Origin of the sequence: Kitasatospora sp. NPDC018058 (assembly GCF_044327205.1) — a bacterium.
GTDB lineage: Bacteria > Actinomycetota > Actinomycetes > Streptomycetales > Streptomycetaceae > Kitasatospora.
The window spans coordinates 108,861-222,452 of record NZ_JBIRFA010000007.1 but is presented as its reverse complement, the minus strand read 5'-3'; the positions used below and the strand labels follow the sequence as shown (position 1 = coordinate 222,452).

Here is a 113,592-nt window from a genome sequence, read left to right as displayed (position 1 = left end):
CACGCGGCGACCGGGCAGGCGGGGAGAGCGGTTCCTGCTCGGTCGCTCATCGGCTCCCACCAGGGCGGTCAACGTCGCAGGCACCACTCCACGAACCGGCTGATGCTTGGATCCACCTGCGCGCTCTCATCGGCGACGGCCGCGGTGCAGAAGTAGCGGACCTCCTGGAAGTCGTGCTCCATGGCCTGGATCAGGCTGTACAGGCCGAGCTTGTCGAGGATCCAGGCCCGGGCGGCGTCGCTGTCGCCCGACGGGTCCGGGCAGAGCCCGTGTGCGGCGAGCAGGTCGGTCTTGCTGATCGCGACGGCGAGCCGCGACTGCCTCACCGGTGCGCCCATCGCGGCCACCGCCTGGACGGACCGCCCGAAGACTTCCTCCGGGTGGACGGTGGAGGCGAGGGTGCGGTCCAGCAGGCCGTCCGGCGCGGGTTCCAGCCGGGTCCAGAAGTCCTCCACCGCCATCGGATCGAGGACGAAGACGAAGGTGCGCGCGGCCCGGGCGTAGCGCAGCGCGTCGGTCTCGTCCCGGTCGACGAAGCGTTCGCCCGCGGTGTCGAAGAGGTGGACGAGGCGTTCGGTGCGGCCGGCGCCGAGGGTGAAGGAGTGGGCGCGGGGCAGCGCCTTCTGGGTGCCGAGGGTGTGTCCGCGCATCCGCAGCACCTCGCGGAGCACCTGGTAGCCGCGGGCGGAGTCGTCGTCGGCCAGGCGCAGCGCCGGGCCGCCGTTGGCGGCGGCGTTCTCCAGCGCGAGCAGCATCGCCGCCATCAGCTGGGTCTTGCCGGCGGCCCGGCCGCCGATCAGCGGGACGACCACCTCCGGCATGTGCCCGGCGTCGGTGTTCATCGGCTTCCCGCAGTGAGCGTGGGTGCAGTACGCCTGGAGGCGGGACTGACGGCCCATCAGCATCAGCAGGGTGGGCATCCGCCGCCCGCAGGCGCAGCGGCGGCGCAGGATGCCGTACCGGCCGGGGCGGATGTCGGCGTGCCGGCGCCGGCAGGTCGGGCTCGGGCAGTCGTAGGCCGGATAGCGGACCCGTTCGTAGCAGTGCGGGCAGATCATGCCGGTGCGCAGCCGCTTCAGCCAGAGCAGCACGCGGTCGGCCGCCCGCAGGGTGGTGGCGATGAGCCTGGCCCCGGCGCAGAGCAGGCCGAGGACGAGGGCGTGCAGGGCAGGCAGGACCAGCAGCAGGGGCACCGCGACGGCGGCGCCGAGGGCGAGACCGGGGTAGAGGGTGAGCCCGTAGGGCACGGTGAGGGCGCGGCTGCGGGGCGGGGCGGTGAACTGCCCGGTGGTGACGGCGCGGAACGAGTCGCCGACCGTGCGGGTGTACGAGCGCCGTGCCAGCGTGACGAGTTGGCGCAGGTCGCGGCTGCCCGGGCCGTAGCAGTAGTTACGGTGGGCCGGGACGTCCTCGTCCTGCGGGCGGTACGGCGGCACGGTGCGGAACTCGGCGGTGCGCCGGAACAGCACGCCGATCATCAACTGCAGGTAGCCCCACAGGAGTTCCATCACCAGCGCGAGGGCGCGCAGGGTCAGGACGACGGGGGCGACGACCAGGTAGGCGGCGAGCCCGGCGAGGTAGAACAGCGGGACGAGGACGAAGATCAGGATGGCGGCCACGGGTGATCACTCCTCCCCGGTCCCGGGGGGTTCCTGCCGTTCCCCGCGCCGACGCCGGACCGGCCACCGGGCCAGCAGCAGGCGCCCTGCCCGCCGCGGACCGCGCCGCTGCTCGGCGATCCCCCGGTAGTGGTCGGCGAGTTCGGCGTGGCAGGGCCGCACCGCCCGCTCCAGGCGCTCCAGCTCCGCGAGTGGCCAGCGGTAGGCGGTGTGCTGCCGGACGGCGTTGACCACCTCCTGGTGCGCCTGCGCCAACCCGGCCCCGGAGCGTACGGCGGCGACGGCTGCGATGTGGCTGAGCCGGACCTCGTCGATCCGCCCGCCGGCCTCCACCAGCTCCCGTACCTGCGCCAGGTACCGCTCCAGCAAGGCGTGTCCGAAGTCCGGGAGGGCCTCCCGCAGTCGGCCGACGTCGGCGGGCAGCCGCAGCAGGACGGGGATCAGGCGGTAGCACTTGAGCGCCTGCGGCCCGGCCCACAGGCTGGCCTCCTGGACGATGAAGACCCGGGCCAGGTCGGTGGCCTCGCGGGCCTCGCGCAGGCCGCGCTCCAGCGCCAGGGTGGTGGTCACCCGCCGCCGGGTGTCGGGGCGCAGGCCGGCGAGCCGCTCCGGGCTGGAGAGCAGCCCGTACAGCCGCAGGCACAGGTCGAGTTGCTCCTCGCCGCCGATCGGCTGGTTCGCGGCGCGGTCGAGCCACTGGCCGACCTCCTCGCCCCGGAGCACCTCGGCGGGCAGCGCGCGGGCGATCTCGATCGCTTCGAGGTGGGTCCAGGTGCGGGAGGGGTGGCGCCACAGCTCGCGCAGCAGGTCGGCGTCGGGTACGGCCTGGCCGCGGAGGTGCAGGATGCGCAGCAGCATCTCGACGGTGCGCTCGGGCCGGCGCTCGGCGCAGGCCCGCCAGTAGTGCTCCAGGAGCAGCGGGTGGCTGGTCAGGTCGCGCTCGGTGAGCAGGGCGGCGGGGAACTGGGTGAAGAGCTGTTCCTGGCCGGCCCGGCTCTCCAGGGCCTCCTCCACGGCGGTCGCCAACGCGGCACGCACCGGCGGGAGTTCACCGGCCAGCCATTCCACCTCGCGGCGCAGCTCGGCGCCGGGGGCGGGGGTGGCGAGCAGAGCGCGGGCCAGGGCGAGGGTCTCGCGGTCCATCACCTCGGGTGCCGGGGCCAGGTCGGCGCCGAGCGCCCAGAGCAGCAGCCGGGCCCGCTGTCGGGTGCCGGTGGTACCGGTGGCCAGCAGGCGTTCCCAGAGCGCGGTCGCCTGCCGGCGGGCGTCCCGGTCGACGAGCGGGGTGGGGGCCACGGCGTCCTCGGCGGCGTTCATGTGGGCACGCATCCGGGATTCGTACAGTCGGCCCTCGATCTCCTGGTGCAGCACGGCGTCCCTGGCGGCGCGGGCGACGTCGCTGAGCACCGCCAGGTGGGCGTCATCCAACTCCCGGTGGCCCCGGTAGAGTTCGGCGGCCACCTGGACGCGGCGTGCGCCGAGGTGGTCCGCGCCGGCCAGCCAGCGGGTGAGCACCCGCGCCTCGGCGCCGGTGAGCGCGATGCCTCCCGAGGCGGCCGCCGCGGCGACCGGGGCGTACCAGTCCTCGGGGCGTTCCTCCGCACCGTGGGTGAACTCGGCCGCCCAGGTCCACACCGGGCGCACCGAGCCGACCCCGATCCGGGTCAGCAGGTCCACCAGTGCGCGGACCGCGTCCGGGGCGGCGGCCGGCCTCGGGAACCGGCCCCGGGCGAAGTCGAAGACGGTGTAGGCGTCCTCCTCGTCCGCCCCGAAGTCGAGCTGCGACTCGGGCACCGTGCCGATCAGGTGCAGCCGGCTGCGGGCCGGGCGCAGCACGTAGGTGGCGAAGGAGAGCCGGCGCGCGAGCGGGGGCGGCAGCAGGTACGAGACGGCGGCGAACCAGTGGGCGATCCGCTCGGTGGTGTGGTCGGTGACCACGACCGAGCCGTGTTCGGTGAGCGCGGCGAGCACGGCGGCCAGCAGGTGCGGCAGCTGCGCGGCGTGCGGGTGGGCGGTCAGGAACTCCTGGACGCCGCGGGCGGTCAGCGGGCCGCGCGGGGGCGCCGCCAGGACCGGGATCTCGGTGCTCGGCGAGACCTGCCCGCGCCACACCGGGGAGTTCCACAGCTCGATGCCGAGCAGTCCGCGGGCGGCCGCCGGGAAGTCCTCGCTGTGCAGGGCGTGGGCGAAGTAGTTGCCGAACCGGCGGGCCGAGTCCCGGCCGACGTAGCGCACGCAGAGCGCGGTCGCGGTGCGGCCGCGCTGGTCGTACGGGCGGTAACAGAGGTTGACCGGGCAGCGGTCGAGTTGCTCGGGGGTGTCCGACTCGACCAGGGAACGGGGCGGTTCGTACCCGGCGAGGGCCTCCACGGCCTGCCGGGTGCCGGCGGTGACGCCCTCGCTGACGGCGTTGAACTGGAAGCCCGAGAAGCCGCTCAGGCCGTGCTCGCAGGAGGTGTAGTACAGCTGTTGGAAGTGCGCGCCGGCAGCGCCTTCGGCAGCACCGGCGGACGTGCGGTCGTTCATCCGCGTCCCGCCTTCGGGACCGAGCCGAACTCGCTGAGCAGCCACAGCAGCGGGTCGGCGACCCGGTAGGGCTGGATGCCGGTGGCGGCGATCCGGGCGTCGGGGGTGGGGTTGCGGCCGAGCGAGGAGACGCCGAAGTAGCGGAAGCGGGTGTAGTGGTTCTCCAGCAGCTGGTCGATCGGCACCCCGTCCCAGTCCTTGAGCAGCCGGCGTACCTCCTCGTGCACGCTGAGGCTGTCGCCCACGTCGAAGCGGTCGCGGGCCGGGGCGTGGTCGCGCAGTGGGCTGGCGCCGTCCAGCAGGTGCCAGAAGGCGTCCAGCTTGGAGAACACCACCGCGACCGGGACGTCGATCTTTTGCGTGGAGCCGCCCGCGAGCAGCAGGTTCGTCACCCGGGACAGGACGTTCACGGGCGCGTCGAGCCCGGTGGTGCCCGGCAGCGGTGTGCCGGGCAGCGCGCCGTCCCGGGCGCCGGGCATCTGCAGCGGGTCGAGCAGCAGGATGATGCCGTCGGCGTTGGTCAGGTAGCGGGTGTTGAGCTCCACGCTCTCCTTGGAGCTGAAGTCCTCGCCGGCGGTGTCGAAGAAGGACAGCACGGTGTGCTGCGGGCGCTCGCCGAGCAGGGTGCGGCGGCGCAGGCTGAAGCGGAAGACCAGCGGGTCCACCCGGTTGAGGTTGGTGGAGGCGGTCTGGGTGCCGGGGAAGAGCTGGTTGTCGCGGTAGAGGCGGTCTTCGTAGTCGGTGCTGTAGCGGCGCATGGTGGCGTCGTCCAGGCCCAGCAGGGCGGCCCCGAAGGCTTCGCCGATGCGGTTGCGGACCTCGTGCAGCAGGACCGTCATGTACACCGTCTTGCCGGAGGCCTTGGCGCCGACCATCGCGATCAGCCGGTTGTCCACCCTCCCGAACTGGACGGGGAGTTCGGAATGGCACACCGGGCAGATCCGGTAGGTGGTCTCGCCGTCGCAGTCCGGGCAGACCGCCGTGGGCTTGCGCCCGTCGGCGGCGAAGTCAGGGCCGAGGTCGTGGCTGCGGCGCGGGCCCATGCGCTCGTCCAGCACCTGGTCGCGGCGGCGCGCGCACTGTTTGCCGGTGCGGCTGAGCCGGCTGTTGCAGCGGAAGCGGATCTCGCGCGGGGCGAAGCTCTCGTAGCAGTAGGGGCAGGCGTGCCGTCGGGCCATCAGGTCACTCGCAGTCTGTGCAGCGCGGTCGGGCGGATGTCGATGCCGGCATCGGTGGCGGCGTCACCGTGCGCCGGGAAGCAGACCAGCCAGGAGGGGCCCCGGGTGGCGGGCAGTGGGAACTCGACGGTCAGCGGGGTGTGGGCGGGCAGCCGCTGCGCCCGTACCTCGTGCACCACGGTGCCCTCGGCGGTGCTGGTCGGCCGGAACCGGCCGAGGCCGTGGACGATCCGCAGGTCGGGCAGGTCGCAGCCGCTCTCGGTGGTGAAGGTGACCGTCGCCATCCGGCCCTTGAGCCGGCGGCGCACGGCCGGCTCGTACTCCACCACGGGCGGCTGGGCGGGCACGATCAGCGAGGAGGAGCCCTCGCAGTCCACGCCGGAGCCGGTGACCAGCGCCTCCACGGTGAGGGTCACGCCCTCCCGGCCGACGGCCAGGTCGAGCCCGCCGTCGTGCTCGTACGTCCGGCGCCGGCAGATCAGGTCACCGTCGGGACGGCGGTCCGCGGCGGCGCTGCCCGCGCGCTGCCAGCGCACCCGCGCGCTCAGCGCGCCGTCGGGCCAGGCCCACAGGACGAGCAGGTGGCCGCCGCGCCGGAGGGCCTGCAGCTCGGCGACGGGGACGGCGAAGGTGCCGGCGGGCGGGGCTTCGGTGGGCGGGGTGGGGGCCGGGGTGGGAGGTGCCGCGGTCTCCGGGGCCGCTTCGCTCCGGCGGGGCCGCTCGCCACGGCGGGGCTCGGGGATGACGGCTTCGTACGGCATCTCGATCGGGGCGACGGGCCCCTCCTCCGGCCCGGGGGCGGCGGTCTCGGGCGCGATCTCGGGGCCCGGGCTGCTCACCGTCGCCGTCGGGGCCGCCGGCTCCCGGGGAACCTCCGACTTCCGGGGTTCCGCCGCCCCGATCGGGCGTTCCGGCCCGGCCGCGGTGGCGCCCGGGCGCGTGCGCGGCTCCGGATCCTCCGCCACGGGGTGCGGGCTGCGGACGGCCGGCTCGGGGTCCAGGAGCAGGTACCCGTCCCGGGGCCCGGAGCTCCTCGGCGCGGGACCGCTGACCACCCGCATGACGCCGAACTCCTGCCGCAGCAACAGGCCCTGGACGACGGCGAGTTCGGGCCGGTGGCAGCGCACGGTCAGGCCGCGGGCGACCGGGAGGGTCTCGATCCCGGCCCGGTGCCCCGGGGCGGTGGACAGGCCGCCGGCCAGCAGCACGGTGTCGACGGCCGGCTCGGCGGTGAGTTCCTCGGTGACGGCCGCGAGCATCCGCTGGTACAGCGGCGCGACGGCCCGATCGAGCTCGGTCCGGGTGACCACCACCGGCGGGCCGTCCCCGGCCGGTTCCACCGCCCGCTCCGCCGCGCTGAGCCCGTGTCGCAGCTGCCGCGCCACCCGGCGCGGGTCGGCGCCCCCGGGCAGCCGCCCGGCGAGGTGGGCGGCGAGGGCGGCGTCCCAGTCGTCACCGCCGAGGCGGTCACTGCGGGTGCGCACGACGCGGACGGTGAGGTCGGGGGTGATGGCGAGCACCGTCAGGTCGAGGCTCGTCGCCCCGTGGTCACAGACCAGGACGGTACGGTCCACGCCCTCGGCGACCGCGCCGTAGTGCAGCGCCACGGCCACCGGATCCGGCACCACCCGCTCCACCCGCAGCCCGGCGCCCTCGGCGGCCCGGCGCAGCTCGTCCTCGCCCTCGCCGACGGCGGGCAGGCCGAGCACCACCGACCCGTCCGCGCCGACGTTCGTGCCGTCACCTGCCGCCGCCGCGAGCAGGGCTGGAAGGGCGCGGGCCGGGTCGAGGACACCGTCCACGCCGTCGAACTCCACCTCCACGACGGCCGGTTGGCCGTCGGTGCCGGTTCGGGCGAGGCGCCCGTACCGGTGCCCCAGGTCGATCGCGATCACGTCCACCCCTCCTCCTCCTGCTGCGCGCTGACCCACACGGTGCCTTCCGGCCCGACCCCGACCCGCAGCCGACTGCCGGGGTCCGGGCAGTGCTCCAGCAGATGGCCGACGACCGCCGCCCGCACCCGCTCCAGTTCGTTGCGGATCTGCCGGCCCCCGTACGCCTGGTGCTCCGGGTCCGACATCCGCTCGACGATCCACGGGTGCAGCGTCGCGGTGTCGGGCAGCAGCTCGACCCGGTGGCGTTCCCGTACGGACTCGCGGAGTTGGGCGAGCAGCCGGTCGGCGATGCGCACCACGTGCTCCCGGCGCAGCATGTCGAAGACCACCACGCCGGGCTTGAGCCGGCCGTAGATCTCCGGCCGGCCGATCTGCCGGAACTTGTCCTCCACGGCCCGGGTGAAGTGTGCCTCCAGTTCGGCGTACGAGGGTTCGCCACCGGCGTCCAGCAGGCCGCGCAGTTCCTCGGCACCGGTGTTGGAGGTGAAGATGATCAGGCACTCGGAGAAGTGGGCCGTCTGCCCGCGGCCGTCGGTGAGCCGGCCGTCCTCCAGGACCTGCAGGAACTTGTCCAGCACCTTGGGGTGGGCCTTCTCGATCTCGTCGAACAGCAGCACGCTGAACGGCCGTTCCTGCACCCGGCGGGTCAGTTCGCCGCCCTGGTCGTAGCCGACGAATCCGGGCGGGGCACCGGCGAGCCGTTCGGCGGAGTGCTCCTGCTGGTACTCGCTCATGTCGAAGCGGGCGTACGCGCTCTGGTCGCCGAACATCAACTCCGCGACGGCCTTGGCGAGTTCGGTCTTGCCGACGCCGGTCGGGCCGACGAAGAAGAACGCGCCCCGGGGCCGGGCGGTACCGGAGTGGCCGAAGTCGATGCCGACGAAGGCCGATTGGAGGGCGGAGGTGACGGCGTCGACGGCCGGGGTCTGGCCGACGACCCTGCGGGCGAGCAGCTCGGCCGCCCGGGCGATGGTGTCGCGGTCGAGCTGGGTCCACGGGTCGACGCTGACGTTGAGCCGGTGCAACTCCAGGAGTTTGTCCGGCTTCTGCAGCGGCGCGTCGCGCAGCCAGGACGTCCGGGCGAGGGAGTCGATGTCCCAGCCGGTCATGCCGTCGGTGGCGCCGACCAGGGCTTCCAGGTCGGCGGGCGTGGCGTCCGCCGCGCCGTTGAACCGCGGGCGCAGCCAGTCGAGCCACAGCCGGCGCTCGCTCGGGTCGGGCCGGCCCAGGTGCAGGGTCGCGATCCGGGGGTCCTCCCGGTGGAACCAGCCGGGCAGCCGGCCGACGTCACCGACCGCGCAGAGGACGGCGTTGCGGGCGTGCGGGCCGGGGCCGGCCGCCGTGTGCGGGGCGACCGCCTCCGTCATCGCGGCGCGCAGCCACAGATAGCCTCGGTGCGATTCGGGCTGGCCGGGGTGGAGTTGGTGCTCCACGTCCTCGAAGACGAAGGCGACGGCCGCGTCGGGCGAGGCGACCAGGCGTCGTACGGTGGCGAGGATGTCCTCGAAGTTGCGCGGGCGGGCGGCCGGCCGGGCCGCGAACAGCCGCTCCCGGCCGCGCTGCCGCTCGGCGCCGCGGGTGGTGTGGGCGGCCGCCGTGCCGGGGTCGGCGGGGCCGTCCTCGGGGCTCGGCGGGGCGCCGCCGGCTGCGCGTTCCGCGGGCAGGGCGGCCACCAGCTGGTCGTGGCGCTCGGCGTGGCCCGGGACGGGGAAGGTCAGCCCGGCAACCGGGTCCCACCAGCCGACCACCTCGGCGCCGCGCAGTTCAAGCAGCCCGGCGACCACTTCCCGGAAGGCGGCGGGCCGGTCCTCGAACCACCAGCGGTCCCGGATCTGCCCGTCCAGGATGACCTGTCGCCCGCGCCGCAGCTCCCAGTCCAGCGAGATCGCCCAGAGCGGCATCATGCCGTCCGCGACGGCCCGCCGACCGGCCTGGTCCCGGCGCGGCGCCTCTGGCGCGCCGCCGCCCGTACCGGAAGCCGGTTTCGTCCAGTCGACCGTGCTCACCGCTGCCACCGCCACTCCACCGTGTTCGGCAGGCGTTTGGCCTGCCGCTCGGGCGGCTTGCCGTCCCAGGTCAGCTCGCCGGGGACGAACTCCTCCTGCTCGCCGATCACGTCGTGCACCCGCTCCAGCAGGGCCTCGGTGGCGTCGCAGACCGCGCCCTCCGGGTCGGGGCGCAGCGCCACGTCGGGTTCGCCCTCCACCTGGTAGACGAGGACGGGGCTGCCGTCGGCGTCGGTGGCGACGGTGGTCTCGTACAACGCTCCGGTGGGGCGTTCGAAGCGCAGCACCAGGGCGTCGCCGTGGTCTCCGCCGCCGAGGAAGGCGAAGCCCTCGCCGAGCATGGCGTCCTGGAGCGCCTGCGCGAGGTCGGTGCGCCGGGTGTGGGCGAGGTGCAGTTCGTCCAGGCGGGGCTCGGCCTCGGCGAGCACGGCTTCCAGGGCCGCGATGGCGTCGAGGGCCGCTTCCGGGGCCCGGGCCGCGAGCGCGGCCTCGGCCGCGTGCAGTGTCCGGTCGAGCCGGTCGGCGAGGTTCGGGTCGGCGAGGTCCCGGGCCTCGGCGGCCGCGTCGGTGACGGCGGGCCGGACGACGACGAGCCGGTCGTCCGCCTCGCCGAGCACCGCCGCGAGGCGCTCGCGTTCCGCCTCCTCGGCCGCGGCGCGGGCGGCGGCCTGCTCCTCGGCGTGACGCTTCGCCTCCTCCGTCTGCTCCGCTGCCCGCCGCCGGGCCTCCTGCGCCTCCGACTCCGCCCGCCGCCGCTCGGCCACGGTCGCGGTATGCCGGGTGAGCGCGTGCTCGACCGTGCCCAGCAGCGCCGCGAACCGGCTCTCCGCGCCCGGGCCGGACTCGGCGCGCAGCCGGTCGAGCAGTTCCGTGCAGCGCTGCCGGCCCTCCGGGTCGTGGGCCGCCGCGTCCGGCCCGACCGCGGCCAGGCGCTCCTCGAACCCGGCCAGGACGGCCGCGCGGTCCGTCCCTCCCGAGGATGTCCCCGGCAGGCTCACGACCCGGCCGCGCAGCTCCTCGATCGCCGCGCCGATCCGCCCGCCACCGACCTGCTGCTGCAGGCGCGCCAACTCGGCGTCCAGGGCTCCGAGTTCAGCGCTCGTTCGGCCCTGCCGCGCCCGCTCCAGCAGCCGCCGCACCTCCTCCAGTCCGCGCGCGTCCGCCCCCGCCTGCTCCTGGTTCAGCCGTCGGGCGTGCGCCTCCTGCTCGGCGGCCCGCCGCCGCGCCGCCTCCTGCCGGGCGCGTTCCGCCTCCGCCCGGGCCCGCTCGCGGCGGGCGGCCGCCTCCCGGGCCCGCCGGGCGGCGAGCTCCGCCCGTTCCCGGGCCCGCTGTTCCTGCTGCCGGCGGCGTTCGGCCTCGCGTCGGCGGCGGAGCTCCTGCTCCCGCCGCGCGTAGACGGAGGCCACCTGGACCGTGCTGTACTTCGGTGATCCGCTCATGCTTCCCTCCGGGCCTCAGCGCGCAGGACGAATCCCCGCGCGGCGAGCTGTTCCTCAAGTCCCTCCCGGAAGCCCGGAGTCGGCGGCACGCCGGCCCAGGAGAGCGATCCGTCGGGCTCCACCGACACCTCGACGCCCGCGCTGGTGTCGGGCTCGGCCGGCACGTGCGCGTAGCGGTCGCCGAGCGCGATCAGCCGTTGGTTGGCCGAGCCGCGCCAGCGCAGGGCGGCGTGCCGCGCGGCCACGTACGGGCCGTCGACCAGCAGGTCGAGGCGCTCCAACAGGGCACGCCGCTCCGGGCTGCCGTCGCGCAGCGCCTCGTGGCGGTAGCCCGAGTACGCCATCGCGCTGAACTCCGGTCGCCGCGCCCGTACCGCGTCCAGCAGTTCGGCCAGCGCGCCCGCCTGGGCGAAGGGCTCGCCGCCGGAGAGGGTGACGCCCTCGATGTCGGGCAACCGGCAGAGCCAGTCGGTGAGTTCAGGTACGGCCAGGGGCGTTCCGCCCTCGAAGGGCAGCGTCTCGGCGGCGACGCAGCCCCGGCAGCTCAGCGGGCAGCCCTGCACCCAGATCACGGCGCGCACGCCGGGGCCGAGCACGGTGCAGCGCTCCAGCCGCCGGGCCACGTGGAGCCGGGTCACCTCGGCCATGCGTTGCCGTCCCTCTCCGTTGCCCCGGGCGCGCACCCACGCTGCTGCGCAACCGTCTCGGCCAGGTCGCACCAGGGGCACCACGGCCGCTCCACCGTGTACACGTGCCGGGCGTCCGCCGCACAGCCGCGCAGCCGGTTCGGGGCGGCTTCGGCGGCCAGTGCCTCGGCCCACCCGGAGGCCGACGGCCGTACCGCGCCGGCGGCGAAGGCGGTCCGGAACAGGTCCCGCAGCCGGCGGGGCAACAGGTCGACGGGCGGGGCGGAACGGGGCAGCACCACCGAGGCGCGGTCCAGCAGCCGGCAGCGGCCGTGCAGCACGTTGTCGTCGTACGAGAGGTAGGCGCCGCCGTCCCCGGGGTGTCCGGCGAAGGGGTGCAGACCGTCGGTGAGCAGCTGGTGGACGAGGACGGCGAGGACGAAGTCGTCGGCCGCGCGGTCCGGCGGGGTGCCGGGCTGCGCGCCGATCCGCTCGGGGGCGGTGTAGCCGGGGGTGCCCATCCGGCCGGGGAACAGCTCGCCGGCGTCGGTGAACTGCCAGGAGTCGACGTCGGCGATGGCGACCCGCCCCTGCCCGTCGGCCCACAGGTTGTCGGGTTTGAGGTCGCCCACCACGTAGCCCTCGGCGTGCAGGTCGGCGACCAGCCGGGCCAGCGCGTGGGCGGCGGTGAGGGCGGTCGCCCAGGTCGCCCGCGGCAGCGCGGTGCGCCGGGCCGCCGGGGCGAGCAGGTGGGCGAACGGGTGGTGGTCCCGGCGAAGGTCGGCCATCAGGTAGCCGTCGACGGCGCCGTCCGGCGGGCCGTCGGTGCGGACGGCCGCGAGCGGCCAGGCGATCCGTACGGGGGTGCCGGCGAGTAGCCGGACGGTGCGCGGCTCGCGGCGCTGCCGGACCAGCCGGGCGACGCGGCGGCGGTAGCCGGCCGGGGCCGGCGGGTCGGGGACGAGCTTGGCGACCAGCGGGCGCGGGTCGTCGACGGCGTACACCACGCCTTCCGAGCCGTTGCCGATCCGCTCGGTGAGCCGCCAGGCGCGCCCGGTGTCGGACACCACGGTGAGGGCCATGCTCACCGCCCGTCCAGCACGGCGCACAGCACCGTCAGATCGTCGCCGGTACGGGCCGCCGCCGGGCCGGAGAGCAACGCACGCAGCGGCTCGGCGTCGCCGCCGTTGGCGCGCAGGGTGGCGGCGAGCCCGCAGAAGAACCGCGTCGAGGGCACCGGGCCGGCCTCCGGGGGCAGCCCGTGAACGCCGGGGTGGTCCAGGCTCAGGGCGGCGCAGCCGTCGGTGGCGAGGACGACGCCGCTGAGCTGCGGCTCCCACACCACGAAGGTGCGCACCCGCAGCGCGGCGCCGGGCGAGGAGAGGAACACCGGCCCCGGGCCGCCGGGGGCGAGCGGCGGAAGCACCAGGTGGCAGCGCTCGGCGGCCCCGGCCTCCTGGGTGAGGACCGTGCCGAAGCAGTCGCCGACCGAGACGAAGGCCACCCAGGGCGGGCGCATCACGGCGGCGACGACGGTGGCGGCCAGCGCGCCGGTGTCGGCCGGCTCCCCGGTGGTCGCGCCGAGCACGGCCTGTGTGGCGCCCAGGAACTCCGCGACCAGCCGGGCCCCGCGGGCCGCCGCCCAGCCGGTCCAGGCCTCCGGGGCGTCCTCGGCGCCGGGTACGCCCTCCGCGAGCACCCGGCAGGCCGCGTCGACGGCGAGGTGGGCGCCGAGCGCGCTGCGCTCCCGGCTGCCCGCGCCGTCGGCCACGGCCAGCACCACCGCCTCGCCCGCGTCGGCGGCCTTGAAGGCGTCCTGGCATCCGCGCCCGGCCGCCAGGTGCCCGGTGCCCTGGACGACGGCGCCCGCGACGATCACCGGTGCTGCTCCTCTAGCCGCCGCATCCGTTCGAGCTTGTCGTTGTACTGCCGCACCTCACGGTGGATGTCGTCGGCGGTCCGGTCGGGCGTGATCCGGTCCGAGCTCTGGAACACCACGTCCAGGATCTGCCCGAAGCTCAGCTCCTCCAGCATCAGCGCCGCCTTGGGGGCGAGCACCTGCAGCAGTTCCAGGTCGGCGCCGCGCACCCCGATCGCCTGCAGCACGAACTCTCCGCGCTCCTCGCCGAGGCGCACCCGGCGGGCGGTCTCGGCGAGTGCGGCCGGCTCCATCCGGTTGCCCTGGGCGTCGCTCGGGGCGCCGTCGGTCAGCACCCACAGGAAGGGCCGGCGCACCGGGACGTGCTGCTGCTGCAGGGTCCGATAGCGGCCGCGGGCCAGCTCCAGCGCCGTCTCGACGGCGTCGGTCAGCCGGGTGAGCCCGGAGGCCTCCAGCCGGGGCGGGCGCATCCGGTCCACCGGCACGAACAGCCGTTCCGGCGCGGCCTGCTCGACGGGGACCAGGGCGCCCCGGCCGGCGTCGAAGACCCGTACCCGCGAGTCGAAGGCGACCAGGCAGACCTCCACCCGGGCGCGCAGCCGCGGGGCCGTGTGCTCCCCGGCGAACCAGCGGGCCAGGGCGTCGTTGAGCGCGTCGATCCGGGGCTGCTCGGCCGGGCGGCCCATCGAGGCCGAGGTGTCCAGGAGCAACACGACGGGCTGCCGCTCGTGGTAGCCCTCGGCGGGGCCGAAGTCGTACGTGCTCATCCGCGCGGCGCCCCGTCCCGGCCGACCGGGCGGGCGACCAGCCGTCCGCTCGTCGGGTCGAGGTCCACCAGGACCTCCGTTCCGCGCGGGGTCGCGGCGGGCTCCGGGAGCATCCGCAGCAGAACGCCCTCGATGAGGACGTAGGTGTCCGGCGCGGGCCAGGTCACGGTCCGCCCCGACGCCCCGTGGGCCCACTCGTCCATCCCGTCCACCATGCACCGCCCCCGTGTGACCGTCCGTCAACTCGACGTCCCGGACGACGCGTCCGGGAGGCGATCACCTTTCCATCGGACCGCCCGCGCACGCAACCGCGATCACCCCCGTGGATCGCGGTGCGGCGCGCTTCGTGCTTGCCTTGCGCTCCTGCCTGCGCTCTTCCGTCGCGCTCTTCCATTGCACCGGATCAGCCGGTCGCCCGCCGGTCGTGAGCGGGGCGGATCCCGGCCGGAATGCGCTCCACGAGCGCCGCGGCCTCGGGCGTGCGCACCACGAAGTGCACCTCCCACGGCGCCCCGCCCGCCAACTCGGCCTCCACCGCGGCCCACACGGCGGCCAGGCCGGCCTGGTACGACAGGCCGCCGCGCCCCGAACCGAGCAGCGGGAAGCACACTGAGCGCAGCGGCGGGTCGAACCGCTGCCGCTCCTCCGCGAGGACCGCGAACGCCCGGGAGACGGCCCGGGTCACGTCGGAGGGCAACACGTCGTAGTCGTTCGTTCCGGCCCGGGGAACGGCCACCGCCGCGTGGTAGATCCGGCGAACTCCCCGCTCCGCCAGGGCCCCTGAGCCGGTGGCCGCCACCGTGCCGGGCAGCACGGCGCGCCCGGCCACCCCGTACCCGCCCGCCCAGGCGCGCAGTTCCTCGTGCAGCGGGTCCGCCTGCACGTCACCGGTCACCCCGCGCCGGGCGGCCGCGCGGCGCAGCGAGGCGGCCACCGAGGCCTTGTACGGCTCGGGCAGCGCGAAGTACACGTTCGAGGGAGAGACCACCACGTCCACCTCGCGCAGCAGGTCCACCGGGTGGACGTGCAGGGTGAGCGCCACCGGCCGCCCACCGGCCGTGACGTGGACCGTCCGGTGCGTGCCCGCGCCGGCTCTCGAAGGTGCCGGCCCCGGCTCCGCAGCGAGGCGCAGGATGTGTTCGGCGACCTGTTCCAGGACCATCACCTCGTGATCCTTGCGGAACCGCTCCACGCTCACCCCGTACACCCCGGCCGCCCGCGCCCGGCGGTCGGAGGCCGGCCAGTCCCGGGTGCCCTGCGCCAGGCCCAGGGTGTACTCGGCGGCGGTGCGCAGCGTCCCGGCGTCCAGCCCGGAGACGGCCAGCCGCAGCAGCGCCTCGACGGCCGCGCCAGGCGTCCGGGCAGCGCCGGCGGCGGTGGACCCGGAGGTGGCCTCGGCTGCGGACTCCAACGCGGGCAGCGCACGTCCGCGCAGGCGGACCAGCCCTGCCCGCCGGACCTCCTTGAGTTCGGGCACAAGTGACGAAGGGTCAGGGAGGGGTGATGCCATGCGCCCACGATGGCATCACCCCTCGGCGGCGCACAAGTTGCGGGCGATCATTCCGGGCCGCCGGATTCACCACCCCACGGGCACCGAGACCTCCGCCCGCAACGGCTTGAGCAATTCGTTGACCTGCTCAAGCCCCTCAGCTGAGCCGAGGTCGAGGATGCTCCGCTGCGCCAGCACCTCCAACGGGCCGCCCGCGCACTGCTCGACCCGGTCGCGGTAGAGCATCAGCACGTCCTCGCCCCGGTTGCGCCGGGAGTCCCAGAGCAGGCCCTGCGCGTCCGGCGCCTGCGCCCTGATCTCGCTCGACCAGCGCCGTGACACGGCGTAGTTGCGCTCGTCGTCGAGGAGGGACTCCTGGCAGACGGCGGCCAGGTCGGGGCCGGTCTTCAGGGAGGCCAGGGTGAGGTCGTGCCGGGCGCGCAGGCAGCTCAGCGAGCGGCCGTGGGCCACCGCGTAGCCGACCTCCCGCCTGCCGTCCCGGCCGTACGGCACCGAGCGCAGCATGCTCTCGGCGAGGGCTGTGAGCGGCGTCCGCGCCAGGTAGAGGTAGTGGTACGGGTCGAGCGCGGTGCCCTCGAAGCGGCCGCCGTCGAAGTGGATGTCCGAGAGCCGGTCGTTGAACTGGTCCGGCGCGTAATGGGACTTGTGCACCCGCCACAGCTCGGTGCCGGCCGGGATGGCGGAGAAGTTGGGGTGCAGCGCTGTCTTGATCCTGGGGAAGAAGCCGGTCGCGTCGAAAGGGCGGTCGCTCATCATTCTCCCTCCACCAGTTGGGTCGCCGCCCCGACCAGCCGGTCGTCGGACAGGCGGCCGAGCAACGAGGCGGGCGCGCCGCCCAGCCAGCTGTTGTCGCTGAGCCACCAACTCCCGGCGCCCCAGGGGTCGATGTCCGCGAGCAGCAGCCGGTTGACCTCCAGGACGACCCCGTACGGGGCGCCGCTGCCCGCGGTGAACTGGAAGCGCGGGTAGCGCGCGCCTTCCGGGGAACCGGGTACCCGGATCAGCTCGGGCGGCGGCGGGCCGCCGCAGCGGTCCCGGGCCTCCTGCGCTGAGAGCGTCAGCGCGTCGAGCAGCAGGTGGCCCGGCCTGGTCCCGGCCGGGGGCTCCGGTTCGTCCGCCGGAGCCGACAGCCAGGCCAGCAGCTCGCGGGCCACGTCCACGTCCGCCGGTACGGGCGGCGCGGCGACCAGCCGCGAGGAGTCCAGCGCGGCGCGTACCGGGTGGTCGAAGGACAGTGGCCGCAGGGCCCGGCGGACGCCCTGGAGCGCGCTGCGCCGGCCCCGCTCGTCGTCCGCGGCCACGGCGGCGAGCGCCTCCAGCCGGCTCAGCAGTACCGCGTACCCCTCCTCGCCGAGCTGTGCGCGGATGCTGTCGTGGTGCTCGCGGATCAGACCGAGCAGCCGCTCCGTCGCCCGCCCGCCGCCCTCGCCCGTGCCGTCCTCGTTCACGAGCTCTTCCCTTTCTTCGGATCGTTCCCGTCCCCGTGCCCGGCCGGACCGGGGTGGCCCTGATGGATGAAGGCGGCCCAGTGCGCGATCCGGTCCAGGTCCGGGCGCCGCAGTTCCCCGACGAGTTCCTCGTGCAGCGAGCTCGGGGCCTGCCGGTCCGGGTCGAGCATCCACAGCTGGGCGGCCCGCAGCGCATCGACGGGGCTGAGCCGGTCGACGTTCAGGTGGTGGTGGAAGACCGCCATGAGCAGCGCCGACGCGCCGTCCGAGGCGGCCCAGCGGGAGCCGACGACGTCCCGGGCACCGGCCGTGCAGAAGCCCGTGGTGAGGGTGAGCGCCTCGTCGTGGTCGCGCGTGGAGAGGTCGGTCTGACAGGCGCTGAGCACGACCAACGGGCCGTCCTCGTTGTGCTGTCGGGCATCCGGGCGGTCGAGCAACCGGGTGACGGTGAGCAGGCCCGTGCGGGAATCCGGGTCGCCGTCGGGGTCGGCCAGGCGAAGCGCCGAGGCCGTGGGGTTCGTACCCGCCGAGCCGTGCGCGGCCAGGTGGAGCACCGAGGCCCCGTCGGCGAGGTACCCGAGGACGGCCTCGGGCGTGCCCGGGGCCAGCTCCTCCTCGGCCAGGTCCGAGACCTCCCCGCACACCCGGGCCTGCGGGTAGAAGGAGTCCCGCAACGCCAGCACCTCGATCTCGGCGTACATCAGGTCCTGCGTCGGATCGGCGAGCAACACGGGTGCGGCCGCCGGCGGCCGGGGTGCGCGTCGTACGGAGCGCAGGAACTGGCTGCCCGAGGCGGCGTAGCTGATCACCGCGGCCTGGCAGAGGTGCTCGTGGGGCGGCTCGCCGGGGAAGCGGCCGGCGTGCCAGGGCACGATGCCGAGGCGCCCGCACGGCACGAGGACGATCCGCAGCGGCCGGCCGTCGGCCGCCAGCCGTTCCTCCAGGCCGGCCAGCACCGGGCCGAGGACCGCGCCGGCCCATTCACAGAGCGCGGCGAGCGCTTCCTCCCAGGCCTGGCGCAGGGCGGGGTCCTCCGTACGGCCTTCCTTCACGGCGGCATCGAGCGCGGCGGCGGCGTCCAGGTAGCTCTCCAGCGGGCCGCTCTCGGCCTGGGAGAGCTGCTCCAGGACGCCCATCCCGGCCCCGAGGTGCGGGCCCACCGCGATGACGATCCCGGGACCGACCTCGCCGCCGGGCACCAGGTACAGCAGGGCGTCCGCACCGCTGGCCGCGAGCCCGTCGTCGAGTTCGCTCAGCGTGGGGGCGGCGAGCAGGCCGCCCTCGTCGCGGTAGCCCAGCGCCTGCAGCGCCTGGCGGCGCAGGGCGCTGGGCAGTTCGCCGGGCACTCCTCCGACGTGGCTGCCGCCGTCCGTCGTCGCGGTGGCGGCTCGCCAGGCTTCGGCGAGCTCGTGGTGGCCGTGCTGTTCCAGGAGTTCGGGGACGGCCACCGACGTGGACGCCGCGTGCAGCACCAGCGCCCGGCCCAACTCCAGTGCGGCCACGGCCTCGTGCAGCCGCCCCTGCGATCCCGCCCACAGCGCGGCCTGGGCGCCCCGGCTGGCTCCGGCCCGGGCGGCCACCAGCCCGTGCTCGGCACCGGTCTGCAGGAGGACGTCCGCGGCGAGCGCGGTCAGCGCCTCCTTGGCGGCCTCCAGGGCCCTGGTGTCCGACACGTCCTCGTTCTCGACCGCGCGCACCCGGTACGCCCCGGCCAGGTACCAGAGCGCCTCGGCGGCGATCCGCGGCGCCCTGCCCTCCCGGACGCCGTCGCGGACTCGCTCCAGTTCCTCGATCAGCCGGTCGAGGAGGGCCCGGTCGCGGGTCATGCCGAAGCGGAGGGCCAGTGAGAGCGCGGCGTTGTAGACCTCGTCCGTCGAGGCCTTCGGCGGCGGGGCCTGGTACTCGTGCATCGGCGCCGGCGGGGTGTCGGACAGGAAGGCGCGCAGGAGGTCGTAGTCCGGGCCGGCCGGGACGGGGATCTCGTCACCGAAGGGCGTCCCGGTCTCCTTCACCGTGGCCATCCCGCCCTCCATGACGGACAGGCTGTCCAGGAGCAGCTCCCGGTCCTGGGCGACGATGCCGAGCTTGGCGCGGGCCGCGCCGAGCGTCAGCAGGACGATCCCCCGGAAGAAGCCGTCCGGGACCTCCTCCGCCAGTCGCTCGGCCTCGGCCACCAGGCCGCGCACCACCCGTACGTCGTGCTCGGCGTTCCCGGTCTCCCCGACGTCCATGATCCGGTGGTACAGGTCCAGCGACCGGCCCAGGACGGTGGGGTCGCCGATGCCAGGTGGCAGGGAGCCCCCCATCTTCCCGAGGCTGTCCTGGATCGCCGCCATGTTCCGGCGGCCCGCCTCCCGGTCCTGGAGCGTGCCACCTATACCGGCACCGACGTTGAGCAGGAGCGCCCGGAGCCCTTCCAGGTGGTGGGACTGGTCGGGGCCGGGGGGCTGTCGGTCCTGGACGTCACGCAGCCGGCCGAGCAGGTGGTTGAGCGCCCGGTGGGGGTCGGTGCTGTTCAGCGCTTCGTCGAGGCCGTGGGTGGTGGCGTTGACGGCGTCCATACCGGCGACGACGCGGCGAAGGGACTCGGGATCGAGGACGGTCGCCGGGTCCGGGGCGGGTTCCGGATCCGGATCCGGGGCCGGGTCCCTGCCCGGGTCGGCGGCGGCAGCCGGTCCGAACATGCCGTCCAGCATCTGCCGTAACCGGTCCGAGAACGGATCTCCGTCCGGAATCATGCTCGCCAGGAGGTCGTGGATCCCGGCCGCCGTCGGATGCGCGATCCCCTCCTGCATGCGGCCCAGCAGCTCGCGGTGCTCCGGCGGCAGCGGGAGGTCCCCCATCTCGGCGAACAGCGTCTGCATCTCCCGGGCCAAGCCCATCAGTTCGGCCGGGGTGGACCGCGTCAACCAGTCGAGGTAGGCCGACATGTCGGGCACCGAGTCGAACCCGCTCTGCGCCGGAATGGGCGTGAGCAGCGCGAGCAGGTAGAACGCCGCCCACTGGCGGTGCTCCTCGCTCGCCGTCGCACCCAGCACCGTGGCGGGGTCCCGCACCTCCCGCAGCAGGGACTCCGCGCGGTCCCGGTCGGCCGGTGCATTGGCGGCGGCCCACCGCATGGTCAGCGCGGCCCCCAGCCACATGCTCGCCGCGCTGCGCAGCGCCGGGTCGTGGTCCAGCAGCCGTACCAGCTGTTCGAGTTCGCGGACGGACGCCTCGCACTCGCGCAGCAGCGGCAGGCGGCTCCCCGGGTCGGGCAGCAACCGCTTGACCCGCTCCTCCGCGTCCGCGATCCAGGCCCGCAGCCCCTGTACGCCGCCGTCCTCCACGTCGCCCACCGGCTCCCCGCCTCTCCGGATCTCCGAGTTCCTCCGTGACTACCCGCCACTATGCCGAGCTCTCGCCCCTGTGGCAGCCGAATTCCGCGACCGGCCTGCTCAACGCCCGGAATCCGCCCGGGACACGCCCAGTTGGGCCCGCATCTCGCCCCGCATCCGGCGCAGCCCGGCCCACCGGGCGTCGATGCCCTCCTGGACGGCAGCCGGCGAGTCACCGGCCCGGGGCACACCGGCGTCGAGGCGGCGGATCATGCCGTAGAGCTCGCCCAGGTCGTGGCTGAACGGGCCCGCGAGGTCGAGGACTCGCTCGGGCACCCGCAGCTGCGCCTCGGCGTACACCGCGCGGTACTGGTCGCGTGCCTCGGCCAGCCGCTGCCGGGCCGCCGGGAGGTCCGCGTCCCGGCCCAGCGCGTGCACCTGGTCGGTGAGGGCGGCCAGGTACTGCCGGGCCGCCGCGTTCAACCCGACGTAGCACGCACACAGTTCACGCTCACGTCGGCGCCGCTCCGCCACCTCCTCGGCGCGTTCCTGCTCACGCCGCCGGCCGCCGTCCGCCGCGCGTTGCGTCAGCAGCGCGGACATCAGTGTCCCCACGACGCCCACGACCGCGACGCCGAGCGTGCTCGCTCCCCCGATGTCCAACCCGGCCTCCGTCCGCCGATTCCGCGTACGGCCAGCAAAGCAGCGGCCTCCGGGCCGGCGGAACGACCGGCCCTGAGGTCGCCCGGAGGTCACCCGGGGTTCGACCTGGCGCCGACCGTCCGCATCGCCGACGCGCTCGCGCGGCGGGAGGCGGAGGCCGTGTCGGAGCGGTTCGCGATCGCCCGTGAGAGACGGTGGCCGGGCTACTCGGACGACGGACTCCCGCACCTGGCACGCGGCGACCGGGCGCTGCCCTGCAGCGCTTGTTGACGAAAAGTCAGCAAGTTGCCCGCAGCGCCTTGACGGCACACCGACACGGCCCTAGAACGTAGACAGCTCCCCGTTTCCCCGCCTCCCGGGAGCAGCGGACGTTCGTCTTCTCGACCCCTCACCGAAGAAGAGGCCTTCCCATGCGCATCCGCCCCCACCTTGCCGTGTCCGCCGCCGTCGCCGCCCTCGCCCTGGTCGCCGCCGTCCCCGCTTCCGCCGCGCCGGGCGACGCCGCCCCGGCGGTGCTGACCGCCGACGGCGCGGACGGCGCCGCCCTCGCGGCGGGCGACGCGCTCGCCGCGCCCCTCGCCGCGAACACCTCCGCCACCTTCTACTCCACCGCGACCAGCACGACCGGCGTCACCTGCGCCACCTCCCAGCTCGCCGCCACCGTGCTGACCAACCCGGCGGCCCCCGGGACCGCGACCGAGTCCCTGACCGGCCTCACCTTCGACTCCTGCACCAGCAACGTCACCGGCGTCACCTCGGTGCAGAGCCTGACCGTCGACACCCTCCCCTACGGCGTCACCGTCGACGACGGCACCGGCCTACCGGTCACCCTCACCGGCGGCAGCGCCGGCCCGATCCAGGCCACCGCCGTCCTCAACACCTGGTTCGGCACCATCACCTGCAGCTATCAGCTCAGCGGCGCCTTCACCGGCACCGCCGACAACACCGCCCACAGCCTGACCTTCACCAACGAGCACTTCGCCAAGAGCGGCGGCTCCGGCCTCTGCCCCGCCGACGGGTACTTCTCCGCGAGCTACGGCCCGGCCACCGACACCACCCAGCCCGGCGGCCCGGCGGTCTACGTCAACTGACCCGTCCGGACCCGGCCCGCGCGCCACCGCTGTGCCCCGTAGCCGCGAACAGACCGGGGCACAGTCGGACCGATTCGGGCGGGATGGGACGATACCTGCCATGTCTAGCAAGTCTCCATCGGTCCGGGGCGTCGAGGCCCCACCGGACCCGCTCCGCCGCCTGCTGCTCGAACTGGGCGAAGCCCTCCTGGGTGGCGGCCTTCCCGTCCACGACGTCGAGGAGGAACTCCACGGTCTGGGGCGGGCGATGGGGGCTCCGGACGTACGGGTCGCCGCCCTGACCAACGGCCTGTTCGTCGCCCTGGACACGGACGAGGGCACCCGGTTCCAGCCGGTCGGCGCCGCCCTGCGGTTCGAGCAGACCGCGGACGTCCTCCACCTGGTCCACCGGCTGCGCGCCGGCGAGGTCGACGGGAGCCAGGCACTGGCCGAGCTGGACCGGATCCGCCGGGCTCCGGCCCGCTGGCCCACCTGGGTCGCGGACCTCGGGGCGCTGCCGGTCGGGGTCGGGGTCTGCATCTTCCTCCAGCCGGTGACGGCGAACGTGCTGGCCGCCGGCGCCGGCTCGCTGATCGTGGTCGGGCTGACCGTGCTGGCCCGCCGACTGCCCCGGCTGCGACCACTGTTGCCCGTCACGGCCGGGTTCCTGGTCGCGCTGCTCGTCCTCTCGCTCGCCCGGGCCTCACTGCTGGACGGCCCACTGCGCACCATCGTGGCCACCCTGGCGATCCTGCTGCCGGGCGGCCTGCTGGTCACCGGGCTCTCCGAGATCGCGGCCGGCGCCTCCAGCGCCGGCACGGCCCGGCTGGTGTCCGGCGCGGTGCAACTGGCGCTCTTCCTCGCCGGGGTGGCCGCCGCCGCGACCGCGATCGGCATGCCAGCCTCCGCCCTGGCCAACATCCAGGTGGCCAAGCCCAGTTGGTGGGTGATCGCCCTCGGGCTGGCGCTCGCGGTGGCCGGCGTCGTCGTCAACGTCAACACCCCGCCGTCGGCCGTCCCGTGGATCGTCGCGGTGATCGCGGTCAGCGTCACCGTCCAGGTGGTGGTGGGCTCGGTCCACGGCGCGGCGATCGGCGGCCTGGCCGGGGCGGTCAGCGCCGCGGTCGCGGCCACCGTGGTGCACTGGCTGCCCGGCGGACCGCTCTGGCAGGTGCTCTACCTCCCGGCGTTCTGGATCGTGGTGCCGGGCTCCTTCGGCCTGCTCAACACCGCGCAGATCGAGGTCGGCAACGGCGCACAGTCGGTGCTGGCCGCCGTGTCGGCGGTCTTCGGGGTCGCGATCGGCACCCTGATCGGCTCGGTGATCAGCCGGATCCCCCGCCCCTCGCTCGCCGTGGCGCAGCTGCGGGCCTGACGCGGCCGAACGCGGCGCCGGGAGGCGGGTGGCCCCGGCGCCGCCGATACTGGGCGGGATCCCGAGAGGGTGCTCCGAGGAGGAATCGTGGACTACGGGCTCGGCGTCCGGCTCGACCGGCCGTTCCGTCAGACGGTGGAGGCCGTCACCGCCGCGCTGAAGGAGCAGGGCTTCGGTGTCCTGACCACCATCGACGTCCAGGCGACCATGCGCGAGAAACTCGGCGAGGAGCTGGAGGAGTACCTGATCCTCGGCACCTGCAACCCCGCCTTGGCCCACCGGGCGCTCCAGGCCGACCGCCGGATCGGGCTGCTGCTGCCCTGCAACGTGGTGGTCCGCACGGACGGCGACGCCACCGTGGTGGAGGCCGTCGACCCGCAGACGCTGGTCACCCTCGCCGGTTCGGGCGGCGGGCTCGGCGAGGTCGCGGACGAGGCGGCCCGGCGGCTGGGCGCGGCCCTCGCCTCGTTGCACGGCTGAGGAGTGCACGGCTGAGGCTCACGGCTCACGGCTCACGGCTCACGGCCCAGGGCTCACGGCTCGGGGCCCACCTGGTGGAGCCGGCCTCGGCGGCCCGGGCGGAAGCCGCGCCGAGGTACCCCGAACGAAGACCGGCGCGGCACCGCCTCGGCGCTCAGTCCAACAGCGCTTCGAGGGGGCGGCGGACGGCGAGCAGCGCGGTGTCGTCCGTCCGGCGACCGCCGGTGTGCCGGACGACGGCGGCGGCGAGCTCGTCCACCAGGCGCTCGGGGTCGGCGGCCCCGGGCAGGCCGGCCAGGCGGTCCAGGTGCGCGCGCAGGTCGAAGAAGGCACCCTGCCGGTCACGGGCCTCGGTCACCCCGTCGGAGACGATCAGCACCGTCTCGTCCTCCGCCAACCGCAGCCGCCGGACCTCCGGGAGCCCGCCGGCCAGCTGGGCGAGGCCGATCGGCGCACCGCGGCCCGTCGGCAACTGCCGTACCCCGGCCGGGCCCAGGACATGGGGGCCGTCGTGGCCGAAGTTGACCATCTCGATCTGCTCCGGCGCGTCGCCGGGGAACCAGATGACCACCGCGGTGGCGAACCGCTCCTCGCGCCCGCCCAGTTGGGCCACGAGCCGGTTCTGCCGGAGCAGCCGTTCCTCCAGCCGGGCGGCGACGGTGGCCAGGTCCTCCTCGTGGAAGGCGACCTCCCGGAAGCAGCCGACCACGGCCGCCGCCATGGAGACGGCCGGCAGTCCCTTGCCCTGGACGTCGCCGAGGATGACCCTGGCGCCGAAGGGGGTGGCCACGACGTCGTAGAAGTCACCGCCCACCCGGGCCTCGATGTCCGCCGCCAGATAGCGCGCTGCCGAGTCCACGCCGCCCCAGCCCGGCGGCACCGGCCTCAGCACCACCTGCCGGGTGGTCTCGGCGGCGCCCCGCAGGTGATGGACATAGGCGGCGGCCTGGGCGCGGAAGACGCTGATCGGCACCGCCAGGACGGCCCCGGCGATCACCAGTAGGAAGTCCTCGGTCCCCTGGGACTTGGCCCAGATGCTGTCCAGCGCCGGGTAGCCGGCGATCGACAGGCAGGAGAACACCACGGTGAGCTGCGGGCCGCAGAGCCCGGCGGCGACCACGGGGACCAGGACCAGCCAGCTGACGGAGGCGAAGGAGTGGGGCGTGAGCCCGTCCACCACCACGACCGCCACCAGCAGCGCGGCGGGCACCAGCCAGGAGCGGTGGCCGTACTGGACCAGCACCGGTAGCGACTGCTGCTGCGCCTTCGCGGACCGCTCCCGCAAGCGCCCCTCCACTCATCCGCTGATCCGACGTTGCGACGGTCCGCGCGGCCCCCGACGGGCCGCCCCGGTCCCCGCCGGGCGCACGGCTCCGGGGCGGAGAGGTCACGCCCCAGGTTAGGAAGCGCGGCCCATCGAGGGGCGCGCAACGGCCTCGCGCCCTCGGCTGCCGCCCGTTCGGCCCAGTCGGCGGGCCCGGATCACCGGGCGGACGCCGGCGGTCGACCAGCGGACGTCAGCGGTCGACCAGCGAGGTGGCAAGCTCCCGCAGCCCGTCGGCGAGCCGCTGCCCCTCGCCCCGCTCCATCAGCCGCAGGATCGGGTCGCTCTGCAGGGAGCCGAGCAGGAGGTGGCCGAGAAGTTCGGCGTCCAGGTCAGGCCGTTGTTCGGCGATCAGCGCGCTCAGGTGGCCGTGCCAGGACCGGTAGACCGGGTGGTCGCGGGGCGGGCCCTGGTCGGGCGGCCTCGGGGCGGTGGCGGCGGCGTGGCCGAGCGCGGCCAGCAGGCTCTTGTTCCGGGCGACGACGGCGACCATCGCGTCCAGGAAGGCGAGCATCCGCTCCCGGGGCGGGGCGCCGGGGCCGAGCGGCGGCGGCCCGCTGCGCAGGGCCTCGTCCAGGTCGAGCGCCCGCTCCTGCATCAGAGCGAGCATCAGGCCCATCCGGCTGCCGAAGCGGTGGAAGACCGTCCCCTTGCCCACCCCGGCGGCGGCCGCGACCTGTTCCATCGAGATCTGCTCGGGCCGGTGGCCGGCGAGCAGTTCCTCGGTGGCCCGCAGGATCGCGCGCCGGTTGCGGATCGCATCGGCGCGTTCGCGTCGGCCCTCGGTCATGGGCTGCCCGTCCCTCGTCGTCTCGTACCCGTGGATCGTACCCGTGGACAACTGGACCGACGGTCCAGTACGGTCCCCGATGGAAGCTGACCGCCGGTCCAGTTAACTCCGGGCCGGCCCCAACCAGGGAGGCACCATGCGACGAATCCGGTACCACCGGTACGGCGGCCCCGAGGTCCTGACGGAGGAGGAGGCCGACACCCCGACCCCGGGGCACGGCCAGGTCCTGCTGCGCACGGAGGCGATCGGGGCGAACTTCGTGGACACCAGGTTCCGGCGCGGCGCGCCCGCCGGATCGGTCTTCCGCCGGCCGCTGCCGGGTGTCCTGACCGGCGATGTCGTCGGCACCGTCGAGGCGGTCGGCCCCGGCACGGCCGAGGAGCTGCTCGGGCGGCGGGTCGCGGCGCTGGCCGAGGACGCCTTCGCCGAGTTCGTCCTCGCCGACGCCGCCTGGCTGGCCCCGGTCCCCGACGGACTCGACCTCGGCGCGGCCAGCATGCTGCCGATGGGCGCCCCGGTGGCACTCGGCGCACTACGCACCGGCCGCGTCGCCCCCGGCGAGACCGTGCTGGTCCACGCCGCCGCCGGCGGGATCGGCCACCTGGCCGTCCAGCTCGCCAAGGTGCTCGGCGCGGGCACCGTGATCGCCGCCGCCGGCTCGGCGGCCAAACTCGACTTCGTCCGGGAACTCGGCGCGGACGTCGCCGTCGACTACACCGCCCCCGACTGGACCGAGCAGGTCCGCGCGGCCGTGCCGCAGGGCGTGGACGTCGTCCTGGACTCGGTCGGCGGTCAGATCCTGCAACGCGGCTTCGAGGTGCTGGCCCCGCTCGGCCGGGTGGTGGTGTACGGCGCCGCCGACGGCGAGCCGGGCAGCGTGCCCGTGATGCGACTGTTCGGCCTCCACGCGGTGACCGGCTTCTCACTGCTCGCCTGGCGCGCGGCCCGACCGGAGCTCGCCCGCCGGGACATCGAGGAGTCCGCCGAACACTTCGCTTCCGGTCGGCTGCGCACCGCGGTGCACACCCGCCTCCCGCTCGCCGAGGCGGCCACCGCCCACCGGCTGCTGGAGGAGCGCTCCCAGCTCGGCCGCATCCTCCTGCTGCCCTGACCCGAACGGCGCCGGGGGCGGCCCGGCCCCGGCGCCGGCCGTCCGTACCGGCCCCGCGGGCGAAACGCCGTCACCGGCCGGCGGGTTCGGCGGTGAGCGTGCCGAGGAGGCTCAGCGCCTCCTCGGCACGGCTCCCGGGCGCGGCCGTGTAGACCACCAGCAGCTGGTGCGCGGCGCCCGGGGCGCGGAAGGTCTCGTAGTCCAGGGCGACCTCCCCGACGGCCGGGTGGTGGAAGCGCTTGGAGCCGTGGCTCTTCTCGTGCACCTGGCGGCCCGCCCACAGGGCGCGGAACTCCGCGCTGCCGAGGGAGAGTTCACCGATCAGCCGGACCAGCCCGGGATCGTGCGGCCGCCGCCCCGCGGCCATCCGCAGGATGCCGACGGTGGTACGGGCGGCCTCCGGCCAGTCGAGGTGGACCTCGCGGGCCTCGGGGTCGAGGAAGATCCGGCGCGCCATGTTCCGCTCGTGCGGCGGGAGTCGGGGGAAGTCCGCGATCAGCGCGGCGGCCAGGCGGTTCCACGCCAGCACGTCGTTGCGGTCGTTCATGACCAGGGCGGGGGTGGTCGCCATCGCCTCGACCACCCGCCGCAGCGCCGGGCGCAGCGCCTCCGCCCTTCCCGCGGCTTGCCGTCCCGCCGCCGACCGGCGCGGCGGGCGGGCCAGGTCGTACAGGTGGGCGCGCTCTGCGGGGCCGAGCCGCAGCGCCCGGCCGATCGCGTCCAGCACCTCGTCCGAGGGCCGGTCGGCGCGGCCCTGCTCCAGGCGCACGTAGTAGTCGGTGCTGAGCCCGACCAGTTCCGCGACCTCCTCGCGCCGCAGCCCCGGCACCCGGCGGCGAGCGGTCGGCGGCAGCCCGGCCTCCTCGGGGGTGAGCAGGGCACGGCGGGCGCGCAGGTACTCGCCGAGGCTGCCGGCGAGCGGGTTCGGGTCGGCCATGCGCTCCAGTATGGGGGCGCGCCACGGGGGCGCGGGGGCCGGAGGGTGGCCCTGTCGGACCCAGGGAACGGGACTCCCTTCCATCCGTCGGCACCACCCGCCGAACATCGCCGCATGACCACGTCTCCACACCTCCTGACGGCGACGGACGCCGGCCGGGGCCACTACTGGGCCACCGTCACCGCGGTCGGCTGCGCCAGCATGATGCTGCCGTTCTCGGTGACCGGCGCCGCCGTCGCACTGCCCAGCATGGCCGCCCGGCTGGGCGCCTCGACCGACGCCGCCCAGTGGATGCTGAACGCCTTCAACATCACCTTCGCCGCCCTGCCGCTGGCCGCGGGCGGTCTCGCCGACCGGATCGGCCGGCGCCGGGTGCTGCTGGCCGGGATCGCGCTGGTCGGGGCGCTGTCCCTGCTGGTCGCGCTCGCGCCGTCGATGGCGGTGGTCGACGCGGCCCGCGCGGTGCAGGGGTGCGGGGCGGCGGCCGTCCTGGCGGCGGGCGCGGCGGTGCTGGCCGACTCGACGTCGGGGCGGCGCCGGCAGCTGGCCTTCGGGGTGCTGGGCACCTCCTTCGGCACCGGCCTCGCGGTGGGGCCCCCGGCGGCCGGTGCGCTGGTGCAGGCGGGCAGCTGGCGCGCGGTGTTCCTGCTGGTCGCGGCACTGGCCGTGCCCGCCTATCTGTGCGCCACCCGGGCGCCGGAGTCGCGCGCCCCGGACCGCCCGCCGATCGACCTGGCCGGGCTGGGCTGCTTCACCGCCGGGCTCGCCGCGCTGTCGTTCGCGCTGGTCCGGGCCACCGGAGCCGGCTGGGCGGCCCCGAGCACCCTGCTGCCGCTGGTCGGCGCGGCCGCGCTGGTGGTCGCCTTCGTCGTGGTGGAGCTGCGCCGGCCGGAGCGGGCGATGTTCGACGTCCGGTTGTTCCGGCGGCCCGAGTTCCTCGCGGTGGTGTGCCAGCCGTTCACCGTGACCCTCGGCTTCGTCGTGCTGCTGGTCTACCTGCCCGCCTACCTCCAGGGCGTGGGCGGGCTCGACGTGCTGACCAGCGGTCTGCTCCTGCTGCCACTGACGGCACCCGTCCTGCTGCTGCCGCTGCCGGCCGGTCGCCTCGCGGCGGCGCTCTCCGTCCGTACGGTGCTCACCGCCGCCTCGGCGCTGATCGCGCTGGGCGCCCTGCTGCTGCTCACCGTGCGCGGCGACGCCTCCTGGACGGCGCTGACGGTGCCGCTGCTGCCCTTCGGGGCCGGGGTGGGGCTGGCGTTCGGGGTGATGGACGACGCGGCGGTGAGCACCGTGCCGGTGGAACGGGTCGGCGCCGCGGCCGGCATCTTCAACACCCTGCGGATCACCGGCGAGTCGGTCGCGGTCTCGGGCGCGGCCGCGCTGCTCACCACCCTGACCGCCGCCCACCTGCCCGGTCTCCCTCCCGGCGAGGCGGCCCGGCTCGCCGCCCACGCCGTCCAGGGACAGGTGGACCCGGCCCGACGCGAGGCGCTCGCAGCCGGGTTCACGGGGGCCCTGCACGTCCTGGGGGTCGTCCTCGCCGTGCTGTCCGCGGCGGGGGCGGTGCTCACCCACCGGGCGCTGCGGGAGCCGGCCCACCGGTGAGCGGACGGTCCGCCCGGCCCTGGGGCGTGTCGTGCGGATCTTCGCCGGGGGCTCGGACCGGCCGACCCTGGTCGTGGGGTCGTTCGGCCCTGGCCCAGGGCCCGGACCGGCCGGGATCCTGGTCGCCGGTCGCGCCGAAGGGACGCGTCGGACGGCAGCGAAAGGGCCTGGACGATGGGCGAGTTGGTCACGGTGGGGGCGTTCGAGGGCGGGCTGGCGGGTGAGGCGCTGGCCGAGGCCCGGGCGCGGGTCGCGGCGGCCGCGGCGCTCGCCTCCGGCGCCGGGACGCTGGTGGAGTCGCTGCGGGTCAGGCTGGCCGGTGTGACCGGTGGGGTGCTGGCGCAGGCGAACGCCGAGGTGGACGGGCGGCGGATCCGGGTGCAGCGGGCGGCGGCCGGGCTGGGCGACTCGCTCGACCGGGTGGCCGACTCCCTGCGCGGCAGGATCCGGGCCGTCACCGGTGCCTGGGCGCCGCGCCCGTGGTCGGCGCAGGCGGCCCCCACTCCCCGGGTGCCGCCCACGGGCGGTCGCCGGATCGTCCGGCGCAAGCAGCCCTCGCTGGTGTGGTGCTCGCCCGAGGCGGCGGCCCGGACGATGGACGCGATGGACTACGACATCCACCTGTTCACCGACCCGGCGACCGAGACCGACGCCGTGGTCTACCGGGTCGGGCCGACCGGCTACCGGCTGGCCCGGACGCTCCCGGCCGGTCCGTCCGGCCGCCGCACCGCGCCGATCACCCTCAGCCCGCACGGCGCGCCGCTGCTGACCGAGCAGCAGGCGGTCGACCGGTTGGAGGCCGCCGAGCTGCCGTTCCTGTTCTTCGCCCACCCCACCGACGGCCGGGGCCGGGTGCTCTACCGGCGCTTCGACGGCCAGCTGGGCCTGATCGCGGGCCGGGTCTGAACCACGCGTGCCCCGCCGGGCGGGATCCCGGCGGGGCACGGCGTCGGATCTGTTGTCCGTCACATGTTGATCATGTGACCGGCCAGGCCGTGGATGGCCTCCTTGACCGCCTCGCCCAGGGTCGGGTGGGCGTGCACGTTGCGGGCGACCTCGTGGACGGTGAGGTCCCACTGCTGGGCCAGGGTCAGCTCGGGCAGCAGCTCGGTGACCTCGGGGCCGATCAGGTGGGCGCCGAGCAGCTCGCCGTGCTTGTCGTCGCTGATGACCTTGACGAAGCCGATCGGGTGGCCGAGGCCGTGCGCCTTGCCGTTCGCGGTGAACGGGAACTTGGCGACCTTGACGTCGTAGCCCAGCTCGCGGGCCTGCGCCTCGGTGTAGCCGAAGGAGGCGATCTGCGGCTGGCAGTAGGTGGCGCGCGGGATCATGACGAAGTCGACCTCCATGGTCTCCGCCCCGCCGATGGTCTCGGCGGCGATCACGGCCATGGTCTCGGCGGCGTGCGCCAGCATCAGCTTGGCGGTGACGTCGCCGATCGCGAAGATGTGGTCGACGCTGGTGCGGCCGCGGCCGTCCACCGCGATGGCGTTGCGGTCGGTCAGCTTGACCCCGGCGTTCTCCAGGCCGTAGCCGTTGACCCGCGGCGCGAAGCCGATCGCCTGGAGCACCTTGTCGGCCTCCAGCACCTGCTGCTGCCCGTCCTTGGTGACGGTGACGCGGACCTTGGCGTTCGGGTCGCTGTCGTCGATCGACTCGACCCGGGTGGAGGTGAGCACCTCGATGCCCAGCTTGCGGTACTGCTTGGCGAGTTCGGTGGAGACCTCGACGTCCTCCAGCGGGACCACGCGGTCCAGGAACTCGACGATGGTGACCTTCACGCCGTAGTTGTGCAGCACGTAGGCGAACTCGACGCCGATCGCGCCGGCGCCCGCGATGATGATGCTCTCCGGCAGCTGCTCGGTGAGGATCTGCTCCTCGTAGGTGACCACGCGGTCGCTCAGGCTGGTGCCGGGCAGCAGGCGGGTGGTGGCGCCGGCCGCGATGATGCAGTGGTCGAAGGTGACGACGTCGAAGCCGCCGCCGCTGAGCGCGACCTGCAGGGTGTGGTCGTCGACGAAGGTGCCCCAGCCGTCGTACTCGGTGATGCCGTTCTTCTTCATCAGGTAGTGGACGCCCTTGACCCGGCCGTCGGCCACCGAGCGGCTGCGGCGGAAGGCCTCGCCGAAGTCGAAGCTCACCTGGCCCTCGACCTTAATGCCGAAGGTCTTGGCCTCCTTGGTGAAGATGTGGGCCAGCTCGGCGTTGCGCAGTAGGGCCTTGGAGGGGATGCAACCGACGTTGAGGCAGACGCCGCCCCAGTACTTGGCCTCGATGACCGCGACCTTGAGGCCCAGCTGGGCCGAGCGGACGGCGGCGGTGTAGCCGCCGGGCCCCGCGCCGAGGACGACGACGTCGTAGTGCGTGCTCATGTTGCTGACTCCTCCGAGGGTGTCACGGTGTCGTGATCTCGGTCCCATGGTGTCAGGACCGGGCTCGGCGCACCCACCGGGTCTCGGCGGATGCGCTCCGCGCGGCACCGTACAGGGCACGGGCCCGGATTGTCAGTGGCGTCCGCTACGGTGGCTCGCGCCCGGCCCCACCAGGAGCGATGTCGGAAGGGAGGCTCCGGATGGACGGTATGCGCACGGCAGGCGGGTGGGCCCGCCGCCCGAGGACGGCAGCGGGCCCACCCGGGCGTCAGGCGGTCACCTCGTGGGCGTCGGCCCCTCCACCGGAGCCACTGCCCGTACCACTCATACCCGCGCCGGCCGCGGTCTGAGCGGCCGGGCTCCGGGCCGGTACGGGCCGCTGCAGCGAGGAGAGGTCCCAGGCGTAGGTGCCGACGGCGTGGGCGATCACGCCGATGTTGACGTCGAAGGCGTCCATGTCGATGTTGTCCAGGTCGTCGCAGGCCTGGTGGTAGCAGGCGTCGAAGGCGGTGCCCGCCGTGCCGCCGTAACGGGCCGCCTGCTCCGGGGACTTGATCACCTCGGCGCCGGTGTCGGTGCCGCCGGCCGGGATACCCGCGTCGATGAACGGCCCGTAGTCGGAGCGGCCGTTGAAGGCGGAGGGGTCGTGCGGCAGCTCGCGGCCGTCCAGGTACTCGGTCAGGTCCCGCTCGATCTGCGCCGAGCCATCGGGTCCGGCGCCGCCGCCGGCACTGCCGGAGCCGTTGTAGACGAACTGCGCGTAGTTGGGGGAAGCGATCATGTCGAAGTTGAGGTAGAGCCGGATCCTCTTCCGATCCGCCTCGGCGAGTGACTTCACGTACGCCTCGGAGCCCCGGAGGCCGAACTCCTCGGCGGACCACCAGGCGAACCTGACCTTGTTCCTCACCGGGCGGACGCCGAGGTTCCTGGCGACCTCCAAGATGCCGGCCGAGCCGGAGCCGTTGTCGTTGATGCCCGGCCCGGCCGGGACGGAGTCCAGGTGGGCACCGATCATCACGGTGTTCTCCGGGTCGCCGCCGCGGGTCTCGGCGATGACGTTCCAGGTCTTGCGCGGCTCCATGACGGTACGGAGGTCGAGCTTGATCCGCACCGGCCCGGCGGCGGCCTTCGCGGCCAGCGCCTCCCCGGCGGCCTTGGTGATCCCGCCGGTCGGGACCTTCCCGGCGGTCGGCTCGCCCAGCGTCCCGTTGAGGTCGCCGTCGGCGTTGTTGTAGACGATCGCGCCGACGGCCCCGGCCGCCGCCGCGGCGGCCTGCTTCTCGGCGAAGCCGCACCCGCCGCGCCGGATCAGCGCGATCCGGCCGGTAACGGCGCCGGCCGGGTAGTCGGCGGGCGCACAGCCGGTGGTGGCGCTGACCGGTGCCACGGCCAGGTCGGCGGTCAGGCCCGCCTCCGGGCCGCTCACCGAGTACGTCATGGCGATCACGGGCACCGACTCGGCCTGCGGGGACACCACGTCCAGGCGCTGCGACCGCGCCTCGAAGAAGGTGTACGCGAACTCCTGCCTGGACACCTTGAGCCCGGCCCGCCGCGCCTGCTCGTAGATGTACCGCGCGGACTCGTCGTGCCCCTTCGAACCGGCGGCTCTGGTACCGCCGTTGCGGTCGGCGAAGCGTTGCAGCGCGGCCAGCGTCTCGTGCGCGTCCTCGGCGCTGCTGGCCTCGACCAGGCGCTCGGCGAGCTTCGCACCCCGGCGCGCCGGGTCCGGGTCGGCGTTCGCGCTGCCGGTGCCGACAAGCAGCAGCGGGGTGACGAGGGAGGCGACGGTCAGCGCGGCGCCCGCGCGGCTCCGGTGACGGACGGTGCGCGGGCGCGGTATCGGGGTGGCCTGGCCGAACGGGGTGGAACGGTCGAACGGGGAGGTCTGACGACGGCTGCGCAGCTTCAAGGCGACTCCTTCCGACGGTCCGTGAACTCACGATTTGACATGACCGGGACCGCCTTGCCAAGCCCGCCGCGCGGCCGCGACATGCGGAGGACGGCATCCGCGGTGATCCTGGAGAGGTGGGGGCCTCTCATCCAGGAGGGTGACCGCATGTCCATGTTGGATAAGCTCAAGAGCCTGCTGAAGGGGCACGAGGAGCAGGCCGAGAAGGCCGTCGACAAGGCGGGGGACACCGTCGACGAGCGCACTCAGAGCAAGTACAGCGACCAGGTCGACGCAGCCCAGGAGCACGTCAAGGACCAGTTCCGCGACCAGCCGCCGCAGTAGCGCGCGGCGTCAGTACCGGTCGGCCGGGCCGGGCGTCGGCGTCATCGAACCGCCACCCCGGTCCGGCCGCCGTTCCGGTTCCCCGTCGGCCTCCCCGCCCGCGCCGCAGTTCTCGCCCGGCCCCGGGCCGGGCCGCTCGCGCAGCCGCCCGCACTCCGGGCACACCCGGTCCAGCCAACAGGCCGACTCGCCGCCTTCGTCCATGCCCCCGATTCTGCCCGGGGCGGTGCCGGAAGTGTGAGTAGACATTGTCTACAACCGCTGGTAGACAGTGTCTATGACTGATCAGGACAGGGACCTGCGCGCCCGGCTGGTGGCCGCGGGCGTCGAGTTGGTGGCCCGGGACGGCGTCAACGCGCTCGGCCTGCGCGAGATCGCCCGCCACGCCGGGGTCTCGCACGGAGCGCCGCGCCGCTACTTCCCCACCCACCGCGAGCTGCTCGCCGCCATCGCCCGGCACGGCTTCGGCAAGCTCACCGACGTCCTGGCGGGTGCCGACGCCCTCACCGCCACCACCGGCGCCGACGCGCGCACCCGCCTCGACGCCCTGGCCCGCGCCTACCTCGGCTTCGCGGCGGCCAACCCCGGCATGTTCGAGCTGATGTTCCGTCACGACCTGCTGGAGGGCAGCGGCGCCGAGCTGCGCCGCACCACTCTGCCGCTGTTCCTGACCTTCGCCGGCCTGGTCGCCGAGGTCCACCCCCGGTGCGACGATCCGACCGCCGCCACCGCCGCTCTCTGGGCCAACCTGCACGGCCTCGCCCAGCTGCGCGCCTGGGGCAGCCTGCGGCTGGTCACCGGCGGCGAGGACGTCGACCCGCTGCTGCGCGCCGCCCTGGACGCCCACCTCGGCCCGGCCACCCGGTGACACCCCGACGCCGCCAACGGCTCACCCTCGCCGCGAGCATCACCGGCGCCGTCCTGGTCGCCGTCGACGGCACCGTGCTCACCGTCCGCACCGCCCGTCCGCTGCTGCCCGCCGCCCTGCTCCGCTCACCGGCCGTGGGCCCGGCGCTCGGCGTCCTGCTCGCAGCCTCGGCGGCGGTGTTCGGGACGCTCTTCCCGGCCACCTACTTCCTGTAGGACGTCCTCGGCCTCGACCCGCTGCGGAGCGCCCTGCGGGCGGCACCGCTCGCGGCGGCGATGATCCTGGCCGCGCCCGCCTCGGCCCGGCTGGCGAAGCGTCACGGCACCCGCGACACCGTGCTGTTCGGGATGGCAGTGATCACCGCGGGCGCGCTGCTCGTCGCACGGCTCGGCCCGTCCTCGGGCGCCGTCGCGATCGGTGGCTGCTTCCTGCTGCTCGGCAGCGGCTTCGGCACGGTGATGGCCACCGCCACCTCGGCCGTCGTCCGGGGCGTGGCCGCCGCCGAAGCGGGTGTGGCGGGCGGCCTGCAGCAGACCGCGATGAACATCGGCCCGGCCCTGGGCGTCGCCCTGGCCACCACCCTCGCCGGCCGAACCGCACCGGGCGCGGCGCTCACGCCCGCCGCGCTGGCGACCGCCGCCGTGGCCGCAGCGGGGCTGCTGCTCGCCACCCGGCTGCCGGGCCGGGCCGCCGCCCAGCCGCAGGAAGCCTCCGGGCGGCGGTAAGGCGCCCGTGACGCACCCGCCAGGCCGAGCACCGACCTGGTCCGGACGCCCCGGTGGAGCGTCCGGACCGGGTCGGTGGGTGGGTCACCTCACGTCGGCCGTGGAGACGACCACCACCTTCGCCACCGAGCCGTCCTCGTCGACCGAGTCGCGCAGGTGCCGGAAGCCCAGCCGCTCGCACAGCGCCAGGCTCGGGGTGTTCTCCGCGCCCACCAGGCTGTAGACCTCCTTGAGACCCAGCTCGTCGGCGGCGTAGCGGATCAGGCCCCGGACCAGTTCGGAGCCCAGGCCCCGGCCCCAGAACTCCGGGACGAGGGCGGCGATCAGCTCATGGCCGTCGACGTTGCCGGTCCGCTTCACCTCCGCGTGGCCGGCGTAGGCGCCGTCCAGCCACAGGCCCCACACGTCGAAGATCTCCTTGGGGTAACCGTGCGGTGACCACCCGGTTTCCCGCGCTCACGCCCGCCGGCCCGCCGATGTCACGTTCCCCCGCACCGCCCTGTCCACCTGACGGGTGCGGCCGTTCCGCACCACCGCGAGCGCGGAGCGAAGGGAGCATCGCCATGAAGGCCGTCATCGTGTGCGTCTCGGTGTCCCACGGCAACACCAGGAGGATCGCCGAGGTCATGGGCCGGACCCTGGCCGCCCCGGTGGTCGAACCCGAACAACTGGATCCGGCCGGACTCGCCGCCTACGACCTGGTGGGCTTCGGCTCCGGGATCTTCACCGGGACGTCCCACCCGAGGCTGCGCGACTTCGTCCGCTCGATCCCGCCGACGGCACCCCGCCGGGCGTTCGTCTTCGCCACCAGCGGACTGCCCGACCCCCGGTTCCGGCCCTTCACCCGCCCCCTGGTGCGGCTCCTCGAACCGAAGGGCTTCCAGGTGGTCGACACCTTCACGGCGCGCGGGTACGACACCTGGCTCCCGTTCAGGCTCGTCGGCGGGATCAACCGACACCGGCCGGACGCCGGCGATCTGGCGGCGGCCCGGGTGTTCGCCGAAGGACTGCGGCCCCGGCCCGGCACGGCGTCCTGACCTGGCCGGGCCGGTCACTCGACGGGTTGGAGGGCCCGCGCCCGACGCGCCGTCGTCGGCGCGGGCCGACGGCGGGTGAGGAGCAGCATCAGGCCGAGCTGCGTCACCGCCCCGACCGCCTGGCCCAGCCACACGCCGTTCACCCCCAGCGGCCCCGACAGCCCCGCCGACGAGGCGAGTTGGGCGCCGAGGCCGAACAGCACCGAGAGCACCAGCGGCCGCCCGGCGCCGGTCGCCTGATGGACGCCGCCGAGGGCGACCACCAGGGCGTACGGCAGCAGGTAGAGCGCCGCCATGCGCAGGAAGCCGACGGACTGGGCGGCCACCGCCGGGTCGTCGGTGAAGAGCGACGTCAGTGGAGCGGCCAGGGCGGCGGACAGCGCCGCCGCCCCCGCGCCGAGCAGCGCGGCGAAGCGGACGGTGGCACGCCGGAGCGCGCCCAGGGCGGCGCGGGCACCGGCGCCCGCGAGGTGCGCGGCGCGGAGCGCGGCGGCCTGGCGCACGGCGTAGAAGGCCATGGTGACGACCAGCAGCAGCCGGTAGCCGATCCCGTACCCGGCCACCGCCGCCACGCCGAAGCCCGCCACCAGCCCGAGTTGGGCCGTACCGACCGCCATCCGGGCGGAGAAGTCCAGGCCGAAGGGCGCACCCGCACGGACGATCCGGAGCGCCGCCGAGCCGACGCCCCGAGCCGCCCCGCCGGTGCGCGGCCGCAGGCGCAGCGTGACGGCGAAGGCCACCGCCCGGGAGGCCGCCAGCGCCAGGGCCGCCCCGGTGACGCCGAGGGCGGGCAGCGGGCCGGGGCCGAGGATGAGCAGCGGGTCGAGCACCAGCAGCAGGGCGTTGGAGAGCAGGGCGATCCGCATCGGGGTACGGGTGTCGCCGGCGCCCTTGAAGAGTTCGTCGGCGACGCGTTGGGCGAAGAAGAGGGCGAAGGCCGGGAAGGCGACGGTGAGGTACTCGCCGGCGCGGGCGGCGGCCTCACCGTCCAGGAAGGCGGCGGCGAGCCGGTCGCGCAGCAGGAAGCCGGGCACGCCGAGGGCGAGGCTGCCGACGGCGCAGAGGCGCCAGGCGGCACGGGTGGTGCGGGCGGCCTCGTCGTGGTCGCCGGCGCCGAGGGCGTGGGAGAGCCGGACGCTGGCGCCGGAGGAGACCACCAGGACGAGTCCGAGCAGCAGGTTCTCGACGGTGCCGGCCAGGGTGACGGCGGCGACGGCGGTGCCGCCCAGGCCGGCCACCCAGAGGGTGCCGATCACCGAGGCGACCACCCCGGACAGCAGTTCGACGTAGACCGGCCCGGCCAGTGCGGCCAGTGCGGCCGGTTGGGACGGTTGCCCGCGCATGGTTCCCCCTGTTCCGCCGCCACGCCGACGCGAGGCGACCCCATCGACGACATCGACGACGTTCATTGCATCGATTCGAGCTATGTCGGAAACAGGGATACATCGAATCGATGTATCTCGGCAAGAGGTAGCATGACCACGCCACGGGGCGCACTCCGACGAAAGGGCCTCAACCGTGCTGACCCTCGCGATCCTCGGCTTCCTGTACGACCAGCCGCTGCACGGCTACGAGCTCAAGTCCCGGATCACCGGCCTGACCGGCCACGTCCGGCCGGTCAGCGACGGCGCGCTCTACCCCGCCATCACCCGGCTGGAGAAGGCCGGGCTGCTCGACCGCCGCACCGAGCCGGGCAGCGGGGCGGCGCCGCGCCAGACCCTGGAACTGACCGAGGAGGGCCGGGCCGAGCTGCTGCGCCGACTGGCCGATCCGGAGCAGGCCGAGATCACCGACCAGGTGCGCTTCTTCACGCTCGCCGCCTTCCTGCACCACCTGGCCGACCCGCCCCGCCAGGCCGCCGTTCTGCGCCGCCGCCTGGCCTTCCTGGAGGCGCCGAGCAGCTTCTTCTACGACCGGGACGGCGAGCCGGTCACCGCCGAGCGCGAGCCGAACCCGTTCCGGCGCGGCATGCTGCTGGTCGCCCGGGCCTCCGGCGCCGCCGAGCGGGCCTGGCTGACCGGAACCATCGCCGAGCTGGAGCGCTAGGTGCTCTGTCCGGTGAGGTCAGGGCCTGCCTGGCAGATCTTCGCCGGGCCCTGCGGGCGCGCCGTAGCCCAGTCGGCGTACCCCGGCCGAACAACAGGACGATGGAGCGGAATTGGGCCTTTCCGTACCTGGCCCCACCCGACCCCCGCGTCGCTATGATGATCCGTCTCACGACCTCGGCGCCCCTCCGCGGCGTGATCCACCACCGCGCTCCGCCCGTCTCCTGGAGGCAGCCGTGCCCAGTGAAGTGACCGCAGCCGCCCCTCCCGTCCCGGCGAAGCTGGACGACATCCCCGGTTGGTTCTTCGGTCTGGACCGGGCCGCCTTCGCACACCTGCTCTCCCGCCAGAGCGAGGCCGGGGTCAAGGGCGACGTCCTGGAGCTCGGCAGCTACCTCGGCCGCAGCGCCGTACTGCTCGGCGACCACCTGCGGACCGGCGAGCGGCTGACCGTCTGCGACCTGTTCGACTCCGAGGCGGGCGACGCCGACAACGCCGCCGAGATGGCGATGTCCTACCGGAAGACGCTCACCCGCAGCGCCTTCGAGTCCAACTACCTGGCCTTCCACGCCGAGTTGCCCGAGATCGTCCAGGCGCCCACCTCGGTGCTGGCCGACGGCCGGATCCCGGCCGGCAGCTGCCGGTTCGTCCACGTGGACGCCTCCCACCTGTACGAACACGTCGCCGGGGACATCGCGGTGGCCAAGGCCGCGCTCGCCGAGGACGGCCTGGTCGCGCTGGACGACTACCGTTCCGAGCACACCCCGGGCGTCTCGGCGGCGGTCTGGGAGGCGGTCTTCACCGACGGCCTGCGCCCGGTGCTGCTCACCCCGATGAAGTTCTACGGCACCTGGGGCGACGCCGCGGCCGCCCGGCAGGTCCTGCTGGAGCGCGACTGGCGGGCCGAGGGCTACACCGTGGACGAGGACACCATCGCCGGACAGCGCGTGGTGCGGCTCAACTACCAGGTCAAGACACCCGCGTCCGTCCAGCGCTCCACCCCGCGCCGGCTTGCGCTGGACCTGCTGCCCCCGGTCGCCACCAGGGCGACCCGCCGGGTGCTGCGGACGCTGCGCGAGCGCCGCGCCGTCCGGCCGACGCCGAACGGCTGAGGCTCAGCGGGCGGGCCCCGGTTCGGCTGCGGTCGGTTCGGACACATTCGGCTCGGACACATTCGGCTCGGGCGCATTCGGCTTGGGAACGAGGACGTAGGCGAGCACCGCGCCGAGCAACCCGACCGCGGCGGCCGCGAGCAGCACCCGGTTCAGTCCCGCGAAGGGCGCGGCACCGCCCTGCTGGAACAGCACCCCGAAGGCCGCGACCCCGAGGGTCTGCCCCAGCTGGCGGAAGGTGGTCATGGCCCCGGCGGCCATGCCCGCCCGCTCCGGGGGCAGCGCCGCGAACACGGCGGCGCCCATGGCCGGGCCCATCAGGCCCACACCGACGCCGGTCAGCACCAGTCCGACCGCCGTCGACCAGGCCGAGGAGTGCGCGTCCAGACCCGCCTGCGCCGCGCACCCGAGCCCGCTCAGCAGCAGCCCGGTGCCGAGCACGACCCGTGGCGACCTGCCGTGCAGTCGGCGCCCGCTGACCAGCGAGGTGGCGAACGAGGCCAGCGCGAGCGGCATCAACGCGAGCCCGGCCCGTACCGGCCCGAGGCCGAGCCCCGTCTGCAGCCACACCGAGGTGTAGACCAGCGCCGCGAAGGCGGCCGTGGAGGCGAGCACGCACGCCATCGCGGCCGAGAAGAACGGCCGGGCGAACAGCCGCAGGTCCAGCAGCGGCGCCGCGCTGCGCAGTTCGATCCGGGCGAAGGCGGCCAGGGCGAGCCCGGCGACGGCCAGCAGGGTCAGTACGGTCGGCGAGCTCCAGCGCCGCTCCCCGGCCAGGGACAGCGCGTAGGTCAGCGAACCCGCGGCCAGGGCGAAGGCGACCATGCCGGGGACGTCGACGCGGGCGCCGCCCGCGCCTCGCGGACCGGCGGGCAGGACCCGCAGCGCAAGCACCACCGTGAGGGCGATCAGCGGCAGGTTGAGCAGGAACACCGCCCGCCAGCCGAGGTACTGGGTGACGACGCCGCCGAGCATCGGCCCGAGGGCCGCCGCCAGCCCGGTCACCGCGCCGAAGACCCCCATCGCCCGCCCCAGGACGGGCCCCCGGTAGACCGAGCCGATCAGCGCGAAGGCGGTGACGGCCATCGCCGCGCCGCCCGCGCCCTGCACCGCGCGCGCGGCCACCAGCACCCCGACGGTCGGCGCCGACCCGCAGGCCAGCGAGGCGCAGCCGAACACCACCAGCCCGGCGGCGTACACCACGCGCGCCCCGAGGCGGTCCGCCAGGGCGCCCATGGTGAGCATCAGGACGGCCAGCACCAGCGTGTAGCCGTCGACCACCCACTGCAGTTCCGACAGCGGGGCCGACAGCGCCGCCCCGATGTCGGGCAGGGCGACGGACAACACGGTGGTGTCGAGCAGGAACAGGAACGTACCGAGGCAGACGGCCGCCAAGGGCCACCACATGCGCATGAGACTTCCTCCATGGAGCTTCGTCGCGGACGCTCCACACCGTCCCCGGCCCGGCCCGACCGCCACCAGCCACGCCCGCAGTGGCGGCGGATACTGGCACACTGACCGCTCATGAAGACGGATACCGTCAGCCTTGACGCGATCGACCGCAGCCTGGTGCACGCCCTACAGATCGACGGGCGTGCTCCGCTGCGTCTGATCGGCGAGGCCCTCGGCGTCTCGGAGAGCACCGTCGCCCGCCGCTACCGGCGTCTGCGCGGTGCCGGGCTGCTCCGGGTGGTGGGCACGTTCAACGGCGCCCTGCTCGGCTACCAGGCCTGGACCATCCGACTGCGGTGCACGCCGGACTCGGCGGCCGCCATCGCCAGGGCGCTCGCCGCCCGCCCGGACACCTCCTACGTCCACCTGCTCTCCGGCGGCACCGAGATCTCCTGCAGCGTCCAGACCCGCACCGGCGACGACGGCGAGGCGCTGCTGCTGCACAAGCTCCCCCGCACCGGCCGGGTCACCTCCGTCTCCGCCCACCTGCTGCTCGGCAGCCACGTCCTGCCGAACAGCTGGGAGGGTCCGGCCCGCCTCACGCCCGATCAGGCCGCGCTGCTCGCCCCGCCGCCGGTCGACGCCGCCGAGGTCACCCTGGACTCCGGTGACCGCGCGCTCTTCGGCCTGCTCGCCCGGGACGGACGGGCGAGCCACACCGAACTCGCCGCCGCCACCGGCTGGTCGGAGTCGACCGTGCGCCGTCGGCTCGCCCTGCTGCGCCGCGCCGGCGTGCTGGTCTTCCTGGTCGACATCCCGCCGGCCGCGCTCGGCTTCCGGGCCGAGGCCCGGCTGTGGATGTCGGTGCGGCCCTCCCGGCTGGGCCCGGTGGCCGCCGCGATGGCCGACCACCCGGAGGTGTCGCTGGTGGCCCACACCACCGGTCCGACCAACCTGCTCGCGGCCGTCAACTGCCGGGACTCGCTGGACCTGGCGCGCTACCTGACCGGCCCGGTCGCCGCGCTGGACGCGATCCAGGGCATCGAGACGGCCCCGGTCATCCGCACGGTGAAGCGGGCCGGGGCCCTGCTTCCGCCGGAGCGCTGAGCGGGGCCTCCGCCGCGCCGTTCACGCGTCCGACGAATTTTTCGAACTCAGCGTCACTTCCACGACGGAATGCGCTTCGAAGATTCGCCCACGGCACATGAGCAGTTGCCAGGCCTCCGCACTGACCCCACGGCAGCCGTCGACCTCGCTCACCGGTCCGGGCGCGCCGCCAGCGCCCGGGTGATCCTCCGCCGGAGGTTGGCCGAGGCACCGGGCTGGTGTCCGAGCCAGTTCAGCCGCTCGACCGGCAGCTCCGGCCGCCGGGCCAGCTCCACCGCCGCCCCGTACGGGCGGTCGCCCTCCCGCAGGCGTACGGCCACCAGGTCGACCAGCCCGTCCAGCGCCTCGCCGGTGAGGGCGGGGTGGGCGGCGACCAGCTTGAGCAGGCAGTTGTCGTTCCAGGTGGTGTTGCGCCGGACGGACAGCGAGACCAGCAGGTCGGTGGGTGCGGCGGCGTTGCGGGCGATCTCGTGCCAGACGAACGGGTACTCGCCCCAAGCCAGTCGGCGCAGGACGTCCGGGTTCGAGGTCCGCACGGCCAGGCTCCGGTAGTCCCCGGCGTGGTGCAGGTGCTTGAGCGCTTCGACGTCGTCCATCCCGCTGATCCCTGAGTCGTCCGTATCGGCGCGCCAGGCTAGCAGCCGGGTGCCCCGCCGTCAGGTCCAGGAGGCGGGGTACCGAGAGCGGTGTCCGGCAGGGCCGGCCGTCAACGGACGTAGTACGCGCGGTTGTGGGCGGCGATCGGCGGCGACTGGTAGGTCCAGACCCCGGCGGCCGGGGCGTCGGCGATCAGCAGGGCCAGGTCGCGGGCGGACTCCTCCGCGGGGTTGCCGAGGTCGAGCCGGACCCGGTCGGCGGTGCGGTCGTCCAGGGCGTAGTAGCGGTACGGCTGGTGGACGTTGAGCGGTCCGGCGAGCAGCTTGCCCTCGTCGTCGGTGCCGTAGCCGGTGATCGGGGTGTTGTTGACCGACTCGGCGGTGAGGCCGACCAAGTCGACCTCCAGGACGAGGAGTTCCTCGTCATGGCGGTCCAGCCCCTCGCCCCCGAGGGTGGCTCGGCGGCAGGAGACGCTCCACCGCTCGCGCACGGCGGGCGCGTTGAGCGAGGGCATGGTCGTCTCGAACCAGCCGGGCCGCTTGGGTTCGGCGTACAGCCGGCGTCCGGCGTCGATGGCGAGCGGGTTGTCGCACAGCACGTGCAGCCGGGCGATGCCGAGCAGCTTGGTCTGGTCGTAACCCCGGGCGTACTGGCCGTAGTTGACCACCGGGATGCGATCCTCGGCGAACACGGGGTGGGCGATCAGGTTGATCTCCAGCTCCTGGGTGATGCCGCCGCCGTTCGGGTACTGGGCGAAGTAGAGCTGGTAGTTCAGCGAGACACAGGCCCCGCCGTCGAACGCGGCGACGGCCAGCCCGGGGTGACGCTTGCCGAGCAGTTGGCGGGCCCGCTCGGGCTCGACCAGGTAGTCGACGCCGATGTTGTGCAACGCGCCGTAGTGGAAGGGCAGGTGGTAGGGCTCGGGTACGGGCGGCAGCGGCAGGCCGGTCATGGAGACTCCGGGGGCGATGAGGGTGCGGGCGTGGAGGGTGCGGGCGTGGAGGGTACGGGCGTGGACGGGGAGGACACGGCCGCCGGCCGGTGCAGCTCCACCAGGTCCCGGTGCATCCGCTCGGCGCTGCGCAGCGCGAGGGCGGCCATGGTGAGCGAGGGGTTGGAGGTGCCGAGCGAGGGCAGCGAACCGCAGCCGACGGCGTAGAGGTTGGGGTGGTCCCAGCAGCGCTGCCACTGGTCGACCACGGAGCTGCCGGGCGAGTCGCCCATCACGTGGGTGCCCCCGGCGTGGCCCGCCCCGCGGTAGCCGTGGACGACACCCCGGTGTTCGAGCCGGCCCGGCCAGCGGGCGCCCGGGTAGGCGGTGTGGTCCTCGGCGCCCAGCAGGGCGAAGAGCTGTTCGGAGACGGCCCGGGCGGAGGCCATGCCCTCGCGGACGTAGTCGGAGAGGTCGTAGCGGATCGCCGGGGCGGGCAGGCCGAGCGGGTCCCGCCGCTCCTGGTCGAGGGTGACCCGGTTAGCCGGGTCGGCGGGCTGTTCCAGCTCGAACTGGAGCGAGAACTGCCGCCCCAGCCGGTCGCCGAGGCGCTCGCGCAGCTCCTTGCCGCGCAGCCCGGCGGCGAGCATCACGGCGGCCTCGGACTCGGGGGCACCGCCGGCCCAGGACCAGCCCCAGTTGCTGATCTCGATCCGGAACGGCGCCCGGCGCCGACGGGCCGCGCCGAAGCGGAAGGCCTCCAGCCCGCTGGTGGAGCCGGGCCCCCGGTACGGGCCGACCGGGCGGGGCATCAGACCCCAGGTGAGCAGCGCGGGGTGGTCCATCAGGTTCCGGCCGACCTGGTCGCCGCGGTTGGCCAGGTCGGACAGGAGCAGCAGCCGGGCGTTCTCGATCGCGTGCGCGGCGAGCACCACGAGGTGCGCCGTCACCCGGTGGGTCGTGCCGCCGGCCAGGTACTCGACACCGGTGGCGCGCCCGGTCACCGGGTCGGCGAGGACCCTGCTGACCACCGCCTCGGTGCGCAGCTCGACGCCGGAGTCCCAGCGGGCCTGGGTGCGCAGCGGGGTGTACTTGGCGCCGGTCGGGCAGACCGGGACGCAGCTGGAGCTGCCCGCGCAGAGCGGGCCGGGCCGGGAGTCCCGCCCGGTGGGCCGGCCGTTGCGGGCGTGCGGGGTGCCGGTGACGGCGAGTCGGGCGGGGTGCGGCACGGCGGGGTCGCAGACCGTCCGGCCGTCGAGGGCCGCGGCGAGCTGCCGGTCGAGGTGGCTGGCCGGGATGGCCCGCATCGGGAAGTCGTAGCCCTCCGGGATGGGCAGTCCGACGGCGCTGCGCTGTTCCTCCGCGTCGGCGGCGACGCCGAGTTCCCACTCGGCGTCGCAGTAGTACGGCTCCAGGTCGTGGTAGCCGATCGGCCAGTTGCGGCCGTGGCCGAGGTCGCCGGTGCGGAAGTCCTCGGGGTGCATGCGCGGGGTGAGGCCGGTCCAGAGCAGTCCGGTGCCGCCGTTGGCGCGCAGGTAGCCGCTGGCGTAGGGCAGCGGCCCGTACTGCCGGAGGTATCCGGTGGCGGTGAAGCCGCCGTCGGGGAGTCCGGTGAGGTCGGTGACGTCGGGTGAGGGCGCGTCGGGGTTGTGCGGGTACGGCGAGGTGGGCGGGCCGCCGCCGGCCGCGCGGTGGGCGGTGGCGGTCTCGGCGGCGGTGGGCGCGGTCCGTCCGGCTTCCAGGACGAGGACCCGCCAGCCCTGTGCGCCGAGGCGGTGGGCGACCAGGCTGCCGGCGAAGCCCGCGCCGACCACGACGGCGTCCCGGTGGGCGCTCACCGCTCCTCCCCTCCTCGGGGCGCCTGTGCCCAGCTGCCGTGGCCGGGGGCGGCGGCGCCGGGCGCGGCGGCGCGGAAGGTCCGCCAGACCAGGCCCTGGTCGTGGGCGCGGGCGGAGCTGGGTGCCTCGCCGGGCCAGGTGCCGACGTACCAGAGGTGGACGAGGGCGTGCTCGTCGCGGACGGGGTGCGCCAGCACGGTGCGGTGGTGCTCGTGCGCCATGCCGGTGGCACACAGTTCGGGGACGTCGAAGCCGGTCAGCTCGGCGCAGACGCGCAGGAACTCCTCGAAGTCGGCGAGTTCGTCGACCTCGACGTACTCCCCGCATTCGTACGGGTCTTCATCGGCGGTGCGGTCGTCGGACACGGACACGCGGGCACCCCCACGATCGTCGACGGGTGGCGATGTCATGACAGGACCGGAGCTCCGGAGACGGTGCGTGTCCTGTTCAGCGCGATCCTGCCTCCCGGCCGTGCCGCCGGGAATCGCTTGCCCGGATGTGCCCGGTCTTGGTCGAGCCCTGACCGATCGGCGATCCCGTACGACCGCCGGCAGACCGGTTCCGCTCAGCCCAGCGCCCGCACCGCCGCCAGCACATCCAGCCCGAGCCCTGGGTCCGCGTCCTCGGGCAGGTTGACGGACAGCCGGGTGACCAGCCCCCCGTAGCGGCGGTGGATCTCCCGCGCGACCTCCTCCACCGAGCCGGACACCGCGAAGGCGTCGAAGACCTCGTCGTCGATCAGCGCGGCCATCTCCGCCCAGCGCCCGCGCACCGAGTGGGTGTGCAGTTCCTCCTGCAGCGCCTCCCAGCCGTGCTGCGCCAGCACCGGACGGTAGGCGGGGGTCGAGGCGTAGAACGCGAGCCGCTCGCGCACCGCGGCCCGGTTGGCGGTCAGCTCCTCCTCGGTGCGGCCGGTGGCGGTGAGCACGTTGCCGACGACCTCGAAGGGCCGCTGCGTCCACCCGGCGCCCTCGGCCTCGGCCCGCTTGCGCTCCTCGGTCAGCCCGGGCAGCACCTGCTCGGACAGGTAGGCGGTCGAGGAGAACGGGTGGCTGAGGAAGCCGTCGGCCACCGCCCCGGCGGTGCGGGTCATCAGCGGCCCGACGCCCGCGAGCAGGATCCGCGGCACCCCGGCCGGGATCGGGTCCGGCGAGAACACCGGCGTCATCACCGTATGGGTGTAGAACTCGCCCCGGAAGCGCAGCCGTTCACCGGTCTGCCAGCTGTGCCAGATCGCCCGCACCGCGTGCACGTACTCGCGCATCCGGGCGGCCGGACGGTCCCAGGGCATCCCGAAGCGCTTCTCGATGTGCGGCTTGACCTGCGATCCCAGCCCGATGACGGCCCGTCCGCCGGAGGCCGCGTGCAGGCCCCAGGCCTGGTAGGCCAGCGTCATCGGGGTACGGGCGAAGGCCACCGCGATGCCGGTGGCCAGTTCGATCGACTCGGTGCGGTCGGCGGCCCGGGCGAGCTGGAGGAACGGGTCGTACGCCGTCTCGGCGACCACCAACCGGTCCATGCCCCGGCGTTCGGCCTGCTCGGCGGCGTCGAGGATGCCCGCCGGGTGCCCGGAGGCGGTGGCGTCGAGGCGGAGGGGGGCGGGTCGGTCCATGGGGGTGCTCCTGGTCGCGGGCTGCGGTGCTACCCGGCTAGCCTGCCACGCCGTCAACGCCGCTCCGCGGCACCCCGACCTCGAACAGCCGGTCCAGGTGCCGGTCGACGGCGGTGAGCGCGGCGGCCGGCTCGACCACGTCCAGCTCCAGCAACGTGGTGAACCCGGTGAGCGCGAGCAGCAGGTCCGTCTCCACCACCGGGTCGCGGTCCGCCGCGATCAGCCCGTCGGCGATCGCCTGCCGGACCACCTGCTCCACCATGGCCCGCCCGCGCAGCAGGGCGCCCCGCGCCCGCGCGCGGACCTGCTCGTCGTGCAGCGCCTCCAGCACGTAGGCGGCGCTCATCCGGCTGGTCGCCCGCGCGTCGGCGTGCAGCGGCAGCAGCTCGACCAGCATCGCCCGCAGCACCCGGCGCGGGTGCGGGCGCTCGCCGAGCCCGGCGAGCGCCCGGCCGACCCGCAGCGCGCTCTGCTCCCCGGCCAGGTCCATCGCGAAGGCCAGCAGCTCCGCCCGGGAGCCGAAGTAGTGCTGCAGCTGCCCGAGCGAGACGCCCGCCTCCTGGGCGACCTCGCGCAGCGTCAGGTGCGTGGCGCCACGCTGCTCCACCACCCGCCACAGCGCCCGGGCGATGGTCTCGCGGCGCTCCTGATGGTCCACCTGCTTGGGCACGGCCTTCCGTTCCTCCTCGGGCGCCTTCCCCGAACGCCTTCCTCGGGGATCTTTCCAATACGCTTGACATAATACACCTGACCTATCACGCTGGAGGCATTCCGAGGGAGGAGCGTCCACATGCTCACGCAGCCCGTCGCCCACACCACCGAGGGAACCGTCCGCGGCTTCCTGGACCGGGGGCTCCCGGTCTTCCGCGGCATCCGCTACGCCCAACCGCCCGTCGGACCGCTCCGCTTCGCCGCGCCCGCCCCGCCCGACCGCTGGGACGGCGTCCGCGAGGCCCTCGCGTTCGGCCCCGGGGTCCCCCAGTCCGGCCCGCTGCCCGCCGACCCGGCCCGGGGCACCGACTGGCTCACGCTCAACGTCTGCACCCCCGACCCGGGCACGGCGGGGCTGCCGGTGCTGGTCTGGATCCACGGCGGCGGGTACATCTCGGGCACCTCGGGCGACCCGCTGTACGACCCCACCGAGCTGGCCCGGGCCGGGCTGGTCGTGGTGAGCGTCAACTACCGGGTGGGCGCGGAGGGTTTCGCGCTGCTGGCGGGCGCCCCGGCCAACCGGGCCTTCCTGGACCAGATCGCGGCCCTGGAGTGGGTCCAGCGCAACATCGCCGCGTTCGGCGGCGATCCCGACCGGGTGACCGTCGCCGGCCAGTCCGCCGGTGCCGGATCGGTCGCCGCGCTGCTGACCATGAGCCGGGCCGGCGGGCTGTTCCGCCGGGCCGTCGCCCACAGCGTCCCGGGCAACCTCTGCACCCCCGCGCTGGCCGCCGAAGTCACCGCCACCCTGGCCGAACAGCTCGGCACGGCCCCCACCGCCACCGCCCTCGCCGAGGTCGACCCCTGGCGTCTGGCCGCCGCGGTCACCGACCTCGGAACCGCGCTCCCCAAGCACCTCGCGCGCTGGGGCCGGCTGGCGCAGAGCGGCATCGCCACCGCCCCGGTGGTCGACGGCGAGCTGCTGCCCGAGGAGCCGTGGGCCGCCCTCGCCGCCGGACGGGCCGCCGGGACCGAGCTGCTGGTCGGCCACACCCGCGACGAGTTCCGGCTGTTCAGCGTCCTCGCCGGGCGGCACGGCAGCTTCACCGACGAGGAGGCCCGCACCGCCCTGGACCTGTTCGCCCCGCACCCGGCCGGCCCGGACGCCTACCGCGACGCCCACCCGGGGGCCGACGCCGGGGAACTGCTCGAAGCGGTCAGCTCCGACGCCCTGTTCCGGATGCCCTCGCTCCACCTGGCCGAGGGCAATGCCGCGGCCGGCGGCAGCTCCTACCTCTTCGAACTGGCCGTCCCCGCCCCCGCCATGGGCGGAGTGCTCGGCGCCTGCCACGGGCTGGACGTCCCGCTGGCCTTCGGCACCCTGGACACCCCGATGGGCAGGCGGTTCCTCGGCGACCCGCCCGGCCCGGAGGCCGTCGAGGTCTCCCGCGCGCTGCGGCAGGCCTGGATCCGCTTCGCCTCCACCGGCGACCCCGGCTGGGCCGCCTACGAGCCGGAGCAGCAGCCCACCCGGGTGTTCGACGCCCGCTCCGAGACCGTCGTCCGCTACCCCGAGCAGTCCTCCCGCGCCATCTGGGCGGGACACACCCCCACCGCCTTCGACCTCGCCTGACGAGGACGGCGGGAGCGGCGAGAACGGCGGACCCAGCGGGGTCAGATCGCCAGATCCCGTCGCTCCAGCAGCCGGAAGGCCGCCAGCAGCCCCAGCAGTCCCACCCCGAGCAGCACTCCCAGCGCCGCCCACGGCACCCCGCCGTGCGCGAGCACGTCGCCCGGCGCGTAGTAGTGGAACGGACTGAGGTAGCGCAGTGGTTCGGCCGGGGACCAGGCCAGGGCGACGAAGTTGAGCGCGAAGCCGACCGCGCCGAAGGCGACGGCCGCGCCGATCACATGCGCCCGTCGCCGGCTGCGCGCGGACACCGCCAGCACCGGCCCGGTCAGACAGAACGCGAAGGCGCAGCCCAGCAGTCCCGCGGTGAACACCCCGCCCTCCGGGACGGCGTCGCGCAACTTCGGGGAGAAGGCCACGCCGAGCGCGACGGTCAGCGTGGCGGCGGCGTTGAGCAGCACCGAGGCGGCGATCAGCGCCCCGGCCCGCTCGGCGAGCAGCCGGCGACGGGAGACCGGACGGGTCATCAGCAGCTCGATGGTGCCGGACTCGACGTCGGCCGCGACGGCGGCGGCGCCGAGCGCGCCGATCACGGTGAGCTGGAGCGCGATCCAGAAGGGGTGGGTGAGCCCGGCACCGAGGAGGCCGGGGTAACTGGCGATGGAGACATCGCTGTTGGAGCCGCTGAAGGCCTTGAACGCGCCGGGCGGGGTGCGGCGGGCACCGAACAGTTCGGTGGGTGGGACGGTCCCGGCGATCACCACGATCAGGGTCTCGAAGACCACCATGCCGAGCAGCAGGCTGAGCAGCATCCGGCGCCGCCGGTGCAGGGCGAGCCAGACCAGGGGGAGGCGGCGGCTGACGGTGCCGGGGGTCATCGCGCCTCCTCCCCTTCGACGGCCTCCCGGTCGGTCGAGCGGTACAGGTCGAGGAAGGCCTCGTCCAGCCCCGCCTCCTCCACGGTCAGGTCGGCGACCGGCAGTTCGGCCAGCAGGCCCCGTACGGCCGGGACCACCTCGTCGGGCGGCACCAGCAGCTCCACCCGTCGGCCGTCCCAGCGCGGCGACCAGCGCTCGGCGGCGCCGAGCGGACGGGCGCCCTGCCCGTCGGCGAAGACCAGGCGCACCCGCCGCGCCCGGGCCTGGCGCAGCTCGGCCACCGAGCGGACGGTCACCAGCCGGCCCCGGCGGACGATGGCGACCCGGCCGCAGGTCCGCTGCACCTCGGGCAGGACGTGGCTGGAGAGCAGTACGGTGCGGCCGGCCGCGGTCTCCTCGGCGAGCAGTTCGAAGAAGGTCTCCTGGACCAGCGGGTCCAGCCCCTCGCTGGGTTCGTCCAGCACCACCACGGCGGGCCGGTGCTGGAGCGACTGGACCAGCCCGAGCTTCTGCTTCATGCCGCGCGAGTACTCCCCCACCGGGCGGGCGAGGTCGGCCCGGGAGAGTTTCAGCCGTTCGCACAGCTCGCGTTGGCGGGGCACCGGAGCGCCCTGGAGGGCGGCGAGCAGGTCGAGGGTCTGCTGCCCGGTGAGCTCGGGGTAGAGGCGCAGCTCGCCGGGCAGGTAGCCGAGCACGGGGGCGAGCCGTCGGTGGTCGGCCACCGGGTCCAGGCCGAGCACCCGCACCCGGCCGTCGCTGGGGCTGAGCAGGCCGACCAGGCAGCGCAGGGTGGTGGTCTTGCCGGCGCCGTTGGGGCCGAGCAGGCCGAACACCTCACCGGCCCCGACCGTCACGTCCAAATCCTCGATGCCGATCGTGGCACCGTACCGCTTGGTGAGCGTGGTCAGTTCGATCACCAGTGCGGTTGCGTTCCCCGGCATGCCCACCTCCTGTGGCCGGCCCCTCGGATGCGTGTGGGACATCCAAGCGCGGCTGCCCCGGGCGAGTCGAGAGACGCGGCCGGAACTTCTGCCCGCTCCCCCCTTGCCGTTCCCCCTGCCGTTCCCCCGCGACGTGCCCCCGTTGCCGCTCACCCCTTGCACACGCCCAGCGGCACCAGGCGGGCCACCTGCCGGGCCAGCCCCGCGGCCTCGGTGACGGCGGCCACCGCGTCCACGTCCTTGTACGCCTCGGGCGTCTCCTCGGCCAGCGCCCGCATCGAGGCGGGCCGCACCGCGATGCCGCGCGCCTCCAGGTCGCCCTTCAGCCGCTCGCCGCGCACCATCCGCAGCGCCTGGTGGCGGCTCCACACCCGACCGGCGCCGTGGCAGGCGGAGCGGAAGGCCTCGTTGTCGGGCAGACCGACCATGACGTACGAGGCGGTGCCCATCGTCCCCGGCACCAGCACCGGCTGCCCGGCCCCGGCCAGGTCGGCGGGCAGGTCGGGGTCGCCGGGCGGCAGGGCGCGGGTGGCGCCCTTGCGGTGGACGCACAGCTTCCGTGTCACGCCGTCCACCTCGTGGGTCTCCAGCTTGGCGAGGTTGTGCGACACGTCGTAGACCAGTTCCAGCCCGACCCCGAGGGCGGTGGCGAAGGCGCGACGGGCGGCCTCGGAGAGCAATTGGCGGTTGGCCCGCCCGTAGTTGGCGGCGGCGGTCATGGCGCCCAGGTAGGCGCGGCCACGCGGGGAGTCGACCGGGGTGCAGGCCAGTTGGCGGTCCGGGAGCTCGATCCGGTAGCGGTGCAGCTCGCGGTCCATGGCGCGGACGTGGTCGGTGCAGATCTGGTGGCCCAGGCCGCGCGAACCGCAGTGGATCATGACGCAGACCTGGCCCGGCCGCAGCCCGAAGGCGGCCGCCGTCCGCGCGTCGTACACCTTGTCGACGGCCTGCACCTCCAGGAAGTGGTTGGCCGAGCCGAGGCTGCCGACCTGCTGGAGCCCGCGCTCGACGGCCCGGGTGCTCACCTCGCCGGGGGCCGCGCCCGCCAGAACGCCGCGGTCCTCGCAGCGCTCCAGGTCGCGCGGCACGCCGTGGCCGTGCTCCACGGCGTAGCGGGCGCCGCCGAGCAGCAGCTCGTCCAGTTCCTCCGGTCCGGCGAGGTGCCACAGGCCGCCGCGGCCGAGCCCGCGCGGAACGGTGTGGTCCAGCAGGTCCATCAGGCGGCGGATCCGCTCGACGCCGAGTTCGTCCCGGGAGACCCCGGCGGCGAGCAGCCGGACCCCGCAGGAGATGTCGAAGCCGACCCCTCCGGGCGAGACCACCCCGCCCTGCTCGACGTCGGTGGCGGCGACCCCGCCGATCGGGAAGCCGTAGCCCCAGTGCACGTCGGGCATCGCGAAGGAGGCCCGGACGATCCCGGGCAACGTCGCCACGTTGGCCACCTGCTCCAGCGCCTTGTCCCCGGCGGCCTGCGGCAGCAGCGCGTCGGTCGCGAACACCACGCCCGGCACCCGCATCGGCGGGCGCGGCTCGATCCGCCAGCGGTAGCGGCCCGCCTCGGTCAGTGCGATCTCCACCTCGCTCACCCCGCTCCCGCAGTGCGCGCCGTACGCACGGCGCACGTCCTAGACGTCCACGGTGGCCGCGCAGGTCCAGCCGTCCGGCCCCGCGCTCAGCTCCAGGCCGTGCAGCGAGACGGCCTTCGGCACGGCGCCGACCAGCGCGGCGGTGGCGGCGTCGGCCATCCGGAACCGGACCTCGACGCTCCGGGCGCCGTCCAGGCCCTTGACCGGGCCGAAGGCGAGCGCGACCGGCAGTTCGCCGTCGGCGTCCATCCGGTAGATGACCTCCTCCAGCACGCCCGCGAGCAGGTCCGGGTCGCTCACCGCGAGCACGGTGCACCCGCGCTCGCCGACGATCCGCGCGCCGGACAGGTCCGCGAAGCTGCCCACGACGGCGAACACCAGCTCGCCGATACAGCCCTCGGCCGTCGGCGCCCAGGCCTCCACCCGCAGGTCCGCCGTGTGCGGCACGCTCCGGTGGCCGCTGCCGGACCGGCCCGCGGGCCCGTGTCCGTCCACGAGCGACGCCTCCCGCACCCGTTGCCGTCTTCCCTCCAGCGTCGTCCCGGGGGCCGTCCGGGGGCAAGTGCGGCCGGCTCCTGCCACGCGGATCCCTGCCAGGTCCGCCGAGCCCCACGGGACGGTCCCCGAGGCGTGTCTGACCATTCGCGTCGGGCCGGCGCCCGGCGGGCATCGTCGGACACGCCTTAGGTCCCGACCGACGAGAGGTACGCGGCGGTCAGCTCGGGCGTGGCCAGCCACGCGGCGTGGTCGCTCGGTTCGGCGTAGGTGTTGGCGAGCCGGCGTGCGACCTGCTCGTGCTCGGCGGCGGCCGCGAAGACGCCCTGCAGGTGGTCCGGCATGGTCAGCATCGCTGCCGTGAACTCGACGGTGTGGCGGGCGTGTTCCTGCCAGAATCGCTCAGCGGTGCGGCACATCCAGTCCGCCGTGAACGGGGCCTCGCCGTGCTCGACGATCGCCCGCCGGTACGCCTCCGCCGCACGGGCCGCGCCGTTGGCGCCCTGGCCGGTGATCGGGTCGTTCACCACCACGGCGTCGCCGAGGCCCAGCACATGGACGGCCTCCACGCCCGAGCCCAGCTCCGCCACCGGCCGGCGCACCGTCGGGGCCACCGCGCCCCAGAGCCCGGCCCCGGCGTCGGTCGGCTCCGCCTCCCGCCAGAGCTCCGCCTCCCAGGGTAGGTACTCGGCCAACAGCTCGCGGATCCTGGCCAGTTGGACCTCGGGCGTCGGGCCGTCACCGAACGCGTCCAGCGGCCCGCCGGGCAGCGCCTCCCAGAGCAGGATGTCGCAGGGCCCGGAGAGCGTCAGGGCCGGCTGCAGGTACAGCTCGCCGAGGCCGGGCAGGGCGTGCATCCGCGCCCTGGGACCGGCGGCCGGGTCGGGCGAGCCCACGCCGTGCGCGTACAGGCAGGAGAGGGATCGCTGCGGCCGGTCGAAGGGCGAGCGGGCGGTGTGCCGCTCGAAGATCCCGGCCAGCGCGCCGCGACCGGCCGCGACCACGGTCAGCTCGTGCCCGCGGGCCACCTCGTGCAGCCCGACCCGGTCCAGCGAGCGGTACTCGACCCGGCCGCCGCGCTCCGCGAGCAGCTCCAGCCAGCGGGCCAGCTTGATCCGCTGGTCCACCGACTGGGCCGGCTCGTCCAGGGTCATGGTGAACTCCAGCGCCCGGGTGGCCGGCGGCGCCGCGAGCACCGCCTCCACCGAGGAGACCGCCGGCGCCTCGCCCGCCCACAGGTCCAGCCCGGCGGCCGCCTCGATCCGCAGCGCCGGGCCGAACATCGCCTGGGTGGACAGCACCCGCCCGCCGCGCACCTGCTCCGGCGTGCGCTCGGCCACCAGCGTCACCCCGTACCCGTCGGCCACCAGCCCGAGCGCGAGCTGCAGGCCGGCCTGGCCCGCTCCGACGACGGCGATCCGACGCATGGGGCCTCCCGGGGGTCTGCTGACGTGTCGTCAGCGCGAACCCTAGCCCAGCCGTCAGGCCTTCGACAGGGTTCCGACGGCGGTTCTGGCCGCGGTTCCGGCGACGGCTCTAACCGCGCAGATGTGTGGTGATCACCCGCACCACGGCATCGACCTGGTCCGCCACGTAGAAGTGCCCGCCCGGGAAGACCCGCAGGTCGAAGCCGCCGGTGGTGTGTCGCTCCCACTGGGCGACCTGCTCGACCGTCGCGTTGCCGTCGCTCTCCCCCACCAAGCCGATGATCGGCTGGGTGACGACGACGTCCGGGGTGGCGAGGTAGGTCTCGATGGCGGTGTAGTCGGCCCGCAGCGCCGGGACGATCAGCTCGCGCAGCGCCGGCATGGCGAGGATCCGCTCATCCGTCCCGCCGAGCCGGACGATCTCCTTGAGCAGGCCGTCGTCCGACAGCTGGTGCATCCGGCTGTCCCGGGGCAGCGAGGGCGCGCGGCCCGCGGACACGAACAGTCGCTCGGGCCCCGCCAGACCGTCCCGGGCGAAGCACCGGGTCACCTCGAAGGCGACGGCCGCACCCATGCTGTGCCCGAAGAAGCTGAGCGGCAGGTCCGCCCACTCCCGCAGCTCCCGGTAGGCCTGCTCGGCGAGCTCCGGCACCGAGTCGATCGGCGGTTCCGCGAAGCGGTTCTGCCGCCCCGGGTACTGGACGGCGAGCACGTCCGCGTACGGCGCGAGCGCGTTGGCGTGGTCCAGGTAGTAGCTGGCCGAGCCACCGGCGTGCGGGAAGATCACGACCCGGGCGGGTGCGGAGTCGGACGGGTTGAACCGGCGGAACCACGGGTTGTCGACGGCGGCGCTGCTGGGCATGCGGGGTGTGGCCTCTCTCCGTGACGGACTCTGCTCGCCCCAGTCTCGCAGTGCGCTCGCGGCGACGGGGGCGATCACGGCGTGTTACCCGGATCACGTCCTCGGGTCACACCCGCCCGTCGCGCGCCCTCGGCCCTCCTCCTCAGTCCTCCTCCGAGTCCTCCTCCCACTCGTCCGCCAGGCCGACCCAGGGGTCCACGGCCGGGTCGGGTTCGGTCACCCAACCGGCCGCCAGGACCAGCCCGGAGAGGCGGTGGACGGCGAGGAACCCGAAGGGGCGGGCGAAGCTCACCCGGGCGAACCGCTGAAGGTACGGCGGCAGCCGGTAGGCGCCCGCAGCGCTCCCGGCCGCCATGCCCAGAGCGGTCACCGAGGAGGCCCGGAACCCGCGCCGGCCGAAGGTCGCGGTGGCCCGCTGGCGGGCGCTGTTCAGGAACAGCGGATCGCCGTCCTCGCCGTCCGAGAGCCCGGGCAGCCGGTTCTCGGTCTCCGAGCGGGTGGCCAGCGTCGTCAGACCGAAGAGCCGACGGTGGGCCAGCAGGTTGTGGTCCGCCTCGACGGTGAACTTCGGGACGCTCACGGCCAGGACGTCCCGCGGCTCGTAGCGCCGCAGCCATTCGACCGTCAGCCCCGGGCCTGGGGTGCCGACGGGCATCCGGTCCACGGTGGTCCGGCGGTGCCGCTGCGACAGCGCCCCGATCCCGGCGGCCAGCACCCGGCCGGGCGGGGCGTCGGGCTCGCCGAGCAGCAGGTGGACGCTGATGTCCCCGTACCCGTACACCTGCAGCTCGGTGACCGGACCGGCCGGGGTCTCCAGGACGGCGGCCCGGTCCAGCATCGACGTCGTGCGGGAGAGGTAGTGGACGGGCTCCCTCCAGCCCGCCTGCTCGTCCGCCCGCGGCCCGCCGAAGTCCCTGAACGGCCGGATCCAGTCGGTCCGCACGGTGAGCGCGGCGGCCAGCACCAGGCGGGTGCCCGCGGTCAGCTCGACCGGCATCGCGTCGATCAGGCCGTCGGTCTCCCGCCGCGCCCAGGCGTCCAGCAGCTTGCGGTCCCGCTCGGCATCGCCGGTCAGCCGCCCGTGCACGTCCGCCGGCAGCCCCGCCCGCCACTCCGGGTGCAGCCGCAGCCGGTCGTTCGTCCAGAGCCCCAGCGCCGTCCGAACCGCCGGGATCCCCCGCAGCAGGCCCAACATCTCACGGGCACGCTCCGCGGCGGCCACCGGCGACAGCCCGAGCGCCTCCGCCAACTCGCCCTGAACGGGGACGCTCCCGGCCGGTGCCAACAACCCGAGCAGCGGCCACACCCCGGCCGGCATCAGCACCGTCCCGCCCTGCGGGTCGAGCTGCTCCAGCCAGCGCTCCCCCAACCCGTTGGCTGCCCGTACGACCTCGGCCTTGCTCATGCGCTCCCCCGTGCTCGGGCCTTCAGCGCACCGAGCGTAGGGCCGGACCACTACGCGCGGCGAGCGGTTTTCCCGCTCACGCCTGACGGCGGGCCAGGTATGCCACGCGGGTCAGTTCGTGGACCCGCACCACGCGGCCGTTTCCCGGGACGGTCGTCTCGCGTTCGGGCCGCAGGCCGAGCTTGGCCATGACGCGCTCGGAGGCGGAGTTGCCGACCTGGGCGATGCTGATGATCCGCTCCAGGTCGCGCCCCTCGAACCCGAACCGCAGCACCGCCGTCGCCGCCTCGGTGGCGATGCCCCGGCCCCAGAACGGTCGGCCGAGCCGCCAGCCGATCTCGACGGCGGGCAGCACCTCGGGCAGGAAGGACGGAACGGCCAAGCCCGTGAACCCGACGAGTTCACCGGTCGCCCGCAGCTCCACCGCGAACAGGCCGAAGCCCTCGGTGTCCCAGACCTTCTCAATCCGCTCGATCCACCGGCGCGTCTCCTCCGGGGTGAGGACCCTCCCGTCGCGGATCCACCGCATCACCTCGGGGTCCGCGTTCACCGCGGCCATCGCCGGCACATCGCCCTCGCGCCAACGACGCAGGACCAGACGGGAGGTATCGATCGTCACCATCCCCCCATCCTCCCCTTCCGCCACCGCGGTTCAAGTCCTCCGGACACCGCGCGCACAGCCGACCTCGGCACGCGGGACCGAAGCGCACCGCCTCCGCCCGCACACGGGAGACCCCGTCGAGCAGCAGCACCGACACCGCCTCCGGCGTCGGCATCGACCCGCCCACCGCAAACGCCGCCACCAGCCGGTCCAACCCCCGACGGTGCCGGGCGAACACCCGGGCCGAGGCATGCCGCCCACGCGCCCGCTGCCCATCGAGCGCGGCGTCCGCGCCGACGTCCAACAACACCAGGTGCAGCTCACGCCCCTGCCGCCCAGCCTCCCGCGCGAGCCACCGCCGCATCCACGCCCGGCTGCCGCAGTCATGCACCACCAACGGCCCACCCCGCCGCACCGACCTGCGCAGCAACCGGAAGTGCTCCACCCGCGCCCACGGCCGGTACACCCCGTACGGCAACCACCCCGGCATCACCGCCTCACAAGCCTCATGCACCGCCCGCGGATCCACCGCCCGCACCACACCCCCTCCCCCGCACCAGCGCCGCAGCAAGGTACTCTTCCCGGCCCCCGGCAGCCCGGACACCACCACCACGGCATCAGCCGGATACGCCACCACGAACCCCGCCCCACCAGCCCCGCGCAGGTCCACCACCCCTCGCGGCGCCACCACCACATCCACCTCGCCGCCCATCACTCCCCCGTTCGCATCCGACCGGGCACCCTAACAACACCCCGGTTCACCCTGGCGTTCCACTTGCCACGGTGGGAGACCTCTTCGCGCGTCGGGGTCCGGTGATGCATGGACCCGGAGGAACCGGTTGGCGCGTCCCGCCGGTCCGCGGGCGATGAATGACATCCCGTCAGTCGACCGTCAGCACCAACTTCCCCGTGACCCTTCCGGTTTCGCCGAGCTGGTGGGCCTTGGCGGCGTCCGCCAGCGGGAAGACGGCGTCGACGTGGACCTTCAGCCTGCCGGTCTCGACCAGCTCCGTGACGGCCAACAGCGCCCGCCGGTCGGGCTCGACCAGCATGAAGCCCGAGCGGATGGAGCGCGCGGCCGCGGCCGCGGCGAGCGCCTCGCTCTCGCGGGCCGGGAGGGTGATCAACGTGCCGCCGTTCCGCAGGACCGACAGCGAGCGCTCCTGGTAGGCCCCGGCGATCGGGTCGATCACCACGTCCACATCGGAGACCACCGACGCGAAGTCGACCTCCCTGTAGTCGATCACCTCGTCCGCGCCCAGGCCCCGCACGAATTCGTGCTTGCCCGCGCTGGCCGTACCGATGACGTGCGCGCCGTACGCCTTGGCGATCTGCACCGCCAGGTGCCCGACGCCTCCCGCCGCGGCGTGCACCAGGACGCGCTGCCCCTCCCGCAGGGCCGCCGTATCCACCAGGGCCTGCCAGGCCGTCAGCGCGGCCAGCGGCAGGGCCGCCGCCTGTACGTGGTCGAGTCCGGCCGGCTTGGGGGCGAAGTGGCGTGCCGGAGCGGCCACGTACTGGGCGTAGCCGCCGACCATCCGCGGGAAGCCCGGCATTCCGTACACCTCGTCGCCCGGCCGGAAGATCGTCACACCGCGGCTGACCGCCTCCACCACACCCGAGACGTCCCACCCCACGATGCCGTCACCGGGGACGTACAGGGCACCGACCGCCCGGGTCTTCCAGTCCACCGGGTTGACGCCGGCCGCGTGCACCCGGACCAGGATCTCCGTCGGACCGGGTACCGGCCGCTCCCGTTCCACGACCTTCAGGACCTCCGGCCCGCCCGGCTCTTCGAAGGCCACGGCCAGCATCTTCTCCGCCATCCTGAATCACTCCCCGTCTCGTTCGCGGTCGATCAGCGGTTGATCAGCGCCTGGTCCACAGCCTGACGCCGCCGATCGACCGAAACGAGTGGCCAGATCGCCAATAAGTGAGAGGATCTGGCGATGCAACGGGCCAAGCACCGCGTCGTCGTCCTCGCTCTCCCCGGCGTCATCCCCTACGAACTCGGCATCCCCGCAAAGGCCTTCGGCCTCGCCTACGGCCCGGACGGGAACCGGCTCTACGAAGTGCTCACCTGCACCCCGGACGGCCGGCCGGTGCAGACCGGCGAGGACTTCTCGATCGCCGTCGAGCAGGACGCGAGCGTGATCGCCACTGCCGACACCCTGATCGTGGCGCCCATCAACGACCCGATCGGCGGCAGCGACCCACTCGCGGAACCGGTCGCCGCCGCCCTGGCCCAACTCAGGCCCGGGACCCGCCTGGTGTCGATCTGCACGGCCTCCTTCGTCCTCGCCGCCACCGGACTGCTCGACGGCCGGCCCGCCACCACGCACTGGTGGTACACCGAGCGCTTCCGCGCGCTGTACCCGCGGACCCCGCTCGACCCCGACGTGCTCTACGTGGACGACGACGACGTACTCACCTCGGCCGGCGCCGCCGCCGGGATGGACCTCTGTCTGCACCTGATCCGCCGCGACCACGGCAGCGAGATCGCCAACCAGGTCGCCCGCATGTGCGTGGTTCCGCCATGGCGCGAGGGCGGACAGGCCCAGTACATCGCCCGCCCCGTCCCCGATGCGACCGGCAGTGACACCGCCCGGGCCCGCGAGTGGGCCCTCCGACAGCTGCACCAACCCATCCAGTTGGCCCAGTTGGCCACCCAGGCGGGCATGAGCGTGCGCACCTTCAGCCGTCGCTTCCTCGCCGAGACCGGTCAGACCCCCGGCCAGTGGCTCACCACCCAGCGGCTCGAACTCGCCCGTAGGCTACTGGAGTCCAGTGACCTGCCGGTGGACCGGGTAGCCGAGCACGCCGGGTTCGGCAGCGCCTCCTCCCTGCGCCAGCACCTGGCCGCCACGATCGGCGTCTCGCCCGCCGCGTACCGCCGCACCTTCCAGGGCCGGAACCACGACCTGACCGGCCCTCAGCCGGTCAGCACCGCCGGCTGACCCGGCGGCGATACCGGAGGAGCCCACCGGCTCCGGCGGTACGCCATCCTTGAGTTCCCCGACCGACCTCGGGGCAGACGACGTTCCTCAACGCGACGAGGTGTTCCCCATCAGCAAGGCAAGCGCATCGGCCCTGGCCACGTGGCTGGGCGGTCTCGACACCCCCGGGTTGGCACGAGTCCTGGCGGCGCGTCCGGACGCGGTGTCGGCTCCGGAACCGCGGTCGATCGGTGAACTGGCGGACCGCCTTCAGCGCCCGGCGTCGGTGACGCTGGCGCTGCCCCGGCTCGTGCTGCCACACCTGCAGGTGGCGGAGGCACTCGCCGCACTGACGTCCGCGTCCCGAGACGCTCTGGCCGAACTCCTGGACGCGTCGGACGGGGAACGTGCTCGCGGGCTGGAAGCGGCCTTGGCGGCGCTGGCCGATCGCGCCCTGGTGTGGCCGGACGGCGACGGGCTGCTCCGCATGGCGGCACCTCTGCGGCAGGCATGGGGTTCGCCACTCGGGCTCGACGCACCACTGGCGCAACTGCTCGCGGGCACGACCTCCGACGAACTGGGCCGCATGGTGGCGAAGCTCGGGATCAAGCCCGTCGGCAACACCAAACAGAAGCGGCTGGAGGCGCTGGTCGACCACCACGGCGATCCGGCCCGGGTCGCGGCACTGGTGGCCAAGGCCCCTGCCGCCACCCGGGAACTGCTGGAGCGGCGGGCGAACCGGGCTTCACAACGGCTTCCCCTCATCATGTTCGGTGCGCCGCAGACCGACGCCGATCCCGGCGCTCGATGGGCGCTGGAGCGGGGCCTGCTGCTTCCGGACCGCCATCGGTACGGTCCGGCCCGCATGCCCGCAGAGGTGGCTCTGGCGCTGCGCGGCGCCGGCTGGCACGCGCCGTTCACGCCTGTCCCGCCCTCCGTGGAGGCGGTGTCCGTCACCGCTTCGGAACTCGAGCGGGAGGCCACCGCCGCCGCGATGGCGTTCTCCGCCCACGCCGCCTCCGTTCTCAGGGTGTGCGCCGCGTCCCCACCGGCTCGACTGAAGGCCGGCGGCATCGGCGCCCGCGAGCTGTCCCGGATCGGCAAGGCGACGCAGTGCGACGAGATCACGGTGCGCCTCGCGCTGGAGACGGCGGGCCAGGCCGGGCTACTGGCCCGGGACGACGACCGGGTCGCCGCGACCGAGGCCTACGACACCTGGGCCGAGGAGGAACCGGCCGACCGACTCGCCGTGCTGCTCCGAGCCTGGCGGAGCCTTCCGCTCACCCCCGGCGGCAGCCGCGACGAGGAGGGGAAGGCCCTGCCCGCCCTCGCCGGAGCGCCGGCCTGCACCGGCTGCGTACAGGCCCGGTCCGGGCTGCTCTGTGCCGCGGCGCAGCTGCCGACCGGCACCGGCGCGGCGCACTCGGCGGACCTGGGGGCGCTGATCGTGTGGCATCGTCCGCTGGCGGACGAACTCCCCCAGGACACCACGCCGTTCGCCACCCTGATCCGCGAAGCGGAACTGCTCGGCGCACTCGCCCTCGGGGCCCTGTCCCCGATCGGGGCCGCCCTGCTCACCGATGACGCCGAAGCGCTGACGGACGCCTGTCGACGGCTGCTGCCCGCCGCCACCGGGACGGCCCGCTTCGGCAGCGACCTCACGGCCGTGGTCGCGGGCACGCCGTCGGCTCCCCTCGTCACGCTGCTGGACTCCGTCGCGGACCGGGAAACCTTCGGCGCGGCGTCCGTATGGCGGTTCGGCCCGGGAAGCGTCCGGCGCGCCCTCGACGCGGGCCTCACGCCCGACGCCCTCACGGCCGACCTGGCCGCGGTCGCCGTCGAACCGCTTCCCCAACCGCTCGCTTACCTGATCCATGACACCGCCCGCGGCCACGGCCGGGTGCGCGTCGTCCCGGCAGCCTGCGTGATCCACGGCGAGGAACCCGCACTCCTCGCCGAACTGGCCGCCCACCGCAAGCTCTCCCCGCTCGGTCTGCGGCAGTTGGCGCCGACCGTGCTGATCAGCCGGACCCCGCCGGACAAGACGCTCGCGGCATTGCGAGCCGCGGGCTACGCCCCCGTCGCCGAGAAGCCCGACGGGTCCGTCCGCATCGAGCGGGCCCAGCGCCGCCGTGCGGCGGGCCCGGTACCGCCCCCTCGCGTGCCCGGTGGCAGGTCCCGCAGCCGGCGAACGGACGTCCGGGCCGCGGACGCCCGGAGGGCCGTCGACGTGAGCGCCCTCGCCGCCAGGCTGGGCGGTGCCCCGCAGGACACCGCGGAGCCCGACCCGCGGGAGGGCCGCCCGTACGCCAGCGACACCGAGGAGACCATCGCCGGGTACGCGCGCAACCTGTCCTTCACCGACGTCCGCCAGCTGGCCCATGCGGTCAGCGAGGGGCACGCGATCACGATCGAGTACGTCGCCACCTCGGGCAACGCGACCGTCCGTACCCTCAGCCGACTCGAACTGGACGCCCCGTACCTCCACGCCTGGTGCCACCTGCGGGACGACGAGCGCATGTTCACCATTTCCCGCATCCACGGGGTGATGCCCGCGTAGCGGGTACGCGGGGGCGCTGAGCGTTCGGGCCCGCGTCGCGCTCGGGTCGGACGGCCGCGGCAGCAGCCCGCTCCTCGTCCATCGCGGTGGTGGGGAGTCGGTCCACGGTCGAGATCTGACATGTCATGAAGCCGACCCGGCTCAGGCCGTTCGACGCGTGGAAGTGCTAGCAGCGCTAGACATTCGAGCATCGACACTTCTAGCATTGCGTCAGAACCTAGCGGCGCTAGAAACGTGCGGACGCGTCGCATCGGAGCCTTGGAGGGGACATGCAGAACGCACTCGCCGTCGTCACGGTCGTGGTCGTCGGCCTACTGGTGGGCGTGGAGTTCGCGGTGGCGGTCTTCGTCAACCCGATCGTCGACGGGCTGCCGCACAACGGCGGCCTCGCGGCCCGCAGCGCGGGGGCCAAGCTGCTCGGCCGGGTGATGCCGTTCTGGTACATCGGCTCGGTGGTGCTCGGCGCGGCCTGGTCGGCGGTGGCCTGGGGCGGCGCCGGGGCGGGGCTGGTCGCCACGGCGGCCGGACTGCTCGTCCTCAGCGTGGTGATGTCGGTCGCCCTGCTCGTCCCGATCAACTCGCGGGCGGCGCACTGGACCCCCGAGAGCGCCCCGGCGGACTGGCGGGAGCAGCTCGGCCGCTGGGACCGTCTCCACTACGTGCGCGTGGCCGCCATCGTCACGGCGTTCGTCCTGCTGGTCGTCGCCCTGGCGTGAGGACCGACCGCCCTTCCAGCGGGACGAGGGCCGCAGAGCGGCTGCTGGGCGGCTGCTGGGCGGCTGGGCGCGGATCCCGTTCGAGGCGGCCGGTTCACCTCGCCCGCGGGGCCCATCCCTCCCGCCCCTCCCGTGACCGCCGTGACCGCAGCGCACTCGCGGTGCCGGCACCCACTAGGCTGACGCACCGTCAGACAGGGAGGGTGGGCATGACAGAGGCAGGTCCGACGTACACCGGGCTGGTGCTGGACGGGCTGGCGCGGAACCCGGGGCGGGTGGCGCTGCGGCGCGGGGACGAGGCGCTGACCGGCCAGGACTGTCTGGACGCGGTGTTCCGGATGGCCCGTGCGCTGGAGCGGGCGGGGTTGGGGCGCGGGGACGGGGTGACGGTGCTGGCCGGGAACCGGCCGGAGGCACTGTTGGTGCGGCTGGCGGCGAACCTGATCGGGTGCCGGGTGACGATGCCGTATCCGGAGGGTCCGGTTTCCGAGCTGGTGACGCTGGCCGAGTTCGTCGAGACGACGGCGCTCGTGTTCGATCCGTCGACCTGCTCCGCCGCGGCCGACGCGATCGCGCGAGCGCTCCCGTCCGCCGGCCTCTTCGCCCTCGGCCCGACGGCACTCGGCGCGGACCTACTGGAGCTCGCCGCGGCCTGCTCCCCCGCACCCTCGGAGCCGCGGTACGAGCCCGAGGACGTGATGGCCGTGCGGTTCACCAGCGGCACCACCGGACGGCCGAAAGGCGTGCTGCGCCGCTTCGCGCGCCCGCCGCGGCCCGCGCTGCTGTCCGGGGCGTCGTTCCTGCTCTGCACGCCGCTGTGCCACGGCGGCGGTACGACGGCGGACTTCGCCCTGGCGGCGGGCGGCACGGTGGTGCTGCAGGAGGGATTCGACGCCGGCGAGGTGCTGGCGGCGATCGAGCGGCACCGGGTGTCGCGGGTGTACCTGCCGCCGCATCTGCTCTACGCGCTGCTGGACCACCCGCTGCTGGCCGCGACCGACACCGGCAGTCTGCGCCGGGTCGGCTACACCGGCTGCACCCCCTCGCCGCGCCGGCTGGCGGAGGCGACCCGGCGGCTGGGGCGGGTGCTGCACCAGACCTACAGCCTGACGGAGTGCGGTCCGGTCTCCCGGCTGAGCCCGGACGAGCACCTGGCGCCGCGGCTGCTGATCACCGCCGGGCGTCCGTACCCGGACACCGAGGTGCGCATCCTGGACGAGGAGGGCACACCCCTGCCGCCCGGCCGGACCGGGGAGATCTGCGTGCGCACCCCGACCGCGATGGCCGGCTACTGGCGCGACCCGGAGCTGACCGAGCGGGTGCTGCGGGACGGCTGGCTGCACACCGGTGACCTGGGCAGTCTGGACGCGGCCGGTTTCCTGACGGTGGCCGGGCGGCGGGACCCGATGGCGATCGTCGAGGGGCACAACGTGTTCCCCCTTGAGGTCGAGGAACCCCTGCGGATGCACCCGGACGTCCGGGAGGCGGTGATGTTCGCGACCATCGACCCGGACCGTCTGGAGCGGGTGAACGCCGCGGTGGCCCTCGCCCCGGGCGCGCGGGTGACGGCGGAGCAGTTGCGCCGCTGGGTGGGCGAGCGCGGGGACCCTCGGTGCACCCCGGACGCGCTTCTGCTCCTCCCCGCGATCCCGCTGAACAGCCTGGGCAAGCCGGACCTGCCCGTGCTGCGCGCCCTGGTGACCGCGCGGGCCGGACGGCCCGTCACCGCCGCAGGGGCGCGCGATGGGGTGTGACGCGCCCCGTCAACGCTTCGAGCGACCGCGCGGGCGGCCTCTCGCGCGGGCGCTCGGTGGGAAGAACCGACCGTGGGCACTCGACCGTGCGGGCCGAACTCCCGATACACCTCGGCGGCGTTCCCGCGCACCGTCTCCAGGAGGCCCTCCCTTGACCTGGCTACGCGTCCTCACCGCACTGGGCATCCTCGCCGTGGCGGCCAGCGCCCTGCTCGTCTTCGCCCGCTGCACCGCCACCTCCCGAGGGGAGCGCGACGCCGAGGCCGCGCCGCCCGACCTGCGGAGGGACGCCGAGGGCAGCGGCCTCTTCCCGCGGATGGACGGTGACGACTGAGGCCGTGTCAGTGCCCGGCCAGATCGTCCGGCCGGACCTCGATGTGGTCGGCCGCGAGGTCCACCGCCACCCGGTGCTCCATCCCGAGCGCCTCCAGGAACTTGACCGGCAGCTGCACCCGACCGGTGCGGTCCAGCATCACGTACTCGCGTTCGTTGATCGACTCCTCGCCGTGCTCGTCCGTCACGGTGCGGCGCAGCACCTCGCTGCTGGTCCGCCCGTCCCGGATGGCGACCGTGCGGCGCACCTCCCCCGCGACCATCGGGTCGTGGGTGACGATGACGACGGTGGCGCCGAGTTCCCGGTTGACGGTGCGGAAGGCCTCGAAGATCACCCCGCCGGTCTCGGAGTCCAGCTCACCGGTCGGCTCGTCGGCGAGCAGCACCGGCGGGTTGTTGGCCATCGCCACCGCGATCGCGACCCGCTGCTGCTGACCGCCGGACAGCTCGCCGGGCCGTCGGTGGGCGAGGTCGCCGATCTCCAGGGCCTCCATCAACTCGGCTACTCTCACGGCCCGTTGCTTCGCTCCCCCGGCCCCGGACCGTCGGCCGCGCAGCTGCATCGGCAGGGCGATGTTCTCGGCGGCGGTCAGGAACGGCAGCAGGTTGCGGGCGGTCTGCTGCCAGATGAAGCCCACCACCTCGCGCCGGTAGCGCAGCCGCTCCTTGGTGGACATCTCCAACAGGTCGCAGCCCGCCACGGTGGCGGTGCCGGCGGTCGGCACGTCCAGTCCGGCGAGGATGGTGAGCAGGGTGGACTTGCCACTGCCGGAGGCGCCGACCAGAGCCACCAGGTCGCCCTGCCGGATGGTCAGTTCCAGGCCCTGCAAGGCCTGGACCTCGATCCCCTCGGCGCTGAAGATCCGCACCAGCCGGTCGCAGACGATGGCCGCCCCTTCTCCGTACGCCTTGGGCGAGGCGGCGGCGAGGGCCCGCTGCCGCAGCTCCTGCAGGCTGGGGGCCTCGGCGGCCGGCCGCTCCTGGGGGGTGCTCTTCACGGCTGGTCTCCTGTCTCGACGGTCTCGACGCTCTGCTTCATCGCTCCGGTCCCCACTGTCCCGGCGGTCCTCGCCGCTGTCACGGCCCGTGCCGCTGATCCCGTTGTCATGACCGCTCCCCGGCGCGCAGTTCGGTGGCGATCTGCCGCCGCCCGGCGACCAGCGTCTCCACCACCACGCCCAGGCAGACCAGCAGGGCCAGTCCGGCCGTGGGCAGCAGCACCGGCATCAGCGCGGGGGTGATGGCGTCGCCGACCTTGGCGCCGACCAGCGTCGAGATGTCGAAGGCCGATCCGAGCAGGGCGACCGCCGCGACCGCGACCAGGCCGCCGCCGACGGCCGCCGCCAGGGTCTGCGGCAGCGCCTCGGCGACGATCAGCGCCAGCCCCTGACGCGGCCGCAGCCCCATGGTGCGCAGCCGGGCGAGCACGGCCGTCCGGTCGGGTGCGGCCCGGAACAGCGTCAGCAGCACGGCGAGCAGGGCGAACCCGGCACTGGCGGCGGCCGCGTACCAGAACAGCCGTCCCGCGGCGTGCTGCAGCGGGTCGGCGGCGAGCGCGGCGGCGGTCTCCCGGCTGCTGTGCACCGTGTATCCCGAGGGAAGGCCGTGGGTGGCCTTGCCGCTCGCCGCTGCAGCGTCCGCGATCAGCTTGGCCAGACCGACCGGCTGGGCCCCGCCGTTCTCCCGCAGCGCCGTCCTGACCCCTTCGGGGTCGACGTCGCCGACGGCGAACCACTCGTTCACCCGCTTGGCGTCCGGCAGTCGCTCCCAGGCGGGGCCGGCGGGAACGACGACGAACGGCTTGCCCGGGTCCGGCAGCGCGGGGGTGGCGCCGACGGTCGCGGCGACGGTCAGGCGCAGGTCATTGCCGTTGGGCGTGCGCACCTGGGACGACCCTGCGGCCAGGCGCTTGGCCAGGTCGCGGCTGACCAGGGCGGGCACCGGGGTGTCCCGGCCACCGGACGTCCCGGCCAGCTTGGCCGGATCGAACTCGCCGACCCCGAGGGTCCGGGCGATCTCGGCGTACGCCGCCGGATCGACCACCATCACCAGGTAGGCCTCGGTGTAGTTCCGGTCGGCGTCAACGATGCGGATCTTGGGCTCGACCCAGACCGCGGTCGAGGCCCGGACGCCCGGCAGCTCGCCGGCGGCCTTGGTGAACGACTCGGTCAGGGTGGCGTAGCCCGGGAGGGAGACGCCGATGTCCCCGCCCGTGGCGATGCGCGCGGCGCGGGTCCGCACGTGATCGACGGTGTCGAGCACGGTGGCGCCGAAGCCGGTCGCGGTGACGGCGATCAGCAGGGCGAGCAGCGGCAGCACGGAGGGCTTGCGGCGTCCCGAGCTGTCGCGGGCGGCCCGGGCCAGGCCGAGGAAGCCGATCAGGCCACGGCCCCGGCCGGCGAGGGCGGACAGCCAGCCGACCACCACCGGCTCGATCCGGGCCAGCAACGACCCGCCGGTGGCGGCGAGCAGGAGCGGGGCGGCGACCAGCAGCGGATCCAGCCCGGCACCGGTGCCGACGCCCCGGCGCCGGACCTCCGCCACGGCCGCGACGGTGACCGCCAGGACGGCGAGTTCGCCGACCAGCCGGCGTCGGCCGCCGGCCGCCCGCCCACGCGCCCACAGCAGGGCCGCGCGGGCCGGGAAGGCCAGCAGGGCGATCAGCGTTGCGACCAGGGCCGCCAGCACCGAACGGTCCCACCGGGGGGCGGGCAGCAGCACCAGGGCGAGGGTTGTTCCGAGTACGGCGGCCGGCAGGACGGTGACCGCACCCTCGCCGATCAGCCGTCGCAGCACCCCGGCGAGGGAACCACCGCGGGCCCGGAGCAGCCGGATCTCGGCGGTGCGCCGGTCGGTGGTGAGGGCGGCGGCCAGGAACAGCACCACGGTGGCTACGCCCGCTACGGCGGCCGGACCGATCGCGCTGAGCGGCAGCGAGGCCCGGTAGCGCTCGTCCGCCCGGGTGAGGATGTCGGGCAGGATCGAGCTGGTGTGCAGGTCGGCGCGTCCGGTCGAGCCGGCCAACGCGGTGGCGTCGCGCCCGGTCAGGAAGGAGCTGATGACGCTGCGGGTGCGGTCGAGCCGGTCTGCGTGCAGCGAGGCGGGGTCGACGGGCAGCCGCCAGAAGATCTCGGCGTTCGAACCCCAGTGGGCCATTGCAGGCAGGCTGTCGCCGTCGACGAACCCGCTGGTCGTCCAGTGCTCGCGGTCGGGGTCGGTGATCAGGCAGGCGCGGACCGGGCAGCCGAGGTCGTCCCAGAACGGGTCCAGGGGATCGTTGGCCTGGTAGAAGCCGACCACCACGGTGGTCCGCTTGGCACCCGAGCCCTCGACGCCGTTGTCGATGACGTCACCGAGCTTGATGCGGATGGTCTCGGCGGCCTTCTTGCTGATCACGATCGGCAGCGGGCCGCCGACGGCACCGGGGGTCGGCCAGGTGCCGTCGGTGAGGGTGGCCCGGCCGGCCAGATCGTGCAGGTAGAGCAGGCTGAGGTCCGGGAGGGTCCTCTCCGCGATCCGGGCGTACCCCGGATTGCCCATGGTGCGGGAGCCCAGGGCGCGGGCGCCGTAGGCCTCGCCCGACCGGGCGAGCGTCAGCTCTGGGCCGACCGTCTCGATCAGGGTCTGCTGCACCCGGTCGAGCTTGACCGCTCCGTCGTCGTCGAGGACCTTGGAGGTGGTCTGCAGGCTGGTCGAGGTGAGACCCTTCTGGCTGACGTAGTCCTGGAGCGCCGCGTCCGCGCCCCGGTCCGCGATGCGGGGGAAGGCCGCCGCCAGGAAGACGGTGACGAACGCGAGGGCCGCCATGAGCAGCGCGGCCAGCGGGTTCGCCCGCAGCCTGGTGCGGACCCAGCGCGCGGGGCGGTGGGCGGTGTCGGGGGTGGGCACACGGGTGCCGGCCTGGGTGGTCACATCTCCTCCACGTGGCGCAGCCGGTTGGCCACGTCTCGACGGCGGCGTCCGATGAGGAAGGCCGACAGCAGCGGGGCGACGGCGATCGCGGCCGCGAACAGCAGGGCCTGGCCGACGGGCAGGTCGATCAGGGCCTCGGGTACCGGTGGGCGGGCGGCGGGCGTCAGGACGACGAACGGGACGATCAGGTGGACGAGCAGGGCGCCGAGGGCGAGCCCGACGGTCCCGCCGAGTCCGACCAGCAGCGCCTGTTCGGCCGCGACGGTGCGGGTCACCTGCTTGCGCGGCGCGCCGAGGGCGAGCAGCAGCGCGGAGTCCCGGGCGCGCTCGTGGGCCGAGCCGGCCACGGCGGCGACGAAGCCGATCGCGGCGAGCACGGCGGTGACGAGCGCGATGGCCATCAGCGCGTTCTGCGGGGCGGCGCCCACGGGGTCGCTGAGCATTCCTCCGGAGACCTCGTCGTAGAGCTGGACGTCCTGGGAGCCGGGGGCGGCCCGCAGGGCGGCGGCCAGCTCGGCCGGAGCGCGGTCGCCCGGCCCGGTGGCCGGCAGCCACCACTCGGCGTGGCTGGGCAGGGTGCGACCCTGGGCGGCCAGCAGCCGCGCGGTGGTGGCCAGGTCGACGACCAGAGCGTTGCGACCGGTCGCCGGCACGGCCTGGACCACCCCAGTGATCTTGACCTGGACGACGGCCCCGGCGAACGGCACCCGGAGGACGTCGCCGACCGAGCCGCCGACGAGCTTCAGGTAGTCCTCGGTGGCGACGCCGCTCACGACGCTAGGCGCCTCCACGCCCGCGATGCCGAGGACGGCCCGCAGGGAGACCTTCGCCGAGGCGTAGTCGACAGTGAACAGCCGCCCGGCGTCGGCCGGTTCGGGCCGTACGGTGACTGGCGGCGCGGCCCCGCTCCGGAGTGCCGGCCCGTCGACGACATCCCCCTTCCAGGAGAGGCCGGCCGGCACCGGAACGTCGGTCGCGGGCCCGTCCGCGCTGTCCGAGACGGCCAGCCGACCGACGGTCACCTCACCCACGACCCGGTCGCCGAAGGAGACCGTCGCCCCGACCAGGGTCAGCGGTGCGGCGACGGAGCCCACCGGGGCGTCGACCAGCGTGCTCAGCGGGGCCGAGGCGCGCTGCTCGCCGTTGACCGGGAGGTCGGCGAACGGGGCCTTGTGGACGTAACCGAAGCGGTCCCGCAGCAGCAGCGTCACCTCCGGCGGAGACGGGATCGGCGGGTGCAGGCCGTTGTTGTCGAACACCTGCCGGATGGCCAGGTCGGCGTCGATCCGCAGCGGGCGGCCGGGCAGCGTGACGCCGGCCTTCGCGCCGGTCGGCGCCGGCTGGGCGAGCGTGCCGAACGCCTTCGCCCGGTCGACCCCGCCCAGCAGGTCGTCACGGTACGGGACGCGGTCGGCGAGGGCGGCGGAATCCACCGCGAGCACCTGCCCGTTGCCGTTCGACAGCGCCTGGTCCTCGCGGTCCACCGGGATCAGCCGGTCGCCGCCGGGCAGTGCGCCGAAGTGGCCGCCCTGGCCCATCAGCGCGGTGTGCGAGGCGGAGATGCGCAGGCCGCCGGCCGTGTTGAAGGACGCCTGGTCGTGCTGGGAGGCGGTCCAGGTGGCGTGCTGGCCGAGCGCGAGCACTCCGGTGGCCACGGCCATCACCAGCAGCAGGACGGGCCCGGTGGCCCGGGCGGGCTGACGGGCCAGCTGCCAGCCGACCATGGCCGGGCCGAGGCCGCTGCCCCGGGCGGCCACCCGGGCGGCCAACTTGGCGGCGAGCGGCAGCAGCCGCAGCACCACCAGGGTTCCCGCGCACAGGGCCAGGGTGGGGGTGGCGACCAGCAGCGGGTCGACACCGAGCCGGCCGGAGGAGTCGACGGACAGTCCGCCGCCGTACTGGTCGAGCTGCTGGTAGGCGAGCGCGGCCAGGGCGAGCACCGCGAGGTCGCCGCCGTTGCGGGCGATGCCGGAGACCAGCGCCTGACGACGACCGGCCCGCAGGCGCAGGGCGGCACCGGCACCGCGCAGCAGGCTCGGCACGATGGCCAGCACGATGCAGACGAGGGCGCAGAGCACGGCCACCGGCCAGAGCGTCCAGCCGATGCCGGTGTCCAGGACCACCTGGTGGGACCGGCCGAGACCGGCCAGGACGCGGACCAGGAACGGGGTGAGCAACGGTGCGAACACCGCTGCGGGGAGCGAGAGCAGCACCAGCTCCAGGGCGGTGAAGCCACCGAGCCGGAGGCCGGAGGCGCCGCGGGCGGCGAGCAGCTCGTTCTCCCGCTCCTGACGGGCCGAGATCAGCCGGACGACCAGCAGCAGGGCCGCCGTGGCGAGCACGGCCAGCTGGAGGGCTCCGATCAGCAGGGTGGACCGGGCGACCATCAGACTGGCGGACAACTCGCGCATCACATCCGGAAGTTCCGTCGTCGCAGCCAGTGACGAGGTCTTCCGCAGATCCTCGTTCAGGCCCTGGGCGCGGTCGCCGATGGCCTCGGCGGCGTCCTGGTCGACGCCCGCGAAGTCGGCGTCGAGCAGCCAGCCGCGGCTGGTCTGCGGCAGGCTCCCCGCGGTGAAGACGCTCTGGTCGACCATCATCGGGCCGAAGGTGGTGAAGCCGCCGACCTCGACCTCGTGGCCGCCGACCGGGTCGATCCGCCAGTACGGGTCGAACGGGTCGACGGCCCGGTAAGCGCCGGTGACCCGGACGGTCAGCGGCTTGCCGTCGAGCCGGTCGGCGAGCTGGACGTCGGCGGGCAGCGCCTGTTCGCCGAGGCCGAGCCGGGTCAGCATGGTCTGCGGCACGGCGGCCTGCGGGGCGGTGGACTGGACGGGCCCGGCGGCGACGCCCGGCCAGGCACCGGCGACCAGCCGGGCCCGGCCGCGGTCGACGTCGGCGAGGACCGTCAGGTCGACCCTGGCCCCGGCGGGCTGACCGCCCGACGTGGCATCACCGGCCGTGCCCGATGCACCTGCTGCACCCGCCGCGGCGCCGACGACCGGCAGGCCGTAGGAGCGGCTGCGCAGGAGGCTGTCGGTGCGTACCGGCAGGTCGCCGAAGAGCTTCCGCCGGTAGCCGGCGAGCGCCTCCTCGTCCTTCGTCCGCTGGTCCAGCCCGTGTTCGACGGTCACCACCACGGTGGTCCGGGCATGGCCGGGGCCCTGGAGCGCCTGCCGCAGGCCGGCCTGGCCGACACCGCTGTTGAAGGTCACCAAGGCGGTCAGCACCGCCGTGGTGATCAGCACCGTCAGCAGGACGGCGGCAGCCAGCGGCAGTCGCCCGCGCAGTCTGCGCACGACGAAGCCGAGCATCAAATTCCTCCCCCGGTTGCATCCCCGGTCGCATCCCGGCCCCACTCATCGATCCGATCCGAGCACAAAACGGCTACAGACGGACACCCCACGGGCACACCGGCGCAGTGATCACCGGCAATCGGTCGCCGGATAGCGGACGATGCTGTCAGATTCGATCCTGGAACGGAAGGGACTTGCGCGAATCAAGTAAGTAATGAACAAATTCCTTGCATTGGTAGCATCCCCGCCGGAGAGGCCACGCCAAAACGACATGCACACTTCACAACTCCGGCTTCACCGCACTCCTTTGACCAGAATTTTCGCTTTCTCGACTTTTCCGCTCGGGATCGTGAACCCGCGCAGCCATCGCACCCGTTGACCCGGACAGAACCGGGTCGCCACGCCCACAGGGGGACGCCGAATGACGCAGCACCAGGCCGACACCGCAGCCGCCACGACCCCCGCGCCGATGGTGGCCGTGACCGGCCTCCGGCGCAGCTTCGGCACCGGCGAGCGGGCCGTCCACGCCCTGCGCGGCGTCAGCTTCTCGATCGAGCGCGGTGAACTCACCGCGCTCAAGGGCCGATCCGGCTCCGGCAAGACCACGCTGCTCAACCTGGTCGGCGGCCTGGACGCGCCGACCGGCGGCAGCATCGCCCTGGACGGCATCGACCTCGCCGGACTGGACGAGGACGGCCGCCTCGCCCTGCGCCGGGAGCGGATCGGCTTCGTCTTCCAGTCCTTCGGGCTGATCCCGATGCTCACCGCCGCCGAGAACGTCGGCGTCCCGATGCGGCTGCGCAAGGTCCCGGCCGCCGAGCGCGAGGAGCGCGCGCACACCCTGCTGGCCCTGGTCGGCCTGTCCGACCACGCCAACCAGCGCCCCGGCGAACTCTCCGGTGGCCAGCAGCAGCGCGTCGCCATCGCCCGCGCGCTGGCCAACGACCCCGGCCTGATCATCGCCGACGAGCCCACCGGACAGCTGGACTCGGAGACCGGCCGCTCGATCATGGAGCTGCTGCGCGCGGTGGTCCGCAGCGAGGGCGTCACGGTGCTGGTCGCCACCCACGACCCGACGCTGATGGAGCTGGCCGACCGGGTGATCGAGCTCCGCGACGGGCGGATCGTCGAGGAGGAGGCGGCAGAGCAGGCGGCGTAGCGGCGTCGGACCGGGGGGCGTTGAGCGTCGCGGCGTCGGACGTGGTGGCATCGGACATGGCGGCCTCGGACGCGGTGGTCCGCCGGGTGCCGCCGCCGCGCTCGGGCTGCGGCCGTTTCGGGTCCGGCGCACCACGGGTCGCCGGTCAGGCCCGGGGCGGTCGGATCGTCGGCCTCGTCGCCCACCAGCCGGATGCAGGCGGGACCGCTGCGCAGCCTTGGCTGGAGCCCTGGCTCAGCGTCCGGTAACGGGGATCGCCGGGCAGGATCGACCGCCCGGAGAATTCGTGCCGCACGGCCTTTCCCCCGCTTTCCCACGTTCGAGAGATTCTGGCGGGCCGCCCGCCAACACGGCTGTTCGACTTTGTGATCCATTGACAAATCGGCGTGGCAGTACGCCACTTCCTGGAATACGTCGGCGATCTGCTGCGGCTGTCACCGGGGCCTCGATTGTCAGTGGCGTCGACTACGGTTTCTGACGACTGTTCAGAATCCGTTCCACTGGAGGTTCGATGACGATCCTCTGCCGCACTGTCCGCGCGCTCCGGGGCCTCAGCCGGAGAAGACGGCTGTGGTGGCCGGCGGGGCCGACCACCACAGACCCGGCCTCAACGGCCGGGCGTTCGAGGGGAGATCCCTCAGACCGCCGGGAAGATCTCGGCGTCCGGCTTCAGCAGCTGGCCCGGCTGCGGCGCGGCGCCGTCCACCAGGTAGCGGGTGACCAGCCCGTTCAGCGCCTTGCTGCGGCCGACGGCGCAGTGCTCGATCGAGTCGACGCTGACCAGCACGGCGTTGCCCAGCTCCTGCTGCATGCGCTGGGCGAACTTGTACTGGGTGGCCGGGTCGTAGAGGTTGCCGATCACCATGACGGTGTTGGAGGTCTTCTTGTTCCACGGGCCGCTGAAGCGCTCGGCGTCCCGGGCCGGGGCCGGCCAGCTCGCGCAGGCCGGGGCGTCGAAGGCCTGGTAGCGGCCGAAGGTCGGGGACTCCTGCTCCCAGGCCCGGGCGACGTTGGCGAACACCCGGTCGTTCGACGGGTACGGCTTGTCCTGGCAGTTGACGCCCATGTAGGAGTCGTCGGCGGTGTACTCGGAGTCGGCCGGGGCCTCGCGCAGCGCGCGCGGGACGTTCACCGTGAGCTGGTTGGCCTCGTCGTCCGGGGCGGTCGCCTTCGGGGCCAGCAGGGCGGCTGCGGCCGGCTTCTGCATCACCTGGTAGGTGGCCTGCAGCGACTTCGCCAGCGGAGCCAGCTTGGCCTGCGAGTACAGGGCGCTGGCCACCTCGCTGGTGAAGCTGCTCAGGGTCACCCGGGAACCGCTGGACAGCGTGATCGGGCTGGTCCGCAGGTGGTCGCGGAGCTCGTCGAACTTGGCGCGGGTGTCGCCGTCGCCGAAGGCGCAGCGCGGGGCGCCGGCCGCCTGGCAGCGCTTCAGGAACTCGTCCAGGGCCAGCTCGAAGCCGCCTGCCCGCTGGCGGTCGTACTCCAGGCCGTTGTGCAGGCGCAGGTTGGGGTCGACGTTGCCGTCGATGATGATCGCGCGCACCTTGTTCGGGTACATGTTCGCGTAGGTCGAACCGATCAGGGTGCCGTAGGAGAATCCGGCGAAGGTGAGCTGGGAGTCACCGACGGCGCGGCGCATCCGGTCGAGGTCGCGCACCACGTTGATGGTCGACATGTGCTCGATCAGCGGGCCGGCGTTCTTGCTGCAGGCGTCGGTGTAGTCCTGGTCCGCGTCCAGGGTGTCGTCGATCTCGGCCTTGGTGACCGGCACGCCGACCATGCGGTTGTTGACCGCGTCGGCCTCTTCCTGGGTCTTGAAGCACTTGAGCGGGTTGCTCCGGGCCACACCGCGGGGGTCGAAGCCGACCAGGTCGAACTTCGACTGCACCTCGGCGCCGAAACGGGTGGTGGTCGCCCACATGTAGCCGCTGCCGCCCGGGCCGCCGGGGTTGAGGAACAGCGAGCCGATCCGCTTCGACGGGTCGCTCGCGCGCCGCCGCATCATGGCGATGCCGACCTTCTCGCCGGACGGGTTGTCGTAGTCCAGCGGCACGGGGTAGACGGCGCAGTCGTAGATGCCGGGGTCCGGCTTGCTCGGGTCCGGGTTGCACGGCTTCCAGTCGACAGGGTCGACCTTCGCCTCGGCGGCCGCGGCACCCGGCGCCTGGTCGAACGGCGCGGCGGACGCGGCGACGGCGGTACCGGTGACAAGGGCGAGCGCGCAGGTGACCGCTCCGGCCAATGTGGATATGCGGGACAAGGAACCTCCTCCGTACTGAAAGGGCGGCCCCAGACTGTCAGCCGGAGATCTCCGTGTGAAGACCTCGAAGCGGCGGAAATGTTCGCGACTTCACGTGATACACGGTCGGAATATTCTGTGAATGAACCAACTTGACGGTTGATTGACCTGATGGTGATTCGACTCGCGACGGTTCTTCGCGCCGACGGCCGGCGGCGGTAAGCCGGGCCGCGGGTCTCCGGCGTTGCCCGCGGCCCGGAGGGTCGACCGCTACTCAGCGATCGGCCGCGACAGGTTGTCCTCGGCAACGACCTGGTAGACCGCGTTCAGGCTCGGCGGGCCGACCAGGTCCTTGATCCGCTCGAAGCGCCGCTCCTCGACCGGGGCGAGCTTCTCCATCCACGCCTGCATGGACTCCGGCCCGTGGTCGCCCTCGATGAGCGCGATGGTGATGACCTCCTGCGAGTCCTCCAGCGCGGTGGCGGTGATCAGCCGGGTGCGCGGGTCGTCCGGGAACACCTCGTCCGGGATCCAGGCCTTGCGGAACTCCCCGTATTCCACACCTTCGTTGAGCTTGCGCACCATCACGGCGACGAGCTGCATGACGTCCTCCCCCAGCGCGTTTCTTGCAGTGCAAGAACCTGACGTCGACTATTGTTTTCTTGCGCTGCAAGAGTTGTCAAGGCCCGGTCGGGACCACCCGCGGGGCCATCCCGGGACTCAGGAGGAGCAGATGCCGGGCCGACGCACACGCCCCAGGACGGGCCTGACCCGCGAGAAGATCATCGATGCCGCCCTCGCCCACGTCGACGAGCACGGCCTCGCCGCGCTCTCCAACCGCAAGCTCGGCGCGGCGCTCGGCGTCGAGGGCATGACGCTCTACTACTACGTCCCCAGCAAGGCCGCCCTACTGGACGGCATGGTCGAGCGCATGCTGGAACTCTCCGCCGGGGACCTCTTCGCCGAACCCAGCGGCCCCTGGACCGACGTGGTCCGGGACTTCGCCGTCGCGCTGCGCCGGATGCTGCTGGACCACCCGGCCATGCTCACCGTGATCGCCACCCGCCCGGCCGCCACCCCGGCCGCGCTCGCCCTGCTCGAACGCGGCGTCGCCGTGCTGCGCGCGGGCGGCGTTCCACTGGCCGACGCGCTCAACGTGCTGAACTCCGTGGTCCGGTGGACCCTGGGGCACACCCTGGGCGAGGTCGGCGAGACGCCCCACCACGAGGGCACCGAGCCGCAACGCGAGGAGTTCACGGAGCTGGACCGGGACACCTACCCCCACCTGGCCCAGGCCTTCTCCACCGGCGAGGGCCTCGACTCCGAGCAGTGCTTCCACCGCACGCTGCGCATCCTGCTCGCCGGCTACGCCGCCGAGTTGGAGCTCGCACAGGAGGGTGACTCGTGACCGGCTAGCCTCCGTTCGCGCCCCGCAGGGCGGCCGCCACCAGGCCCTGGATCTCGTCCGTTCCGGTCTCTCCGCCTCCCACCAGGCGGTCGAAGACCAGTCCGTCGATGCAGGCCAGCAGGGTGGCGGTGCGCCCGTCGGGGTCGGGGACGCCCCGACCGGCGAGGAAGGCGCGGACGGCGGCCCGCCCCGCATTCTCCCGCGGCACGAGGATCTCCCGCAGTTCGGGATCGCGCACGCTCTCCACCGCACAGGCGTACCGCGCCAGTGACCTCCGCCGCCCCTCCCCGGTCAGCCGATGGCGCATCAACTCACGGATCCCATCGATCAGTTCACCATCCGATCGGATCACCACCCGCTCCCCCATGGCCTGCAGCTCACCCTGGTCCAGCTCGACCAACCGGCGCACCAGGGCGGTGAGCAGCGCCTGCCTGGTCCGCAGATAGGCGGAGGTGGTGCCGACCGGCAGACCGGCCGCCGCATCGACCGCCCGGTGGGTCAGCCCCCGTACGCCGGCGTCCGCCAGCACGCCGATCGCCGCATCCGCCAGCACGGTCCGCCGATCGGACCGCCCCGCCCGACCGGTGCCGACCTGCCCCTGCTCCTCATCTCGCCACATCCCCCCTTTCTACCGGCACCGGTCCACGGGGCGCCCACCCCGGTGGCCGAGGGCGGCCGCGCACAGATCGCCGAGCGACCGCTCACCGGGCCTCCCGACGGGCACCCGGACCAGCCCCGCGACGCCGGAACAGCCCACCCCCGCCCGCCCGACAAGCCCGTAGTACGCTCCTTCTACAGCTGTAGAAAGCAGCGCGGCGACACGGGAAGGACCGGGCATGGGCAGCAACAGCGCGGTGGTGGTCGGGGGCGGGATCGGCGGATTGGCGACCGCGATCGGGCTCCGGCTGGCAGGGTGGGACGTGACCGTGATCGAGCGGACGGCGGTCCTGGACGACGCCGGGGCCGGGATCTCGCTCCACGCCAACGGCATGCGGGCGCTCGCGCTCCTCGGGGTGGGCGAGGCCGTCGAGGCGGCCTCCCGTCGGCAGTACACCGGTGGAACGCGGACGCCGGACGGGCGTCGGCTCGCCGTGATGGACGGCGAGGCGTTGGAGCGGGAGCTGGGCGCGCCGATCGTCGGTATCCCCCGCGCGGACCTGCACCGCATCCTGCGCGAGGCGCTGCCCGCCGAGTCCCTGGTGATCGGCGCGGAGGTGACCGAGGTCGACACCCCCCAGCCCTCCCGGGTCACGGTGGGATACGACGACACCACTCTGGAGGCCGACCTCCTGGTGGCAGCCGACGGCATTCACAGCCGGATCCGGCGCCGCCTCTTCCCCGCTCACCCCGGCCCGGTGTACAGCGGCTCGACGGTGCTGCGCGCGATCACCGAGCGCCCGGTCGACGGGCTGACCGCCGACTTCGAGCTGACCTGGGGCCACGGCGCCGAGTTCGGCCACATCGCCTTCCCGGACGGCCGGGCCGAGTGGCACGCCTCGCTGAACGCCCCGGCCGGGGTGCGCTACCGGGACTCCCTGGCCGAGGTCCGCCGCCGCTTCGCACGCTGGCACGACCCGATCCCCGCACTGCTGGCCGCGACCCGCCCGGAGGACGTGCTGCACCATGACGTCAACGAACTGGTCACCCCGCTGCCCTCGTTCGTCTCGGGCCGGACCGCCCTGCTCGGCGACGCCGCGCACGCCATGACGCCGCACCTCGGCCAGGGCGCCTGCCAGGCCCTGGAGGACGCGGCGACCCTGGCGGCGGCGGTGGCCGAGGGACGGACGGTCGAGGGCGCGCTCGCCCGCTACGACGCAGCGCGCCGTCCGCGCAGCCAGACCGTGGCCCGCGACGCCCGGCGGGCCGGCCGGATGGGCCAGCAGCTCGCCAACCCACTGGCGGTCGGCCTGCGCAACGCCGCGATCCGGCTCACCCCGCCCGGCGCGATGGTCCGGGCCGTCCTGAAGCACGCCGACTGGACGCCGCCCCGGATCGCTCCCCGTGCCGCCTAGGCACGATCCGTCGAGCTCACTTGACCGGCGATCTGATTAGGTGCCATATTATCGACATGACGCCGCACCACGGGGCCGATCCGGCCTCCCCCACCCTCGACCAGGCCCGCCGCCAGATCGCCCGCTACGGCCTGACGGCCGACCCGCAGGCGGTCCTGGTCGCGGCCCGGCTGATGGCGGCGGGCGCCCGGCTCGGCCAGGCCGGCGAGGTGCACTTCGGCCGCTTCGGGCTCTCCACCGGCCGCTACCGCCTGCTGTCCGACCTGGAGGACCACGACGGCGAGAAGTCACCCTCCCAGCTCGCGGCCAGCCTCGGAGTGTCCCGGGCGACCGTGACCGGACTGGTCGACGGCCTGGAGCGGGAGGGCCTGGTGGCCCGCCGCCCGTCCACCGAGGACGGCCGGGGCAATGTGGTGATCCTCACCGCGCGCGGCGCCGACAAGCTGCGCGACCTCGCACCCGAGCACTTCACCCGGATGCAGTCGCTGGTCAGCGGCCTCTCCGTCGAGGAGCGGGCCACCTTCCTCGACCTGCTGGCCCGGGTCGTCGCGGGCATCGACGCCCTCACCGAGGACTGACCCGACCCACCCCGAAGGCGGGCCCAGGCGGCCCGCCTTCACCCCGCCCCAATAGTTAGGCACCTAAGCATAAATACTTAGGCGACTCATCAAAACCGGGACACCAGAACCGCACAAGGAGGACCCATGAGCAAGAAGGCCCCCGGCGCACCCCCGCCCTTCGTCCTGTGGCGGGAGGTCCTGACCGCCTACGCCATGCCCGCCGTGATGGCCGGCCTCGGCGGAGCGGTCACCCGGCAGCCGCAGCTGGTCGTCGCCGCGCTGACCACCATCGGCGGTACCTCCGCCGCCGTGGCCGCCACCCTCGGCTCCGCACTGCGCCGCCGCCCCGCCCCCACCCGACCCGCCCGGACAGCCCGCGCCCTCGCGGCCGCCGGGTTCGGCCTGGCGGCCGCGGCGCTCGCCCTGGCCGTGGGTCTCGGCGCCGCGCACTGGCTCCCGCGGATCCCGCCGCTCGCCGACAGCCCCTGGCCGCACCGGTTGCCGATCGACCTGCCGGTCTCCTCGGCGATCGCGGCCACGATCATCACCTGGCGCTGGCGCGGCAGCCGCCCCGCCCGGGAACCGCAGCGCCGACTCCACTCCGCAGCCCGACCCGAAAGGCAGACATCATGATCGTCATCATGGGTGCCGGCGGCGCCACCGGCGGCGCCACCCTGCGCAGCCTCGCCGCCCTGGGCGCCACGAGCCGTGCGCTCAGCCGCGACCCCGCCCGACTGACCGCCGGACTCGACGACCGCACGCTCGCCCGCACCGAGACCCTCGCGGCCGACGCCGCCGACCCGGACTCACTGCGGGCGGCCTTCCGCGGCGCGCACCAGCTGTTCCTCACCATGGCCAACGGCCCGCACCAGGTCCGGCACGAGCTGAACGCGATCGACGCGGCCGTCGCCGGCGGCGTGCAGCACATCGTCAAGGTCTCCGCGCCCGCCGCCGAGGCGGACTCCCCCGTCGCCGTCTCCCGCGGCCACCACCTGATCGAGGAGCACCTGCGCTCCTGCGGCGTCCGCACCACGATCCTGCGGCCGTACGCCTTCATGCAGAAGCTGCTGCTCCTGGCCCCCGGCATCGCCGCCGCCGGGGTGGTGCACGGCGCGATGGGAGGGGCGCGGTGCAACTACGTGGACGCCCGGGACATCGGCGACGTCGCGGCCGAGGTCCTCACCCGCCCGGAGCTGGGCGGCGACACCTACCCGCTCACCGGTGGGCGGGCGTACAGCCACCCGGAGCTCACCGCCCTGCTGGGCGAACTGCTCGGCCGACCGGTCCGCTACCTCGACCTGACCCCGGCCGAACTGCACACCCACCTGACCGGCCGGGCCGGAATGCCGGACTGGCTGGCCGCCCATGTGGTCGAGATCCAACAGCTGGCGGTGGTCCGCGAGGAGTCGCCCGACGACACCTTCACCCGCCTGGTCGGGCGCGCCCCGCGCACTCTGGAGGCCTTCCTCGGCGAGCACCTCCACCGCTTCCGCTGAGTACCCCGTCGGCGTGGCGGGCCGGGCCCGAGGCCGAAACGCCGGGCCCGCCACCCGAAGGGAGCAGCGTCCGCTGTGGCATGGATCACCATCCGGAATTCGCCCTGACGATTCGTCACTTGGACTGACGCTTCGTCACATCAGAGCGACAAGGCATCAGTTGTTGACTGATCACTCGTCAGATCAGGCCATTCCAAGCGCAGTTGAGCCGAGTGTCCACTCCTGCCGCGGCGGAACCCCGGGGCTACCATCGGTCGGGGTGTCCGCTCCGGCCCCGGAGTGGGGGTCACCCGGTCAGGCGGTACTCCCACCGCCCCAGGGGCCGGGCATCGGTCGGAACGGGGCGAGGACGAGGAGCGCACGGCTGCCATGACCGCTGAACCGATCCACCCGGAGCAGTACGCCGAGCCGCCGCGGGCCGAACCGGCGCGCGCGCTGTTCCCCGGCCCTCCGGCCGCCGCCCCGCGCACCCTGGTGGACGTCCTGGACGCCACCGTGCGCGCCCACCCCGATGAGCCGGCCCTCGACGACGGTCGCACCGTGCTCAGCTACCGCGCCCTGGCCGTCGAGGTCGAGCAGCTGCGCCGCCGGCTGGCCGCCGCCGGGATCGGCCCCGGCGACCGGGTGGGCGTCCGGGTGCCCTCCGGCACCAACGACCTCTACGTCTCGATCCTGGCCGTGCTCGCCGCCGGGGCCGCCTACGTCCCGGTGGATGCCGAGGACCCGGACGAGCGCGCCCAGCTGGTCTTCGGCGAGGCCCAGGTCGCCGCCGTGCTCGGCGCCGAGCGCGCCGTCAGCACCACCGTGACCCGCACAGCCGTCAGCGGGCGCCGCCCCGCCCCGGGCGACGACGCCTGGATCATCTTCACCTCCGGCTCGACGGGGAAGCCCAAGGGCGTCGCCGTCACCCACCGCAACGCCGCCGCCTTCGTCGACGCCGAGGCCGCGCTGTTCCTCCAGGAGGAGCCGATCGGCCCCGGCGACCGGGTGATGGCCGGCCTGTCGGTCGCCTTCGACGCCTCCTGCGAGGAGATGTGGCTGGCCTGGCGCCACGGCGCCTGCCTGGTGCCCGTCCCCCGCTCGCAGGTGCGCAGCGGCGCCGACCTCGGTCCCTGGCTGGCCGAACAGGAGATCACCGTGGTCTCCACCGTCCCCACCCTGGCCGCGCTGTGGCCCGCCGAGGCGCTCAACGAGGTCCGGCTGCTGATCTTCGGCGGCGAGGCCTGCCCGCCCGAGCTGGTGCAGCGCCTGGTCACCGAGGGCCGCGAGGTGTGGAACACCTACGGCCCGACCGAGGCCACCGTGGTCGCCTGCGCCGCGCTGCTGACCGGCGAGGGGCCGGTCCGGATCGGCCTGCCGCTGGACGGCTGGGACCTCGCCGTGGTGGACGAGACCGACCTGCCGGTCGCCGCCGGCGGTACCGGGCAGCTGGTGATCGGCGGGGTCGGTCTGGCCCGCTACCTCGACCCGGAGAAGGACGCCGAGAAGTACGCGCCGCTGCCCTCGCTGGGCTGGGAGCGCGCCTACCGCAGCGGCGACCTGGTCCAGGCCGACCCGGCCGGCCTGCTGTTCCTCGGCCGGACCGACGAGCAGATCAAGCTGGGCGGCCGCCGGATCGAGCTCGGCGAGGTGGACGCGGCGCTGCAGGCGTTGCCCGGCGTGGTCGGCGCGGCCGCGACCGTGCGGACCGCGCGCGGCGGCAACCAGCTGCTGGTCGGCTACCTGGTGGTCCAGGACGGCTTCGACCGCGAGCAGGCCGTCGACCGGCTGCGTGCCGAGCTGCCCGCCGCCCTGGTGCCGCTGCTCGCCCCCGTCGACGCCCTGCCCACCCGCACCTCCGGCAAGGTCGACCGGGGCGCCCTGCCCTGGCCGCTGCCCGAGCTGGAGGCCGCCGGGCCGAGCGAGCAGCTGTACGGCACCGAGGCCTGGCTGGCCGAGCAGTGGGCCGAGATCCTCGGGGTGCAGGTCACCAGCGCGCGCGACGACTTCTTCGCGATCGGCGGCGGCAGCCTGGCCGCCGCCCGGCTGACCACCCTGCTGCGCACCCGCTACCCGAGCGCCGCCGTGCTGGACGTCTACCAGCACCCGACGCTGCGCAAGCTCGCCCGCCACCTGGAGCGCACCGCCGCCGAGGGCGGCGAGGCCCGCACCATCGCCCTGGTGCCGACCCGGGCCAAGCTGCTGCAGCTGCTCCTGCTGATCCCGCTGTTCACCGTGGTCGGCCTGCGCTGGACGGTCGCCCTGCTGGCGGCCGGGAACCTGCTCTCCCACCTCGGCGACTACCCGTGGGCACCCACCGCCTCCTGGTGGGCGGTCGGCGCGGGCGCGCTCGCGCTGTACACCCCGCCGGGGCGCCTCGCGATCGCGGCCTGCGGCGCCCGACTGCTGCTACGCGGGCTGCGCCCCGGCAGCCACCCGCGCGGCGGCTCCGTGCACCTGCGGCTGTGGGCCGCCGAGCGACTCGCCGAGCTGAGCGGTGCCACCGCTCTGTCCGGCGCCTGGCTGGTCCGGTACGCCCGCGCGCTCGGCGCCAAGGTCGCGCCCGAGGTGGACCTGCACTCGCTGCCGCCGGTCACCGGGATGCTCAAGCTGGGCCGGGGCTGCGCCGTCGAGGCCGAGGTGGACCTGTGCGGCTACTGGCTGGACGGCGACCTGCTGGAGGTCGGACAGGTCAAGGTCGGCTCCGGCGCCGTGGTCGGCACCCGCTCGACGCTGCTGCCCGGCGCCCGGGTCGGCAAGCGCGCCCAGGTGGTGGCCGGCTCCAGCGTCGTCGGCCAGGTGCCGACCGGCCAGCGCTGGGGCGGCGCGCCCGCCGTCAAGCTCGGCCGGGCCGAGCGGACCTGGCCCAAGGAGCGGCCGACACGCCGGGCCCGCTGGGCCGCCCTGTACGGCGTCGGCGGCGCGGTGCTCAGCCTGCTCCCGGTGCTGCCCTCGGTGGCCGCACTGGCCGTGCTCACCCGCTTCGTCGACCAGGGCGCGGCCCTCGGCCCGGCGCTCGGCGGCGCGCTGCTCGGCCTGCTGCCCGCCACCCTGGCCTTCGGCGCGGTGTACGCGGCGCAGTTGGTGGCGCTGGTGCGACTGCTGAGCGTCGGCCTGGTGCCGGGGGCGCACCCGCTGCACGGCCGGGTCGGCTGGCAGGCGTGGCTGGTCACCCAGCTGATGGACCGGGCCCGGGAGGTGCTGTTCCCGCTGTACGCCGGGCTGGTCACCCCGCTGTGGCTGCGGGCGCTGGGGATGCGGGTCGGACGGGGCGCCGAGGTGTCCACGGTGCTGGCGCTGCCCAGCCTGACCACGGTCGGGGACGGCGCGTTCCTGGCCGACGACACCCTGATGGCACCGTACGAGCTGGGCGGCGGCTGGGTGCGGCTCGGGGAGGCGAAGGTCGGCGAGCGGGCCTTCCTCGGCAACTCGGGGATGACCGCGCCGGGCCGCTCGGTGCCCAAGCGGGGCCTGGTGGGCGTGCTGTCGGCGACGCCGGAGAAGGCGAAGAAGGGCGGCTCGTACCTGGGCATGCCGCCGATGCGGCTGCCACGCGCGGCGGACCAGACGGACCAGAGCCTGACCTACGAACCGCCGGCCCGGCTGCTGTGGGCACGCGGACTGGTCGAGGTGGCCCGGCTGGTGCCGGTGCTGGCCTCGGGCGCCCTCGGGCTGCTGACGGTGGCGGCGCTGTCCCGACTGGCGACCTCCTGGTCGCCGCTGGCCGCCGCCCTGGTCTCGGGCCCGGTACTGCTGGTGGCGGGCGGCGTGGCCTGCCTGGTCGCGGTGGCGGCCAAGTGGCTGCTGGTCGGACGGTTCCGGGCGGTGGAGCACCCGCTGTGGAGCGGCTTCGTGTGGCGCAACGAGCTCGCCGACACCTTCGTGGAGGTGCTGGCGGTGCCGTGGCTGGTCGGCGCGGTGCCGGGCACGCCGGTGCTGAACCTGTGGCTGCGGGCGCTCGGCGCCAAGGTCGGGCACGGCGTGTGGTGCGAGAGCTACTGGCTGCCGGAGGCTGACCTGGTCACCCTCGGGGACGGGGTCAGCGTCAACCGGGGCTGTGTGGTGCAGACGCACCTCTTCCACGACCGGATCATGCGGATGGATACTGTGGTCCTCCGCGAGGGCGCCACCCTGGGCCCGGGCGGGATCGTGCTGCCCGGCAGCACGGTGGGCGCGCGAAGCACGCTGGGTCCGGCCTCGCTGGTGATGCGCGCCGAGTCCGTCCCCGCGGACACGCGGTGGCTGGGCAACCCGATCGAGGCGTGGCAGACCACGTCGTGATCATCCCTGAGACCCCCGCTGGCACGACCACCCCTACGACTCCCCGTCCCGGCCCGCAGGAAGCGCCCGTCCCCGTGAAGTCCAAGCACGTCCCGCCGGCCGCCGGCGGCCCGGACCCGTACTTCCCCGCCAGCGGCGACCACCGCTACCGGGTGCACCGCTACGAACTCGCGCTGGACTACCGGCCCGGGCCCAACCGGCTGGCCGCCTCGGCCCGGCTGAGCGCGGTGGCGGACGCGGCGCTGGCCGAGTTCGCGCTCGACCTGGCCGAGTTCCGGATCGGGCGGGTCCTGGTCGACGGCAAGGCCGCCCGCTACACCCACCGCGGCGGCAAGCTGCGGATCCGCCCGGCGAAGGCGCTCGCGGCGGGCGCGGCCTTCACCGTCGAGGTGCACTACACCGGCAACCCGCGCCCGGTGCGCAGCCCGTGGGGCGGCCTGGGCTGGGAGGAGCTGACCGAGGGCGCCCTGGTGGCCAGCCAGCCGGTCGGCGCGCCGTCCTGGTTCCCGTGCAACGACCGGCCCGCGGACAAGGCGACGTACCAGATAGCGGTCACCACACCGTCCCCGTTCACCGTGGTGGCGAGCGGGCGGCTGCTCACCCGGACCACCCGGGCGTCCAGCACCACCTGGGTGTACGAGCAGGGCGCGCCGACCTCCCCGTACCTGGTGACCGTGTCGATCGGGCACTACGTGCCGGTGCCGCTGGCCGCGCGCCCCGCCGCCCCACGGACCGGGTACGTGCCGCAGACCGGGTACGTGCCGCAACCACTGGCCGAGGCCTTCGCCCGGGACTTCGCCCGGCAGCCGGAGATGATGGCCCACTTCGCCGAGGTCTTCGGGCCGTACCCGTTCGGCGAGTACGCGGTGGTGGTCGCGGACGAGGAGCTGGACGTCCCGGTGGAGGCGCAGGGCGTGGCCACCTTCGGCACCAACCACCTCGGCGGCGGCTGGGAGCGCGAGCGGCTGATCGCGCACGAGCTGGCGCACCAGTGGTTCGGCAACAGCGTCTCGATCGCCGACTGGCGGCACATCTGGCTCAACGAGGGCTTCGCCAAGTACGCGGAGTGGCTCTGGTCCGAGCACGTCGGCGGCCCGGGCGCGGCCGTGCACGCCGCCGCCGCGCACCGGTTGCTGGCCGGGCTGCCCCAGGACCTGCGGCTCGGCGACCCGGGCCGCAAGCTGATGTTCGACGACCGGCTGTACCAGCGCGGCGGCCTGGCGGTGCACGCGCTGCGACGGGCGCTGGGCGAGGACGCGTTCTTCGCGATGCTGCGGGACTGGGCGGGCATCAACCGGCACGGTGTGGTCGCCACCGGCGACCTGCTCGCGCACGCCTCCCGGTACACCACCGCGCCGCTGGGACCGCTGTTCGAGGCCTGGCTGGAGCGGCTCGAGCTGCCGGCGCTGCCTGACTGACGCCTTGGTCCAGCGGGTCCGGCGCTCGGCTGGGCTACTGTCCGTCCATGTCGATGAGTTCAGACGATCAGTTGACCGACCAGCTCGACGAGCTGCTGCCCACCACCCGCCGCGCCCTGCTGCACCGGGTCGCCGTCGCCCAGGCCGAGGGCCGTACCCCCTCGCTGGTCGCCGGGGTGGTCCGGGACGGGCGGCTGGTGTGGAGCGGCGCCCGCAGCATGATCGACGGGCACGCGCCGACGCCGGACGTCCAGTACCGGATCGGCTCGCTCACCAAGACCTTCGTCGCCGTACTGGTGCTGCGACTGCGCGACGAGGGCCTGCTCGACCTCGCCGACCCGTTGGCCCGCCACCTGCCGGGCACCGCGGCCGACGACGCGACCGTCGCCCAGCTGCTCGCGCACTCCGGCGGGCTCGCCGCCGAGACCCCCGAGCCCTGGTGGGAGCGGACCGAGGGCTCGCTGCGGCCCGGACTCGGCGACCTGCTGGAGCGGGAGAACCCGCTCAAGCACCCGGCCGGACGCCGCTACCACTACTCCAACCCCGGCTACGCGCTGCTCGGCGCCCTGGTGGAGAAGCTGCGCGACGAGCCCTGGGGCGAGGTGCTGCGCCGCGAGGTGCTGGCACCGCTCGGCATGGACCGCACCACGCTGCTGCCCGAACACCCGCATGCCGGGGGCTTCGCCGTCCATCCGTGGGCCGACGTCATGCTGCCCGAACCGCTCACCGACACCGGCCTGATGGGCCCGGCCGGCCAACTCTGGTCCACCGGCGCCGACCTGGCCCGCTGGGCGGCCTTCCTCGCCGCCGGCGACGACAAGGTGCTGCGCGCCGACTCCCTCGCCGAGATGCGCCACCCCGCCGTCGGCCCGGACGACGCCGCCTGGACCTCCGGCTACGGGCTCGGCCTGCAACTGCGGCGCCACGAGGGCCGATCGCTGTACGGCCACTCCGGCTCGATGCCCGGCTTCACGGCCGGCCTGTGGGTCAGCGAGGACCACGGCCTGGCCGCCTTCGCCCTGTCCAACGCCACCAGCGGCGCCAACACCCCGCTGCTGGCCGCCCAGTTGATCACCACCACCGCCGAGCACGAGCCCCGATTCCCCGAACCCTGGCACCCGCTGCCCGAGGTGGACGAGGACCTGCTCGCGCTCACCGGCCCCTGGTACTGGGGCGCCGCGGCCAACGCCCTGCGGCTGAAGGCCGACCGCGTCCTGGAGCTGACCCAACTCGCCGGCGGCCGCCGGGGCTCGCGCTTCCGGCCCCAGCCGGACGGCACCTGGATCGGGCTGGACGGCTACTACGCCGGCGAGACCCTGCGCGTGGTCCGCGACGCCGACGGCACGGTCAGCCACCTGGACGTCGGCTCCTTCGTCTACACCCGCGAGCCGTACGGGCCGGCCGGGGTCGTCCCGGGCGGCGTCGACCCGCAGGGCTGGCAGGCGGGTTGAGCCCACTGATCGAGTGGTGACCGCGGGGGCGCACGATGCGGGTGTGCGCCCCCGTTGTCCACCCCGGGCGAACGACCGCCCGGTGCCCGGCAGATGACCACCAGGCCACGCGTGGTCCCATTCAACAGGTGCACATCTGCGATCCGCCGGGCCGCAACGTGAACGCCAACCGGCTTGGAGAGACATACGGGGACCGGTTCGCGTCCATGCCCAACGTCAGCGGGCCGGGACGGTGCCCTGGCGATTCCACGGCACCGCCGATCGTGCTGCCCTGGAGGGTCCGCCATGACCACCGTCCCCACGTACGCTCCGTCCGCAGTCGCCCCCACCCACGACACCCCGGCGGTCCCCGCGCCTCGCCACCGGCCGGCCCCGGCCGCCTACACCGTCGGCCTCGCCCGCGACGAGGACGACGTGCGCGCCGCCCAGCGGCTGCGCCACCAGGTCTTCGCCGCCGAACTCGGCGCCGTCCTGCACAGCCCGGTCGCCGGGCTCGACGTCGACCCCTTCGACGAGTACTGCGACCACCTGCTGGTCCGCGAGGACGAGCACGGCGCCGTCGTCGGCACCTACCGGCTCCTGCGCCCCGAGGCCGCCCGGCGGGCCGGACGGCTGTACTCCGACGGCGAGTTCGACCTCTCCGCGCTCGCGCCGGTGCGCCCCGGCCTGGTCGAGCTCGGCCGCTCCTGCATCCGCCCCGACCACCGGGGCAACGGCGCGGTCATCAACCTGATGTGGGGCGGCATCGCCCGCTACCTCGCCGACACCGGCAACGCCTGGGTCGGCGGCTGCTGCTCGGTCGACCTGGAGGACGGCGGCGCCACCGCGGCCCGGGTCTGGGACACCGTCAGCGCCAAGCACCTGGCCCCCGAGCAGTACCGGGTCACCCCGCACCGCCGCTGGGACGCCACCGGCGTGCCGCGCGCCGAGCGCGGCGCCCTGCCCCCCCTGCTCCGCGGCTACCTGCGGCTCGGCGCCTGGGTCTGCGGCGAGCCCGCGTACGACCCGGACTTCGGCTGCGCCGACCTGTACGTGCTGCTGTCGCTGGAGCGCACCGACCCGCGCTACCTGCGGCACTTCCTGTCCGGAGCAGCCGGCCCGGGCGCCTCGTCATGAGCGTCTGGCTGCCGACCGCGCCCTGTCGGCCCGAGACCTGCCTGGGTGAGCGCGCGCCGGAGGTCTCCCGCCTCCGGCGGGCGCTGCGGCTGGCCGCCTGCCTGACGGCGGTGCTGGCCGGTGTGCTCCTCAGCCTGCCGGTGCGGCTGCTGCCCCACGGCGCCCGGGACCGGCTGATCCGGCTCTGGGCGCGGGTGCTGCTGCGCACCCTCGGGGTGACCGTCCACCTCGGCCCGCCCGGGACACCCGTACCGGGCGGGGCGGTCGGCGGCGGCGGGGCGCTGGTGGTGGCCAACCACGTGTCCTGGCTGGACATACTGCTGCTCGCGGCCGGGCGCCCGGGGCGTTCGCTGGCCAAGACCGAGGTCCGGCAGTGGCCGGTGCTCGGGCGCCTGGTGGCCTGGGGTGGCACCGTGTTCCTGGACCGCGACCGACTGCGGACCCTCCCGGACACGGTGGCGGCGGTGGCCGAGGTGCTGCGCTCCGGGCAACCGGTGATCGTCTTCCCGGAGGGGTCGACCTGGTGCGGTCGGGAGAGCGGCCGGTTCCGGCCCGCGCTGTTCCAGGCCGCGGTGGAGGCGGGCGCCTTCGTCCAGCCGGTGACGATCCGCTACCGGCTGGCGGACGGGCGGCCGACCAGCGCGCCCGCCTTCATCGGGGACGACGGGCTGCTGACCTCGCTCGCCCGGGTGGTCGCGGTGCGCGGACTGGTCGCGGACGTCACCTTCCTGCCGCCGATCCCGCCGCCCGGGCCGCAGCCCACCCGGGCGGGGGCCCGCCGGGAGCTGGCCCGCGCGGCGCAGGCGGCGGTGGAGGGCATCCGCTGAGGCTCCGGTACGGCGTGGGTGCGCCGCTCAGGCGGTACGGGCCCCGGCCAGTTCCGCCGGCTGCGGTCGGCCGGAGCCGGTCGGGGCGAGCGGACGGGCCCGGCCGAGCAGCACGGCGACCAGGACGGCGGTGACGGCCAGCGCGCCCGCTCCGCACAGCACGGCGAGGTGGATGCCGTCGATGAAGGCGTCGTCCACCGCCGCCTGGACCGGCCCGGGCAGCGCCGCCGCCGTGCCGCCGGTGCCGTGCACCGCACCGGCCGGGGCGTCCGCGATCGAGCCGACGGCCTCCGGCGGGACGCCGAGCCGGTGCAGGGCCGAGGTCAGCGAGTCCGTCATCCGGTTGGTCAGGACCGCCCCCAGCACCGCGATGCCGAGCACACCGCCGAGTTCGCGCAGGGTGTTGATGGTCGCCGAGGCCATCCCGGTCTGCGCCGGGGCGACCCGCTCCATCACCGCGATCGAGACCGGGGTGAAGGTCAGGCCCATCCCGAGCCCCATGGCGAACAGCGTCCACAGGTAGGCCGGGTAGTGCGCGTGGTCGCCGTACAGCGACAGCCCGCCGAGGCCCACCGCGCACAGCGCGAGTCCGAGCACCAGCGGCAGCCGCGGGCCGTACCCGGCGGTCAGCCGGCCGGAGAGCGGCGCGGCGACCACCAGCATCGCGGTCATCGGCAGCCCCGCATAGCCGGCCGCGGCCGGGGACCAGCCGAGCACGCCCTGCATCAGCAGCGGCAGGAAGAACAGCGCGCCGAACATCCCGAAGCTGACCATGAAGCCGCTGAGCAGTGCGCCGCCGAGCGCCCCGTCGCGGAACAGCCGCAGCTCCAGCATCGGTTCGGCGAGGCGAAGTTCGAGCACCAGGAAGGCCAGCAGCAGGACGGCGGCCGCGGCGCCGCAGCCGAGCACCCGGATGTCCGTCCAACCCCGGGACGGGCCCTCGATCAGCGCGTAGACCAGCAGGGCCACGCCGACCGCGGACAGGGCGAGGCCCGCGAGGTCGATCCGACGCGCGCGCGGGGCGATGTCCGGCAGGACGCGGGCGGCGAGCAGGAGCCCGGCCGCACCGATCGGCACGTTGATCCAGAACACACTGGCCCAGCGGAGGTGTTCGACCATCGGACCGCCGACCACCGGGCCGATCGACAGACCGAGCGCGGAGACCCCGGACCAGGTGCCGATCGCCTTGGCGCGCTCGCGCTCGTCGGTGAAGACGTGGCGCAGCAGGGCGAGGCTGCCGGGGGTGAGCAGCGCGGCTCCGACGCCCTGGAGCATCCGGGCGCCGACCAGCACGCCGATCGACCCGGCGAGGGCCGCCACGGCGGAGCCGACCGTGAACAGGGCGAGGCCGAGGCGGAACACCCGGGTGCGGCCGTAGCGGTCGCCGAGCGTGCCGCCGGTCAGCACCAGGGCCGCGTAGACCAGGCTGTAGCCCTCGGCGACCCACTGCAGGCCGCTGATCCCGGCGTCCAGGTCCTGCCCGATCCGGGGCAGGGCGTTGTTGACGATGACGTTGTCCAGCATGGACATGAACATGGTGACGCAGAGCGTGAGCAGCGCGAGCCGTTGGCGGCGGGCGCTCGACTCCTTCATGGAATCCCTCCCGATCTAGAGGCCCCTAACGGTGTTAGGGGCGCCTTGGCAGCCACAGCGTGCCCCTAACGGTGTTAGATTGCAAGCGGGATTTTCACGACACCGCTGGGAGGCGTCCGCACAGCCATGCCGGAGAACGACAGCGCCACGCCGGGGCACAACACCGGGACACCCGCCCTGACCAGGGAAGCCCTCGCCCAGGCGGCGCTTCGCGTACTGGAACGGGACGGCCTGGCCGGACTGTCGATGCGCAAGGTCGCCGCCGAGGTCGGCGTCAAGGCCGCCTCGCTCTACTGGCACGTCCGCAACAAGGAAGAGCTGCTCGACCTGCTCAACGACGCGATCATGGCCTCGGCCGAGCCCCCGCCGCGTGAGGGCGACTGGCGGGTGCAGATGCGCGGGTACTGCTGGCGCTACCGCCGAGTGCTGCACGACAACCGCGACGCCGCCAAGGTCGTCGCCGGCCGCCTCGCTCCGGGTCCGCACCTGTTCGGACTGCTCGACGACCAGCTGGACCGCTTGCGCGAGGCCGGATTCTCCGACGCGCACGCCGCCCTGACCACCTACCTGCTGAGCTCCTTCGTCCAGGGCTTCGTCCTGCAGGAGCAGTCGCCGATGTCGGCCGCCCAGGCCGACGGCGCCAGCCGCCTGGACGTCGTCACCGAGGTCCGGGAGCGCTTCCGCGCCCTACCCGTCGAGGACTTCCCCAACCTGGTGGCACTGGCGGGTGACCTCACCGAGCCGAACCTCGACGCCCGCTTCGAGTTCTGCGTCGAGCGCATCCTCGACGGACTGGCGGCCCTCCTACCGCCGGAGCGGCGGTGACCGGGATCCGTCATTGTGTAGGCTCGCTCGGCATTCCTTCCAAACGTCCACGGAGGAGTTACCGATGCCCGAACCGTATGCCCACGACGAACCGTACGCACAGGGCCTGTTGGACGTCGGCGACGGGCAGCGGATCCACTGGAACACCTCCGGCAACCCGGCGGGCAAGCCGGCCGTCGTGGTGCACGGCGGACCGGGCTCCGGCCACCATCCCGGCTCCCGGCGGTACTTCGACCCCGAGCGCTACCGCGTCGTCCAGTACGACCAGCGCGGTTGCGGACGCAGTCTGCCGCACGCCGCCGACCCATCGACCGGGCTGGAGTACAACACCACCGCGCACCTGGTCGCCGACCTGGAGCGGCTGCGCGAGCACCTGGGCGTCGACACGTGGCTGCTGTACGGCGGTTCGTGGGGCTCCACCCTGATCCTGGCGTACGCGCAAGCCCACCCTGAGCGGGTCTCCGCGATCGTGGTCTGCGGGGTGACCATGACCCGCCCCGAGGAGACCGAGTGGCTCTACCAGGGCGTCGGCCGCTTCCTGCCGGGCCCCTGGGAGGAGTTCCGCGACTTCCTGCCCGCCGCCGACCGTGACGGCGACGTGTTCGACCAGCTCGCCGCCTACAGCCGACTGCTCAACAGCCCGGAGGAGAGCGCCCGTCGGGCCGCCGCCCAGGCCTGGGCCACCTGGGAGGACGCAGTCATCGCACACGAGGTGCTGGGCAAGCCGAACGCCTACACCGACCGCCCGTCAGACGCCCTGATGGCCTTCACCCGCATCGCGGCGCACTACTTCTCGCACCGGGCCTTCCTAACGGACGAGCAACTGCTGCGCGACGCCGGACGGCTTGCCGGCATCCCCGGCGAACTGATCCACGGACGGCTCGATCTCGGCGGGCCGCTGCAAACCGCCTGGCAGCTGGCCAAGGCCTGGCCGGACGCCAACCTGACGGTCGTCGACGAAGCCGGACACACCGGCAGCCCGCGGATGGCGGAGGCGGTCCTCGCGGCCGTCGAACGCTTCGCCTGAGAGCGCATGCCCCCTGGGGTGACCGGTCCGTTCGTACAAGCGATCCAGCCCTACGATACGACCCATGATCGCCTACGCCCCAGCCGCCCTGTTCTTCCTGTTGTTCGGGATCGGGGTACTTCGCGACCGTCGTCAGTTCAGCAATGCCGTCCTGCTCGGCATCGCCGTCTCGCTCCTCTCCCTCGCTCTGCTCGCCGAACTCCGCGAGGCCCCCACACTGGTGGCCGAACTCGCGGCGGTGGCGATCATCCTGTTGCCGGCGCTCGGAACGGTGGCCCTGGTCTGGTTCCTGCTCGCCAACGGCGTGACCATGATCCGCAAGGAGGGCAGACGCCCGGCCAACCTGCTGTCCCTGCTCGCCGGACTGGGCATCATCGCCGTCATCGCGCTGCTGTTCGCCGCCGTCGCCACCCGCTCCCCCCGGTTGGGCATCCTGACGGGCACCGCCGTACTGGTGGTCGGCTACATCTCCTTCCTGTTCGTCTGCTTCGTCGGCTACGCATACCTCTACGGCCGCCACCGGCCGCGCCGGGACGTGGACTTCGTCGTGGTCCTCGGCTCCGGACTGATCGGCGGCGAACGCGTCCCGCCACTGCTGGCCAGCCGGCTCACCCGGGGCCGCGAGGTGTACGAGAAGCAGGCCGCGCGCGGCAACCCGCCGGTGCTGATCACCTCGGGCGGCCAGGGGCCTGACGAGAAGCTGCCGGAGTCCCATGCGATGGCGAACTACCTGATCGAGCGCGGCTTCCCGGAGGAGCACATAGAGCGGGAGGACCGCTCGCGCACCACCGAGGAGAACCTGCTCTTCAGCAAGGCCATCATGGAGCGGGCCAAGCCCGACTACCACTGCGTCGTGGTGACCAACAACTTCCACGCCTTCCGGGCGGCTCTGATCGCCCGCAAGACGGGCGTCAACGGGCATGTGTTCGGCTCGCCCACCGCCCCGTACTACTGGCCGAGCGCGACCATCCGCGAGTTCGCGGCGGTGTTCCTCTCACACAAGCTGATCAACTTCGGGATCTGCGGCCTCCTTGCGCTCTGCGGGGTGCTGGCGGCGCTCTGAGCGCCTCAGGTGTCGGGCCCTCGACGCTCGGCGGCTCCCACTCGGCCGGTTCCGGCTCGACGGGCTCCGACTCAGCGGGTCCCGGCTCGACGGGCTCCGACTCAGCCGGCCTGGGCCTGGGCTATTCGGTTCGGGCCCCGGTCGTTGCGGCAGTCGCCGCGGCGGTCGGGGCCCGAGGGTCAGCGGAGGGCCCGCCGGCCGGTCAGGCCGCCGGACGGGGCGCCAGGATCGCGCAGGTGGTGGTGGCATGGGCGTAGAGCTTGCCGTTCTCCCCGCCGACCACCCTGGCCTCCGCGGTCGCGATCGTCCGGCCCAGGTGGAGCACCACGCCCTCGCAGCGCAGCAACCCCGAGTCGGCGAACAGCGGGCGCAGCATGTGGACGTTCAACTGCGTGGTGGTGTAGCCGATCCCGGCCGGCAACTTGCTCAGTACGGCACAGCCGAGCGCCGAGTCGAGCAGGGTCGCCAGGTATCCGCCGTGCACGGTGTTCATCGGGTTGAAGAGGTGATCGCCCGGCTCCCCTTCGAACACCGCCGTGCCCGGCTTCACCTCGACCAGATGGAAGCCCGTGGTGCTGCAGATCGAGGGCTCCGGGATTCGCCCGGCGATCCACTCCGCCAGGAACTCCTCCCCGCTCAGGTGCGGGTACTCGGAGATCGGCGGACCGGCCGTCCAGCTGTGGGTACGGGTGCGCAGCTCCCGACCGACGACGGGGGGCTGCTGCTCTCCGCAGGCAGGCTGATGATTCGTCATGAGATCAACGTGCCCTGTTCGAAGTCCCGGCTCAAGTCCTCTCCGGCGCAAGGCTGTCCGCCCGTGGCCTCAATCCTCGCTCATTCCATCCCCTCCCCCGATCCCGCTCGCAGCCCCGCGAACAGGTCGGTCTCGACCCCGACCGACTCGCTGCCGGCCTCTGCGGCCCCGCCCGCCCAGGCTTCGCCGACGAAGCTCCGAGCCAGGTGGTAGTCCTCCGTCGGCCAGACCTCGCTCTCGACGTCCCGGGGGTGGGCCATGAACGCGACGCCCGGCTCGACCTGGGTGGCGTGCGCCAGCATCGCCGCGTCCCGTATGGCGAACTGCTCGGAGCAGGCGATTCGGGTGGTGGTCGCGAGAGCGGGCGGGGTGTCCGGCCAGCCGGCGAGCAGTTCGCCCATGGCCGACGGGACTCCGCGCTCCGTCATGGCCTCGTGCAGGGTCTGGAACCAGGCCCGGGAGAGCGCCAGGTGGTAGTAGAGCTTGGCTGCCTGCCAGGGCTCGCCCGCCTCGGGGTAGCGCTTCGGGTCGGCGGCGGCCTCGAAGGCTTCGACGGCGACCTGGTGGGTCATCACATGATCCGGGTGCGGGTACCCGCCGGTCTCGTCGTAGGTGATCACCACATGCGGGCGGAACTCCCGGATCAGGGCGACCAGCGGGGCCGCGGCGACCTCCACCGACTGGGCGGCGAAGCAACCCTCCGGCAGCGGCTCGTCCGGGCCCGGCATCCCGGAGTCGACGAAGCCGAGGAACTGCTGCCGCACGCCGAGGATTTCACGGGCCGCGGCCATCTCCTCGCGCCGGATCCGGGTGAGGTTGCCCCGAACCTCGGGCCGGTCCATGGCCGGGTTGAGCACCGAGCCGCGCTCGCCGCCGGTGCAGGTGGCGACCAGGACGTCCACGCCCTCGGCGACGTACCGGGCGAGGGTGGCCGCGCCCTTACTGGACTCGTCGTCGGGGTGGGCGTGCACGGTGAGTAGGCGCAGGCCGCCGGGGTGCTGGGTGAACATGAGTACCTCCGTGGTCGATGGCACCCGATGGGAGCTTGGGCGCTGATGAGAGCCGACGGGAATCGGCGGGAACTGGTGGATGATCATTGGCCGACGGCCGGTCAGTCTGCCTTACGGGCGGCGCCCGGGTAGAGCAGGGCCGGTGCGATAGCGAGCGCCGACAGGGCCAGCACCCACCAGAAGGTCGCACCGAAGGCCGCACCCGGGTGGCCGGGGTGCCCGGCCTGCGCCCGCTGGAGGGCCAGCGTCAGCACCGCCGTACCGAGCGCCCCACCCAGCCGGTTGAGCACGTTGACCGCACCGGCGGCTGCCGGCACCTGGGCCTTGTCAACGCTCCCGTACACCGCCGCCATACCGGGGATCAGGATGATCCCCATACCCGCCCCGCGCAGGGCCAGCGAGCCGACGAGCAGCCAGTCGGCCGGGCCGGAGCCCGCGCCCAGTTGGGTGAAGGCCAGAGTGCCGAGCAGTGAGCAGCCGATGCCGAGCAGGATCAGCGGGCGCGGCGCGAGGCGGTCGGCGATTCGGCCGGCCAGCAGCGAGGTGACCGCCGTACCGAGTGCCTGCGGCGCGAGCAGCAGCCCGGCCTCCACCGCCCCGGCGTGCTCGACCTGCTGGTAGTAGAGCGGGACCAGGAACATCGAGCTGTACAGTGCGGCGCCCTGCAGGAAGCTGTTCGCCGTCGCCACCGCGAAGCCGCGCCGAACGAAGAGCCTCAGGTCGATCAGCGGCACCCGGACTCCGTGACGCCCCACCCGCAGCGCGTGCCGGCCGTAGGCCACCAGCAGCACCGCACCCACCGCGACCGCCACCGGGCCGACCGCACCGCCCCCGCCGATCGTGGAGAGCCCGTAGACCAGCGCCGTCAGACCCGGCGACAGCAGCACCAGACCGGTGACGTCCAGCCGGGGCTTCGGACGTTCGGACGGAGCCTCGGCCGGGAGCCACCGGGCCGCCAGCAGCAGGGTGAGCAGCCCGACGGGCACGTTCAGCAGGAACATCCAGCGCCAGTCCAGGTGTTCAAGCACCAGCCCGCCGAGGATCGGTCCGAGGACCGGGGCCAGGCTGATCGGGAGCAGCATGGTGCCCATCACCCGCGCGAGCCGGGACCGCCCGGCCGCCTGCACCATGATCGCCTGCCCCAGTGGCTGGATCATCGCGCCGCCGATGCCCTGCAGGACCCGGAAGGCGATCAGGCTGACCGTCGACCAGGCCAGGCCGCACAGCGCGGATCCCAGCACGAACAGGATGACCGAGCCGAGCCAGGCCCGCCGGGCGCCGAACCGGCCGGCGGCCCAGCCGGAGAGCGGCATGGTCAGCGATATCGCCAGCAGGTACCCCGTGGCCACCCATTGGACCGACGCCATCGAGCTGTGCAGATCACGGGCGACGGAGTCGATGCCGACGTTGACGATCGTGGTGTCCAGCAGGGCCAGGATCGGGCCCAGCGCGAGCACCGCGCCCATCTTCAACAGGCCCGGCGGCAGCGGCTCCGGCCGCTGCGCCGGAGCCGCCCCGCGCCCGCCCTCCGCCGCGCCCTTCGTCCTGCCCTTCGCCGTGACCGATGTGGTCATGAGCCCTCCCCTGAGTCGCCCCTCCGTCGACCGCTCCGGCCGACGGGAAGAACTTAGGATGGACCCAGTGATTAGGTCAAGCATAATTCCTGTGCTCGACCCAGCGACCTGCGCTAGGCTCCTGCCATGACCGACACCGGGACCACGCCGAACCTGCGCGAGCTCAACAAGCGCCGCACCCGCGAGGCGATCTCGCACGCCGCGACCAGGCTCTTCATCGAGCAGGGCTTCGACCGGACGACCATCGCCGAGGTCGCGACCGCCGCGGGCGTCGCCAAGATGACCGTCACCAACCACTTCCCGCGCAAGGAGGACCTCTTCTTCGACCTGCACGAGGAGCTCGTCCTCCGACTCGCCCACACCGTCGCCGGGCGCGCCCCCGGCGAGTCCGCCCTCTCCGCGCTGCGCCGAGACTGCCTGGCCGCGCTCGACCGGCACGACCCGCGGCTCGGCTTCTCCGGCCAGGACTTCGCACGCACGGTCTCCGAGAGCCCGGCCCTGGGCGCCCGGCTGCGCGAGCTGAACGAACAGGGCGAGACCGCGCTCGCCGAGGCACTGGCCGAGGCCGTGCACGCGATACCCGTCGACTTCGAGAGCCGGGTCGCCGCCGCCCTGCTCGCCGCCGTCGACCGGGCGGTGTTCACCGAGGTGTTCCGCCGCACCCTGGCCGGCGAGGAGCACGCCGCCATCGCCGCCGCCGTACACCCCTGGGCCGCCCGCGCCTTCGACCGACTGGAGGGCGCCCTCGGCAGCTACGCCGTCCGTGCGGACCAGGCCGCCCCCGCGCCGCCCACCGGCCCCGCCCCCTGGGTCGCGACGCGGCGATGAAGCCCCCACGTCAACAGCGCACTTGACGAAATGTTGACTTGTTCACGGCAGAAAGTTGACGGCCCCCGCCCCTATGGTCGGCCCATGCCCTCACAGCCCATCAGGCCCACCGCCCTGCCGGTCCTGCCTTACCGCAAGCCCACTCGCGGCCGGGACTACTGGGTCCTGGACAACGTCCTACCCGACCCGGACGCCGTCCGTGAGCGCGTCCTGGCCCGCGGCGACTGGACCGAGGGCTACCCGTACCGCCCCGAGGCCTGGCCAGGCGTGCGCACCATGCCGGGCCTGGAGCCCGACGAGCTGGCGCGGGTCGAGGGACGGGTCCGCAAGGCCACCGGAGCCTCCCGGCTGTGGGTGCAGAGCACCCCGGGCGGTGGCACGCTCAACCACAACTGCGTCCAGGTCGTCGGCGCCGGGGAGTCGGAGTCCCGCCCACACACCGACTCCCGCGCGCTCTGCCGCTACGCCGCCGTGCTCTACCTGAGCCCGGACGCTCCCAAGGACGCCGGCACCAGCTTCTACCGCCAGCAGTTCCCCGGCGGCCGCCTCGGCGGGAACCTGGTCAACGCCCCGCACAACAATCTGGTCGAGGCGCTCGGCACCCGCCATGTGCCCGCCGACCACTTCACCGAGGACGTCCGCGTTCCCAACCGCTACAACCAGCTGCTCCTCTACCACGCCAACCTGATCCACAGCGCCACGAGCTACTACGGCGACGAGCTGGCGGACCGCCGGATGACGGCGGTGTTCTTCTGGATGGCCTGACGGACGGCCTGACAGATGCCTCTGACGGGTGGCCTGGCGGGTGACCCGACGGAGGCTCGGTCAGGCGCCCGCAGCCCCGACATGCGCCAGGCCCGCCCGCGTCAGCGCCGCCGCCAACCGGGCCAGTGCCTCCGGTGCGACCAGCGCCGCCAGGCTCTCCGGGCTCCCCGGCAGGCCGAGCGCCTGTGCCTCCCCCAGCGCTCGTTCGTCGAAGTACGGCCGCAGGGAGGGCCAGACCGCCTGGACCTCGCGCCGGAAGATCTCGGACCCGACCGGCCCGATCCGCGGGAACTCCCGTAGCAGCTCGCCGATCCGCCCGGTCTCGCCCCCGGCTTCCTCGTGGAGCCGCCGGAGGTCCCCGTGCCAGCGGTCGAGCAGCAGTTCCGCACCCCTCCCCAGTGCCGTGGCGGTGCTCTCGTCGTACCGCACGTAGTGGGCCCGGCCGAGAGCCTCGATCAGCGTGCGCCGCCGGGCACCGAGCATCGCCACGGGCGTCCGCAGGCCGGCGGCCGAAAGCTCCCGCGCCGCCGCCGTGGCCGTTCCGGCACTGATCCGCACCGAGCAGAGCACGGTCAGCACCAGCAGCCGGTACAGCGGCGAGGGCTCGTCGCGCAAGGTGATCCCGGCTTCCTCCGCATAGGTGCGGCCGTACCGGGCGAGCAGCTCCGGGACGCCGAGCGTCATCGCCACCACCTCCTCCATCCACGCTGGCCCGGGTTGAGGCCGCGCGCACCTGGGGACGCTCGCCGCATGAAACCCGACGCCGTGCCCCCGACCGAGACGGTCCGCCCCGAGTGGGCCGGGATCGACCAGCTGTCCACCCTCGACCTGCTCCGCCTGATGAACGCCGAGGACCGGACCGTCCCCACCGCCGTCGCCGGGGAGTTGACGCGGATCGCCGCCGTGGTGGACGCCGTGGCCGCCCGGATGGCGCGCGGCGGACGGCTGGTCTACGCCGGGGCGGGGACGGCCGGGCGGCTCGGGGTACTGGACGCCGCCGAGTGCCCGCCCACCTTCGGCACCGATCCGGCCCTGGTCATCGGGCTGATCGCGGGCGGCCGGACGGCCGTGACGGAGGCCGCGGAGGGCGCCGAGGACCGTACCGACCTCGCCGAGGCCGACGTGACCGCACTCGGTCTGGCCCCGGTCGACACCCTGGTCGGCGTCTCCGCCTCGGGCCGTACGCCCTACCCGCTGGCGGCGGTCCGCGCCGCTCGGGCGGCCGGGGCGCTGACCGTCGGGCTGGCCTGCAACCGGGGCTCGGTGCTGGTGACCGCAGCCGAGCTGGGAATCGAGGTGGAGGTCGGCCCCGAGGTGCTGGCCGGGTCCACCCGACTGAAGGCGGGAACGGCGCAGAAGCTGGTGCTCAACCTGCTGTCCACCGCCGTGATGGTCCGCCTCGGCCGGACGTACGGAAATCTGATGGTCGACCTCCGGGCCACCAACGCCAAGCTGCGCGAGCGCGCCCGACGGATCGTCGCCGAGGCCACCGGCGCCGACCAGGATGCGGTCCGTCAGGCCCTGACGGCAACCGACGGCCGGACCAAGGACGCGATCCTGGTCCTGCTCGCCGACGTGGACGCGCCCACCGCCGCCCGACTGCTCACGTCCTCGGACGGACGACTGCGCGACGCCCTGAACCTGGAACGCAGCTAATACGCCAGTGCGACTTCATGACCTATCTGATCGAGAGTGAGGAGGAGCGGCCGCCGCCAATGGCTGTGGCGAATCGCGAATCTCGATGGCGTTACGGCGCTGGTGCTGCCATGGTGTCCCCGTGCTGAAGAAGTTACTCTTCATGACCCTAGCCGGACACGGACACATCAACCCGATGTTGCCGTTGGTCGAGGAACTCGTACGGCGTGGGCACCAGGTGGACTATGCCACCGGAGCAAGCCACGCCGCCGCGGTCACCGGCGCTGGCGCACACTGGTTGGAACTACCGCCGCTGAAGCCGTTCACGCCACCGTCAAACGTCAACCCAGAGGCCGTAGCCGGCTGGTTGCGCCACTACTTCGCGGCAATGAGTGCGACCTACCCGGTGTTGCAGAAGTACTGTGCCTCGGAGCCGGTAGACGCGATCTGTTACGACACGACGAACTGGCCTGCCCGGATCATCGCCAGGAGACTGGGCATCCCCGCCGTGCAGTGCTTCCCTCACCTCGCCTCGAACGAGACGTACTCACTGGACCGGCAGTTGACCGCAGGGCTCGACGCCGACGATCCAGCGATGGCCCTGCTCGCCGCCGACTGTGCGGCCTTCTCCACCGAGTACGGCGTCCCCCTCGGTGTCGCCGACACCATGACGATGGCGGACGGGCTCAACCTCGTGTGCGTCCCGCGGGAGTTCCAGCCGGCCGCTGACAGCTTCGACGAACGTTTTCACTTCATCGGGCCCTCGATGGGCAGGCGCGAGCAGGCCGAGCAATGGTCTCCTCCCGACCCCGACGCACCACTGCTGTATGTCTCACTGGGCACCGTCTTCAACGGTCACCCGGAGTTCTACCGCGCCTGCATAGCCGCCGTCGCCGACGGACCGTGGCAGTTGGCGATGACCGTGGACGACACGAACGCCGCCGTACTGGGCGCCGTCCCGAGCCGGGTGGACGTCCGGTCGCGGTTCCCGCAACTGGCGGTACTGCGCCATGCCACCGCCTTCGTCTCGCATGCCGGCATGAACTCCGTCATGGAGGCGCTGCATTACGGGGTCGGTCTCGTCGCCGTCCCGCAGACACCCGAGCAGGTTGCCAACGCCGGGCGCCTGGGGGAGCTCGGGCTCGGTGAAAGCCTGGACGCCGACATGGTGAGCGCCGAAGCACTACGGGCGGCGATCGACAGGGTTGCCTCAGACCCGGCGGTACGCGTCAACCTTGCAGGAATGCGCCAAGCCATCCTGCGAAGTGGTGGAGTCACACGCGGCGCCGACGTGATCGAGCAGTACCTCCGTTAGCACTCCGGCGTGACTCCGCGCTCTTGCGTCGCAGCATGGACGTCGTCCGCTGGCGGGCGACGTCCGACCAGGCCGTGGCCCGGATCGCGGGCCGGTTCAAGCGGGTGGAGCCGCGTTCCACGGCGCCGGACGCGGTGCCAAGGGGCCGCGCTCCTACGACTGGGCCTGGATCGAGATCGGTACTGACGACCATCGGCACCCGCCGATCCGCCGCAACTCGACCTCAGGCGAACTCGCCTTCCACCTGCGCTGGGTGCCGAGACGAGTGCCGCTGTCCGAGCTGGTGCGGGTCGCCGGGACCAGATGGTGCGTCAAGGAACGCTTCCAGACGGCGAAAGGCCAGGTCGGACTGGACCACTACCAGGACCGCCACAGCGACGTGCGAGAACCTGGACCAGAAACAGTCGATGAGGTACGAGGGCGAGCACGATCGTGATCGCCCTGAACCGAGCCCCGGGGACGTCACCCGCAGCGGCAGGCATGCCACCCGCCGCTGATCGGATCTCGCCCCGGGGCGGCGCGCCAGGGAGACTGGGGGCATCTGAGTTCGTGACCGAGGCCGACATCGTGCTGATCGGCAGCGGAGTGAAGACGTGAGACGTGGTCGCTGACGACCGGCTGATCTCCAGGCTGCTGCTCGACCCTTCGCGACACCTGATCGGCGCGCAGTGCTCGGGCGCGCTGGTGCTCGCCCGGCTCGGGTTGCTGAAGGGCATGCCCGCTTGCACGGACATCAAGAGCCGGCCCTTCGTCGAAGCCTGCGGCGTCACGTGCTGGACGCACCGTTCCATGCCGAGGGGAACATCGCCACGGCGGGCGGTTGCCTGGCGTCCCAGTACCTCGCCACCTGGGTCATCAGCCGGGTGCTCGGGGAGGACACCGCGCGCGACGTCATCGGCTACGTGGCTCCGGTCGGTGAGAACCAGGAAACCGTCGAACGCGCCATCCGCGCCGTCCACTCGGGCGAGACTGCACTGCACTGACGCCCTGCGACCAGTCGGTGGCCAGGCACTGGGCAGCATCCGCCTTCCGATCGTCGGCCGTGACGTCACCGCCAGACCGGGGTTCATCCTGCTCGGCAGTCCTGCAAACCGCCACGGCGGGCGACGACGGCGAACTGAATCAGCGACCTGCGAAGTACCGGGCTGGCGCTGTGATCGGGGAGGTTCACCGCCCGTGTGACATGACATCAGTTGAGGCCGCTTTCACCACCGCCCCTCCCGAGACACCGAATCGCCTTGACGGCGATTCAGCTGCCCCCGCGCCGGGACCGCGGCCCGCCCCCGCCGCCCTCATTTTCGTCACCTTGACGAGAATGAGGATGCCCCAATATCGTCGACATGACGAAAAGGGGTTTCCGATGGCCGACATCACCAGGCGATTCGGGCTGCACCACCTGTGCGCCGTTCCCACCGCGCACATCCGCCACCTGCGGCGGGGCCGGGTCGCCCACGACGGGGCCGGGCTGGCCTTCCGGTTCCGGCCGCTGACCGCGGCGATCTCCGAGGTACCGGTGGACGACCGGGAACTCGCCATGCTCTTCCACGCCCGCACCTCGGACTTCCAGGACCTCACCGTCCAGGCGACGCTGACCTACCGGATCACCGACCCGGCCACTGCCGCCACCAGGGTCGACTTCGGAATCGACCCCGGCACCGGGAGCTGGCGCGCGGCCCCGCTCGACCAGCTCGCCACCCTGCTCACCGAGACCGCCCAGCAGCACGCCCTCGGCCTGCTCGCCCGCACCCCGCTCGCCACCGCCCTCGCGGACGGGGTGAGAACGGTGCGTGAGCGGATGGCCGACGGCCTCACCAACGAGCCGCGGATCGCCGAAACCGGGCTCGCCGTGATCGCCGTCCGGGTCGTGGCGCTGCGGCCCGAACCGGAAGTCGAGCGGGCACTGCGCACCCCCGCCCGCGAGTTGGTACAGCAGGAGGCCGACCGGGCGACCTTCGAGCGTCGTGCGGTGGCCGTCGAGCACGAACGCGGCATCGCCGAGAACGAGCTCGCCAACCGCATCGAACTCGCCCGCCGCGAGGAGCAGTTGCTCGCCCAACAGGGCGCCAACCGCCGACTCCAGGCGAAGGAGGAGGCCGCCGCCGACCGGGTCGCCACCGAGGCCGAGGCGCAGCGCCGCACCCGGCTGACCGCCGCCGAGGCCCAGGCCGCCCGCGAGCTCGGTGACGCCCGGGCGGCGGCGGAGGCCGCCTGGCTGGCGGCCCACCAGCAGGCCGATCCGGCGGTGCTGCGGGCACTGGCACTGATGCGACTGGCGGAGCACCTGCCGCGGATCGACAGCGTGACCCTCACCCCGGATGTGCTCACCGGTCTGCTGGCCCGCCTCGGCACCCCCGCCACCCCCGGCACCCCCGGAGCGCAGCGGTGACCATCGCTCCGCGGGTGGTGCTGGTGCACCGGCGCACCGAGTACGAGGAGTTGGTGTGCCGTCACGGCACCCCCGGGCAGGTCGCGTTCTTCCTCTCCTCCCGGGGCCGCTCGGCGGCGGAGGTCGAGCAGCGCCACCGTCGGCAGACGACGGCGCTCGCCGAGGCGGCGGCCGCCGTCCCCTTGGACTGGCGGCGCAGCCGGGTCGAGCGGGCGGACCTCCCGCGTTTCCTCTTCGAGCCCGGGGACGTGGTGGCCGTGGTCGGCCAGGACGGGTTGGTGGCCAACGTCGCCAAGTACCTGGACGGTCAGCCGGTGATCGGCGTGGATGCCGACCCCGGCCGCGACCCCGGTGTGCTGGTGCGTCACCGCGTGGACGCCCTGCCCCCGTTGCTGCGGGCGGTGGCGCACGGCGACGGGCAGCTGGAGGAGCGCACGATGGTCGAGGCCGTCGCGGACGACGGCCAGCGGCTGCTCGCGCTGAACGAGGTGTATGTCGGGCAGCCCGGCCACCAGACGGCGCGCTACCGCCTGGGGGTGGACGGCGCACCCGACGGCGTCGGATCAGCGGAGGCCCAGGCCTCCTCGGGTGTCCTGATCGGTACCGGTACGGGCGCCACCGGCTGGTGCCGCTCGGCCTGGCTGGAGCGCGGCGGCCCCGTCCCCCTGCCCGACCCGGGCGCACCGGCACTGGCCTGGTTCGTCCGCGAGGCGTGGCCTTCCCCCGGTACCGGCACCAGCCGTGTGCACGGCGTGCTGGAGGCCGGGCGTCAGTTGGTGCTCACCGTCGAGTCCGAACATCTGGTCGCCTTCGGCGACGGGATCGAGGCGGACGCCTTGGAACTCGTCTGGGGTCAGAGCGTGCGCCTGGGCGTCTCCACGACTCGGCTGCGCCTGTTGGGGTGAGCCTGGGCCGCGAGGGGCCGGCCCTGCCCCGGCCACAGGCCGCCCGCAGCCGCGCCTTAGCCCAGCCGCAGGTCGGCGGCCGCCAGGACCTCGCCCAGCCGCGGGAAGTCGAGCTCCACCGAGGCCCGGTGCTCCGCCTCCGTCAGCCCGGTCATCGCGTCCTCGACGAACACCAGCCGGTACCCGTGGTCGGCGGCCGCGCGGGCGCTCGACTCCACGCCGAGGTTGGTGGCGATCCCGGTGAACACCAGCGTCTCCACGCCGCGCGCCTGGAGCAGTTCGTGCAGCCCGGTGCCTTGGAAGGCGCCGATGGTGCGCTTCACCACGACCTCGTCGGCCGCCGCCTCGACCTCGGCCGGCAGCTCGCTGCCGGGCGGCTGCTCGGCCACGCCCGGCCGTTCGACGCGCACCGCGACGACGGGGGCACCGGCGGCGCGGAAGGCCTTGGCGAGCTCCAGCGAGGCCGCCACCACCTGCGAACCGGTGTGCGGCGCGAGCGGGTTGGCGACGATCCGATCCATCAGGTCGATCAGGACCAGGGCGGTGGTACGGGGGTCAAGGGTGGTCATGGCGCTCACGCTAGCCGATGCCCGGCGCCGGTCACATCCTCACGAGAACCCGCGCCCGCGCTCACATCCCCAGGCGCGCCCGCACCCCCAGGCTCACCCGACGCCTCACGCGCGATCTCGGCCCGGAACCCCTCGACCAGCACCCGCAGCCCGTACTCGAAGTCGGCGTCGTGGTCGGTCATCCGCAGTACGTCCACCGCCTCGCTCAGCAGCGGCAGTTCGCGCAGCGCCTCGTCCGGGAAGGGCGGCCGGGCGCGCTCTGCGGCGTCCTGCCGCCAGGCCTGCTCCTCGGTGACCCAGCCCATGATGTACCGGTCGACGGTCAGCAGCAGCCGCAGCGCGGTGCGCGGGCGCAGTCCGGCCCGGCACAGGGCGCTCAACTGGGCCTCGACCGCCGGAAGTTCGTCTTCGGTGGGCAGGGTGCCGGCGTGCACCCGGGCGCCGTCACGGTAGGCGAGCAGGGCGTTGCGCTTGGCCCGGGCGTCGGCGGCGATCCACTCGGGCCAGTGCTCCGGGTCCGGCTCACGGTCGGGCGGGAGCGCCTCGGCGAGCATCGCCTCCGCCATCAGGTCGAGCAGTTCCCGCTTGTTCTTGAAGTGCCAGTACAGCGCCGGTGACTGCACGCCGAGCTCCCGGGCGAGCCGCCGGGTGCTGAGCCCGTCGATGCCCTCCTCGTTGAGGACGCGCAGCGCGGTGCGCACCACCTCGTCGCGTTGCAGTGCCATCCGATCGGCCTCCCGGCTATCCGCTTGCGAGACCCACCTTATCGCCGCTAAGTTCCGAGCCGGACTTTATCAGTGATAAGGACCTGGCGATCACACTCGGCGACAGGTCCGCGTGCCATCACCAAGGACGCCGTCACGAGAACGACGGCCACGAAGGGACCAACCCCCTCATGACCTCAGGAACGGACCGCTGCTGGTCCCGACTGCTGCCGAACACCGCCCCCTGGCGGTCCTCCCGGGACTTCCGGCTGACCTGGACCTCCGGCACGGTCACCCTGCTCGGCTCGATCTTCACCATGACCGCGATCCCGCTGCAGATCGCCCACCTCACCGACTCCCCGCTCGCCGTGGGCGCGGTCGGCGCGGTCGAACTCGCGCCCACCATCCTGTTCGGCCTCTACGGCGGCGTGCTCGCCGACCGCGCCGACCGCCGCACCGTCGCCCTGGTCACCGAGGTCGCGCTGGCCGCGCTCAGCGCCCTGCTGCTGGCCAACGCGCTGCTCGGCACACCCGCCGTCTGGCCGCTCTACCTCGCCGCCGGACTGGCGGCGGCCATCCAGGGCCTGCAGCAGCCCTCGGTCGAGGCGATGATCCCCCGACTGGTGCCGCACGATCAGCTGGTGGCGGCCGGGGCGCTGCTCTCGCTGCGCTGGAGCATCGGCGGGGTGGCCGGGCCGGCCCTCGCCGGGCTGCTGATCGCGACCGCCGGGGTCCCGGCGGCCTACCTGGTCGACCTCGCCACGTTCCTGCTGTCGATCGCCCTGCTCGCCCAGGTCCGGCCGATCCCCTCGGAGCGCGACGCCGAGGCGCCCCGGCTGCGCGAGTTCACCGAGGGCGCCCGCTACGCGGCACGGCGGCCCGACCTGATCGGCACCTACCTGGCCGACCTTGCGGCCACCGTCTTCGCCCTGCCCACCGCACTGTTCCCGTTCCTGGCCGAGGAGTTGGACGCGGTCTGGGCGCTCGGCCTACTCTACTCGGCCTCCGCGGCCGGCAGCCTGATCGCGGCCGCCACCGGCGGCTGGACCGAGCGGGTGCACCGACACGGGCGGCTGGTCCTGCTCTCCGCCTCCCTGGTCGGCGCGGCCACCGCCGCGGCCGCCTTCGCCCCGGGCCTGTGGGCCGTACTGCTCTGCCTGATCGTCGCGGGCGGCGGCCACTGGATCGGCGACACCTTCCGCAGCGCCATCTGGAACCAGTCCATTCCGGACGAACTCCGAGGCCGCGCCGCCGGTCTGGAGATGCTGATCGGCTCCGCCGGGCCCGCCCTGGGCGACCTGCGGGCCGGCCTCGCCGCCCGCCAGAGCATCCGGGCCGCGCTGCGCACCGGCGGCCTGCTCTGCCTGGGCAGCGGCGCCGTCCTGTCGGCCGCGCTCCCCGCGCTCTGGCGCTACGACCAGCGCGAGCACCGGCGGCACCCGCAGCACCAGCCCGCGCACCAGTCGACCCCGGAGCCCAGCACGTGACCGCCGGTGCAGCCCGCCGGGAGCAGGAAGCGGCGCCGCGCGACCGACCCGCCGAGTCGGCGCGGATCGCGGGTGCCGCACCGGGCGGCACGGTCGACGTCCACCAGGGCGGCGATCCGGCACGCCCTCCCCCGGGCACCGCACCCCGCCGACCAGCCCCGCCCCTCCGCCCCCTCCGTCCCGTCACCCCAGCCCGGACCGCGAAGGCCGCCCGCGCCCGATCCGGCCGACCAGCCGCCTGACGCGAATGCGCCCCTCCCGACCCACCGCCGTTGACCATCCGCACCGCCCGGCGGTTGGCTCACCCCGAGCCGACCGCCGGGGAGTTCGACGCCACCAGTCCTCGACGCCACCAGTCCTCGACGCCACCAGTCCTCGACGCCACCGGGCGTCGCCGTCGACGCGGTCGGCCGTTCCCAGGGGAGGGACCAGATGACCCGCACACGCACCACCACCCGCCCGTCGCGGCGCCTACCGCGCGTCGCCTGCACACTCGGCGCGGCCGCCGCACTGGCGCTCACCACCACACAGGCCGCCCAGGCGGACCCGCACCGGAAGTCCGACACCGAGCGGGTGTCCGTCGGCCTCGGCCAGGCGCAGCCCGACGGCGCCTCACTCGCCGCCGGTCTGAGCGCCGACGGCCGGTACGCCGTCTTCACCTCGAACGCCACCAACCTGGTGCCCGGCGACACCAACGGCAAGTCCGACGTCTTCGTCCGCGACCTGCGGACCGGCAGCACCGAGCGGGTCAACACCGGCCCGCACGGCGCCCAGGCCAACGGGGCCTCCTTCGAGGCCACCATCAGCGGCAACGGCCGCTACGTCGCCTTCAGCTCCGACGCCACCAACCTGGTGCCCGGCGCCGACCTCGGCTTCGACGACGTCTACGTCCACGACCGCTGGACCGGCGAGACCACCCTGGTCTCCGTCGGTGAGGGGCCGGGCAAGCCGCAGCCCGACAAGGTCTCGGGCCACCCCTCGCTCAGCTGGGACGGCCGCTACCTCGCCTTCCAGTCCAACCGCACCGACCTGGCCCCGGACACGGTCACCTGGCAGGGTGCCAACATCTACGTCCATGACCTGTGGACCGGAGAGAACCGCCTGGTCAGCGTCGGCGCGGACGGCAAGGAGGCGAACGGCTCCTCCGCCGCCCCCGTGATCAGCGCCGACGGCGGGAGCGTCGCCTTCATCTCCAAGGCGACCAACATCACCAGCCCGGGCAAGCCCGGGGCCCTCTCCCCGGACGCCGCCGCCAAGCTCACCGCCGACGCCGCCCAGGAGTCAGACGAGCAGTTCGTCCGCGACGCCTTCACGACCGACCACCGCCCGGGGATCCTCAAGCCGCACCTCTACCCGGTGTACGTCCGCGACCTGCGCGCCGAGGAGACCACCATGGCCAGCGCGGACGAGAAGGGCGGCTGGCGCGGGGCGGACTCCCCCTCGCTCAGCCCGGACGGCCGGTACGCGACCTACTCGACCTGGGTCCAGCACGGCGACAACTGGTGGGAGCGGCACTTCGAGGTGTACGTCCGCGACCTGGAGGAGGGCACCGAGACCCTGGTCAGCGTCGGCCTGCCCGGGACGAAGACCACCGGGGACTCCTACAACGGCCTGATGACCGCGGACGACCGCTGGGTGTACTTCGACTCCACGGCCGCCAACCTGGTGCCGGGCGACACCAACGGGGTCTCCGACGTCTTCCGGCGCGACCTGTGGACCGGCCGCACCGAGCGGGTCAGCGTCGCGGGCGACGGCGCGCAGAGCGCCGGCGCCTCGTTCGCCCCGTACGTCGACGCCCACGGGGCCACGGTGGTGTTCAGCGCGGACGACGGCACCCTCGTCCAGGGCGACACCAACAAGGTCCCGGACGTGTTCGTCCGCCACCTGCCGCGCCACTGACACCGGCCCCCGGCGTCGAACCCGACGCCGGGGGCCGGCAGGACCCGCACACCCACCTGTTGGGGGCGCGTCAAGCGAACACTTGCCCCGACCTCGTTGACTGACGCTTTGTCAACTATTCACCATTCCCTATCTACCCGCATAGACCCACAGGTGGTGGCATGGACACACTGCCCGGCACACCCGTGCCGAGCCTGTGTCAGGGAGCTCCCCACATGCTTCGCGCCCACCGCATCGCCCCCGCCGTCGCGACCGTCGTGCTCGCCGCGGCCGCCCTCGCCACCGCCGGCACCGCGCACGCCGCCGCCCCCGCCCCGCACACCCGCGCCGCCCTGGACGTGACCTGCTCGCAGGCCTACCTCCCGCTGCCCGACCCGGCCTGCACCCCCGGCGCCACCAACCCGGACGTCACCCAGGACACCATCGACTCCACCATCTGCGTCCCGGGCTACAGCACCTCGATCCGCCCCTCCAGCACGTACACCAACCGCCTGAAGGTCCAGCAGATCGCCCAGTACGGCTACGACGACACCAACACGGCGGACTACGAGGAGGACCACTTCATCCCGCTGTCCCTCGGCGGCAACCCCACCGACCCGAACAACCTGTGGCCGGAGCCGCGCTACGCCACCGGCTCGAGCAGCCAGTCCTCCACCGACAAGGACACCGTGGAGTACAAGCTCTACCGCGCCGTCTGCAACCACCAGGTGGACCTGGTGCCCGCCCAGCAGGCCATCGCCACGGACTGGACCACCGCGCTCTCCGTCCTCGGCCTCGGCTGATCGGAAAGCCGGTCAGAATACCGTCCGGCGCCGGCGCCCTCAAAGCGTGAGCGCCCGCGCCGAGGCGCTGATCGGCGACGGGAGTTCGGTACGACCGCGCAGATAGCGGTCCACCGCCGCGGCCGTCGCCCGTCCCTCGGCGATCGCCCAGACGATCAGCGACTGGCCGCGCCCGGCGTCCCCCGCGACGAACACGCCGTCGACACCCGTGCCGAACCCGTCGTCCCGCTCCAGCGCGCCGTCCGGCCCGACGGCCAGCCCGAGTTGGGCGAACAGCGGCTGGTCCGGCTCCGGCCCGGTGAAGCCCAGCGCGAGCAGCGCGAGCTGCGCCGGAAGGATCCGCTCGGTGCCCGCCCGGGCGCTGCGGTCGCCCGGCTCGGCCTCGGCGAAGCGCACGCCCGCCAGCCGTCCGTCCGGCCCCGGCTCGAAGCCGACCGTGGCCGCCGCAAACACCCGGGCACCCGATTCCGACTCCTCGTGCGAGGTGGTCTCCCGGTACACCTTGGGGTGGACCGGCCAGGGCTGCCCGGCCGCGCGGCGCTCCGGCGGGCGCGGGTTGATGTCCAGCTGGGTGACCGCGGCCGCGCGCTGGCGCAGCGCCGTCCCCAGGCAGTCGGCCGCGGTGTCCCCGCCGCCGACGATCACCACCTGCCGCCCCCGCGCGGACAGCGGCGAGGCCGCGCAGTCCCCCTCGTCCACCCGGTTCGCCCAGGTCAGGTACTCCATCGCCGGGTGCACCCCGGGCATCCCGCGCCCGGGCACCGCCAGCTCCCGGCAGGCCGCGGCACCCACCGCGACCACCACCGCGTCGTACCCGGCCCGCAGCTGCTCACCGGTGACGTCCTGCCCCACCCGCACCCCGGTGCGGAAGACCGTGCCCTCGGCCCGCAGCTGGTCGAGCCGCCGCTCCAATCGGTGCTTCTCCAGCCGGAACGGCGGTATCCCGTAGCGCAGCAGGCCACCCGGGCGGTCGGCCCGCTCGTACACCGTGGTCGCGTGCCCGGCCCGGGTCAGCTGCTGGGCGGCGGCCAGCCCGGCCGGCCCTGAACCGACCACCGCGACCCGCCGCTCCGGGCCCCGCCGCTCGGGCGGCTGCGGGCGGTCCCAG

General features: G+C 74.1%; 96 protein-coding genes and 3 pseudogenes (1 of these 99 cut by a window edge). 44 read left to right on the top strand and 55 right to left on the bottom strand.

Annotated features, from left to right (window positions below):
- Positions 1–68: 68 nt before the first annotated feature.
- The 16 genes from ACH4E7_RS12570 to ACH4E7_RS12495 form a co-directional block, all read right to left on the bottom strand.
- Complete coding sequence (locus ACH4E7_RS12570; RefSeq protein WP_396249023.1) at positions 69–1,619, bottom strand: hypothetical protein; 1,551 nt, start codon at positions 1,617–1,619, stop codon at positions 69–71.
- Between the two features lie 6 nt (positions 1,620–1,625).
- Complete coding sequence (locus tag ACH4E7_RS12565) at positions 1,626–4,145, bottom strand: GTPase-associated protein 1-related protein (protein ID WP_396249022.1); 2,520 nt, start codon at positions 4,143–4,145, stop codon at positions 1,626–1,628.
- Positions 4,142–5,323 carry a hypothetical protein gene (locus ACH4E7_RS12560; protein ID WP_396249021.1) on the bottom strand — a complete coding sequence of 394 codons (1,182 nt, stop codon included), beginning with the start codon at positions 5,321–5,323 and terminating at the stop codon, positions 4,142–4,144. The genes ACH4E7_RS12565 and ACH4E7_RS12560 overlap by 4 nt, the downstream gene beginning before the upstream one ends.
- Positions 5,323–7,224 (bottom strand): Hsp70 family protein, encoded by a 1,902-nt coding sequence (locus ACH4E7_RS12555; protein WP_396249020.1) that lies wholly within the window; start codon positions 7,222–7,224, stop codon positions 5,323–5,325. The genes ACH4E7_RS12560 and ACH4E7_RS12555 overlap by 1 nt, the downstream gene beginning before the upstream one ends.
- Positions 7,215–9,233 carry an AAA family ATPase gene (locus ACH4E7_RS12550; RefSeq protein WP_396249019.1) on the bottom strand — a complete coding sequence of 673 codons (2,019 nt, stop codon included), beginning with the start codon at positions 9,231–9,233 and terminating at the stop codon, positions 7,215–7,217. The genes ACH4E7_RS12555 and ACH4E7_RS12550 overlap by 10 nt, the downstream gene beginning before the upstream one ends.
- Positions 9,221–10,663 carry a hypothetical protein gene (locus tag ACH4E7_RS12545; RefSeq protein WP_396249018.1) on the bottom strand — a complete coding sequence of 481 codons (1,443 nt, stop codon included), beginning with the start codon at positions 10,661–10,663 and terminating at the stop codon, positions 9,221–9,223. The genes ACH4E7_RS12550 and ACH4E7_RS12545 overlap by 13 nt, the downstream gene beginning before the upstream one ends.
- Complete coding sequence (locus tag ACH4E7_RS12540; protein ID WP_396249017.1) at positions 10,660–11,310, bottom strand: 4Fe-4S single cluster domain-containing protein; 651 nt, start codon at positions 11,308–11,310, stop codon at positions 10,660–10,662. The genes ACH4E7_RS12545 and ACH4E7_RS12540 overlap by 4 nt, the downstream gene beginning before the upstream one ends.
- On the bottom strand, positions 11,298–12,371 hold the full coding sequence (locus ACH4E7_RS12535; protein ID WP_396249113.1) for a hypothetical protein: 1,074 nt from the start codon (positions 12,369–12,371) through the stop codon (positions 11,298–11,300). The genes ACH4E7_RS12540 and ACH4E7_RS12535 overlap by 13 nt, the downstream gene beginning before the upstream one ends.
- Positions 12,372–12,373: 2 nt before the next feature.
- Positions 12,374–13,168 carry a protein phosphatase 2C domain-containing protein gene (locus tag ACH4E7_RS12530; RefSeq protein ID WP_396249016.1) on the bottom strand — a complete coding sequence of 265 codons (795 nt, stop codon included), beginning with the start codon at positions 13,166–13,168 and terminating at the stop codon, positions 12,374–12,376.
- Positions 13,165–13,935 (bottom strand): hypothetical protein, encoded by a 771-nt coding sequence (locus ACH4E7_RS12525; RefSeq protein WP_396249015.1) that lies wholly within the window; start codon positions 13,933–13,935, stop codon positions 13,165–13,167. The genes ACH4E7_RS12530 and ACH4E7_RS12525 overlap by 4 nt, the downstream gene beginning before the upstream one ends.
- Positions 13,932–14,138, bottom strand: a complete 207-nt coding sequence (locus ACH4E7_RS12520) for a hypothetical protein (RefSeq protein WP_396249014.1) — start codon at positions 14,136–14,138, stop codon at positions 13,932–13,934. Before ACH4E7_RS12520 ends, ACH4E7_RS12525 begins: the two co-directional genes overlap by 4 nt.
- Before the next feature lie 200 nt (positions 14,139–14,338).
- Complete coding sequence (locus tag ACH4E7_RS12515) at positions 14,339–15,445, bottom strand: hypothetical protein (protein ID WP_396249013.1); 1,107 nt, start codon at positions 15,443–15,445, stop codon at positions 14,339–14,341.
- A 66-nt stretch (positions 15,446–15,511) separates the two neighbouring features.
- On the bottom strand, positions 15,512–16,198 hold the full coding sequence (locus ACH4E7_RS12510) for an RES family NAD+ phosphorylase (protein WP_396249012.1): 687 nt from the start codon (positions 16,196–16,198) through the stop codon (positions 15,512–15,514).
- Positions 16,198–16,893 carry a hypothetical protein gene (locus ACH4E7_RS12505; protein ID WP_396249011.1) on the bottom strand — a complete coding sequence of 232 codons (696 nt, stop codon included), beginning with the start codon at positions 16,891–16,893 and terminating at the stop codon, positions 16,198–16,200. The genes ACH4E7_RS12510 and ACH4E7_RS12505 overlap by 1 nt, the downstream gene beginning before the upstream one ends.
- Positions 16,890–20,231 carry a CHAT domain-containing protein gene (locus tag ACH4E7_RS12500; RefSeq protein WP_396249010.1) on the bottom strand — a complete coding sequence of 1,114 codons (3,342 nt, stop codon included), beginning with the start codon at positions 20,229–20,231 and terminating at the stop codon, positions 16,890–16,892. The genes ACH4E7_RS12505 and ACH4E7_RS12500 overlap by 4 nt, the downstream gene beginning before the upstream one ends.
- 99 nt (positions 20,232–20,330) lie before the next feature.
- On the bottom strand, positions 20,331–20,873 hold the full coding sequence (locus ACH4E7_RS12495) for a hypothetical protein (RefSeq protein WP_396249009.1): 543 nt from the start codon (positions 20,871–20,873) through the stop codon (positions 20,331–20,333).
- 410 nt (positions 20,874–21,283) lie between these two features.
- Between ACH4E7_RS12495 and ACH4E7_RS12490 the strand changes: the two genes are divergently transcribed.
- The 3 genes from ACH4E7_RS12490 to ACH4E7_RS12480 all read left to right on the top strand — a co-directional run bounded on the left by ACH4E7_RS12490 (position 21,284) and on the right by ACH4E7_RS12480 (position 23,798).
- Positions 21,284–21,964 carry a Tat pathway signal sequence domain protein gene (locus ACH4E7_RS12490; RefSeq protein WP_396249008.1) on the top strand — a complete coding sequence of 227 codons (681 nt, stop codon included), beginning with the start codon at positions 21,284–21,286 and terminating at the stop codon, positions 21,962–21,964.
- Between the two features lie 100 nt (positions 21,965–22,064).
- Positions 22,065–23,318, top strand: a complete 1,254-nt coding sequence (locus ACH4E7_RS12485; protein WP_396249007.1) for a threonine/serine exporter family protein — start codon at positions 22,065–22,067, stop codon at positions 23,316–23,318.
- An 87-nt stretch (positions 23,319–23,405) separates the two neighbouring features.
- Positions 23,406–23,798, top strand: coding sequence for a DUF302 domain-containing protein (locus ACH4E7_RS12480; protein ID WP_396249006.1), 393 nt, complete (start codon positions 23,406–23,408; stop codon positions 23,796–23,798).
- A gap of 154 nt (positions 23,799–23,952) precedes the next feature.
- Here ACH4E7_RS12480 and ACH4E7_RS12475 read toward each other — a convergent pair whose 3' ends face one another.
- Both ACH4E7_RS12475 and ACH4E7_RS12470 read right to left on the bottom strand, forming a co-directional pair.
- Positions 23,953–25,083 (bottom strand): PP2C family protein-serine/threonine phosphatase, encoded by a 1,131-nt coding sequence (locus ACH4E7_RS12475; RefSeq protein ID WP_396249005.1) that lies wholly within the window; start codon positions 25,081–25,083, stop codon positions 23,953–23,955.
- Positions 25,084–25,315: 232 nt separating this feature from the next.
- On the bottom strand, positions 25,316–25,912 hold the full coding sequence (locus tag ACH4E7_RS12470) for a TetR/AcrR family transcriptional regulator (RefSeq protein WP_396249004.1): 597 nt from the start codon (positions 25,910–25,912) through the stop codon (positions 25,316–25,318).
- Between the two features lie 136 nt (positions 25,913–26,048).
- Between ACH4E7_RS12470 and ACH4E7_RS12465 the strand changes: the two genes are divergently transcribed.
- Positions 26,049–27,023 carry a zinc-binding alcohol dehydrogenase family protein gene (locus ACH4E7_RS12465; protein ID WP_396249003.1) on the top strand — a complete coding sequence of 325 codons (975 nt, stop codon included), beginning with the start codon at positions 26,049–26,051 and terminating at the stop codon, positions 27,021–27,023.
- Positions 27,024–27,093: 70 nt separating this feature from the next.
- On the opposite strand, the gene ACH4E7_RS12460 is transcribed toward ACH4E7_RS12465, so the two are convergent.
- Positions 27,094–27,960: a helix-turn-helix transcriptional regulator gene (locus tag ACH4E7_RS12460; protein ID WP_396249002.1), complete on the bottom strand. Its 867-nt coding sequence runs from the start codon at positions 27,958–27,960 to the stop codon at positions 27,094–27,096.
- Positions 27,961–28,074: 114 nt separating this feature from the next.
- Between ACH4E7_RS12460 and ACH4E7_RS12455 the strand changes: the two genes are divergently transcribed.
- The gene (locus ACH4E7_RS12455) at positions 28,075–29,565 is read left to right on the top strand and encodes an MFS transporter (RefSeq protein WP_396249001.1); all 1,491 of its coding nucleotides are present in this window, start codon (positions 28,075–28,077) and stop codon (positions 29,563–29,565) included.
- A gap of 174 nt (positions 29,566–29,739) precedes the next feature.
- The gene (locus ACH4E7_RS12450; RefSeq protein WP_396249000.1) at positions 29,740–30,471 is read left to right on the top strand and encodes a sigma 54 modulation/S30EA ribosomal C-terminal domain-containing protein; all 732 of its coding nucleotides are present in this window, start codon (positions 29,740–29,742) and stop codon (positions 30,469–30,471) included.
- A 59-nt stretch (positions 30,472–30,530) separates the two neighbouring features.
- Here ACH4E7_RS12450 and lpdA read toward each other — a convergent pair whose 3' ends face one another.
- Both lpdA and ACH4E7_RS12440 read right to left on the bottom strand, forming a co-directional pair.
- Positions 30,531–31,937, bottom strand: a complete 1,407-nt coding sequence (gene lpdA / locus ACH4E7_RS12445) for a dihydrolipoyl dehydrogenase (protein ID WP_396248999.1) — start codon at positions 31,935–31,937, stop codon at positions 30,531–30,533.
- 268 nt (positions 31,938–32,205) lie between these two features.
- On the bottom strand, positions 32,206–33,777 hold the full coding sequence (locus tag ACH4E7_RS12440; protein ID WP_396249112.1) for a M28 family metallopeptidase: 1,572 nt from the start codon (positions 33,775–33,777) through the stop codon (positions 32,206–32,208).
- A 216-nt stretch (positions 33,778–33,993) separates the two neighbouring features.
- Here ACH4E7_RS12440 and ACH4E7_RS12435 point away from each other — a divergent pair, with 216 nt between their 5' ends.
- A complete protein-coding gene (locus ACH4E7_RS12435; RefSeq protein WP_396248998.1) occupies positions 33,994–34,170 on the top strand; it encodes an antitoxin in 177 nt (58 codons plus the stop codon).
- A 9-nt stretch (positions 34,171–34,179) separates the two neighbouring features.
- Here ACH4E7_RS12435 and ACH4E7_RS12430 read toward each other — a convergent pair whose 3' ends face one another.
- Positions 34,180–34,374 carry a hypothetical protein gene (locus tag ACH4E7_RS12430; protein ID WP_396248997.1) on the bottom strand — a complete coding sequence of 65 codons (195 nt, stop codon included), beginning with the start codon at positions 34,372–34,374 and terminating at the stop codon, positions 34,180–34,182.
- 73 nt (positions 34,375–34,447) lie between these two features.
- Between ACH4E7_RS12430 and ACH4E7_RS12425 the strand changes: the two genes are divergently transcribed.
- The 3 genes and pseudogenes from ACH4E7_RS12425 to ACH4E7_RS12415 all read left to right on the top strand — a co-directional run.
- Positions 34,448–35,038 carry a TetR/AcrR family transcriptional regulator gene (locus ACH4E7_RS12425; RefSeq protein WP_396248996.1) on the top strand — a complete coding sequence of 197 codons (591 nt, stop codon included), beginning with the start codon at positions 34,448–34,450 and terminating at the stop codon, positions 35,036–35,038.
- Complete coding sequence (locus tag ACH4E7_RS12420; RefSeq protein WP_396248995.1) at positions 35,035–35,253, top strand: hypothetical protein; 219 nt, start codon at positions 35,035–35,037, stop codon at positions 35,251–35,253. The genes ACH4E7_RS12425 and ACH4E7_RS12420 overlap by 4 nt, the downstream gene beginning before the upstream one ends.
- 15 nt (positions 35,254–35,268) lie before the next feature.
- Positions 35,269–35,763, top strand: a pseudogene (locus ACH4E7_RS12415) (MFS transporter); the annotation flags it as partial.
- Between the two features lie 84 nt (positions 35,764–35,847).
- Here ACH4E7_RS12415 and ACH4E7_RS12410 read toward each other — a convergent pair.
- Positions 35,848–36,168, bottom strand: a complete 321-nt coding sequence (locus tag ACH4E7_RS12410) for a GNAT family N-acetyltransferase (protein WP_396248994.1) — start codon at positions 36,166–36,168, stop codon at positions 35,848–35,850.
- A 158-nt stretch (positions 36,169–36,326) separates the two neighbouring features.
- Here ACH4E7_RS12410 and ACH4E7_RS12405 point away from each other — a divergent pair, with 158 nt between their 5' ends.
- Positions 36,327–36,800: a flavodoxin family protein gene (locus ACH4E7_RS12405; protein WP_396248993.1), complete on the top strand. Its 474-nt coding sequence runs from the start codon at positions 36,327–36,329 to the stop codon at positions 36,798–36,800.
- 14 nt (positions 36,801–36,814) lie between these two features.
- Here the strand turns inward: ACH4E7_RS12405 and ACH4E7_RS12400 are convergent, their stop codons facing one another.
- Entirely contained in the window at positions 36,815–38,143 is a 1,329-nt protein-coding gene (locus tag ACH4E7_RS12400; RefSeq protein WP_396248992.1) for an MATE family efflux transporter, read from the bottom strand.
- 175 nt (positions 38,144–38,318) lie between these two features.
- On the opposite strand from ACH4E7_RS12400, the gene ACH4E7_RS12395 reads away from it, so the two are divergent.
- Both ACH4E7_RS12395 and ACH4E7_RS12390 read left to right on the top strand, forming a co-directional pair.
- The gene (locus tag ACH4E7_RS12395) at positions 38,319–38,846 is read left to right on the top strand and encodes a PadR family transcriptional regulator (protein WP_396248991.1); all 528 of its coding nucleotides are present in this window, start codon (positions 38,319–38,321) and stop codon (positions 38,844–38,846) included.
- Positions 38,847–39,081: 235 nt separating this feature from the next.
- Positions 39,082–39,957: a class I SAM-dependent methyltransferase gene (locus ACH4E7_RS12390; protein WP_396248990.1), complete on the top strand. Its 876-nt coding sequence runs from the start codon at positions 39,082–39,084 to the stop codon at positions 39,955–39,957.
- A 3-nt stretch (positions 39,958–39,960) separates the two neighbouring features.
- Here the strand turns inward: ACH4E7_RS12390 and ACH4E7_RS12385 are convergent, their stop codons facing one another.
- On the bottom strand, positions 39,961–41,370 hold the full coding sequence (locus ACH4E7_RS12385; protein ID WP_396248989.1) for an MFS transporter: 1,410 nt from the start codon (positions 41,368–41,370) through the stop codon (positions 39,961–39,963).
- A gap of 111 nt (positions 41,371–41,481) precedes the next feature.
- On the opposite strand from ACH4E7_RS12385, the gene ACH4E7_RS12380 reads away from it, so the two are divergent.
- Positions 41,482–42,456 carry an Lrp/AsnC family transcriptional regulator gene (locus tag ACH4E7_RS12380; RefSeq protein WP_396248988.1) on the top strand — a complete coding sequence of 325 codons (975 nt, stop codon included), beginning with the start codon at positions 41,482–41,484 and terminating at the stop codon, positions 42,454–42,456.
- A 149-nt stretch (positions 42,457–42,605) separates the two neighbouring features.
- On the opposite strand, the gene ACH4E7_RS12375 is transcribed toward ACH4E7_RS12380, so the two are convergent.
- From ACH4E7_RS12375 to ACH4E7_RS12350, 6 genes are all read right to left on the bottom strand, one after another.
- Positions 42,606–43,052: a hypothetical protein gene (locus tag ACH4E7_RS12375; RefSeq protein WP_396248987.1), complete on the bottom strand. Its 447-nt coding sequence runs from the start codon at positions 43,050–43,052 to the stop codon at positions 42,606–42,608.
- A 110-nt stretch (positions 43,053–43,162) separates the two neighbouring features.
- Entirely contained in the window at positions 43,163–44,005 is an 843-nt protein-coding gene (locus ACH4E7_RS12370; protein WP_396248986.1) for a hypothetical protein, read from the bottom strand.
- Positions 44,002–45,822 carry a GMC family oxidoreductase gene (locus ACH4E7_RS12365; protein ID WP_396248985.1) on the bottom strand — a complete coding sequence of 607 codons (1,821 nt, stop codon included), beginning with the start codon at positions 45,820–45,822 and terminating at the stop codon, positions 44,002–44,004. The genes ACH4E7_RS12370 and ACH4E7_RS12365 overlap by 4 nt, the downstream gene beginning before the upstream one ends.
- On the bottom strand, positions 45,819–46,193 hold the full coding sequence (locus ACH4E7_RS12360) for a hypothetical protein (protein ID WP_396248984.1): 375 nt from the start codon (positions 46,191–46,193) through the stop codon (positions 45,819–45,821). The genes ACH4E7_RS12365 and ACH4E7_RS12360 overlap by 4 nt, the downstream gene beginning before the upstream one ends.
- 194 nt (positions 46,194–46,387) lie before the next feature.
- Positions 46,388–47,434: a TIGR03617 family F420-dependent LLM class oxidoreductase gene (locus tag ACH4E7_RS12355; protein WP_396248983.1), complete on the bottom strand. Its 1,047-nt coding sequence runs from the start codon at positions 47,432–47,434 to the stop codon at positions 46,388–46,390.
- Between the two features lie 37 nt (positions 47,435–47,471).
- Positions 47,472–48,104: a TetR/AcrR family transcriptional regulator gene (locus tag ACH4E7_RS12350; RefSeq protein WP_396248982.1), complete on the bottom strand. Its 633-nt coding sequence runs from the start codon at positions 48,102–48,104 to the stop codon at positions 47,472–47,474.
- A 120-nt stretch (positions 48,105–48,224) separates the two neighbouring features.
- Between ACH4E7_RS12350 and ACH4E7_RS12345 the strand changes: the two genes are divergently transcribed.
- A complete protein-coding gene (locus ACH4E7_RS12345) occupies positions 48,225–49,718 on the top strand; it encodes a carboxylesterase/lipase family protein (RefSeq protein ID WP_396248981.1) in 1,494 nt (497 codons plus the stop codon).
- Positions 49,719–49,759: 41 nt separating this feature from the next.
- Here the strand turns inward: ACH4E7_RS12345 and ACH4E7_RS12340 are convergent, their stop codons facing one another.
- From ACH4E7_RS12340 to ACH4E7_RS12295, 10 genes and pseudogenes are all read right to left on the bottom strand, one after another.
- Positions 49,760–50,593 carry an ABC transporter permease subunit gene (locus ACH4E7_RS12340; protein ID WP_396248980.1) on the bottom strand — a complete coding sequence of 278 codons (834 nt, stop codon included), beginning with the start codon at positions 50,591–50,593 and terminating at the stop codon, positions 49,760–49,762.
- Complete coding sequence (locus ACH4E7_RS12335) at positions 50,590–51,534, bottom strand: ABC transporter ATP-binding protein (protein ID WP_396248979.1); 945 nt, start codon at positions 51,532–51,534, stop codon at positions 50,590–50,592. Before ACH4E7_RS12335 ends, ACH4E7_RS12340 begins: the two co-directional genes overlap by 4 nt.
- Before the next feature lie 149 nt (positions 51,535–51,683).
- Entirely contained in the window at positions 51,684–53,111 is a 1,428-nt protein-coding gene (locus ACH4E7_RS12330; protein WP_396248978.1) for an RtcB family protein, read from the bottom strand.
- 48 nt (positions 53,112–53,159) lie between these two features.
- A complete protein-coding gene (locus ACH4E7_RS12325; RefSeq protein ID WP_396248977.1) occupies positions 53,160–53,615 on the bottom strand; it encodes an archease in 456 nt (151 codons plus the stop codon).
- Between the two features lie 188 nt (positions 53,616–53,803).
- Positions 53,804–55,042 carry a styrene monooxygenase/indole monooxygenase family protein gene (locus tag ACH4E7_RS12320; protein WP_396248976.1) on the bottom strand — a complete coding sequence of 413 codons (1,239 nt, stop codon included), beginning with the start codon at positions 55,040–55,042 and terminating at the stop codon, positions 53,804–53,806.
- Between the two features lie 109 nt (positions 55,043–55,151).
- Positions 55,152–55,904, bottom strand: a complete 753-nt coding sequence (locus ACH4E7_RS12315) for a thioesterase II family protein (protein ID WP_396248975.1) — start codon at positions 55,902–55,904, stop codon at positions 55,152–55,154.
- 142 nt (positions 55,905–56,046) lie between these two features.
- Positions 56,047–57,309, bottom strand: a complete 1,263-nt coding sequence (locus ACH4E7_RS12310; protein ID WP_396248974.1) for a serpin family protein — start codon at positions 57,307–57,309, stop codon at positions 56,047–56,049.
- Positions 57,310–57,385: 76 nt separating this feature from the next.
- Positions 57,386–57,931 (bottom strand): GNAT family N-acetyltransferase, encoded by a 546-nt coding sequence (locus tag ACH4E7_RS12305; protein WP_396248973.1) that lies wholly within the window; start codon positions 57,929–57,931, stop codon positions 57,386–57,388.
- A gap of 202 nt (positions 57,932–58,133) precedes the next feature.
- Positions 58,134–58,622, bottom strand: a pseudogene (locus ACH4E7_RS12300) (AAA family ATPase); the annotation flags it as partial.
- 169 nt (positions 58,623–58,791) lie between these two features.
- Positions 58,792–59,736, bottom strand: coding sequence for an NADP-dependent oxidoreductase (locus tag ACH4E7_RS12295; RefSeq protein WP_396248972.1), 945 nt, complete (start codon positions 59,734–59,736; stop codon positions 58,792–58,794).
- 123 nt (positions 59,737–59,859) lie between these two features.
- Between ACH4E7_RS12295 and ACH4E7_RS12290 the strand changes: the two genes are divergently transcribed.
- From ACH4E7_RS12290 to ACH4E7_RS12270, 5 genes are all read left to right on the top strand, one after another.
- Positions 59,860–60,867, top strand: a complete 1,008-nt coding sequence (locus tag ACH4E7_RS12290) for a GlxA family transcriptional regulator (protein WP_396248971.1) — start codon at positions 59,860–59,862, stop codon at positions 60,865–60,867.
- Between the two features lie 169 nt (positions 60,868–61,036).
- The gene (locus ACH4E7_RS12285) at positions 61,037–63,406 is read left to right on the top strand and encodes a helicase C-terminal domain-containing protein (protein ID WP_396248970.1); all 2,370 of its coding nucleotides are present in this window, start codon (positions 61,037–61,039) and stop codon (positions 63,404–63,406) included.
- Between the two features lie 269 nt (positions 63,407–63,675).
- A complete protein-coding gene (locus tag ACH4E7_RS12280) occupies positions 63,676–64,122 on the top strand; it encodes an anthrone oxygenase family protein (protein WP_396248969.1) in 447 nt (148 codons plus the stop codon).
- A 209-nt stretch (positions 64,123–64,331) separates the two neighbouring features.
- Positions 64,332–65,876 (top strand): AMP-binding protein, encoded by a 1,545-nt coding sequence (locus ACH4E7_RS12275; RefSeq protein ID WP_396248968.1) that lies wholly within the window; start codon positions 64,332–64,334, stop codon positions 65,874–65,876.
- Between the two features lie 151 nt (positions 65,877–66,027).
- Positions 66,028–66,210, top strand: coding sequence for a hypothetical protein (locus ACH4E7_RS12270; RefSeq protein WP_396248967.1), 183 nt, complete (start codon positions 66,028–66,030; stop codon positions 66,208–66,210).
- Between the two features lie 7 nt (positions 66,211–66,217).
- On the opposite strand, the gene ACH4E7_RS12265 is transcribed toward ACH4E7_RS12270, so the two are convergent.
- The 3 genes from ACH4E7_RS12265 to ACH4E7_RS12255 all read right to left on the bottom strand — a co-directional run bounded on the left by ACH4E7_RS12265 (position 66,218) and on the right by ACH4E7_RS12255 (position 73,435).
- Positions 66,218–67,207, bottom strand: a complete 990-nt coding sequence (locus ACH4E7_RS12265) for an ABC transporter ATP-binding protein (RefSeq protein WP_396248966.1) — start codon at positions 67,205–67,207, stop codon at positions 66,218–66,220.
- Positions 67,208–67,313: 106 nt separating this feature from the next.
- A complete protein-coding gene (locus ACH4E7_RS12260; RefSeq protein WP_396248965.1) occupies positions 67,314–70,121 on the bottom strand; it encodes a hypothetical protein in 2,808 nt (935 codons plus the stop codon).
- Positions 70,118–73,435 carry an ABC transporter permease gene (locus ACH4E7_RS12255; RefSeq protein ID WP_396248964.1) on the bottom strand — a complete coding sequence of 1,106 codons (3,318 nt, stop codon included), beginning with the start codon at positions 73,433–73,435 and terminating at the stop codon, positions 70,118–70,120. Before ACH4E7_RS12255 ends, ACH4E7_RS12260 begins: the two co-directional genes overlap by 4 nt.
- 403 nt (positions 73,436–73,838) lie before the next feature.
- Between ACH4E7_RS12255 and ACH4E7_RS12250 the strand changes: the two genes are divergently transcribed.
- Positions 73,839–74,576: an ABC transporter ATP-binding protein gene (locus ACH4E7_RS12250; protein ID WP_396248963.1), complete on the top strand. Its 738-nt coding sequence runs from the start codon at positions 73,839–73,841 to the stop codon at positions 74,574–74,576.
- 637 nt (positions 74,577–75,213) lie between these two features.
- Here ACH4E7_RS12250 and ACH4E7_RS12245 read toward each other — a convergent pair.
- Together ACH4E7_RS12245 and ACH4E7_RS12240 are read right to left on the bottom strand one after the other, a co-directional pair.
- Positions 75,214–76,836, bottom strand: coding sequence for an alpha/beta hydrolase (locus ACH4E7_RS12245; protein WP_396248962.1), 1,623 nt, complete (start codon positions 76,834–76,836; stop codon positions 75,214–75,216).
- Between the two features lie 249 nt (positions 76,837–77,085).
- Entirely contained in the window at positions 77,086–77,418 is a 333-nt protein-coding gene (locus tag ACH4E7_RS12240) for a hypothetical protein (RefSeq protein ID WP_396248961.1), read from the bottom strand.
- 130 nt (positions 77,419–77,548) lie between these two features.
- Here ACH4E7_RS12240 and ACH4E7_RS12235 point away from each other — a divergent pair, with 130 nt between their 5' ends.
- Positions 77,549–78,223 (top strand): TetR/AcrR family transcriptional regulator C-terminal domain-containing protein, encoded by a 675-nt coding sequence (locus ACH4E7_RS12235; protein WP_396248960.1) that lies wholly within the window; start codon positions 77,549–77,551, stop codon positions 78,221–78,223.
- Between the two features lie 4 nt (positions 78,224–78,227).
- Here the strand turns inward: ACH4E7_RS12235 and ACH4E7_RS12230 are convergent, their stop codons facing one another.
- Positions 78,228–78,842: a TetR/AcrR family transcriptional regulator gene (locus ACH4E7_RS12230; RefSeq protein ID WP_396248959.1), complete on the bottom strand. Its 615-nt coding sequence runs from the start codon at positions 78,840–78,842 to the stop codon at positions 78,228–78,230.
- 217 nt (positions 78,843–79,059) lie between these two features.
- Between ACH4E7_RS12230 and ACH4E7_RS12225 the strand changes: the two genes are divergently transcribed.
- The 9 genes from ACH4E7_RS12225 to ACH4E7_RS12185 all read left to right on the top strand — a co-directional run bounded on the left by ACH4E7_RS12225 (position 79,060) and on the right by ACH4E7_RS12185 (position 91,363).
- The gene (locus ACH4E7_RS12225) at positions 79,060–80,235 is read left to right on the top strand and encodes an FAD-dependent monooxygenase (protein ID WP_396248958.1); all 1,176 of its coding nucleotides are present in this window, start codon (positions 79,060–79,062) and stop codon (positions 80,233–80,235) included.
- A gap of 56 nt (positions 80,236–80,291) precedes the next feature.
- Positions 80,292–80,813: a MarR family winged helix-turn-helix transcriptional regulator gene (locus tag ACH4E7_RS12220; RefSeq protein ID WP_396248957.1), complete on the top strand. Its 522-nt coding sequence runs from the start codon at positions 80,292–80,294 to the stop codon at positions 80,811–80,813.
- A gap of 126 nt (positions 80,814–80,939) precedes the next feature.
- Positions 80,940–81,428, top strand: a complete 489-nt coding sequence (locus ACH4E7_RS12215) for a hypothetical protein (RefSeq protein ID WP_396248956.1) — start codon at positions 80,940–80,942, stop codon at positions 81,426–81,428.
- Positions 81,425–82,291: an NmrA family NAD(P)-binding protein gene (locus ACH4E7_RS12210; protein WP_396248955.1), complete on the top strand. Its 867-nt coding sequence runs from the start codon at positions 81,425–81,427 to the stop codon at positions 82,289–82,291. Before ACH4E7_RS12215 ends, ACH4E7_RS12210 begins: the two co-directional genes overlap by 4 nt.
- A gap of 369 nt (positions 82,292–82,660) precedes the next feature.
- On the top strand, positions 82,661–86,551 hold the full coding sequence (locus ACH4E7_RS12205; RefSeq protein ID WP_396248954.1) for a Pls/PosA family non-ribosomal peptide synthetase: 3,891 nt from the start codon (positions 82,661–82,663) through the stop codon (positions 86,549–86,551).
- Positions 86,552–86,625: 74 nt separating this feature from the next.
- Positions 86,626–87,969: a M1 family metallopeptidase gene (locus ACH4E7_RS12200; protein WP_396248953.1), complete on the top strand. Its 1,344-nt coding sequence runs from the start codon at positions 86,626–86,628 to the stop codon at positions 87,967–87,969.
- Between the two features lie 47 nt (positions 87,970–88,016).
- Positions 88,017–89,420 (top strand): serine hydrolase domain-containing protein, encoded by a 1,404-nt coding sequence (locus tag ACH4E7_RS12195; RefSeq protein ID WP_396248952.1) that lies wholly within the window; start codon positions 88,017–88,019, stop codon positions 89,418–89,420.
- Between the two features lie 285 nt (positions 89,421–89,705).
- On the top strand, positions 89,706–90,536 hold the full coding sequence (locus ACH4E7_RS12190; RefSeq protein WP_396248951.1) for a GNAT family N-acetyltransferase: 831 nt from the start codon (positions 89,706–89,708) through the stop codon (positions 90,534–90,536).
- Positions 90,533–91,363: a lysophospholipid acyltransferase family protein gene (locus ACH4E7_RS12185; protein ID WP_396248950.1), complete on the top strand. Its 831-nt coding sequence runs from the start codon at positions 90,533–90,535 to the stop codon at positions 91,361–91,363. The genes ACH4E7_RS12190 and ACH4E7_RS12185 overlap by 4 nt, the downstream gene beginning before the upstream one ends.
- 27 nt (positions 91,364–91,390) lie before the next feature.
- Here ACH4E7_RS12185 and ACH4E7_RS12180 read toward each other — a convergent pair whose 3' ends face one another.
- The gene (locus ACH4E7_RS12180) at positions 91,391–92,956 is read right to left on the bottom strand and encodes an MFS transporter (RefSeq protein WP_396248949.1); all 1,566 of its coding nucleotides are present in this window, start codon (positions 92,954–92,956) and stop codon (positions 91,391–91,393) included.
- A 126-nt stretch (positions 92,957–93,082) separates the two neighbouring features.
- On the opposite strand from ACH4E7_RS12180, the gene ACH4E7_RS12175 reads away from it, so the two are divergent.
- The 3 genes from ACH4E7_RS12175 to ACH4E7_RS12165 all read left to right on the top strand — a co-directional run bounded on the left by ACH4E7_RS12175 (position 93,083) and on the right by ACH4E7_RS12165 (position 95,871).
- Positions 93,083–93,781 (top strand): TetR/AcrR family transcriptional regulator, encoded by a 699-nt coding sequence (locus ACH4E7_RS12175; protein WP_396248948.1) that lies wholly within the window; start codon positions 93,083–93,085, stop codon positions 93,779–93,781.
- Positions 93,782–93,845: 64 nt separating this feature from the next.
- Positions 93,846–94,808, top strand: coding sequence for a prolyl aminopeptidase (pip, locus tag ACH4E7_RS12170; RefSeq protein WP_396248947.1), 963 nt, complete (start codon positions 93,846–93,848; stop codon positions 94,806–94,808).
- A 64-nt stretch (positions 94,809–94,872) separates the two neighbouring features.
- A complete protein-coding gene (locus tag ACH4E7_RS12165; RefSeq protein WP_396248946.1) occupies positions 94,873–95,871 on the top strand; it encodes a YdcF family protein in 999 nt (332 codons plus the stop codon).
- 202 nt (positions 95,872–96,073) lie between these two features.
- On the opposite strand, the gene ACH4E7_RS12160 is transcribed toward ACH4E7_RS12165, so the two are convergent.
- From ACH4E7_RS12160 to ACH4E7_RS12150, 3 genes are all read right to left on the bottom strand, one after another.
- A complete protein-coding gene (locus ACH4E7_RS12160; RefSeq protein ID WP_396248945.1) occupies positions 96,074–96,625 on the bottom strand; it encodes a PaaI family thioesterase in 552 nt (183 codons plus the stop codon).
- 80 nt (positions 96,626–96,705) lie between these two features.
- A complete protein-coding gene (gene mca / locus ACH4E7_RS12155; RefSeq protein ID WP_396248944.1) occupies positions 96,706–97,635 on the bottom strand; it encodes a mycothiol conjugate amidase Mca in 930 nt (309 codons plus the stop codon).
- A gap of 101 nt (positions 97,636–97,736) precedes the next feature.
- A complete protein-coding gene (locus ACH4E7_RS12150) occupies positions 97,737–99,209 on the bottom strand; it encodes an MDR family MFS transporter (protein WP_396248943.1) in 1,473 nt (490 codons plus the stop codon).
- A 126-nt stretch (positions 99,210–99,335) separates the two neighbouring features.
- On the opposite strand from ACH4E7_RS12150, the gene ACH4E7_RS12145 reads away from it, so the two are divergent.
- Together ACH4E7_RS12145 and ACH4E7_RS12140 are read left to right on the top strand one after the other, a co-directional pair.
- Positions 99,336–100,037 (top strand): TetR/AcrR family transcriptional regulator, encoded by a 702-nt coding sequence (locus ACH4E7_RS12145; protein ID WP_396248942.1) that lies wholly within the window; start codon positions 99,336–99,338, stop codon positions 100,035–100,037.
- Positions 100,038–100,121: 84 nt separating this feature from the next.
- Entirely contained in the window at positions 100,122–100,802 is a 681-nt protein-coding gene (locus ACH4E7_RS12140) for a DUF6445 family protein (RefSeq protein ID WP_396248941.1), read from the top strand.
- Between the two features lie 60 nt (positions 100,803–100,862).
- Here the strand turns inward: ACH4E7_RS12140 and ACH4E7_RS12135 are convergent, their stop codons facing one another.
- On the bottom strand, positions 100,863–101,486 hold the full coding sequence (locus ACH4E7_RS12135; RefSeq protein ID WP_396248940.1) for an endonuclease: 624 nt from the start codon (positions 101,484–101,486) through the stop codon (positions 100,863–100,865).
- Between the two features lie 66 nt (positions 101,487–101,552).
- On the opposite strand from ACH4E7_RS12135, the gene murQ reads away from it, so the two are divergent.
- The 5 genes and pseudogenes from murQ (at position 101,553) to ACH4E7_RS12110 (ending at position 107,043) form a co-directional block, all read left to right on the top strand.
- The gene (gene murQ / locus ACH4E7_RS12130) at positions 101,553–102,458 is read left to right on the top strand and encodes an N-acetylmuramic acid 6-phosphate etherase (RefSeq protein WP_396248939.1); all 906 of its coding nucleotides are present in this window, start codon (positions 101,553–101,555) and stop codon (positions 102,456–102,458) included.
- 121 nt (positions 102,459–102,579) lie between these two features.
- Complete coding sequence (locus ACH4E7_RS12125; protein ID WP_396248938.1) at positions 102,580–103,752, top strand: macrolide family glycosyltransferase; 1,173 nt, start codon at positions 102,580–102,582, stop codon at positions 103,750–103,752.
- A 543-nt stretch (positions 103,753–104,295) separates the two neighbouring features.
- A pseudogene (locus tag ACH4E7_RS12120) lies at positions 104,296–104,735 on the top strand (AraC family transcriptional regulator); the annotation flags it as partial.
- Between the two features lie 377 nt (positions 104,736–105,112).
- Positions 105,113–106,138 (top strand): SPFH domain-containing protein, encoded by a 1,026-nt coding sequence (locus tag ACH4E7_RS12115; protein WP_396248937.1) that lies wholly within the window; start codon positions 105,113–105,115, stop codon positions 106,136–106,138.
- Positions 106,135–107,043, top strand: coding sequence for a hypothetical protein (locus ACH4E7_RS12110; protein WP_396248936.1), 909 nt, complete (start codon positions 106,135–106,137; stop codon positions 107,041–107,043). Before ACH4E7_RS12115 ends, ACH4E7_RS12110 begins: the two co-directional genes overlap by 4 nt.
- 56 nt (positions 107,044–107,099) lie before the next feature.
- On the opposite strand, the gene ACH4E7_RS12105 is transcribed toward ACH4E7_RS12110, so the two are convergent.
- Positions 107,100–107,612: an isochorismatase family protein gene (locus ACH4E7_RS12105; protein ID WP_396248935.1), complete on the bottom strand. Its 513-nt coding sequence runs from the start codon at positions 107,610–107,612 to the stop codon at positions 107,100–107,102.
- 5 nt (positions 107,613–107,617) lie between these two features.
- Positions 107,618–108,337 (bottom strand): TetR/AcrR family transcriptional regulator C-terminal domain-containing protein, encoded by a 720-nt coding sequence (locus tag ACH4E7_RS12100; RefSeq protein WP_396248934.1) that lies wholly within the window; start codon positions 108,335–108,337, stop codon positions 107,618–107,620.
- Positions 108,338–108,507: 170 nt separating this feature from the next.
- Between ACH4E7_RS12100 and ACH4E7_RS12095 the strand changes: the two genes are divergently transcribed.
- The 3 genes from ACH4E7_RS12095 (at position 108,508) to ACH4E7_RS12085 (ending at position 112,484) form a co-directional block, all read left to right on the top strand.
- Positions 108,508–109,803 (top strand): MFS transporter, encoded by a 1,296-nt coding sequence (locus tag ACH4E7_RS12095; protein WP_396248933.1) that lies wholly within the window; start codon positions 108,508–108,510, stop codon positions 109,801–109,803.
- Positions 109,804–110,235: 432 nt separating this feature from the next.
- The gene (locus tag ACH4E7_RS12090) at positions 110,236–111,702 is read left to right on the top strand and encodes a hypothetical protein (RefSeq protein ID WP_396248932.1); all 1,467 of its coding nucleotides are present in this window, start codon (positions 110,236–110,238) and stop codon (positions 111,700–111,702) included.
- 215 nt (positions 111,703–111,917) lie between these two features.
- Positions 111,918–112,484 carry a hypothetical protein gene (locus ACH4E7_RS12085; protein ID WP_396248931.1) on the top strand — a complete coding sequence of 189 codons (567 nt, stop codon included), beginning with the start codon at positions 111,918–111,920 and terminating at the stop codon, positions 112,482–112,484.
- A 39-nt stretch (positions 112,485–112,523) separates the two neighbouring features.
- Here ACH4E7_RS12085 and ACH4E7_RS12080 read toward each other — a convergent pair whose 3' ends face one another.
- Positions 112,524–113,592 carry the 3' portion of a glutamate synthase subunit beta gene (locus ACH4E7_RS12080; protein ID WP_396248930.1) on the bottom strand. The gene runs 395 nt beyond the window's last position, so only the last 1,069 of its 1,464 coding nucleotides appear in the window; its start codon lies off the right edge, out of view; its stop codon occupies positions 112,524–112,526.

Bases quoted from the DNA above. Each gene is read 5' to 3' on its own strand.
- ACH4E7_RS12565 (WP_396249022.1), bottom strand. From the start codon at position 4,145: ATGAACGACCGCACGTCCGCCGGTGCTGCCGAAGGCGCTGCCGGCGCG.
- ACH4E7_RS12560 (WP_396249021.1), bottom strand. From the start codon at position 5,323: ATGGCCCGACGGCACGCCTGCCCCTACTGCTACGAGAGCTTCGCCCCG.
- ACH4E7_RS12545 (WP_396249018.1), bottom strand. From the start codon at position 10,663: ATGAGCGGATCACCGAAGTACAGCACGGTCCAGGTGGCCTCCGTCTAC.
- ACH4E7_RS12540 (WP_396249017.1), bottom strand. From the start codon at position 11,310: ATGGCCGAGGTGACCCGGCTCCACGTGGCCCGGCGGCTGGAGCGCTGC.
- ACH4E7_RS12535 (WP_396249113.1), bottom strand. From the start codon at position 12,371: ATGGCCCTCACCGTGGTGTCCGACACCGGGCGCGCCTGGCGGCTCACC.
- ACH4E7_RS12525 (WP_396249015.1), bottom strand. From the start codon at position 13,935: ATGAGCACGTACGACTTCGGCCCCGCCGAGGGCTACCACGAGCGGCAG.
- ACH4E7_RS12520 (WP_396249014.1), bottom strand. From the start codon at position 14,138: ATGGACGAGTGGGCCCACGGGGCGTCGGGGCGGACCGTGACCTGGCCC.
- ACH4E7_RS12515 (WP_396249013.1), bottom strand. From the start codon at position 15,445: ATGGCATCACCCCTCCCTGACCCTTCGTCACTTGTGCCCGAACTCAAG.
- ACH4E7_RS12510 (WP_396249012.1), bottom strand. From the start codon at position 16,198: ATGAGCGACCGCCCTTTCGACGCGACCGGCTTCTTCCCCAGGATCAAG.
- ACH4E7_RS12490 (WP_396249008.1), top strand. From the start codon at position 21,284: ATGCGCATCCGCCCCCACCTTGCCGTGTCCGCCGCCGTCGCCGCCCTC.
- ACH4E7_RS12485 (WP_396249007.1), top strand. From the start codon at position 22,065: ATGTCTAGCAAGTCTCCATCGGTCCGGGGCGTCGAGGCCCCACCGGAC.
- ACH4E7_RS12470 (WP_396249004.1), bottom strand. From the start codon at position 25,912: ATGACCGAGGGCCGACGCGAACGCGCCGATGCGATCCGCAACCGGCGC.
- ACH4E7_RS12465 (WP_396249003.1), top strand. From the start codon at position 26,049: ATGCGACGAATCCGGTACCACCGGTACGGCGGCCCCGAGGTCCTGACG.
- ACH4E7_RS12460 (WP_396249002.1), bottom strand. From the start codon at position 27,960: ATGGCCGACCCGAACCCGCTCGCCGGCAGCCTCGGCGAGTACCTGCGC.
- ACH4E7_RS12455 (WP_396249001.1), top strand. From the start codon at position 28,075: ATGACCACGTCTCCACACCTCCTGACGGCGACGGACGCCGGCCGGGGC.
- ACH4E7_RS12450 (WP_396249000.1), top strand. From the start codon at position 29,740: ATGGGCGAGTTGGTCACGGTGGGGGCGTTCGAGGGCGGGCTGGCGGGT.
- lpdA (WP_396248999.1), bottom strand. From the start codon at position 31,937: ATGAGCACGCACTACGACGTCGTCGTCCTCGGCGCGGGGCCCGGCGGC.
- ACH4E7_RS12435 (WP_396248998.1), top strand. From the start codon at position 33,994: ATGTCCATGTTGGATAAGCTCAAGAGCCTGCTGAAGGGGCACGAGGAG.
- ACH4E7_RS12430 (WP_396248997.1), bottom strand. From the start codon at position 34,374: ATGGACGAAGGCGGCGAGTCGGCCTGTTGGCTGGACCGGGTGTGCCCG.
- ACH4E7_RS12425 (WP_396248996.1), top strand. From the start codon at position 34,448: ATGACTGATCAGGACAGGGACCTGCGCGCCCGGCTGGTGGCCGCGGGC.
- ACH4E7_RS12405 (WP_396248993.1), top strand. From the start codon at position 36,327: ATGAAGGCCGTCATCGTGTGCGTCTCGGTGTCCCACGGCAACACCAGG.
- ACH4E7_RS12400 (WP_396248992.1), bottom strand. From the start codon at position 38,143: ATGCGCGGGCAACCGTCCCAACCGGCCGCACTGGCCGCACTGGCCGGG.
- ACH4E7_RS12385 (WP_396248989.1), bottom strand. From the start codon at position 41,370: ATGCGCATGTGGTGGCCCTTGGCGGCCGTCTGCCTCGGTACGTTCCTG.
- ACH4E7_RS12380 (WP_396248988.1), top strand. From the start codon at position 41,482: ATGAAGACGGATACCGTCAGCCTTGACGCGATCGACCGCAGCCTGGTG.
- ACH4E7_RS12375 (WP_396248987.1), bottom strand. From the start codon at position 43,052: ATGGACGACGTCGAAGCGCTCAAGCACCTGCACCACGCCGGGGACTAC.
- ACH4E7_RS12370 (WP_396248986.1), bottom strand. From the start codon at position 44,005: ATGACCGGCCTGCCGCTGCCGCCCGTACCCGAGCCCTACCACCTGCCC.
- ACH4E7_RS12355 (WP_396248983.1), bottom strand. From the start codon at position 47,434: ATGGACCGACCCGCCCCCCTCCGCCTCGACGCCACCGCCTCCGGGCAC.
- ACH4E7_RS12345 (WP_396248981.1), top strand. From the start codon at position 48,225: ATGCTCACGCAGCCCGTCGCCCACACCACCGAGGGAACCGTCCGCGGC.
- ACH4E7_RS12340 (WP_396248980.1), bottom strand. From the start codon at position 50,593: ATGACCCCCGGCACCGTCAGCCGCCGCCTCCCCCTGGTCTGGCTCGCC.
- ACH4E7_RS12335 (WP_396248979.1), bottom strand. From the start codon at position 51,534: ATGCCGGGGAACGCAACCGCACTGGTGATCGAACTGACCACGCTCACC.
- ACH4E7_RS12320 (WP_396248976.1), bottom strand. From the start codon at position 55,042: ATGCGTCGGATCGCCGTCGTCGGAGCGGGCCAGGCCGGCCTGCAGCTC.
- ACH4E7_RS12315 (WP_396248975.1), bottom strand. From the start codon at position 55,904: ATGCCCAGCAGCGCCGCCGTCGACAACCCGTGGTTCCGCCGGTTCAAC.
- ACH4E7_RS12310 (WP_396248974.1), bottom strand. From the start codon at position 57,309: ATGAGCAAGGCCGAGGTCGTACGGGCAGCCAACGGGTTGGGGGAGCGC.
- ACH4E7_RS12305 (WP_396248973.1), bottom strand. From the start codon at position 57,931: ATGGTGACGATCGATACCTCCCGTCTGGTCCTGCGTCGTTGGCGCGAG.
- ACH4E7_RS12295 (WP_396248972.1), bottom strand. From the start codon at position 59,736: ATGGCGGAGAAGATGCTGGCCGTGGCCTTCGAAGAGCCGGGCGGGCCG.
- ACH4E7_RS12290 (WP_396248971.1), top strand. From the start codon at position 59,860: ATGCAACGGGCCAAGCACCGCGTCGTCGTCCTCGCTCTCCCCGGCGTC.
- ACH4E7_RS12280 (WP_396248969.1), top strand. From the start codon at position 63,676: ATGCAGAACGCACTCGCCGTCGTCACGGTCGTGGTCGTCGGCCTACTG.
- ACH4E7_RS12275 (WP_396248968.1), top strand. From the start codon at position 64,332: ATGACAGAGGCAGGTCCGACGTACACCGGGCTGGTGCTGGACGGGCTG.
- ACH4E7_RS12255 (WP_396248964.1), bottom strand. From the start codon at position 73,435: ATGCTCGGCTTCGTCGTGCGCAGACTGCGCGGGCGACTGCCGCTGGCT.
- ACH4E7_RS12250 (WP_396248963.1), top strand. From the start codon at position 73,839: ATGACGCAGCACCAGGCCGACACCGCAGCCGCCACGACCCCCGCGCCG.
- ACH4E7_RS12240 (WP_396248961.1), bottom strand. From the start codon at position 77,418: ATGCAGCTCGTCGCCGTGATGGTGCGCAAGCTCAACGAAGGTGTGGAA.
- ACH4E7_RS12235 (WP_396248960.1), top strand. From the start codon at position 77,549: ATGCCGGGCCGACGCACACGCCCCAGGACGGGCCTGACCCGCGAGAAG.
- ACH4E7_RS12230 (WP_396248959.1), bottom strand. From the start codon at position 78,842: ATGTGGCGAGATGAGGAGCAGGGGCAGGTCGGCACCGGTCGGGCGGGG.
- ACH4E7_RS12225 (WP_396248958.1), top strand. From the start codon at position 79,060: ATGGGCAGCAACAGCGCGGTGGTGGTCGGGGGCGGGATCGGCGGATTG.
- ACH4E7_RS12220 (WP_396248957.1), top strand. From the start codon at position 80,292: ATGACGCCGCACCACGGGGCCGATCCGGCCTCCCCCACCCTCGACCAG.
- ACH4E7_RS12215 (WP_396248956.1), top strand. From the start codon at position 80,940: ATGAGCAAGAAGGCCCCCGGCGCACCCCCGCCCTTCGTCCTGTGGCGG.
- ACH4E7_RS12210 (WP_396248955.1), top strand. From the start codon at position 81,425: ATGATCGTCATCATGGGTGCCGGCGGCGCCACCGGCGGCGCCACCCTG.
- ACH4E7_RS12205 (WP_396248954.1), top strand. From the start codon at position 82,661: ATGACCGCTGAACCGATCCACCCGGAGCAGTACGCCGAGCCGCCGCGG.
- ACH4E7_RS12195 (WP_396248952.1), top strand. From the start codon at position 88,017: ATGTCGATGAGTTCAGACGATCAGTTGACCGACCAGCTCGACGAGCTG.
- ACH4E7_RS12190 (WP_396248951.1), top strand. From the start codon at position 89,706: ATGACCACCGTCCCCACGTACGCTCCGTCCGCAGTCGCCCCCACCCAC.
- ACH4E7_RS12185 (WP_396248950.1), top strand. From the start codon at position 90,533: ATGAGCGTCTGGCTGCCGACCGCGCCCTGTCGGCCCGAGACCTGCCTG.
- ACH4E7_RS12180 (WP_396248949.1), bottom strand. From the start codon at position 92,956: ATGAAGGAGTCGAGCGCCCGCCGCCAACGGCTCGCGCTGCTCACGCTC.
- ACH4E7_RS12175 (WP_396248948.1), top strand. From the start codon at position 93,083: ATGCCGGAGAACGACAGCGCCACGCCGGGGCACAACACCGGGACACCC.
- pip (WP_396248947.1), top strand. From the start codon at position 93,846: ATGCCCGAACCGTATGCCCACGACGAACCGTACGCACAGGGCCTGTTG.
- ACH4E7_RS12165 (WP_396248946.1), top strand. From the start codon at position 94,873: ATGATCGCCTACGCCCCAGCCGCCCTGTTCTTCCTGTTGTTCGGGATC.
- ACH4E7_RS12160 (WP_396248945.1), bottom strand. From the start codon at position 96,625: ATGACGAATCATCAGCCTGCCTGCGGAGAGCAGCAGCCCCCCGTCGTC.
- mca (WP_396248944.1), bottom strand. From the start codon at position 97,635: ATGTTCACCCAGCACCCCGGCGGCCTGCGCCTACTCACCGTGCACGCC.
- ACH4E7_RS12150 (WP_396248943.1), bottom strand. From the start codon at position 99,209: ATGACCACATCGGTCACGGCGAAGGGCAGGACGAAGGGCGCGGCGGAG.
- ACH4E7_RS12145 (WP_396248942.1), top strand. From the start codon at position 99,336: ATGACCGACACCGGGACCACGCCGAACCTGCGCGAGCTCAACAAGCGC.
- ACH4E7_RS12140 (WP_396248941.1), top strand. From the start codon at position 100,122: ATGCCCTCACAGCCCATCAGGCCCACCGCCCTGCCGGTCCTGCCTTAC.
- ACH4E7_RS12135 (WP_396248940.1), bottom strand. From the start codon at position 101,486: ATGACGCTCGGCGTCCCGGAGCTGCTCGCCCGGTACGGCCGCACCTAT.
- murQ (WP_396248939.1), top strand. From the start codon at position 101,553: ATGAAACCCGACGCCGTGCCCCCGACCGAGACGGTCCGCCCCGAGTGG.
- ACH4E7_RS12115 (WP_396248937.1), top strand. From the start codon at position 105,113: ATGGCCGACATCACCAGGCGATTCGGGCTGCACCACCTGTGCGCCGTT.
- ACH4E7_RS12105 (WP_396248935.1), bottom strand. From the start codon at position 107,612: ATGACCACCCTTGACCCCCGTACCACCGCCCTGGTCCTGATCGACCTG.
- ACH4E7_RS12100 (WP_396248934.1), bottom strand. From the start codon at position 108,337: ATGGCACTGCAACGCGACGAGGTGGTGCGCACCGCGCTGCGCGTCCTC.
- ACH4E7_RS12095 (WP_396248933.1), top strand. From the start codon at position 108,508: ATGACCTCAGGAACGGACCGCTGCTGGTCCCGACTGCTGCCGAACACC.
- ACH4E7_RS12090 (WP_396248932.1), top strand. From the start codon at position 110,236: ATGACCCGCACACGCACCACCACCCGCCCGTCGCGGCGCCTACCGCGC.
- ACH4E7_RS12085 (WP_396248931.1), top strand. From the start codon at position 111,918: ATGCTTCGCGCCCACCGCATCGCCCCCGCCGTCGCGACCGTCGTGCTC.